The sequence below is a fragment of the Limosilactobacillus urinaemulieris genome, assembly GCF_932750685.1.
GTDB classification, from domain to species: Bacteria; Bacillota; Bacilli; order Lactobacillales; family Lactobacillaceae; genus Limosilactobacillus; species Limosilactobacillus urinaemulieris.
Genome location: NZ_CAKOBX010000002.1, coordinates 115,343 through 230,685, shown reverse-complemented (window position 1 = coordinate 230,685; position 115,343 = coordinate 115,343). Strand labels below are relative to the sequence as shown.

General features: G+C 40.9%; 113 protein-coding genes, 6 tRNA genes and 1 riboswitch (2 of these 120 running past the window's edge). Of the genes, 102 read left to right on the top strand and 17 right to left on the bottom strand.

From position 1 onward, the window contains the following. Nucleotides 1–1,020: the 3' portion of a dihydrolipoyl dehydrogenase family protein gene (locus tag MR181_RS02520; protein ID WP_242334444.1), read on the top strand. Its footprint begins 306 nt before the window's first position; only the last 1,020 of its 1,326 coding nucleotides appear in the window; its start codon lies off the left edge, out of view; the stop codon is at nucleotides 1,018–1,020. A gap of 198 nt (nucleotides 1,021–1,218) precedes the next feature. Here MR181_RS02520 and MR181_RS02515 read toward each other — a convergent pair whose 3' ends face one another. Further along, on the bottom strand, nucleotides 1,219–2,058 hold the full coding sequence (locus MR181_RS02515; RefSeq protein ID WP_242334442.1) for an aldo/keto reductase: 840 nt from the start codon (nucleotides 2,056–2,058) through the stop codon (nucleotides 1,219–1,221). A 202-nt stretch (nucleotides 2,059–2,260) separates the two neighbouring features. Here MR181_RS02515 and MR181_RS02510 point away from each other — a divergent pair, with 202 nt between their 5' ends. Further along, the gene (locus tag MR181_RS02510) at nucleotides 2,261–3,151 is read left to right on the top strand and encodes an aldo/keto reductase (protein ID WP_242334439.1); all 891 of its coding nucleotides are present in this window, start codon (nucleotides 2,261–2,263) and stop codon (nucleotides 3,149–3,151) included. A gap of 66 nt (nucleotides 3,152–3,217) precedes the next feature. Here the strand turns inward: MR181_RS02510 and MR181_RS02505 are convergent, their stop codons facing one another. Continuing rightward, the gene (locus tag MR181_RS02505) at nucleotides 3,218–4,009 is read right to left on the bottom strand and encodes a serine hydrolase (RefSeq protein ID WP_242334436.1); all 792 of its coding nucleotides are present in this window, start codon (nucleotides 4,007–4,009) and stop codon (nucleotides 3,218–3,220) included. Nucleotides 4,010–4,212: 203 nt separating this feature from the next. Between MR181_RS02505 and MR181_RS02500 the strand changes: the two genes are divergently transcribed. Continuing rightward, nucleotides 4,213–5,460 carry a D-alanyl-D-alanine carboxypeptidase family protein gene (locus tag MR181_RS02500; protein WP_242334433.1) on the top strand — a complete coding sequence of 416 codons (1,248 nt, stop codon included), beginning with the start codon at nucleotides 4,213–4,215 and terminating at the stop codon, nucleotides 5,458–5,460. A 346-nt stretch (nucleotides 5,461–5,806) separates the two neighbouring features. Here the strand turns inward: MR181_RS02500 and MR181_RS02495 are convergent, their stop codons facing one another. Together MR181_RS02495 and MR181_RS02490 are read right to left on the bottom strand one after the other, a co-directional pair. Continuing rightward, a complete protein-coding gene (locus MR181_RS02495; protein ID WP_242334430.1) occupies nucleotides 5,807–6,844 on the bottom strand; it encodes an aldose epimerase family protein in 1,038 nt (345 codons plus the stop codon). A gap of 108 nt (nucleotides 6,845–6,952) precedes the next feature. Continuing rightward, on the bottom strand, nucleotides 6,953–8,359 hold the full coding sequence (locus MR181_RS02490; protein ID WP_242334427.1) for a DUF2252 domain-containing protein: 1,407 nt from the start codon (nucleotides 8,357–8,359) through the stop codon (nucleotides 6,953–6,955). Nucleotides 8,360–8,556: 197 nt separating this feature from the next. Here MR181_RS02490 and MR181_RS02485 point away from each other — a divergent pair, with 197 nt between their 5' ends. From MR181_RS02485 to MR181_RS02440, 10 genes are all read left to right on the top strand, one after another. Beyond that, on the top strand, nucleotides 8,557–10,101 hold the full coding sequence (locus MR181_RS02485; protein ID WP_242334424.1) for a plasmid pRiA4b ORF-3 family protein: 1,545 nt from the start codon (nucleotides 8,557–8,559) through the stop codon (nucleotides 10,099–10,101). Nucleotides 10,102–10,180: 79 nt separating this feature from the next. Beyond that, nucleotides 10,181–11,224, top strand: coding sequence for a zinc-dependent alcohol dehydrogenase family protein (locus MR181_RS02480; RefSeq protein WP_191911626.1), 1,044 nt, complete (start codon nucleotides 10,181–10,183; stop codon nucleotides 11,222–11,224). A 21-nt stretch (nucleotides 11,225–11,245) separates the two neighbouring features. Further along, entirely contained in the window at nucleotides 11,246–11,839 is a 594-nt protein-coding gene (locus MR181_RS02475; protein ID WP_242334421.1) for a peptidylprolyl isomerase, read from the top strand. Nucleotides 11,840–12,135: 296 nt separating this feature from the next. Beyond that, nucleotides 12,136–13,524 (top strand): class II fumarate hydratase, encoded by a 1,389-nt coding sequence (locus MR181_RS02470; protein WP_191911624.1) that lies wholly within the window; start codon nucleotides 12,136–12,138, stop codon nucleotides 13,522–13,524. Nucleotides 13,525–13,562: 38 nt separating this feature from the next. Further along, nucleotides 13,563–14,951 carry a flavocytochrome c gene (locus tag MR181_RS02465; RefSeq protein WP_191911623.1) on the top strand — a complete coding sequence of 463 codons (1,389 nt, stop codon included), beginning with the start codon at nucleotides 13,563–13,565 and terminating at the stop codon, nucleotides 14,949–14,951. 68 nt (nucleotides 14,952–15,019) lie between these two features. Further along, nucleotides 15,020–16,441 (top strand): anion permease, encoded by a 1,422-nt coding sequence (locus MR181_RS02460; RefSeq protein ID WP_242334418.1) that lies wholly within the window; start codon nucleotides 15,020–15,022, stop codon nucleotides 16,439–16,441. Between the two features lie 353 nt (nucleotides 16,442–16,794). Beyond that, a complete protein-coding gene (locus MR181_RS02455) occupies nucleotides 16,795–17,682 on the top strand; it encodes a LysR family transcriptional regulator (protein ID WP_242334415.1) in 888 nt (295 codons plus the stop codon). A gap of 106 nt (nucleotides 17,683–17,788) precedes the next feature. After that, the gene (locus MR181_RS02450; RefSeq protein WP_191911663.1) at nucleotides 17,789–19,129 is read left to right on the top strand and encodes a threonine/serine exporter family protein; all 1,341 of its coding nucleotides are present in this window, start codon (nucleotides 17,789–17,791) and stop codon (nucleotides 19,127–19,129) included. 15 nt (nucleotides 19,130–19,144) lie between these two features. Next, the gene (locus MR181_RS02445; protein ID WP_191911620.1) at nucleotides 19,145–19,795 is read left to right on the top strand and encodes a uracil-DNA glycosylase; all 651 of its coding nucleotides are present in this window, start codon (nucleotides 19,145–19,147) and stop codon (nucleotides 19,793–19,795) included. 152 nt (nucleotides 19,796–19,947) lie between these two features. Then, nucleotides 19,948–21,426: an MFS transporter gene (locus tag MR181_RS02440; RefSeq protein ID WP_242334411.1), complete on the top strand. Its 1,479-nt coding sequence runs from the start codon at nucleotides 19,948–19,950 to the stop codon at nucleotides 21,424–21,426. 277 nt (nucleotides 21,427–21,703) lie between these two features. On the opposite strand, the gene MR181_RS02435 is transcribed toward MR181_RS02440, so the two are convergent. Continuing rightward, nucleotides 21,704–23,026 carry a replication-associated recombination protein A gene (locus tag MR181_RS02435; RefSeq protein WP_242334408.1) on the bottom strand — a complete coding sequence of 441 codons (1,323 nt, stop codon included), beginning with the start codon at nucleotides 23,024–23,026 and terminating at the stop codon, nucleotides 21,704–21,706. A 147-nt stretch (nucleotides 23,027–23,173) separates the two neighbouring features. Between MR181_RS02435 and MR181_RS02430 the strand changes: the two genes are divergently transcribed. The 3 genes from MR181_RS02430 (at nucleotide 23,174) to MR181_RS02420 (ending at nucleotide 26,168) form a co-directional block, all read left to right on the top strand. Beyond that, nucleotides 23,174–24,160, top strand: coding sequence for an alpha/beta hydrolase fold domain-containing protein (locus MR181_RS02430; RefSeq protein ID WP_242334405.1), 987 nt, complete (start codon nucleotides 23,174–23,176; stop codon nucleotides 24,158–24,160). A 31-nt stretch (nucleotides 24,161–24,191) separates the two neighbouring features. Beyond that, complete coding sequence (locus MR181_RS02425) at nucleotides 24,192–24,764, top strand: DJ-1 family glyoxalase III (RefSeq protein ID WP_242334402.1); 573 nt, start codon at nucleotides 24,192–24,194, stop codon at nucleotides 24,762–24,764. Between the two features lie 93 nt (nucleotides 24,765–24,857). After that, nucleotides 24,858–26,168, top strand: coding sequence for an NCS2 family permease (locus tag MR181_RS02420; protein ID WP_277956477.1), 1,311 nt, complete (start codon nucleotides 24,858–24,860; stop codon nucleotides 26,166–26,168). A 90-nt stretch (nucleotides 26,169–26,258) separates the two neighbouring features. Here MR181_RS02420 and MR181_RS02415 read toward each other — a convergent pair whose 3' ends face one another. Continuing rightward, nucleotides 26,259–27,221 carry a 2-hydroxyacid dehydrogenase family protein gene (locus MR181_RS02415; protein WP_242334399.1) on the bottom strand — a complete coding sequence of 321 codons (963 nt, stop codon included), beginning with the start codon at nucleotides 27,219–27,221 and terminating at the stop codon, nucleotides 26,259–26,261. A gap of 78 nt (nucleotides 27,222–27,299) precedes the next feature. Further along, the gene (gene mprF, locus MR181_RS02410) at nucleotides 27,300–29,885 is read right to left on the bottom strand and encodes a bifunctional lysylphosphatidylglycerol flippase/synthetase MprF (protein WP_242334397.1); all 2,586 of its coding nucleotides are present in this window, start codon (nucleotides 29,883–29,885) and stop codon (nucleotides 27,300–27,302) included. Between the two features lie 127 nt (nucleotides 29,886–30,012). Between mprF and MR181_RS02405 the strand changes: the two genes are divergently transcribed. Both MR181_RS02405 and MR181_RS02400 read left to right on the top strand, forming a co-directional pair. After that, a tRNA-Asp gene (locus MR181_RS02405) sits at nucleotides 30,013–30,087 on the top strand. A gap of 67 nt (nucleotides 30,088–30,154) precedes the next feature. Then, nucleotides 30,155–31,021 (top strand): RluA family pseudouridine synthase, encoded by an 867-nt coding sequence (locus tag MR181_RS02400; RefSeq protein WP_242334394.1) that lies wholly within the window; start codon nucleotides 30,155–30,157, stop codon nucleotides 31,019–31,021. Between the two features lie 96 nt (nucleotides 31,022–31,117). On the opposite strand, the gene MR181_RS02395 is transcribed toward MR181_RS02400, so the two are convergent. Together MR181_RS02395 and MR181_RS02390 are read right to left on the bottom strand one after the other, a co-directional pair. After that, nucleotides 31,118–31,816 carry a DUF4811 domain-containing protein gene (locus tag MR181_RS02395; protein WP_242334391.1) on the bottom strand — a complete coding sequence of 233 codons (699 nt, stop codon included), beginning with the start codon at nucleotides 31,814–31,816 and terminating at the stop codon, nucleotides 31,118–31,120. Then, nucleotides 31,813–33,312, bottom strand: a complete 1,500-nt coding sequence (locus MR181_RS02390) for an MDR family MFS transporter (protein ID WP_242334389.1) — start codon at nucleotides 33,310–33,312, stop codon at nucleotides 31,813–31,815. The genes MR181_RS02395 and MR181_RS02390 overlap by 4 nt, the downstream gene beginning before the upstream one ends. A gap of 130 nt (nucleotides 33,313–33,442) precedes the next feature. Here MR181_RS02390 and MR181_RS02385 point away from each other — a divergent pair, with 130 nt between their 5' ends. The 4 genes from MR181_RS02385 (at nucleotide 33,443) to MR181_RS02370 (ending at nucleotide 37,949) form a co-directional block, all read left to right on the top strand. Next, a complete protein-coding gene (locus tag MR181_RS02385) occupies nucleotides 33,443–33,928 on the top strand; it encodes a MerR family transcriptional regulator (RefSeq protein WP_242334386.1) in 486 nt (161 codons plus the stop codon). A 41-nt stretch (nucleotides 33,929–33,969) separates the two neighbouring features. Continuing rightward, a complete protein-coding gene (locus tag MR181_RS02380) occupies nucleotides 33,970–34,320 on the top strand; it encodes a DUF3368 domain-containing protein (RefSeq protein ID WP_242334383.1) in 351 nt (116 codons plus the stop codon). Nucleotides 34,321–34,753: 433 nt separating this feature from the next. Continuing rightward, nucleotides 34,754–36,616 carry a ribonuclease J1 gene (gene rnjA / locus MR181_RS02375; RefSeq protein ID WP_242334381.1) on the top strand — a complete coding sequence of 621 codons (1,863 nt, stop codon included), beginning with the start codon at nucleotides 34,754–34,756 and terminating at the stop codon, nucleotides 36,614–36,616. 145 nt (nucleotides 36,617–36,761) lie between these two features. Continuing rightward, a complete protein-coding gene (locus tag MR181_RS02370) occupies nucleotides 36,762–37,949 on the top strand; it encodes a CPBP family intramembrane glutamic endopeptidase (protein WP_242334378.1) in 1,188 nt (395 codons plus the stop codon). A gap of 73 nt (nucleotides 37,950–38,022) precedes the next feature. Here MR181_RS02370 and MR181_RS02365 read toward each other — a convergent pair whose 3' ends face one another. The 4 genes from MR181_RS02365 to MR181_RS02350 are packed head-to-tail and all read right to left on the bottom strand — an operon-like array spanning nucleotide 38,023 to nucleotide 40,912. After that, nucleotides 38,023–38,676: an amino acid ABC transporter permease gene (locus MR181_RS02365; protein ID WP_191911609.1), complete on the bottom strand. Its 654-nt coding sequence runs from the start codon at nucleotides 38,674–38,676 to the stop codon at nucleotides 38,023–38,025. A gap of 13 nt (nucleotides 38,677–38,689) precedes the next feature. Continuing rightward, complete coding sequence (locus MR181_RS02360) at nucleotides 38,690–39,328, bottom strand: amino acid ABC transporter permease (protein ID WP_242334375.1); 639 nt, start codon at nucleotides 39,326–39,328, stop codon at nucleotides 38,690–38,692. Beyond that, nucleotides 39,329–40,156, bottom strand: a complete 828-nt coding sequence (locus MR181_RS02355; RefSeq protein WP_242334372.1) for a transporter substrate-binding domain-containing protein — start codon at nucleotides 40,154–40,156, stop codon at nucleotides 39,329–39,331. A gap of 15 nt (nucleotides 40,157–40,171) precedes the next feature. Then, nucleotides 40,172–40,912, bottom strand: coding sequence for an amino acid ABC transporter ATP-binding protein (locus MR181_RS02350; protein WP_277956476.1), 741 nt, complete (start codon nucleotides 40,910–40,912; stop codon nucleotides 40,172–40,174). 271 nt (nucleotides 40,913–41,183) lie between these two features. Between MR181_RS02350 and MR181_RS02345 the strand changes: the two genes are divergently transcribed. From MR181_RS02345 to MR181_RS02335, 3 genes are all read left to right on the top strand, one after another. Continuing rightward, nucleotides 41,184–41,660: a universal stress protein gene (locus tag MR181_RS02345; protein ID WP_102168168.1), complete on the top strand. Its 477-nt coding sequence runs from the start codon at nucleotides 41,184–41,186 to the stop codon at nucleotides 41,658–41,660. Between the two features lie 382 nt (nucleotides 41,661–42,042). Then, entirely contained in the window at nucleotides 42,043–42,726 is a 684-nt protein-coding gene (locus MR181_RS02340) for a VIT1/CCC1 transporter family protein (RefSeq protein ID WP_242334369.1), read from the top strand. A gap of 14 nt (nucleotides 42,727–42,740) precedes the next feature. Next, nucleotides 42,741–43,430, top strand: coding sequence for a VIT1/CCC1 transporter family protein (locus tag MR181_RS02335; RefSeq protein WP_102168166.1), 690 nt, complete (start codon nucleotides 42,741–42,743; stop codon nucleotides 43,428–43,430). Nucleotides 43,431–43,485: 55 nt separating this feature from the next. Here the strand turns inward: MR181_RS02335 and MR181_RS02330 are convergent, their stop codons facing one another. After that, a complete protein-coding gene (locus tag MR181_RS02330; protein WP_191911916.1) occupies nucleotides 43,486–44,388 on the bottom strand; it encodes a cation diffusion facilitator family transporter in 903 nt (300 codons plus the stop codon). Between the two features lie 183 nt (nucleotides 44,389–44,571). On the opposite strand from MR181_RS02330, the gene MR181_RS02325 reads away from it, so the two are divergent. The 20 genes from MR181_RS02325 (at nucleotide 44,572) to MR181_RS02230 (ending at nucleotide 66,483) form a co-directional block, all read left to right on the top strand. Then, entirely contained in the window at nucleotides 44,572–45,237 is a 666-nt protein-coding gene (locus MR181_RS02325) for a metal-dependent transcriptional regulator (protein ID WP_242334366.1), read from the top strand. A 121-nt stretch (nucleotides 45,238–45,358) separates the two neighbouring features. After that, nucleotides 45,359–46,114: a threonine/serine exporter family protein gene (locus tag MR181_RS02320; RefSeq protein ID WP_242334363.1), complete on the top strand. Its 756-nt coding sequence runs from the start codon at nucleotides 45,359–45,361 to the stop codon at nucleotides 46,112–46,114. Nucleotides 46,115–46,123: 9 nt separating this feature from the next. Beyond that, complete coding sequence (locus tag MR181_RS02315; RefSeq protein ID WP_242334360.1) at nucleotides 46,124–46,597, top strand: threonine/serine exporter family protein; 474 nt, start codon at nucleotides 46,124–46,126, stop codon at nucleotides 46,595–46,597. A 50-nt stretch (nucleotides 46,598–46,647) separates the two neighbouring features. Further along, complete coding sequence (locus MR181_RS02310) at nucleotides 46,648–47,322, top strand: phosphatase PAP2 family protein (protein ID WP_242334358.1); 675 nt, start codon at nucleotides 46,648–46,650, stop codon at nucleotides 47,320–47,322. Between the two features lie 70 nt (nucleotides 47,323–47,392). Then, nucleotides 47,393–47,866: a GNAT family N-acetyltransferase gene (locus tag MR181_RS02305; RefSeq protein ID WP_242334355.1), complete on the top strand. Its 474-nt coding sequence runs from the start codon at nucleotides 47,393–47,395 to the stop codon at nucleotides 47,864–47,866. A 48-nt stretch (nucleotides 47,867–47,914) separates the two neighbouring features. After that, a riboswitch (Lysine riboswitch) is annotated at nucleotides 47,915–48,088 on the top strand. Nucleotides 48,089–48,187: 99 nt separating this feature from the next. Then, a complete protein-coding gene (locus MR181_RS02300) occupies nucleotides 48,188–49,666 on the top strand; it encodes an amino acid permease (protein ID WP_242334352.1) in 1,479 nt (492 codons plus the stop codon). 159 nt (nucleotides 49,667–49,825) lie between these two features. Then, on the top strand, nucleotides 49,826–50,467 hold the full coding sequence (locus MR181_RS02295) for a deoxynucleoside kinase (protein WP_242334349.1): 642 nt from the start codon (nucleotides 49,826–49,828) through the stop codon (nucleotides 50,465–50,467). A 64-nt stretch (nucleotides 50,468–50,531) separates the two neighbouring features. Then, a tRNA-Val gene (locus tag MR181_RS02290) sits at nucleotides 50,532–50,604 on the top strand. Between the two features lie 3 nt (nucleotides 50,605–50,607). Next, nucleotides 50,608–50,690: transfer RNA gene (locus tag MR181_RS02285), tRNA-Leu, on the top strand. 83 nt (nucleotides 50,691–50,773) lie between these two features. Then, a tRNA-Gly gene (locus MR181_RS02280) sits at nucleotides 50,774–50,845 on the top strand. Between the two features lie 6 nt (nucleotides 50,846–50,851). Beyond that, nucleotides 50,852–50,925, top strand: a tRNA-Arg gene (locus tag MR181_RS02275). Nucleotides 50,926–50,974: 49 nt separating this feature from the next. Then, nucleotides 50,975–51,048 (top strand) — tRNA-Pro (locus MR181_RS02270). A 118-nt stretch (nucleotides 51,049–51,166) separates the two neighbouring features. Beyond that, complete coding sequence (locus tag MR181_RS02265) at nucleotides 51,167–52,207, top strand: serine hydrolase domain-containing protein (protein ID WP_242334346.1); 1,041 nt, start codon at nucleotides 51,167–51,169, stop codon at nucleotides 52,205–52,207. 198 nt (nucleotides 52,208–52,405) lie between these two features. Continuing rightward, nucleotides 52,406–53,428, top strand: coding sequence for an alcohol dehydrogenase AdhP (gene adhP / locus MR181_RS02260; protein WP_003716637.1), 1,023 nt, complete (start codon nucleotides 52,406–52,408; stop codon nucleotides 53,426–53,428). Nucleotides 53,429–53,823: 395 nt separating this feature from the next. Beyond that, nucleotides 53,824–54,291 (top strand): CtsR family transcriptional regulator, encoded by a 468-nt coding sequence (locus MR181_RS02255; RefSeq protein ID WP_242334342.1) that lies wholly within the window; start codon nucleotides 53,824–53,826, stop codon nucleotides 54,289–54,291. 14 nt (nucleotides 54,292–54,305) lie between these two features. Next, nucleotides 54,306–56,783 (top strand): ATP-dependent Clp protease ATP-binding subunit, encoded by a 2,478-nt coding sequence (locus MR181_RS02250; RefSeq protein WP_242334339.1) that lies wholly within the window; start codon nucleotides 54,306–54,308, stop codon nucleotides 56,781–56,783. Between the two features lie 234 nt (nucleotides 56,784–57,017). After that, nucleotides 57,018–57,611, top strand: coding sequence for a TetR/AcrR family transcriptional regulator (locus tag MR181_RS02245; RefSeq protein WP_242334336.1), 594 nt, complete (start codon nucleotides 57,018–57,020; stop codon nucleotides 57,609–57,611). Between the two features lie 224 nt (nucleotides 57,612–57,835). Then, nucleotides 57,836–61,456, top strand: coding sequence for a DNA-directed RNA polymerase subunit beta (rpoB, locus tag MR181_RS02240; RefSeq protein WP_191911913.1), 3,621 nt, complete (start codon nucleotides 57,836–57,838; stop codon nucleotides 61,454–61,456). A 48-nt stretch (nucleotides 61,457–61,504) separates the two neighbouring features. Then, the gene (rpoC, locus tag MR181_RS02235) at nucleotides 61,505–65,140 is read left to right on the top strand and encodes a DNA-directed RNA polymerase subunit beta' (protein WP_242334334.1); all 3,636 of its coding nucleotides are present in this window, start codon (nucleotides 61,505–61,507) and stop codon (nucleotides 65,138–65,140) included. 125 nt (nucleotides 65,141–65,265) lie between these two features. After that, complete coding sequence (locus MR181_RS02230; RefSeq protein WP_242334331.1) at nucleotides 65,266–66,483, top strand: DUF998 domain-containing protein; 1,218 nt, start codon at nucleotides 65,266–65,268, stop codon at nucleotides 66,481–66,483. Here the strand turns inward: MR181_RS02230 and MR181_RS08830 are convergent. Further along, entirely contained in the window at nucleotides 66,439–67,116 is a 678-nt protein-coding gene (locus MR181_RS08830; protein WP_422732539.1) for a prepilin peptidase, read from the bottom strand. The genes MR181_RS02230 and MR181_RS08830 overlap by 45 nt on opposite strands. A 275-nt stretch (nucleotides 67,117–67,391) precedes the next feature. Between MR181_RS08830 and rpsL the strand changes: the two genes are divergently transcribed. The 5 genes from rpsL (at nucleotide 67,392) to MR181_RS02205 (ending at nucleotide 73,362) form a co-directional block, all read left to right on the top strand. Beyond that, nucleotides 67,392–67,811, top strand: a complete 420-nt coding sequence (gene rpsL / locus MR181_RS02225; protein WP_040530789.1) for a 30S ribosomal protein S12 — start codon at nucleotides 67,392–67,394, stop codon at nucleotides 67,809–67,811. Nucleotides 67,812–67,832: 21 nt separating this feature from the next. Next, nucleotides 67,833–68,303, top strand: coding sequence for a 30S ribosomal protein S7 (rpsG, locus tag MR181_RS02220; RefSeq protein WP_003716646.1), 471 nt, complete (start codon nucleotides 67,833–67,835; stop codon nucleotides 68,301–68,303). Nucleotides 68,304–68,443: 140 nt separating this feature from the next. Next, entirely contained in the window at nucleotides 68,444–70,528 is a 2,085-nt protein-coding gene (fusA, locus tag MR181_RS02215; protein ID WP_102168790.1) for an elongation factor G, read from the top strand. Nucleotides 70,529–70,683: 155 nt separating this feature from the next. After that, a complete protein-coding gene (guaD, locus tag MR181_RS02210) occupies nucleotides 70,684–72,024 on the top strand; it encodes a guanine deaminase (protein ID WP_242334328.1) in 1,341 nt (446 codons plus the stop codon). A gap of 12 nt (nucleotides 72,025–72,036) precedes the next feature. Beyond that, a complete protein-coding gene (locus MR181_RS02205; RefSeq protein ID WP_242334325.1) occupies nucleotides 72,037–73,362 on the top strand; it encodes a uracil-xanthine permease family protein in 1,326 nt (441 codons plus the stop codon). A 239-nt stretch (nucleotides 73,363–73,601) separates the two neighbouring features. Here the strand turns inward: MR181_RS02205 and MR181_RS02200 are convergent, their stop codons facing one another. Beyond that, complete coding sequence (locus tag MR181_RS02200; RefSeq protein ID WP_242334322.1) at nucleotides 73,602–76,493, bottom strand: YfhO family protein; 2,892 nt, start codon at nucleotides 76,491–76,493, stop codon at nucleotides 73,602–73,604. Nucleotides 76,494–76,837: 344 nt separating this feature from the next. On the opposite strand from MR181_RS02200, the gene rpsJ reads away from it, so the two are divergent. The 52 genes from rpsJ to MR181_RS01940 all read left to right on the top strand — a co-directional run bounded on the left by rpsJ (nucleotide 76,838) and on the right by MR181_RS01940 (nucleotide 114,465). Then, complete coding sequence (gene rpsJ / locus MR181_RS02195) at nucleotides 76,838–77,146, top strand: 30S ribosomal protein S10 (protein ID WP_242334319.1); 309 nt, start codon at nucleotides 76,838–76,840, stop codon at nucleotides 77,144–77,146. A 38-nt stretch (nucleotides 77,147–77,184) separates the two neighbouring features. Continuing rightward, nucleotides 77,185–77,847: a 50S ribosomal protein L3 gene (rplC, locus tag MR181_RS02190; RefSeq protein WP_003716652.1), complete on the top strand. Its 663-nt coding sequence runs from the start codon at nucleotides 77,185–77,187 to the stop codon at nucleotides 77,845–77,847. A 22-nt stretch (nucleotides 77,848–77,869) separates the two neighbouring features. Then, nucleotides 77,870–78,493 (top strand): 50S ribosomal protein L4, encoded by a 624-nt coding sequence (gene rplD / locus MR181_RS02185; protein ID WP_242334316.1) that lies wholly within the window; start codon nucleotides 77,870–77,872, stop codon nucleotides 78,491–78,493. Next, on the top strand, nucleotides 78,493–78,786 hold the full coding sequence (gene rplW / locus MR181_RS02180) for a 50S ribosomal protein L23 (RefSeq protein WP_003716654.1): 294 nt from the start codon (nucleotides 78,493–78,495) through the stop codon (nucleotides 78,784–78,786). Before rplD ends, rplW begins: the two co-directional genes overlap by 1 nt. 25 nt (nucleotides 78,787–78,811) lie before the next feature. After that, entirely contained in the window at nucleotides 78,812–79,657 is an 846-nt protein-coding gene (gene rplB / locus MR181_RS02175; RefSeq protein WP_102168784.1) for a 50S ribosomal protein L2, read from the top strand. Between the two features lie 40 nt (nucleotides 79,658–79,697). Further along, nucleotides 79,698–79,973, top strand: coding sequence for a 30S ribosomal protein S19 (gene rpsS / locus MR181_RS02170; RefSeq protein ID WP_003716656.1), 276 nt, complete (start codon nucleotides 79,698–79,700; stop codon nucleotides 79,971–79,973). 18 nt (nucleotides 79,974–79,991) lie between these two features. Further along, nucleotides 79,992–80,339: a 50S ribosomal protein L22 gene (gene rplV / locus MR181_RS02165; RefSeq protein WP_003716657.1), complete on the top strand. Its 348-nt coding sequence runs from the start codon at nucleotides 79,992–79,994 to the stop codon at nucleotides 80,337–80,339. A 12-nt stretch (nucleotides 80,340–80,351) separates the two neighbouring features. Beyond that, the gene (rpsC, locus tag MR181_RS02160) at nucleotides 80,352–81,011 is read left to right on the top strand and encodes a 30S ribosomal protein S3 (RefSeq protein ID WP_003716658.1); all 660 of its coding nucleotides are present in this window, start codon (nucleotides 80,352–80,354) and stop codon (nucleotides 81,009–81,011) included. A gap of 2 nt (nucleotides 81,012–81,013) precedes the next feature. Continuing rightward, nucleotides 81,014–81,448: a 50S ribosomal protein L16 gene (gene rplP / locus MR181_RS02155; RefSeq protein WP_003716659.1), complete on the top strand. Its 435-nt coding sequence runs from the start codon at nucleotides 81,014–81,016 to the stop codon at nucleotides 81,446–81,448. Continuing rightward, complete coding sequence (gene rpmC, locus MR181_RS02150) at nucleotides 81,438–81,644, top strand: 50S ribosomal protein L29 (RefSeq protein WP_003716660.1); 207 nt, start codon at nucleotides 81,438–81,440, stop codon at nucleotides 81,642–81,644. The genes rplP and rpmC overlap by 11 nt, the downstream gene beginning before the upstream one ends. 25 nt (nucleotides 81,645–81,669) lie before the next feature. Further along, on the top strand, nucleotides 81,670–81,936 hold the full coding sequence (rpsQ, locus tag MR181_RS02145) for a 30S ribosomal protein S17 (protein ID WP_003716661.1): 267 nt from the start codon (nucleotides 81,670–81,672) through the stop codon (nucleotides 81,934–81,936). 64 nt (nucleotides 81,937–82,000) lie between these two features. Then, on the top strand, nucleotides 82,001–82,369 hold the full coding sequence (gene rplN, locus MR181_RS02140) for a 50S ribosomal protein L14 (RefSeq protein WP_003716662.1): 369 nt from the start codon (nucleotides 82,001–82,003) through the stop codon (nucleotides 82,367–82,369). 33 nt (nucleotides 82,370–82,402) lie between these two features. Next, nucleotides 82,403–82,711: a 50S ribosomal protein L24 gene (rplX, locus tag MR181_RS02135; RefSeq protein WP_003716663.1), complete on the top strand. Its 309-nt coding sequence runs from the start codon at nucleotides 82,403–82,405 to the stop codon at nucleotides 82,709–82,711. A 30-nt stretch (nucleotides 82,712–82,741) separates the two neighbouring features. Next, nucleotides 82,742–83,284: a 50S ribosomal protein L5 gene (rplE, locus tag MR181_RS02130; RefSeq protein WP_003716664.1), complete on the top strand. Its 543-nt coding sequence runs from the start codon at nucleotides 82,742–82,744 to the stop codon at nucleotides 83,282–83,284. A gap of 15 nt (nucleotides 83,285–83,299) precedes the next feature. Beyond that, the gene (locus MR181_RS02125) at nucleotides 83,300–83,485 is read left to right on the top strand and encodes a type Z 30S ribosomal protein S14 (protein ID WP_003716665.1); all 186 of its coding nucleotides are present in this window, start codon (nucleotides 83,300–83,302) and stop codon (nucleotides 83,483–83,485) included. 30 nt (nucleotides 83,486–83,515) lie between these two features. Then, nucleotides 83,516–83,914: a 30S ribosomal protein S8 gene (gene rpsH / locus MR181_RS02120; RefSeq protein ID WP_040530800.1), complete on the top strand. Its 399-nt coding sequence runs from the start codon at nucleotides 83,516–83,518 to the stop codon at nucleotides 83,912–83,914. Between the two features lie 29 nt (nucleotides 83,915–83,943). Then, nucleotides 83,944–84,480, top strand: coding sequence for a 50S ribosomal protein L6 (gene rplF / locus MR181_RS02115; RefSeq protein ID WP_102168783.1), 537 nt, complete (start codon nucleotides 83,944–83,946; stop codon nucleotides 84,478–84,480). A gap of 65 nt (nucleotides 84,481–84,545) precedes the next feature. Continuing rightward, nucleotides 84,546–84,902 carry a 50S ribosomal protein L18 gene (rplR, locus tag MR181_RS02110; protein WP_040530802.1) on the top strand — a complete coding sequence of 119 codons (357 nt, stop codon included), beginning with the start codon at nucleotides 84,546–84,548 and terminating at the stop codon, nucleotides 84,900–84,902. A gap of 22 nt (nucleotides 84,903–84,924) precedes the next feature. Further along, nucleotides 84,925–85,434, top strand: coding sequence for a 30S ribosomal protein S5 (rpsE, locus tag MR181_RS02105; protein WP_003716669.1), 510 nt, complete (start codon nucleotides 84,925–84,927; stop codon nucleotides 85,432–85,434). Nucleotides 85,435–85,448: 14 nt separating this feature from the next. Next, a complete protein-coding gene (gene rpmD, locus MR181_RS02100; protein WP_003716670.1) occupies nucleotides 85,449–85,631 on the top strand; it encodes a 50S ribosomal protein L30 in 183 nt (60 codons plus the stop codon). A 32-nt stretch (nucleotides 85,632–85,663) separates the two neighbouring features. Further along, entirely contained in the window at nucleotides 85,664–86,098 is a 435-nt protein-coding gene (gene rplO / locus MR181_RS02095; RefSeq protein WP_003716671.1) for a 50S ribosomal protein L15, read from the top strand. Beyond that, a complete protein-coding gene (gene secY / locus MR181_RS02090; protein WP_242334313.1) occupies nucleotides 86,099–87,421 on the top strand; it encodes a preprotein translocase subunit SecY in 1,323 nt (440 codons plus the stop codon). It begins immediately after the preceding gene. A 5-nt stretch (nucleotides 87,422–87,426) separates the two neighbouring features. Further along, nucleotides 87,427–88,077 (top strand): adenylate kinase, encoded by a 651-nt coding sequence (locus tag MR181_RS02085; RefSeq protein ID WP_277956480.1) that lies wholly within the window; start codon nucleotides 87,427–87,429, stop codon nucleotides 88,075–88,077. Between the two features lie 129 nt (nucleotides 88,078–88,206). Further along, nucleotides 88,207–88,425 (top strand): translation initiation factor IF-1, encoded by a 219-nt coding sequence (infA, locus tag MR181_RS02080; RefSeq protein ID WP_040530804.1) that lies wholly within the window; start codon nucleotides 88,207–88,209, stop codon nucleotides 88,423–88,425. Nucleotides 88,426–88,460: 35 nt separating this feature from the next. After that, on the top strand, nucleotides 88,461–88,580 hold the full coding sequence (gene rpmJ / locus MR181_RS02075) for a 50S ribosomal protein L36 (protein WP_003714521.1): 120 nt from the start codon (nucleotides 88,461–88,463) through the stop codon (nucleotides 88,578–88,580). 31 nt (nucleotides 88,581–88,611) lie between these two features. Continuing rightward, the gene (rpsM, locus tag MR181_RS02070) at nucleotides 88,612–88,977 is read left to right on the top strand and encodes a 30S ribosomal protein S13 (RefSeq protein WP_003716675.1); all 366 of its coding nucleotides are present in this window, start codon (nucleotides 88,612–88,614) and stop codon (nucleotides 88,975–88,977) included. Between the two features lie 33 nt (nucleotides 88,978–89,010). Continuing rightward, complete coding sequence (gene rpsK, locus MR181_RS02065) at nucleotides 89,011–89,400, top strand: 30S ribosomal protein S11 (protein ID WP_003716676.1); 390 nt, start codon at nucleotides 89,011–89,013, stop codon at nucleotides 89,398–89,400. An 82-nt stretch (nucleotides 89,401–89,482) separates the two neighbouring features. Continuing rightward, nucleotides 89,483–90,427 carry a DNA-directed RNA polymerase subunit alpha gene (locus MR181_RS02060; protein ID WP_102168780.1) on the top strand — a complete coding sequence of 315 codons (945 nt, stop codon included), beginning with the start codon at nucleotides 89,483–89,485 and terminating at the stop codon, nucleotides 90,425–90,427. A gap of 34 nt (nucleotides 90,428–90,461) precedes the next feature. Then, entirely contained in the window at nucleotides 90,462–90,845 is a 384-nt protein-coding gene (gene rplQ / locus MR181_RS02055; RefSeq protein ID WP_003716678.1) for a 50S ribosomal protein L17, read from the top strand. Between the two features lie 200 nt (nucleotides 90,846–91,045). Continuing rightward, nucleotides 91,046–91,873 carry an energy-coupling factor transporter ATPase gene (locus MR181_RS02050; protein WP_242334306.1) on the top strand — a complete coding sequence of 276 codons (828 nt, stop codon included), beginning with the start codon at nucleotides 91,046–91,048 and terminating at the stop codon, nucleotides 91,871–91,873. After that, nucleotides 91,849–92,712 (top strand): ATP-binding cassette domain-containing protein, encoded by an 864-nt coding sequence (locus tag MR181_RS02045; RefSeq protein WP_242334303.1) that lies wholly within the window; start codon nucleotides 91,849–91,851, stop codon nucleotides 92,710–92,712. The genes MR181_RS02050 and MR181_RS02045 overlap by 25 nt, the downstream gene beginning before the upstream one ends. Beyond that, complete coding sequence (locus MR181_RS02040; RefSeq protein WP_191911919.1) at nucleotides 92,705–93,505, top strand: energy-coupling factor transporter transmembrane component T family protein; 801 nt, start codon at nucleotides 92,705–92,707, stop codon at nucleotides 93,503–93,505. The genes MR181_RS02045 and MR181_RS02040 overlap by 8 nt, the downstream gene beginning before the upstream one ends. Nucleotides 93,506–93,523: 18 nt before the next feature. Further along, a complete protein-coding gene (gene truA / locus MR181_RS02035; RefSeq protein ID WP_242334300.1) occupies nucleotides 93,524–94,294 on the top strand; it encodes a tRNA pseudouridine(38-40) synthase TruA in 771 nt (256 codons plus the stop codon). Nucleotides 94,295–94,399: 105 nt separating this feature from the next. Next, a complete protein-coding gene (gene rplM, locus MR181_RS02030) occupies nucleotides 94,400–94,843 on the top strand; it encodes a 50S ribosomal protein L13 (protein WP_040530816.1) in 444 nt (147 codons plus the stop codon). 7 nt (nucleotides 94,844–94,850) lie between these two features. Further along, nucleotides 94,851–95,252: a 30S ribosomal protein S9 gene (rpsI, locus tag MR181_RS02025; protein WP_056974559.1), complete on the top strand. Its 402-nt coding sequence runs from the start codon at nucleotides 94,851–94,853 to the stop codon at nucleotides 95,250–95,252. Between the two features lie 150 nt (nucleotides 95,253–95,402). After that, nucleotides 95,403–96,176, top strand: a complete 774-nt coding sequence (locus tag MR181_RS02020) for a (S)-acetoin forming diacetyl reductase (protein WP_003716686.1) — start codon at nucleotides 95,403–95,405, stop codon at nucleotides 96,174–96,176. Nucleotides 96,177–96,380: 204 nt separating this feature from the next. Beyond that, nucleotides 96,381–97,010: a glycoside hydrolase family 73 protein gene (locus MR181_RS02015; RefSeq protein ID WP_242334296.1), complete on the top strand. Its 630-nt coding sequence runs from the start codon at nucleotides 96,381–96,383 to the stop codon at nucleotides 97,008–97,010. 18 nt (nucleotides 97,011–97,028) lie between these two features. After that, complete coding sequence (locus MR181_RS02010; protein ID WP_242334292.1) at nucleotides 97,029–97,604, top strand: xanthine phosphoribosyltransferase; 576 nt, start codon at nucleotides 97,029–97,031, stop codon at nucleotides 97,602–97,604. Between the two features lie 24 nt (nucleotides 97,605–97,628). Further along, nucleotides 97,629–98,798: an ATP-grasp domain-containing protein gene (locus MR181_RS02005; protein WP_242334289.1), complete on the top strand. Its 1,170-nt coding sequence runs from the start codon at nucleotides 97,629–97,631 to the stop codon at nucleotides 98,796–98,798. A 129-nt stretch (nucleotides 98,799–98,927) separates the two neighbouring features. Further along, nucleotides 98,928–101,213 carry a DNA helicase PcrA gene (pcrA, locus tag MR181_RS02000; protein WP_242334286.1) on the top strand — a complete coding sequence of 762 codons (2,286 nt, stop codon included), beginning with the start codon at nucleotides 98,928–98,930 and terminating at the stop codon, nucleotides 101,211–101,213. Between the two features lie 19 nt (nucleotides 101,214–101,232). Next, on the top strand, nucleotides 101,233–103,275 hold the full coding sequence (gene ligA, locus MR181_RS01995; RefSeq protein WP_191911926.1) for an NAD-dependent DNA ligase LigA: 2,043 nt from the start codon (nucleotides 101,233–101,235) through the stop codon (nucleotides 103,273–103,275). A gap of 3 nt (nucleotides 103,276–103,278) precedes the next feature. Continuing rightward, entirely contained in the window at nucleotides 103,279–104,394 is a 1,116-nt protein-coding gene (locus MR181_RS01990; protein WP_191911927.1) for a CamS family sex pheromone protein, read from the top strand. Nucleotides 104,395–104,787: 393 nt separating this feature from the next. Continuing rightward, nucleotides 104,788–105,105, top strand: a complete 318-nt coding sequence (gatC, locus tag MR181_RS01985) for an Asp-tRNA(Asn)/Glu-tRNA(Gln) amidotransferase subunit GatC (RefSeq protein ID WP_003716693.1) — start codon at nucleotides 104,788–104,790, stop codon at nucleotides 105,103–105,105. Next, nucleotides 105,105–106,577, top strand: a complete 1,473-nt coding sequence (gatA, locus tag MR181_RS01980) for an Asp-tRNA(Asn)/Glu-tRNA(Gln) amidotransferase subunit GatA (protein ID WP_242334283.1) — start codon at nucleotides 105,105–105,107, stop codon at nucleotides 106,575–106,577. The genes gatC and gatA overlap by 1 nt, the downstream gene beginning before the upstream one ends. A gap of 1 nt (nucleotide 106,578) precedes the next feature. Beyond that, nucleotides 106,579–108,003, top strand: coding sequence for an Asp-tRNA(Asn)/Glu-tRNA(Gln) amidotransferase subunit GatB (gene gatB / locus MR181_RS01975; RefSeq protein ID WP_242334280.1), 1,425 nt, complete (start codon nucleotides 106,579–106,581; stop codon nucleotides 108,001–108,003). Nucleotides 108,004–108,012: 9 nt separating this feature from the next. Beyond that, nucleotides 108,013–109,032 (top strand): diacylglycerol kinase, encoded by a 1,020-nt coding sequence (locus MR181_RS01970; RefSeq protein ID WP_102168766.1) that lies wholly within the window; start codon nucleotides 108,013–108,015, stop codon nucleotides 109,030–109,032. A 97-nt stretch (nucleotides 109,033–109,129) separates the two neighbouring features. After that, a complete protein-coding gene (locus tag MR181_RS01965) occupies nucleotides 109,130–109,375 on the top strand; it encodes an AbrB/MazE/SpoVT family DNA-binding domain-containing protein (protein WP_242334277.1) in 246 nt (81 codons plus the stop codon). Beyond that, nucleotides 109,372–109,767 carry a type II toxin-antitoxin system death-on-curing family toxin gene (locus tag MR181_RS01960; RefSeq protein WP_242334274.1) on the top strand — a complete coding sequence of 132 codons (396 nt, stop codon included), beginning with the start codon at nucleotides 109,372–109,374 and terminating at the stop codon, nucleotides 109,765–109,767. The genes MR181_RS01965 and MR181_RS01960 overlap by 4 nt, the downstream gene beginning before the upstream one ends. 89 nt (nucleotides 109,768–109,856) lie before the next feature. Continuing rightward, on the top strand, nucleotides 109,857–111,233 hold the full coding sequence (gene rlmD, locus MR181_RS01955; RefSeq protein WP_242334271.1) for a 23S rRNA (uracil(1939)-C(5))-methyltransferase RlmD: 1,377 nt from the start codon (nucleotides 109,857–109,859) through the stop codon (nucleotides 111,231–111,233). Nucleotides 111,234–111,657: 424 nt separating this feature from the next. Next, complete coding sequence (locus tag MR181_RS01950; protein WP_242334268.1) at nucleotides 111,658–112,374, top strand: NUDIX hydrolase; 717 nt, start codon at nucleotides 111,658–111,660, stop codon at nucleotides 112,372–112,374. Nucleotides 112,375–112,478: 104 nt separating this feature from the next. Further along, nucleotides 112,479–113,909, top strand: coding sequence for a nicotinate phosphoribosyltransferase (locus MR181_RS01945; RefSeq protein ID WP_242334263.1), 1,431 nt, complete (start codon nucleotides 112,479–112,481; stop codon nucleotides 113,907–113,909). 10 nt (nucleotides 113,910–113,919) lie between these two features. Then, nucleotides 113,920–114,465, top strand: coding sequence for a cysteine hydrolase family protein (locus MR181_RS01940; RefSeq protein ID WP_180383161.1), 546 nt, complete (start codon nucleotides 113,920–113,922; stop codon nucleotides 114,463–114,465). A gap of 161 nt (nucleotides 114,466–114,626) precedes the next feature. Here the strand turns inward: MR181_RS01940 and MR181_RS01935 are convergent, their stop codons facing one another. After that, nucleotides 114,627–115,343 carry the 3' end of a recombinase family protein gene (locus MR181_RS01935; protein ID WP_242334260.1) on the bottom strand. Its footprint extends 861 nt past the window's final position, so only the last 717 of its 1,578 coding nucleotides appear in the window; its start codon lies beyond the right edge, outside the window — the gene reads right to left on this strand; it ends in the stop codon at nucleotides 114,627–114,629.

Sequence of the window (115,343 nt, the reverse complement as noted above, 5' to 3'; positions counted from 1 at the left end):
AGCCATGATGTTGAATCAGGGTACGCCCATTTTGTGGATGAGAATACAATTGAAGTTAATGGTCACCAATATCAAGGTAACCGAATTGTAATTGCTACAGGGCAACGTTCTCATCGGTTAGCAATTCCTGGTGATCAATTTACGCACACTAGTAGGGATGTCCTATCACTTCCACACTTACCACAGCATGTTACTTTTATTGGCGGCGGTTACGTTGCTATGGAATTAGCAACTGTGCTTGGTGCTGCAGGAGCTGCAGTTACGATCATTGACCATTCCTCCCGTCCATTAAAAACTTTTCCTGCATCAAAGGTTCAAGTGGTAACGGAAGCAATGGAAAAACGTGGCGTCGAATTTTTGATGGATACCAGCGTTCAAGGAGTTCGTCAACAAGATGAAGGATTCATTGTCCAGACCGATCAAGGGGAAATCCCGACTGATTACGTGGTCGACGCAAGTGGTCGCCAACCCAATATTGATCGATTAGCATTAGAAGCAGCTAACATTGATAGTGATCGTGGCGGCATTATTGTGAATGAACACCTGCAAACGAGTAATCCTAATGTGTACGCAATTGGTGATGTTATCAGTCGACCGCAGCCTAAGCTGACACCGGTTGCTGAATTTGAAGGAGAATACCTCTTTAACTACCTAGAAGAGAAAACAACGGCAGCAATTAAATACCCAACGATTGGAACCGCTGCGTTTACGTTTCCGGAGATTGCTGAAGCTGGTGTGAAGGAAGAAGAAGCAAGGGAAAATAGTCAATATCAGACAAAGACCCTTAATCTCAAATATTCTAGTCTTGCAGCTGGGCAAAATGATCAAACTGGAAGGTTAACGCTAATATTTGAGGGGGATACCTTAGCTGGTGTCAGTGCCGTTGGTGATTATGCAGCTGATGATGTTAATAACTTCCTCCCAATAATTGGTTTAAAGGTTACTGGCGAAAAATACCGCCAAGCAATTATCGCAATTTACCCTGCATTAGCGGATAAGGTTGCTGGAGATTTAATTTGATTAATAAAGGGGCTTGAGAAAAAATATTTTTTCTCAAGCCCTTACTATTACCAGTAATTTCTGGAATTACCGAGTCTAATCGCGGGAATCAAGCAGAGCCCTAGTGTCTAGTCACGAACGGAGAACAGTTCTGATCAAACCAACCTCCGTTCTCGACTAGCCATACGGACTCTTAAAAAGCTTGATTCCCAGCTTCTGCTAATATTGATGATTGTATTCGTAAGTCAATTCGGGTTCCCGACCGGTTCGAGCGTATTGATTAAGACTATCAATTGTCTTCATTTCTTCAGGAGATAGGCTAAAATCGTAAATATCCGCATTTTGCTGAATTCGCTCAGGATGAACGGACTTCGGAATAAATGAAACCCCGTTTTGCAAATGCCAACGTAAAATGATTTGAGCAGTTGACTTGCCGTGCTTTTCAGCAATTGTTTCTAATTCAAGAATGTTAAGGACTGCTCCACGGCCAAGCGGGCTCCATGCTTGGGTAACAATGTGGTGTTCTTCGTCATATTTAAGCAGTGGCTTTTGGGTTAAACGTGGATGAAGTTCAACTTGATTAACAACAGGCATTTCATTAGCTTTAGTTGCTAAATATTGAAGGTGAATAATTTGGAAGTTGCTAACACCAATTGATTTAGCAAGTCCCTCCTTTTTTAATTCCTCAAAAGCACGCCAAGTATCAAAAAAGGCTCGCTGAATAGGCCAATGAACAAGTAAGAGGTCGACATAGTCCATCTGAAGCTTCTTTAAGGATTCTTTTACGGAAATTGCACTTTGGTATCCCTGGTTAGCCTCAGAGACCTTGGTGGTTACAAAAATATTTTCCCGGGAAATATTTAAATCTTTAAATGCCTGACCGACTTCTGCTTCATTACCGTAAAGCTGAGCGGTATCGAAAAGACGGTAACCATCTTCATAGGCTGCGCGAACTGCGTTATTCATCGTTTCTTGATCGTCAACTTTGTAAAGGCCAAATCCTTCTTGTGGCATTTGGTTACCATCAGCAAGGGTTAACATGTTTGATTGAATTTCCATTTTGTTCACTCCCACTTAAAAAATCAGAGAATACTGACTTAAATTTTCTGAGATTAGTTTATTACTAATCAAAATTTTAACTTTATTATAGCTCTATCTTGACCGGAGTTGTTATTCAATGAGGTGTCTATCTACTAGTAATTAAATTTTTTGCATTCTAGTAGTAAAAGGATTAATACAGGGTATGGAGGTGGGAAAACACATGAATCAAAATATGCAACCACAAATTGAATTGAATAATGGCGTAAAGATTCCTCAATTAGGACTGGGAGTTTGGAAGTCCACAATTGAGGATGCAGCGAATGCTGTTCATGCGGCCTTACGGAATGGTTATGTTCTAATTGATACAGCTAAACAGTACGGAAATGAAGCAGGTGTTGGTAAAGGAATTCAAGCTGCCATTAAGGAAGATGGGATTAAGCGTGATGACATTTTCCTAACTACTAAGATCTTTAATGGCGATCAGGGAGATTATGATCATGTTCGACAAGCATTTGAAGAGCAGTTAAAGGCTTTGCAGACTGATCACGTGGATCTTTTATTAGAGCACTGGCCAGTAGATGGAAAATATAACGAAACCTGGCGAGCAATGGAAGCAATTTTAAAGGATGGTCAAGCACGGGCAATTGGTGTCTCTAATTTTAATAATGAAAGGCTGACTGATTTAATGGATCATGGGACAATAATTCCGGCGGTAAATCAGATTGAGTTCAATCCCCATATCCATCAACAGGCAATTGTGGACTTTGACCGTTCACACGGAATAAAGCTGGAGGCATGGTCACCGCTAGGAAGCGGAACATTATTAAGAAACCCAGTTGTTAATAAAATTGCTGAAGCACACAATAAGAGTGCGGCTCAAGTTGAACTTCGGTGGGGATTGCAACATGGAATGATCGAACTAGCAAAGACGATCCATGAGCAACGGATGAAAGAGAACATGGAGATCTTTGATTTTGCCCTTTCTGCTGCTGAAATGGAAGAAATTGATGAACTAGATCAAGAAAAGCATTCACTTTGGTATCATGATTTCCAGTGGAATGGTAATCCTGATGGAATCGGTGATTATGTTGCAACGCCAGATAAGTGGTGAATTTTTAGACTAAAAAACAACCTCTCATTTCATTTTATTGAAAGTGAGAGGTTATTTTTTCATTGGTTAATTTAAAATCGGCTTTGTAACGCGGGCAAGCTGGTTGAGAACCTCTTCTCCGGTCTGCATCGACTGGTTCTTATCACTGTACATGGCGATGGTATAGGAAGTACCGTTACTGTTCTTAACATAGCCAATGCTGTTAATGATCCATTTTTCGTTACCATTTTCGAGCCAGCCGTTCTTTAAGGCAAAATTATCGCTTGAAGCTGAGACACCCCAGATTTGATCACTTTCAACATTACTCATTAGACTGCTAATGTATTGTTGAGAATCTGCGGATAAAAGGTTCGATTTGTAGAAGATGTTATTAAGAAGTTTAATCTGGTCTTTAGCCGTTGTGGTACTCAATCCCCAAGATGAATCCGCCGTTGAATCCTTCATCCCAAATTGATTAAACGTGGATTGAAGGCCTTCCTGTCCGCCAAGATTATCGAATAATTCACTTGTTGAGTTATTGTCACTTGCTTCAATCATTTGTTTAGCTAATGAACGCTGGTGTGAGGATAAGGCACCATCTTGCTTAACCATCAGACCAGCAAGAATGCTGACCTTGACCGTACTTGCCATATGAAATTTATGGTTTGGGACGTTAGATGATGAGTATGTTCGGTGAGTTTTCGGTGAATAAACGGCAATAGCAACGTTATTGTTTGAGGTGAAAATAATCTTATTCCAGGCTGACTTTAAGCGGGGACTAGTTGCGGTAAAATGGTGTATTCCCCAGAAAGTAGCAAGAATGATAAGAATAAACAAGACAACTTTACGACGGTTTAGCCGACGATGAGATGCACCCATAGTGAAAACTCTCCTTTAATTTGATAACATTAGACAATCATACCAGCAATTGAGGGAAAAAGGAGGAATTCTCATCTAATTATTAGGAGAATTTTAATAACCAGGAAAATGTTTCATAAAAGTTATTAAAAAGTCATCCTCTTAACACCTGAATGCGATATTATTGAGTTTGATATTTTTGAGAGAGGGAAAACGATAGTGTGATGAAAAAATTAAAAAGGACGTTAATTGCATTTCTAATTGCCATTTTAACTGTAAATGTAGTTAGTTTAGGGGCCATTAATACAGTTTCAGCGGATGCAACAACGTTAAATTTAAATGCGCGGGCAGCTTACGCGATTGATGCGGAAACAGGTCAAGTTCTATACCAAAAGAATGCCAATAAAACTTACCCGGTTGCATCCTTGACTAAGGTATTAACGCTAGCCGTAATCGAGCAGGATGTAAAGAACCACCATTTGAGTTGGAACCAGAAAGTTAAGATTACACCAGCCGTTGCTAAGGTTGCAAATGATTGGCACTTCTCTAATGTGCCACTGAATGCGGGTGAGAGCTACACTATTCGTCAGTTAACCGAGTCAATGATGATTGTATCGGCTGATGGCAGCGCAGAGGCTCTGGCATTGGCAGACGCAGGGAGTACGGCAGCCTTTAATCAAAAAATGCAGGCAGTCGCGAAAAAAGCAGGTGTTACCGATGCTAAAATTTATAATATGATTGGTTTAGCAAATGGTGATTTAGGAAAGAACAGTCTAAAAGGTGTAAAAAAGACGGCAGAAAACCAATTTTCAGCTAAGGATATGGCACTGATTTCAAAGTACCTGATTGAAACTTATCCTGATTCGCTTAAGATTACCAAAACAAAAATGGCTAACTTCCGGGTTAGTGCAAACCAGGAATATCAGATGGTAAATATTAATTCGTTGTTACCAGAAAATGGTTTTGCACCTAAAAACGGGACGATTGATGGACTAAAGACTGGTAACACTGATACTGCCGGAAAATGCATTATTTCAACAGGGATGTTTGCTGGTCGGCGAGTGATCGTTGTTGCCCTCCATACTAAGGGCGATTGGAATGCTCAGTCAAAGGATGCTCAGAAATTCTATGAGAAATTGACTGAGCTTTATCAGCCAGTTCAGCTAACTTCTTTACGGCAGCTATCAAAGAGTGTTCAGGATGCCCATGTTGTTCATGCTAAAGACAAGCATAGTACCGGACTTGAGCTAACCAAGTCAACAACGATCTGGCTTCCTAAAGACGCAACGCTTAATCAGGTTGGAGCAAAATTGAAAATTTATCAGGCAGATCGGTCAATGACTCACCAGCTAAAAGCCCCGGTTAAGAAGGGGCAACATGTTGGTTACGCTACCCTTAAACCAACGGGGATGACTCCAATTCAACTTCCTGTTAAGGCCACTGATAATGTCAAAAAGAATGGCTGGTTTTAAAGGAAAAAGCTGGGGATCAAGTTTCTTGCAATTAGACTATGTGTACTTAGCAAATCATTGAGAATGAGAGGAGCTGGGAATTAACTTTCTCGGAGGGACGGTTGACTAACCTAGAACGATGAATGATGATGAAATCATCAGAGTTGTTCGTAGCCGAATAGGCTTGCTCCGCTGCGTTAGGCTCGAGTCCCTCAGTTACGATACGAAGTGAGCCTATTTGGATTTCCGCGATTAGACTCTCTAAGTTTGGAGATCACTAAGTCGGAGATTACTAAGTATATATAGAGGGTGGAAAAACTTAACGTTTTTCCACCCTCTTTTCTCGTTCTTTAGGGCTCTATAAAATCTAGTATTCTACGTGCCACTTAATTGTATATTCTTTTTCTTCACCTGGATGGAGAGTAATGTCGCCGAATCCGGGATGATGGACTGCATCTGAAAGAGTTTGTGCTTCCATTGCAAGTCCTAAGTGTGGGTGAACTTCACCGTGGTTATAAACCGCTGGATCATCAGAATTCATGGTGTACATGATTAAGGCATTCCGATCTGAGTAAAGGGTCATCTTACGACCGCTTTCGGGATCTTCAAGGGTAGCAACCGGTTCAGTAAGACTTGGTTCAACTTCCCAAATATCATCAAACCCGTTTTCTTTAGTTGATGCCATTTCTTCGAGGGCATTACCAAGACGAGTTGGGGTACTAAAGTCAAATGGTGTTCCTTCGTTTGCCAGTTTTTCTCCAGTTGGGATCTTGCCATCGTCAACGGCTAAGTGGTTTTTGGAATTGACATAGAGTTTTAATTGGTCAACCGTCTTGGCACTTGCCTTAGCCATGTTCCAATAAGTGTGGTTAGTTGGGTTAAACAAAGTGTCTGCATCGGAGGTAGCGCCAAACTTCAAGGTCAGGTTATCGTCATTGTCTAGTGTGTAGGTTGCGGTAACATGAATCTTTCCAGGGAAAGTATCCATTTCTTCGGTAAGGGTGAGACTTAAAGTAATGGATGCTTCATTATCAGTGACGTTAGTAGAATCAACATTCCAAATGTAGCTGTAGAAACCATTTGTCCCACCATGGAGCGTGTTCTTTCCTTCGTTTTGTTCAAGTTGGTATTCTTTGCCATCAATTTCAAAGTGACCATCAGCAATTCTTCCGGCAACCCGGCCAATTAAACGGTTAGTGCAAAAACCATTGTTAGTAAATTCATCAAGGTTTTCACTAGTTAAGATCATATCAGCCTTACCGCCATCCTTTGTTGGCACCTTAAATGACTGTAACAGCCCAGCAAAGTCCAAGATTCCCGCTTGGACACCGTGATCATTTGTCAAAATATACTTTGTAACTGGTTTGTCTTGGTAAGTTCCAAACGGTACTTTAGTAATATTCATAATTTTATTTGCCTCCTTGAAGTAAGCGCTTCAATATTTACAAATTCCATTTTACCACATATTTATAAGGAGGTGGTGCAAACGTTTGCACCACCTCCTTATAAACCTTTATTTTGTTATTAGTACGTTATTATCCTGCAAGCTATTCCGAAAATCATCATAATCGATGGCTACTTGTTTGGCATAGGCGTTTGTCCATTCGACGAGACCGTCGTCTAATACCTTCTGCCCTCTTAGGTAACCACGGACCATTGGGGCAGTTGGACTTTGAAAATGGGCCATTGCTAACAGCGAGCTACAGATCTGACAGTAGAGGTTAAAACTTTCGTAATCAAGCTTGCTGACGTTAATTGATTCTTTCATGTCACGGAACTGACGAACATAGTAACTCCGCCCGCCAAATGATGTGCTACCAAGAAATGGGTCAGAAGAAGCTTGGAGGGTTCGCTGCGCGGTCACGATTCTGCGGCCTGCCAGTACACCGTTTTTGATTGCTTCTGCAGTTGGTAAACGGAGTAAGTTATAACGAAGGGGCATTGCTTCTTTAATCTGAAGAACTAGGTGGCTACCTTCATTCCCGGTGAGGAGGAGCAAGTAGCAACGAGTTCCAAAGCTACCAACGCCAACGCTGTAGCGAATAATATCGGTAATACTGAAATTACCAAGGAAGACGCGAATATCTTGACGAACATTATCTCGATAGCGGTTAAATCCTTGAAGAATTTCGGCATATTTTTCTGCATTAATGTGTTTGGCACGGGGAGCATTTTCATTAAATCGTAACTGGCCGTTTTCGTTAACCCTCGTCATTTTTTTAACAATTTGCTCAGAGTTGCTTCGACTGCTTTTTTTGACAATTTTATTGAGGATTTCGTTCATTTGACTTGTGCTGCTATGCAAAGTGTCAATTGCAGTGATCATATCGTGGATTTCGTATGAAGAGTATAACCGTTGAAAGAGACTTAGCTTATTATTGTGCTTAATACTATGACGGTAGGTTTTAGTGATTAGGTGGAGGACGTCATTTAGATGGTGGTTACTAAAGCCGTTCTCTTCACCGGCTAAGCGAGCACTAACCAGAAGACGCTTAAGATCGCTTTCCCAATTGCCAATCCGCGATTCATCAAAATCATTCAGGCCGAAAATTAATTGGCGCTCTGGCGAGGCGTAGAAACCATAATTATTGACGTGGGCATCCCCGCAAATAATTAACGGAATATGGCTTTGGTACTGATCTTTAAGATCTTGTTCCATTAATTCTGCTGTTCCCCGGAAAAAAGCAAACTTGCTAGCCAGCATCCGTTCATGACGAAGGGGCAGCAGTTCCTGAACCATTTTAGATTCTGTTTTCTTAATCGCAGCAACAGGATCTCTGTGGACGGGAATAAATTCGGCTAACTGTTCGCTGCTTACCTTAGCCCGCTTTTCCTTTCCTGCCTCTTCTAACTCTTTTGCCGTTCGATTAATTTTGATTTTTTTGAGATCAAAAATATCTAATTTACCAGAATTAATCATTTTGGTTACTCCTTTTAATATTTCACGTTTTCTTAATTATTGTAGTAGTTTTGTCTCGATTGTCTAGAATATTTGTTTTCATTTAGCCATTCTGTCACAATGGAGATAAAGGAAACGGAAGAGATTAAAGAGGGGTTCTTAGATTTTCTGGAGAGACGCTAAAGAATTAAAGTAACCCCGTTTTAGAAGAAGGAGTGATGATGGTGTTAATTGCTGTTGAAAATAATGTTGCTCAGCATCTCCATGCAAATACAAGGTTAGCTGATGAACAACGGTTAATGCGCACCGATGCCTGGTCGATTAGGGTAACCGGCGACTTTATGATTGTAATGAATAATCTTCTATCGTTACCGGTAATTGTCCGTCACCCTCAGCAATTTAGTGATCCGCGAGCATTTACGTCAACATTTAAACGTGAACTAATTCGGTTATTAGAAGTTCTTCCAGTACCGCGAGTTAAAATTCGCATGATTCGTGATGCCCAATTGAAACAGGTTGAGTTTGTTCGACCAGTTGTTCCTGCACTTCAACAGCGATTACAGATTTTTCAAAACCTGTTAACGCGGCCTGATATTGTGCAGTGGGATGATGATCCCAGTAATCCAGCAATTTCCCTTGCGTTGATGAAAAATTTAAAGTTGCAGGATGTAAAAACGAACGAGGTTCAAATGGCAACGGAGCTTTTTGAGAATTACGTAATTAATAAATTTGCTATCCCTGCACATCCTAAGCTTAATGAGCATAATCGACGATATCTTTATCATTCTGAATCACTCAATGATGTCATGAACGAGTCAGAAGTTAGCGAGGAGATTATTCAGGATTATCGTTCATCGCTGGAACAAATGGGGAAGAGTGATCAAATTATCGATCGGGATACTGATTACGCAACGGACTACTTATCTTACCTTGCAGAAAGCGGGAAGACAATTCTGGATGATGTTTCGATAATTTACTATTACGTTTATGATTACGGCAAACGCAATAGTGAACGACTGACTACTTCAAAGTATCGGGGGATGGGAGCCGCCTTTCGGGAATTCGGTCGGTTCCTTAAGCGGCAAGATTTATTTGCTGATGTTGACTTTGATCAGTTTAGTCAGGCATTGAATCAAGCAATTGATAACGCCACATCCGCTAAGGAAGGCTACCGGCTAGAAAGGATGCTGCATAGCGCGGAATCCGAGCTTGCCCGGCGTCGTTCTTCGTTAAAACATGCTCACCATTACCGAAAAACAGAATACCAAATAAAGGTTGAATTAGCTGATTACCAACCGACAATGTGGCGCCGACTTCAGTTTAGTGGCGAAACCCGGTTTGATGATCTTTGCTACTTCATTATGGCTAGTTTTGGTGCAACCGGCTCACACCTGTATAATCTTCAACTAAACAAGAAAAATTATCAATTACCGTACCTTGATGGCGGAGAGAATATCACGCTCCACTGGTTAGGGGAGGCTCATCAGGGCGATCAGTTAACACTCGAATATGACTTTGGTGATTCTTGGCAATTCAATATTCTAATTGAGAAAACGACACCGATCAGACGCTATCGACTAAGTCCAACTGAACCCAAAGTTTTAGATGGCAGCGGTAAGGGGATTGTAGATGATATTGGCGGAACTGCTGGTTTAGAATTAGCTGCTCAGGACGATCAAACAATCAATAGCGACTTTAATGCTAATCAGTTACAAAAACAATGGTTTGCCTTAACAGCAGAAATTGCTAAACAGTATCAATGATTTTATTGTTTGCTAATTCACAAATGTTCAAAAAGGACTACAATAGTTTACAGAAAGCTAATCAAAAGAGGTCTTGAAGATGAGTAATCAAGTTGAGATTCCAAAAACAATGCGGGCTTGGGAAGTAACGACTCCCGGTCCAATTGATGGTGAAAACGCTCCACTAAAGCTTGTTACTAAGCCAGTTCCGCAGCCACAACGCGGGGAGGTCTTGGTAAAAGTCCTTACTTGTGGTGTTTGTCATACCGATTTGCATGTGGCAGAAGGTGATTTGCCAGTTCATCATGAGCACGTTACTCCAGGACATGAAATTGTCGGTAAGGTGGTTGCCTTTGGACCAGAAACACAACGGTTTGAACTAGGGGAGCGGATTGGGATTCCATGGTTCCGTCATGCGTGCGGTGTTTGCAAATTCTGTCGTTCTGGTCATGAAAACCTCTGCCCGCATTCAGTTTATACCGGCTGGGATCATGATGGAGGCTACGCTGAGTATGTTACTGTACCAGAAGGATTTGCTTACCGAATCCCCGAAAAATTCAACGACTTGGAAGCAGCGCCATTGTTATGTGCCGGAATAATTGGTTACCGAGCTTATGAGCGGGCAAATGTCCCTGCAGGTGGTCGCCTTGGGTTATACGGCTTTGGTGGTTCTGCACACATAACAGCACAGATTGCATTGGCTCAAGGAGTAGAAGTACATGTCTTTACTCGAGGCGCTGATGCCCGAAAGTTTGCCCTTCAACTTGGCTGTGTTTCTGCTAAGGGAGCATATGATCTTTCAGATGTTCCGTTAGATTCGTCAATTATATTTGCTCCAGTAGGTGATATTGTTTTACCAGCTTTAGAGAGCCTGATTCCAGGAGGAACATTAGCGATGGCAGGAATCCACATGTCAGACGTTCCATCCCTAAACTACCAGAAGCACCTTTTCCATGAAAAAACATTAACAAGTGTTGAAAGTAATACGCGTCGTGATGGAGAAGAGTTCTTAACGTTGGCTGATCGTCTTAATATTCATCCTGAGGTTACCGAATACCCGCTTGAAAAGGCGCTTGATGCATTGAAGTATGTTAAACGTGGTGACATTAAGGGTGCTTGTGTGCTAAGAATAAGTCATGAGTAAAAAAATTAAGGAGGAAGCAAGATGCAATATCCGCAATTAAATCTTGAGGCTGTAAAGGGGCCGCAAGCGACAATCAAAACGAACCTTGGTGACATTAAGGTTCAGTTATTTAAAGAGCAGGCACCAAAAACGGTTGATAATTTTGTTCAACTAGCGGAAAAGGGTTACTACAATGGAGTGATCTTCCATCGGGTTATTCCTGATTTTATGATCCAGGGTGGCGACCCAACTGGAACTGGTCGTGGCGGTAAGAGTATTTATGGAAAAGCTTTTGAGGATGAATTCTCCGATGAATTGTTTAACTTTAACGGAGCGGTTTCAATGGCTAATGCTGGTCCCAACACTAATGGCAGCCAGTTTTTCATTGTTTCTAATGAACACGTTCCAGCTAATATGATTGAACAAATGAAAGCAGTTGGTTATCCGCAAGAAATTATCGATCATTACGCAGAGGTGGGCGGTACTCCGTGGTTGGATCATCGTCATACCGTATTTGGCCAGGTAATTACCGGAATGGATGTAGTAAAAAAGATTAGTCAGGCTAAGCGTGATAGTATGGATAAGCCAAAGAAGGACGTTATCATGGAAAAGGTAATGATTGATAATGAAAACTAATGCTAAAATTAGGTTATTCTGTCTAATAACTTTGTGATTTTAATCTTAATAGCAATAAAAATCTAGTTACTTTTTTGAGAAATTAACTAGGTTTTTTTGTTTGGTTTGCTTGTGAAATTTATTCAACGATTAATGCGGAACTCAATAATTATCAGTGATCAGGGGAATGCCATAAGTGAATTTTATAACATGTTGAAAGTTTGACTATGGATATTATACCGCGTTAGGATAGTAGTGTAATTGATGTGTATTTTTTCACAAATAGACGATTTATTTAGACAATGGAGGCTTTTACAATGACAAAATACCGTACTGAAGAAGATACTCTTGGTCCAGTTCAAATTCCTGCAGATGCATTATGGGGACCACAAACAGAACGGAGTCGCAATAACTTCCCAACTGGTCAGTATATGCCATTAGCCATTATTCGTGCTTTGTTGAACATTAAGAAGGCAGCTGCCCAAGCAAACATGGAAACAAAGGCTATTTCTGAAGAAAAGGGTAACTTGATTGTTCAATCAATTGATGAACTCTTAGCTTTGAGCGATGAAGAATTACGTAAAGACTTCCCATTGAAGGTTTACCAAACTGGTTCTGGTACACAAACTAACATGAACACCAATGAAGTTGTTGCTCATAAGGCCCACCAACTTAACCCTGACATCGAAATCTTACCAAACGATGATGTTAACAAGGGTCAAAGTTCTAACGATACCTTCCCAACAGCAATGAATGTTGTTGCTTTGGAAGCTCTTGATAAGTTGAAGCCAGCTGTTCAACACTTGATTGATGAATTGAAGGCCAAGCAAGAAAAGTACATGCACACCGTTAAGGTTGGTCGGACTCACTTACAAGATGCCGTTCCGTTGACTTTCGGTCAAGAATTATCCGGTTACGTGGCTTCTCTTGAACATGATCTTGACTACATTAAGACCCTTGAACCAACCTTAAATGAATTGGCAATTGGTGGAACTGCAGTTGGTACTGGATTAAACGCTGCTGAAGGGATGCCAGAAAAGATTGCTGAAAAGCTTAGCGAAGTATACGGCTTAAACTTAACAGCTGACTCAAACAAGTTCTACGGCTTAGCTAACCACTCCGGCTTAGACGTTGTTCACGGCGCATTGAAGAGTTTAGCTGCTGATATGTTCAAGATCGCTCAAGATATTCGTTTCTTGGGTTCTGGCCCACGTGCTGGTTACGGTGAATTAAACATCCCAGCTAACGAACCTGGTTCATCAATTATGCCTGGTAAGGTTAACCCAACCCAAGCTGAAGCCGTAACAATGGCTGCTTTACGGGTATTCGGTAATGATACTGTTGTAACAATGGCATCATCACAAGGTAACTTTGAAATGAACGTCTACAAGCCAGTGTTGATTGATGCGTTCCTTGAATCAGCCGACTTGATGACTGGAACAATCATGGGCTTTGCTGACAAGATGATCCATGGCATGACCGTTAATGAAGACCGGATGGCAGAATTAGTTGATAACTCACTAATGACTGTTACGGCATTATCACCACACATTGGTTACCACGACAGCGCTAAGATTGCTCAAGCTGCTGATAAGGCAGGAAGTACCTTGAAGGAAGCTGCTTTGAAGTCTGGTAAGGTAACTGAAGAACAATACGACGAATGGATGGACATGTTAAAGATGACCAACGTTGATCGTAAGGACTAGATTTAAAGCTAACAAATATTGAAAGGAAGAACTACGTAATGGCAAAATTTCAACCAACATCTGTTGGCAAGTTAGAAAATGACTATGACGTTGTAATTATTGGTTCTGGTGGGACTGGCCTTTCAGCCGCTATTCAAGCAAATGAATTAGGGATGAAGGTTGCGGTATTAGAAAAGGAAGAGGAACTTGGTGGGAATACTAACCGGGCCTCTTCTGGAATGAACGCTGCTGAAACCAATGTTCAACTTCACCATGGTGTGATCGATAACGTTGCTGACTTTTACCATGAAACATATAAGGATGGTGGTCGGCTCAACGATAAAGATATGTTAGGCTACTTTGTTTACCATACTGCCCCAGCAATTGATTGGTTAGCTGATCATGACATTAAGCTGGATGATATTACCATTACCGGGGGAATGTCCAAAAAGCGGACCCACCGTCCAGCAAGTATGGCGCCAATCGGTGGTTTCTTGGTCAAGAGTTTATTGGAAGTTGTTGCCCAAGAAGATATTCCTGTGTTTAACAAGACTAAGGTTACTAAATTGCGGCGGGCTGACGATGGCCGAGTTAATGGTGTTGAGGTTGACGCTGATGGAATCACTAAGGTTATTAATGCGAAAGCTGTTATCCTTGCTACTGGTGGTTTCGGTGCTTCAAAAGAATACATTAAGCGGTTCCGCCCAGATCTTGAAAGCTACAAAACAACTAACCAACCGGGAGCTACTGGTGATGGGTTGAAATTGGCTGAAAACGTTGGGGCTGAATTGATGCAAATGAATTTAGTTCAGGTTCACCCAACCGTTCAACAAGATAACCCTCACGTTTACCTGATTGGTGAAGCAGTTCGTGGCGAAGGAGCCATTATGGTTAATGGTGAAGGAAAACGGTTCGTTAATGAGCTAAATACGCGGAAGATTTGTGCAAATGCAATTACTGCGTTACCTGAGCACAGTGCTTATTTAATCTTTGATCAAGGAATTCGCGATCACGTTAAGGCGATTGAATTCTATGACAAGGTTGGCTTAGTTGTTCATGGTGAAACGATTGAAGATCTTGCTAAGCAAATTAATGTGGATCCAGACAACTTGAAGCAAACGGTTACTACTTGGAATCAAGCAGTTGAAAACCATGACGATGCTGAATTTGGTCGGACAACGGGGATGGATCGTGGCATTACTAAGCCAGGATTCTTCGCTATCCACATTGCACCTGCTATTCACTACACAATGGGAGGAATCCACATCACACCAAAGACCCAAGTACTTGATGGCAATGGTGACATCATTAAGGGACTCTTCGCTGCCGGTGAAGTAGCTGGTGGGCTTCATGGTAACAACCGTGTTGGTGGTAACTCCATTGCTGAAACGATCGTCTTTGGTCGTCAAGCAGGTCAACAAGTTGCTCTTTACGCACGGAGTTTGTAAAAAATAGCAAAAGTTGGTGGTGAAATACCACCGAAAGCAATTATTACTATTTATTAAGGGACGGAAAGATGAAAAAATTAGAAAGTGTAAATTATAAGGGGTTCATTTGGCCTGTTATCGTTGGTCTAATCTTATGGTTTATGACCCCAATCAAGCCAGCTGCAGTTCCAGTTGCCGGTTGGCATATGTTTGCCTTATTCGTTGCAACGATTATTGCATGTATCACTCGACCATTACCAATTGGTGGAGTATCAATTGTTGCGTTTGCCTTAACGGTATTGACAAAGACTGTACCAATGGAAAAGGCAATTGTTGGGTTTGGGAATGCCTCCATCTGGATGATTGCAATGGCATTCTTCATTGCTCGTGGGTTTATCAAGACCGGACTTGGCCGGCGGATTGCATTGAACTTTGTTAAGGCCTTTGGTAAGCGAACCCTTGGCTTAGCTTATTCATTAATTGGGGTTGACCTCATCTTGGCACCGGCTACTCCAAGTAACACTGCTCGTGCTGGTGGTGTCCTATACCCAATTATTGAATCATTATCACAATCATTTGGTTCAGACCCCAAAAAGGGAACATCCCGAAAGATTGGTTCATTCTTAATCTTTGCTGAATACCATGGTGATATGATTACCGCTGCAATGTTCATGACGGCAATGGCTGCTAACCCGCTAGTTCAAACCCTTGCTAAGGGAAATGGCGTTAATGTTACCTGGGTTGGCTGGTTCTTAGCTGCCTTGGTACCTGGTGTTATTTCATTAATTGTTGTCCCATGGTTGATTTACAAGATGTATCCGCCTGAAATTAAGGAAACACCTAATGCTAAGCAATGGGCAGAAGATCAACTTACTGAAATGGGACCAATGACCCTTCCAGAAAAGTTGATGGCTGTAATCTTTGTCTTAGCCTTGGTACTTTGGATTGTTGGTAGCTTTATTGGGATTGATGCAACTTTGGCTGCCTTCATCGCATTAGGATTACTCCTCTTAACTGGGGTTCTCAGTTGGCAAGACGTTTTGCATGAAACTGGTGCTTGGAACACATTAACATGGTTCTCTGTTCTGGTTATGATGGCTGGTTCATTGACAAGCTTAGGATTTATTCCATGGTTAAGTAAGGCTGTTGGTAGCTCACTTCACGGAATGAATTGGGTATTAGTATTAATCATCCTGATTGTGGTTTACTTCTACTCCCACTACCTCTTTGCTAGTTCGACTGCCCACGTTACTGCAATGTACAGTGCCTTCTTGGCAGTGGCAATTTCTGCTAACGTTCCACCAATGTTAGCCGCTTTGATGCTTGGGTTCTTTGGTAACTTAATGGCATCGACTACGCACTACGCTTCAGGTCCTGCACCAGTTCTCTTTGGTTCTGGTTACGTTCCTCAATCCAAGTGGTGGTCACTCAACTTTGTCCTCGGGATCTTCTACATCGTCGTTTGGATCGGTATCGGAAGCCTCTGGATGAAAGTATTGGGTATGTGGTAATTAGAGAGTGCGAGCCCGTTAAAACCTTCCGGTGGCTAACGATTTCTCCACCGAACGACGTCTCGTCGTCGGAGGTGGAGGTCGTTAGCTCGAGGAAGGTTAGGGCGAGCGCGTTTTGACTCAGTTGCCTAGAACATCAGCTAGGCACGGCAAGCAGTTCTCGACTCAGTTGCTCAACCACTCAAAGTCTAGAATAGAAAATTAACTAACAGACTGGCGAAAATTAATTATTTTCGTCAGTCTTTTTTTGCTTTCGGAGATAATTAATTACGCTTGTCATTATTATCTGCTTGCCGTTCCGTTTGGTTATGGCGTAAGATATGATTATGTATCGAAAAAAGGAAGGAACAAAAATGAATACCCGCGATTTACAGTATTTTGTTGCGTTAGTTAAATATAAAAATTACACACGGGTTGCTAAAGAATTTAAGGTCTCCCAGCCGAGCATTACTCAAGCAATTCAACGATTAGAAAGGGAATTTAATACCCAATTAGTTCGTAAGGATCGCTTCCATCGTGATGAAATGATTACGCGAAGTGGGTTACTTCTTTATGAAAATGCCGTTCTGATTAATGACAAGATTGATTTAACCCGGAAGGAAATTAGCCGTGCTAACCAAAAGCAGATTCGATTTGGCTTACCACCAATTATTGGGAAACTATATATTTCTAAAATTGTTGAGGAATTTTCTGGTGACTTACTTTCGCGTCTCCGAATAACCTCGGTCGGTTCTCACGATTTGCTTAATCAGTTACGGAAGGGGAAAATTGATATTGCTATTTTGGGTTCGACTGCACCAATTAATGAAAATGGTATTTTTGCTGAACTAGTAGCAACACGGCCATTTGGAATCATCATTAGCGAGCAAAATTCACTTGCTCAAAAGGATGCTGTTTATTTTAATGAATTAGCGACGCAGAAATTTATTAATTATGATCAGCAATATGTTCATCAATCTGCATTTCAGGCATATTGTACATATGCTCAGATTAAGCCTCAAATCGTTGTTTATCGGTTGCCAAATATCTCTTGGATTAAGGAGCTTGTTCGACAGGATAAGGGAATTAGCTTGATGGTTAAGGATGCTGCAACAAATGAGCCGGGAATTAAGGCGTTAGATATTCTTGATCCAATTCCAGAAAAGTTTTACATTTCAATCGTAATCCGGGAAGGATACGTTCTTAGTGATGACGAGCGGGACTTTATTCAGCGAGTAAAACAAATTCAACTTGATAATTAGCAGTTGACAAGGTCGGTATAATTATTTATGTGAATTTAAACTGAACGGAATTGATGGAGGAAGAGCAGTCATGAAAAAAAGTGACGCAGAAGACACAGAAGGGATAATGGGATTCGAACCCGCAGAACACATTTCGACACACCACCATATGGCAATCCCGTGGCAAGATTTCTTTACTAATGATAACTTTACGCCAGCAGGTGATGCCAACTTAGTAGAGCGAGCTGCGATTGCTGGACGAATTGGTTTAATGATGCTGTCATACGGAACGGGAGCTTGGCGAGTTCGTGACTCAATGAATATTGTTGCCCGTGAATTAAAGATGACCTGTTCGGCTGATATTGGACTGGTTTCACTAGAGTATACTTGTATGGATGCTCACCATAGCTATACCCAAGCACTGTCGTTACCAAGTACTGGGATTAATACGAGTAAATTATCCCAGATGGAACGGTTCATCGATGAATTCCATGAACATGGCAGTGAGATGACAATTGGCGAGATTCATAATCGCCTTGAGAAAATTGCTCATAGTCGAGGAAATTATACGCCGATTCAGGTTGGGTTAGCGGCCGCTTTAGCTTGTAGCTGTTTCGTTTTCCTCCTTGGCGGTGGACCTGTTGAAATGGCCTGTTGTTTTCTTGGTGCGGGCTTAGGAAACTATGTTCGACGGAAGTTAATTGATCGTCATATTACATTATTAGCCTGTGTTTCCGTTGGGGTTGCAGTTGCTTGTCTTTTTTATCTTTTTGCTTTTGTTGGGATGCAATGGTTATTTCACATTAGTCCACGTCACGAAACGGGATATATTGGTGCAATGCTGTTCATTATTCCCGGCTTCCCATTCATTACTAGTGGCCTAGACATTTCTAAGTTGGATATGCGATCAGGACTTGAACGACTTGCCTACGCAGTGACCATTATTGTGGTAGCAACATTAGTGGGGTGGATTGTGGCAATGGCAGTCCGTCTACGCCCAGGAACGTTAGCAGCCCTACCGCTACCACCGTTAATGTTAATGCTGTTACGGGTTGTGACGAGTTTTGGTGGTGTTTTTGGCTTCTCAATTATGTTTAATAGTACGCCGAAGATGGCAACAGTTGCGGGACTGATTGGGGCAGTTGCTAACACGACTCGCCTGGAATTGGTAGATTATAGTAATATTCCTGCTGGCGCCTGTGCGTTTATTGGAGCATTGATCGCTGGGTTATTAGCTTCAATTGTTAAACGGAAAATTCACTATCCACAAATTTCAATTACCGTTCCTTCGATCGTAATTATGGTTCCTGGATTATATATGTACCAAGCAATGTATAATATGGGACTAACCTCAATTAGTGTTGGTGCCCTCTGGATTACTAAGGCCCTCCTAATTGTTGTTTTCTTACCACTTGGTTTAATTACTGCCCGAATCATTACAGATCCAAAGTGGCGGCATAACGGTTAATATGGGAGTGATGAAATGATCATTCAGTATCCACAAAATCTTTTAGCTGAGGTTCGCCAACGAGTTGCTGGACGAAATCTTGCGGGTTTTACTCCTGGTCAAGGAAAACGAAAGCCTGATTTGATGTTAGTTGGTGAAGCGCCTGGTCGCCATGAGGAAGTTCATAATATTCCTTTTTCGGGAGCCTCTGGTAAGGAACTAATGAAAATGTTAGCAACGATTGGTTATGACCGTAATAGTGTCTATATCACCAGTGTTGTTCGCCAACGGCCATACTCAATTAAAGAGGTTGTTGATAAGAAAACCGGTACTAAGATAGTAAAAAAACCAAACCGGACGCCAACAAAGAAGGAAGTTCTAGCGTTTGCTAATCTTTTTGATTGGGAACTTGCTCAGGTTCAACCTAAAATAATCGTGCCACTAGGCAACACTGCTTTGCAACGGTTACTGGGTCCCAAAGCTAATATTGGTAAACTTCACGGCCAATTGTTGAATCAACCAATTCAGCACGCCAAAAAAGATGGCAGCGGTTATGAGTTAGCAACAACCAATTCCTTGTTGGTACCGATGTATCATCCGGCTGCAGTTTTGTATAGTCGAAAACTAGAGCCAACTATTTTGCGTGATTGGCAAAGGCTAGGGAAATTCATTAAAGAGACTAACTAAATACTGATTTAAAATTAAAAAGAGGTTGAGTTCATTTTCAACTCTTTGTATAATACATGACTAGTTATCAACTAGAAAATATTCGATTGAGAGCGGGTGAAGCGGAATGCTGCGGAACCCGCTATCTTTATTCTGGGGAGGGGGACGAGAATTTGGAATTAAAACAACGACGAACAATCGTTACGGGAGCCTTATTATTATCTAATATTATGGCGGGAATGGACGGGACGATTGTTAATACGGCATTACCGGCAATTACTAGTGACTTGCACGCTCTTCAGTATATGGGATGGATAGTAGCGATTTTCTTATTTGGGATGGCCGTTGCAACTCCATTGTGGAGTAAGTTTGGTGAACATAAGGGGAATAAGATTGCTTACATTAGCGCAACCTCTCTTTTTGCGATTGGGGCGATTTTTCAGGGACTTGCTCCAAATATCACCTGGTTTATTATTGCCCGGGCAATAATGGGAATTGGTGCTGGGGGAATGAACACCATTCCATTTATTGTCTTTGCCGAAATCTATACCAACCTAAAGAAACGGGCCACGGTGCTTGGCCTATCAAGTGCTTGCTTTGGGACCGCCTCAATTATTGGTCCTCTTCTTGGCGGGTGGATCGTTGATGCACTTAGCTGGCACTGGGTATTCTATGTTAATGTGCCGATTGCGTTGATTGCGATTACGATTATTGCGATCTTTTATAAGAACGTTAATAAACAGGCAGCTGGTAAACCGATTGATTACTTGGGAGCAACGCTGTTAGTTAGTAGTCTAATGTTGATTTTAATTGCCGTCCAATTAATCGGGGTTGCCTCGCTTCCTGTAATTCTTGGTCTAATGATTATTGGTGGAGCATTATTATGGTGGATGGTAAAAGTTGATCAGCAAGCCACTGACCCAATTGTGCCGAACCGGTTATTTACTAATCATGAATTGGTAATTGACTTCATGCTCTTCGTGATTATCTGGGGCTCCTTTATCGCTTTTGTTATTTATATTCCGATGTGGGCTCAGGGACTTCTTGGGTTATCGGCATTACTTGGTGGGATGACCCAAATTCCTGGAGCAGTGACTGATTTTCTTGGCTCTGAACTAGTCCCGTTTATTCAGGATCGATGGTCGAAGTATGAGATTGTTGGCTTAGGTGCTTTGACAATTTTTATTTCATTCCTTGGTCTTTTGCTTGGCGGTCAGAAATCACCATTCTGGTTAATCATGATTCTTGGGGCGTTTGAAGGATTCGGTGTTGGTTTGGTTTTCAACATTCTTCAGATTAATGTTCAGACTGACGCTGAGTTACGAGATGTTCCAATTGCAACATCAATGGGGTACTTGATGCGGATCCTTAGCCAAACTTTCATGTCGGCAATTTATGGGGTAATCCTTAATAATGCCCTGTTACAAGGGATTAAACACCATCACGGAATCACAATGGCAATGCTAAATAAATTATCTAACGCTAAGACAGCAAGTAGTTTACCAGCATCGTTGTTACCTGAGATGCGTCATATTCTATACAATGGGTATAGAAACATTGTAATTACTGCATTGACCCTTATTACTATTTCATTAGTAATGGTTGTTGTGATGTGGAGACGAAATCGAAAGCAATTAGTAAAAAGAAGTTAATAAAATGAAGAGCGTGAAGACTAGAAGCTGGGAATTAACTTTCTCGGAGGGGCGGTTGACTAACCTAGAACGATGAATGATGATGAAATCATCAGAGTCGTTCGTAGCCGAATAGGCTTGCTTCGCTGCGTTAGGCTCGAGTCTCTCAGTTACGATACGAAGTGAGCCTATTTGGATTCCCGCGATTAGACTCTCTAAGTTCGGAGATTAATAAGTATATATAGAGGGCGGGAAAAACTTAACGTTTTTTCCCGCCCTCAAGCTTCACGCCCTTGTATTAATTATCATTTCTTCGATGCCATTCTTTGATTTGCTCCATCCGGGCTTTAAACCGTCCTTCGCGTCCCTGACTTGTTGGTTCATAAAACTGTTGACTCGTCAATTCTGGTGGCATTGTTTTCATTGAAGTTAGCTTATCCTTAGTATCATGGGCATATTGATAGTGATCACCATAATGAAGCTCCTTCATTAATTTTGTTGGTGCATTCCGAATTTGGAGGGGAACCGGTAAATTACCGGTCTTTTTAATCACTTTCTTCGCAGTCATTCGCGCTTTATAGACCGCATTTGACTTGGGTGCCAGTGATAGGTAGATAACACACTCTGTTAGGTGAACGTCACATTCCGGGACACCAAGAAATTTGCAAGCTTGGAAAGTGTTAATAGCAACGGTTAATGCATTAGTATCGGCAAGACCAATATCCTCACTGGCGAACCGGACTAATCGCCTAGCAATGTAAAGCGGGTCTTCACCACCGTCAATCATTCGTGAACACCAGTAGATCGCTGCGTCAACATCGCTATTGCGCATTGATTTGTGGAGCGCGGAGATAACGTTATAGTGTTCTTCACCATGCTGATCGTAGCGTAATGATTTAGTATTGATTAGCTGTTTGAGGCTATCAATTGTTAAATTCACTTGATGATCGTGGTGATCAGCATTTAGCACGGCCATTTCAAGAGTGTTGAGAGCAACTCGTGCATCACCATTGGCAAATTCTGCAATCATTGTTAAAACGTCATCATTGTAGTCAACCTTAATTCCCGGGAAACCAGCTGGGTGGTTGATTGCTCTTTTAAGGATCGCAATAATATCATTTATTGTTAATGATTTAAGGACGAAAACCTTACACCGACTAAGTAAGGCAGAGTTAATTTCAAAAGAAGGGTTTTCTGTTGTTGCCCCAATTAGAATAATACTTCCCCGTTCAACAAAGGGAAGAAAGGCATCTTGTTGAGCCTTATTAAAGCGGTGAATTTCGTCGATGAAGCAAATTGTTCGTTCGCCAAATTCACGATTTTTCTCCGCTTCTTCCATAATTTTTCGGATATCGCGAATACTACTTGTAACAGCACTAAAGGTAATGAAATGGGACTTTGTTTGCTGAGCAATTATTTCCGCTAACGTGGTTTTGCCGACACCAGGTGGTCCCCATAAAATAAGTGAGGATACCTGATCGTGTTCAATTAGGTCACGAAGAACCTTGCCGTTCCCAATTAATTGTTGTTGCCCCATAAATTCCTCAAGATTTTGGGGGCGAATACGGTTAGCTAGCGGAGTGTTATTATTTGATTGAGCAAAAAGAGATTCTTGATGCATTGAGATTACTTCCTTTTTAGTTAATTTTAGGACAAAACTTAATAAAATTGAATGGAGCTGGGTGCTGAAATCGTGTTACGATGGAAGTAACTATTTATAGTAAGGTCGGGAAGTTCGACTAGTTTATTAAGAGGAGCCCAACAGCTCATGAGAAAATTACCAAAATTTCAACACCAGGTTGCTTCTGAGCTTGCTAGCAATTTTGGTCAAAGTATTCGTGAATTAATATGCTGTGGTCAACATCGTTCACAACGAGCAACATTTGTTGAATTACAAATTCAGGTGAGTGGCTTTAAGCAACGGATGACTGATGAGCAAAAATTTCACCAGATGCTTACGGAAGCACGACAAGAAAGTGAAGAAGACTTTGTGATGCCAGCGGTCCCGTTTAGTGTTAGCTTGCGTAAATTACCCAACACGTTAGCGAGGACCTATGTTTTAAATGAACAGCCAGGCCCACAAAAGGCAATTATTTATTTGCCGGGTGGGGCTTATATTGAGTCGCCGGTAAAGGAGCAGTGGTTATTTGCTGACCGGTTAGCTCAAGAAACGGGGGCCCGTGTTTATGTTGTCCTATACTCTCATCTTCCACAACACCAGTTTAAAACGGCATATCGGGAAATTACCCAGTTATATCAACGGGTTTATGATCAAGTTCCGGTAAGTAACATTACACTCCTGGGTGACTCTGCCGGTGGTGGTTTAGCTGCAGGTTTTTGTGAATATTGTGCAGCAGCCGACTTGCCACAACCAGGACACTTAATTTTAATATCTCCCTGGTTAGATCTCGACTTAAATAACCCGACAATTACTAAGTATGAAGATCATGACGTGACCTTATCGGTTAAGGGATTACGGCGAGTAGCTAAACTGTGGGCTGCAAGTGAAAAGCATGATGATTACAGGTTGAGTCCAATTAATGGCGATGTTAGCCAGTTGCGGGATGTCTTTATTTGTGTAGGTACTCGAGAGATTATGTATCCAGATAGCGCCTTATTTGTCCAGAAGCTTCGTGATGCTGGAGTGGCCGTTAAGTTTGTTGTTGGACGCGATTTACCACATATTTTTCCAGTATACCGGATGCCAGAGGCCGATCAGGTAATGACAGAAATAACAAAAATAGTTAATGATTAGAATGAAGAATTAAAGAAGGAGATCTTAAGCTATGCCAGAAGTTGCAGTTGTATTTGCACCAGGTTGCGAAGAAATTGAAGGACTAACGGTGATTGATGTATTGCGTCGTCTTGGTATTGATACTAAAATGGTTGGCCTTGAAGATCAGGAAGTCCTTGGCGCCCATAATATTAAATTAACTTGTGATGAGCTGGTGAGTGATCAGCTGTTGGAGTATGATCTTGTTGCTTTCCCAGGCGGTATGGGTGGCTCGAAACGACTTCGTGATAACGAACAATTAAAGCAATTAATGATTCAGCGTAACCAGGAAGGTAAGTGGGATGCTGCAATGTGTGCTGCGCCAATAGCACTTGCTCGTTATGGCTTGTTAGACAATCACGATTACACTTGCTATCCTGGAATAAATGAAGAAATTCAAAAGGAAGTACCGACCGCCCGTTTCCACAAAGAAATTACTGTAGTTGATGAGAAGGCTAAGATCCTTACTAGTCGTGGTCCGGCAACCGCTCTTGCTTACGCCTTTAAGATTGCAGAAGTCTTAGGGGTTGATACAAAGCAAATTAAGAAGGACATGTTGTACGATTACCTTGCCCAAAATATCTAAATTTTATCTAAAATTCCTCTTTACAGATGAATGCGAATATTATAAGATACCATTTGTTGTTTTATTCGTAATTACTGTTTGGAGGATTTTTTCTTGAACACAATTAGCAATTATTTTAAGCTTAATGAATTAAATACGAACATTCGCACGGAAATTTTAGCTGGGTTCACCACTTTTATTTCGATGTCATACATTTTGTTCGTTAACCCGAATGTTTTGGGAGCATCGGGGATGAACCAAGGGGCGGTATTCACGGCAACTGCTCTTTCCGCAGCGTTCGGGACGTTAATGATGGGGCTTTATGCAAAGTATCCGATTGCTACTGCTCCAGCCCTAGGAATTAACGCCTTCTTCTCGTATTCCGTTGTTATTGGAATGGGAGTTAACTGGCAGACTGCCCTAGCTGCTGTTTTTGTTGCTTCGCTGATTTTTATCCTCATTACAATTTTTAAGTTACGTGAAGTGATTATTGACGCAATTCCAAGTGATTTGAAGTTTGCAATTTCTAGTGGAATTGGGTTATTCATTGCTTTTTTAGGACTTCATCAAGGTGGTTTGATCGTCGCTAACAAGTCGACCGTTGTTGGTCTTGGTTCATTTACCACACCAACAACGTGGCTAACGATTATCGGTCTGATTGTTACCTCAATTTTGATGGTTAAAAGGGTTCCGGGGGCAATCTTTATTGGAATGGCGGTGACCGCAATTGCGGGATTAATTACCGGACTGATTCCAATGCCACACCACGTTATTTCAGGTGCTCCAAGCTTAAAGCCAACGTTTGGCGTTGGTGTTGAATATTTCTCCCATATTAACACTATTCAACTTTGGGTTGTTGTTTTGACTTTCTTATTAGTAACCTTTTTCGATACTGCGGGAACATTAGTCGGCCTTGCTCAACAGGCAGGTTTTATGAAGGATAATAAAATGCCGCGGGTTGGGAAAGCCTTAATGTCTGACTCAAGTGCAATGTTGGTTGGTTCGATCCTGGGAACTTCGCCAGTTGGTGCCTATGTCGAATCATCAGCAGGGATCGCGGTTGGTGGTCGTTCCGGTTTGACTTCAGTGGTAACGGCGATTTGTTTTATTTTAGGAATGTTTTTCTCACCATTACTACCCGTAGTTACTAACCAGGTAACTGCCCCAGCGTTAATCATTGTTGGGGTATTAATGGCTCAGTCAATGAAACGAGTTCATTGGGAAAAACTTGAAATTGCGATTCCGGCATTCCTAATTGTTATCGGTATGCCGTTGACTTACAGTATTTCAGATGGGATGGCTCTTGGATTAATTATGTATCCACTTACCATGATTGCTGCTAAGCGGGGTAAGGAAGTACACCCAATTATGTATGCCCTCTTCTTTATTTTTATTGTATTTATTGCAATTTTGAACGTGAAGTAATAATTATTTAATTAAAAAAGCGGGGACTGCTTGCGGATCGGAAATGATCGCAGGCGGTTCTCGCTTTGTTTAGTTAGGATTTTATTGATCCTATTTATTAACAATGTATTTAGCAGCTTCGCCATTTAAAACATTAACGGCATTAGTGGCAACAATTTTAGCCATTGCGTCTCGAGCTTCAAATGAGGCGTTACCAATGTGTGGTGTCAAAATAACGTTATCGAGATTCTTAAAGCCGTCAGCAACGTTTGGTTCAGCTTCATAAACATCAAGTGCGGCACCGGCAAGTTTATGCTCTTGAAGGGCCTTCAGTAAGGCTGCTTCGTTAATTACGGGACCGCGGGCACAATTAATCAGGAATGCTGAATCCTTCATCATTGCGAATTGAGGGGCATCAATTAAATGGTGTGTTTCTGGAGTTAGCGGACAGTGAAGAGTAACCACGTCAGAACGTTTTAATAACTCGTCAAGTGTAACGTATTCAGCAGAATATTGAGCTTCAGTTGCTGGATCAGCTTGGCGGCGTTGGGTGTAGATGATCTTCATGTTAAATGCGTGAAGACGTTGCGCAACTCCACGCCCGATACTCCCTAATCCAACAATTCCTAAAGTCTTGCCAGCTAATTCATGGCCAAGGAAGAAGAGTGGTGCCCAGCCATCAAAACCAACAGAACGCATTACGCGATCTCCTTCAACAATTCTTCGCATTAAGGCGATAACTAATCCACTAGCAACCTCGGCAGTAGCAGTTGAAGAAACAAATGGTGTATTAGTAACGTCGATTCCCTTGCTCCGGGCGTATTTTACATCAATGTTGTTAAAACCAGCACCAAAGTTGGCAATTAACTTAAGCTTTGGTGCAGCATCAATTACTTCTTGATCAACTTGGGTAGATAGCGGAGTAATTAGTACTTTGCAGTCTTTGACGTGCTTAATTAACTCGTCTTTCGAAATCAAGCCTTTCCCATCAAAAACCTCATAGGAGATTGCAGCCTTATTTAATATTTCAGTAGCCACTTTTGGTAATTTTGCTGATAGATAAACGGTAGCCATAATATTCGCCTTCCTAATAAAAATGATCGTGTAAACGATTACACGATCATTATAGTTCAATCTGAAACTAGCGGCAAATTAACGGTCGATCCAAGAAAAGAAAGGTCGTTTTTCTTGCTTATCAGCACGTTGGTTAATAACGCTAACGAGAGAGAGCATTGAGTTAATAATTGAACTCCATTTCCGGAATGCGGTATACCGAGATTCCCAAACATCAGCATACTTATTTTTATACCGCCGGAGTCCCTGAAAACCGTATAAGTGATAACCATATTCGTAGATAAAGTGAGCAACCTTTTCACCAAGAAAACTAAATTGTGATTCACCCACATTTGATAGCGGGGCCATTCCTAGGTCAAAGTATTCGTAGCCGTGTTCTTGACCATATAAGAACATACTAATGAAAATTTTATCCATAATTCCCGAAGGAGCATTGTGGGTATGCCGCATTAAATCAATGGTAAGATACTTTTTTCCTCCGGTTGGCATGAAAGTAGCAAAGGCAACGATTTTGCCAGTTTGATCCGTAACTGTTGCGACCGGTGCTTGCTGAATGTAGTTTGGCGAGAAGAATCCCAAGGAAAAGCCTTTTTCTACTTGTTTTCCAAGCCAATCATCGGAAACAGCCTTTAGCTTTTGCATGAATTCATCGTCAAATGGAGGCTTTACAACATTAAATTGGTAGCCTTCACGATCAAATTTATGCATTAACGCCCGTTGTGACCGTTGTCTCTTTCCTGCTAGGGTAAAGTCTGCTAAGCGAACTAGGCCAGTTTCGCCAGTTTTTATGAAATCAAAGCCAAATTCATGAAGCAACATCGTAAATTCACCGGAGACTTCATAAAAGACTAACTGGTAATTATAAAGGTCGGCTTCCGTTAAAAACTGGCGAAGGGCAGGCCGGATCTCAGCGGCGTTCCCAACAGGATCACCCATAATGATTAAACGGTCATAGTTGCGACGGTACATAAAGTATAGTTGATCCTGGTCAGCCTTTTGGTAGAAGTACAGATTCTTATCTTTTAAGAAGGCAAGATGACTAGTTCGGCTACCTCCAAATTGTTCAATTACCTTATGGACCCGCTCCGCAGCAAAATTTTGCTGCTTAGCAAACGGATCAGCGCCAGAGCAGAAGTAACGTAAAATTAAAACTAGCAGAATTAATCCAAGCAACAGGCCGATTAAGCCAGAGAACCAAACTTTTTCGCCTGGAAAAAGGAAAAAGTTTGGAATCTTATGCGACCGGGTATATTGAGGAGCGTTAAGAACTCCTACAATAACGTAAAGAATACAACTTCCGGCAAAAATCAAAAGATCGGTGGCAAATTTACTAATTGAGTACTGAAGTTTTGCGCGGTAGAGTTCTCGTTTTGAAAGGAGAATAAGAACTAAAACAATGGCAAGGTAAATGGTTAGGCTCATTGTTCTTAAATTCCACCAGGTGCTGATAATCCCAATTAACAGTAAAGCGAGTGTCGGCCAGTAAGCCTTTTGAACCTTCGAAGCTAATCCACGGGCACAAGCTAACATAGCAATAGCGAATAGCACTGTGGATAATTGGTGGATAAAAAAGAAAGTAAACGGATAAAGTCGGGCAAAAAGCTTGTTATCAGCTGTAATGTCGGGAACCGCAGCGGCAAGTAGCATTAAGATTCCAGAAATATACATGAATGCTGTGATAAGAAAGTGAGCAGTATTTTGAATAATAACTAATGGCAAGCCATCAAAGAAGTCATTAACCTGCCGAGCTAAGTCGTGAAGGAAGAGAATTCCGGCAATGATTAGCGGCACGATATAGTAGAAAATTCGGAAGAGGAGGAGCCAAATAATAATTGTTGGTTTAGAAACTCCCATTAATGATAATTCAAACATCATCATGATATCAAAGGAACCAAGGGCACCAGGAATCATAGAAATAACCCCAAGCAGTTGAGCAACTACATATAAGGGTAAAACTGATGCTAGATTATGGCGAACACCTAAACACCACCCAACTAGCAAGAAGAAAAGAGCAACAAAGAGCCATTCACAAGTTGAGCTGCCGACGAGAAGACCCTCAATTTTCGGTGTAACATCTTTAAATAAGCGATTATTATTAATTAGGGTAAAGTAAAAAACAACAGGGAAGTAGAGGCCACCAGCAACAAGCCAGAGTGCGTATTGATTGAAATGGCCGCCCTGATGGAAAATAAACATAAAAGCTAAGGCAACCCAGCAAAGTACCGAAAGTCCTGACAAAAGGAAAACAGCGATTTTAGAAATTGCTAATAAAATATCTTTTTTGTTAGCATGTTTTCGATAAAAATAAGCTCGCATTGTCGCACCAAGGACACCACCGAAACCAGCAATGTTTGTAAGGGTGTTAGTGATCCAGCCACAGCGAATAATATATGATCGCTTGAATTTCCCGGGAAGAAATTTAACAATTGCAAAATCGTATCCCAGCATTGGAACAACTGCGATACAACCAAAAATAAGTAGGATTAAAATGTTTGACCATGTTAAATTGCTTAACCCGGTACCAACCCGGTGCCAATCAACGGTTTTGAAAAAGCTAGTTAGGGCATGGACGACAAAGATAATAACCGAGATTACAAAGATAATCTTTATTGGTCGCGCGTATTTAGCCCACCATGAAGATAATCGTTTATATAGGGATTCCATAGTATCCTCCTCAATAGAATGCTAATAATATTATAAGGTATTTATGACTTATGAAGAAGTAAAAGGAAATTTAAAAAGTTGTTGACACCTGAGAGGAAGTTTCGTATACTTTTATTTGTTGTCGAATGGTCCGTTGGTCTAGTTGGTTTAGGACGCATCCCTGTCACGGATGAGATCACGAGTTCGAGTCTCGTACGGACCGTCATAATAAAGAAAGACTGGGGAACTTCCCCAGTCTTTCTTTATTTAAGAATAATTTGGAGGTAAAAATGGAAAATACTTGGCAGTATCAAGGTGCCGAACCAATTAAAATTAAGAAGTTTCTTCAATCATTGGGAATGGGACATCGACTTTTCAATGATTTAAAGAAGGGGCAGGGTGAATTCTTGGTTGATCACCGAAAAGTTCGACCAACGACGAAAATATTGCCTAATCAGCCATTAACTATAATTGCTCAACCAGAGATGCGTGATTTATCAGTAAAATTGAGTAATGCCCCTCTTGATATCGTTTATGAAGACGATAATTGGCTAGTAATTGATAAGCCTGCGGGGGTAACGTCAATTCCTGGACCTACTGTTGACAATGGAACTGTTCTTAATCGTGCAGTTCACTACCTGATTGAAGAAAAGTCCGCTGATCAACGGCCACATTTAATTACTCGGCTTGATCGGTATACCGGCGGGTTACTTTTGATTGCTAAGCATCATGTAGCATCTAGCATGATTAGTCAACAGGTTCAGCAACACCAAATGTTAAAGGAATATACGGCATTTGTATCAGGAACCTTTGATGAGAAACACGGTATGATTAATAAGCCGATTGCTCGTCGTGAAGGCCAGATTCAACGAGTTGTTGCTGAAGATGGTCAACGTGCGATAACCGAGTATTGGGTAGAGGCGGAAGGTGTGGACTGGACTAAACTGCGAGTTCAGTTGCATACGGGACGTACTCACCAGATACGAGTTCATCTAGCTTCAATTAATCACCCATTAATCGGTGATCATCTTTATGGTGGCGATACTTCTAAGTATCAGCATCAAGCACTCTGGGCAACTAAACTATCATTTAAGGATCCTTTTACTTTAAAACAATTAACATTTTCCCGGGAAATAAATGAAATTCCTGATAAGTAAATAGAATAAGGTTATCAATACCGGATGGCTAACCTAAAAGAGACCGCTAAAAAGCAAAACGCTTTTTAGCGGTCTCTTTATATCATAATATTGAACTTAATTTTTTCTAATCAATTGAGCTAGAAATTCTTGTTCAGCCTGTTGTGATATTTGGTTGATTTGGTGAGCACTCATGTTAGGTTGTTTTAACATTGCAGCTTGAACTTTTGCGCTTACAAAGCTTTTCGCTTGAGCCTGAATTTGTGAGTTATTAACACCAGTCATTCTTTTTTGAAGTTGCTGAGCTTGGGATGCAGTAAGCTTAACGAAAGTGTGTGGGTATTCAATTATGTTAGTCCGCTTGATTAACGTTCCATTCATTCCCGACCACAAAAAGAGTCCCCTGTAAAAGTTGTTCTTAAATTGCCACCGCGTTTCGGTTGTTTTCAATTCTGGTGTAATTCGGTTAGTAAATTTCATTTTACTTACCGTATATTCGTTTGCTTGAGTATGAGTAGCTTTCGTTTGCTTCTGGTTGGTCTTGTAAATTAGGACATTTTCTTGACCGCTAGTTCCAACCGGTTGATAAACGGCAATTGGAAGGGGATTAGCTGCTGAATAAATAGTTTGGCGGGTTGTCGTTGTTACTTTTTCCATTCCAAGGTGCTGACTGTAATTTAACGTCATTAAAGCAGTTGAGCTGACAAAGAGAATACCAAAAATAAGGGTACCAATAATTCTTGTCAGGCGTTGACTAATAAACATTACGCAGGCAAATAGCGCAAGTGCGGAACCAAACATTAAGACAATAATCATTTTGAATCCCCCTTTCTTTGAATATCATTTGCGTCAATTTTTACATGGATTCCCGTGCCGCTTGTTACAAAGATAGTTAAGCAAAGGCCAATCAGAGCAAAGGCGATTGCAAACCAAAATGCTGAATGATACCCCATTAAAGTCGCATCAAACATTTGTGACTTATATTGTAGCGGTGCAGTTTTAAGTAATGAATGAGCAGGCTTATTGTTGTTAGTAACATTGGTTAAAACTGAGATCATAATTGCCGTTCCAACTGAAGTGGCAACCTGACGAAGAGTATTGTTTACGGCTGTCCCGTGTGAGATCAAGTGATATGGTAAAGAGTTCATTCCAGCTGTAGTGACTGGCATCATTACCATTGAAATTCCAAACATTCGAATAGCATATAAGAAAACGATGTAGATAATTGGTGTATCACGGGTAATAAAGGCAAATGGAATTGTACCAACGGAAAGAATAAACATTCCGGTGATCGCTAACCGTCTTGCACCATGGCGATCGAATAGGTTTCCGGTGATTGGACTCATAACCCCCATGAAAAGAGCACCGAAGAGAAGGGTTAGCCCTGAATGGAAAGCAGACATTCCGTGAATAATTTGAAGGTATAGCGGGATGACTAATTCAACCCCAACCATTGCCATCATTACAATGGAACTCAAGATAGTTGCTAGGGTGAATTCATTACTCTTGAAAACTTTGAACTCTAAGAATGGTTCATCTAATTTGTTTTGTCGAATAATAAGGAAAGCAACTAAAATAATTCCGATGATAATGGTTGTTAAGACAATCGGATCAGTCCAACCATCATTACCAACGCTGGAAAAGCCGTAAAGCATACTACCAAATCCAGCAGTAGAGATGATAACTGATAACCAGTCAAGGTGTGGCTTTTGATTTGGAATAACATTCTTAACCAAAAATAAGCTGGCAATAATTACTACGGCTGCAATTGGTACAATCATGCCAAAAAGCCACCGCCAACTAAAGTTATCGATGACCCATCCAGAAAGTGTTGGCCCAATTGCTGGAGCTAATCCAATAACTAAGCCGTTAATTCCCATTGCAGCCCCGCGCTTTTCAGGTGGATAGATTGTTAGCATAATATTTTGCATTAGCGGCATGGTAATTCCCACCCCGATCGCCTGAATTAATCGACCACTTAAAAGAACAGCGAAGGAAGGAGCTAGCCATGACACGATCGTTCCGATTTCAAAGATGGTCATTGAAATAACGAATAGTCCCTTGGTATTAAAACGACTACTTAGGTATGCACTGATTGGGATCATAATCCCGTTAACCATCAGAAACCCGGTAGTTAACCATTGAACCGTTGACGTGCTAATATTAAAAGCATTCATCAATGCCGGGAAAGCAGTTGAAAGAATGGTCTGGTTTAAAATAGTACAGAAAGCACCGATTAATAAGACGAGCACCATTAGGTTTCTGTTGTATGGCTTGTTGTTAATATCTACTGGAACAGATTGCTGATTCAAGCTAAATACCTCTTTTCGTTTTAGACAATGCCTAATAATATAAAACTATTTAATCCTATTGTCAAATAATTTGACAATGATGATTAATTTTAAGATAATGGCTTATGAATTAAATACTTGGAGGAATTTGATGGATATTTTACTATCAGAACGATTTCGCAAAATGATTAAGCAGAGTAACTTAAGGATTACAATGTCTCAATTAGGGGAAATGACGGGAGTATCGCCAAGTCAAATTCGTTATTGGGAGAAAAAAGGTTACATTAACTCTGAGCAGGGGGAAAAGAACCAAAATCATCTCTATTCAATTAGTATTCTCTACCGGGTTTGTACAATTAAGTTTTTCCTTGATCAAGGATATACACTTGCGGTTGCGGTTAAGAAAGAGCAAGAACGCCGCGAAGCCGTTAAGTTATTCAGGGAATTTATCTTTAACCAAAAACTGAGTGTCGAGCAAACTGGTTCAGGCAGGGGCGAGATTAAGCTGGGAAAGGTCGCTGAAGATCCGAACACTGAAGTTTATGCTACCGTTGAGGATGGTAAAACTGAATTACACCTGCGAAAAAATGAACAATTAACGAATATTAGTGGTTTGTGTTATGGTAGAAATAAATAGCTATGTATTCTATGGTAAATTAAGAAAGGAAAGCGATCAGATTGGCAGAAGTAGGATTACGCTATGATGAATTAGATAACCAAGCGGCTAAGGAAGCAGCTTTGAAAGCATTTATTGCTTTTTACATTCATCAATACCGATTAAAGAGCCTTGAGATTATGGGGGCTAAGGCTTCAAATGAGGTTATGGGAACGATAAACCACGTTTTGAAGGAAAATTCCTACCACGGTGCAGAAGAACTTGCGGAAATTAGCGAACGTCTTTGCAAGACCGCGTATGAGGAAGTCCTTAGTGAATTAACCGACGTAAAGTTTAACCAAGAAGGACAACCCATTGTTCCATTAGAAAAGCTTTGGCAAAAAGAAGAAGAACAATTACCAAAGGAAGACTAGGAAAGAAGAGTGTGAGCCCGTTAAATCTTCCGGTGGCTAACGATTTCTCCACCGAATGACGTTTCATCATTGGAGGTGGAGGTCGTTAGCTCGAGCAAGCCCATGGTGAGCGCGTTTTAGCTATGATGCAGAATGGCAGCTTCTCAATTAATTGAAATTTACTAAAAATGATAATTAAAGTGATCTCCTTATTAATTTAGGGAGGTCACTTTATTGTTATTTCGAGGAATTTTTTGATTCTTGGATAATAGCAGAAAAAAATAATTTATGTTAAAATGTTATTAGTTTTAAGTACGGATATAAAATATAAAACTGAATCATCAATTGTTAAAACCGTTCCCTTCTCTGAGAAGCGGGTCTTTTGGTTTACAATTTTCCGTTATTGTTTAAATAAGTAAAAATTAAGAAAACAGAAAGGTATAAGAAAGGTATTATGTCAAAATTAGATATCAAGAATAATGAAGTTGCCTTCTATGCAATGGGTGGCTTAGGCGAAATTGGTAAGAACATGTACTGTGTTCAATTCCAAGATGAAATAATTATTATTGACTGTGGTGTGCTTTTCCCTGAAGATGAACTCCTTGGGGTTGACTACGTAATTCAAAATTATGATTACTTAATTGAAAACAAGGATAAGATTAAGGGAATTTTTATCACTCACGGTCATGAAGATCACATTGGTGGCTTGCCATTTTTCTTGCAAAAAGTAAATGCCCCAATATATGCAGGACCTTTTGCAATGTCTTTAATTAAGGGAAAACTTGAAGAAAAGCACCTTTTACGTGATGCAGAGCTTCATGAAATCAATGAATTCGATGAAGTCCACTTTAAAAAATTGTGGGTTAGCTTTTTCCGGACTACTCACTCAATCCCTGATACTTTGGGAGTAGCAGTTCATACACCTCAAGGAACAATTGTCCAAACCGGTGACTTTAAATTTGATTTAACTCCAGTTGGTCACTTACCAGGACCAAATCTCCAACAGATGGCCAAGCTTGGTGATGATGGCGTCCTTCTTCTGACATCTGACAGTACTAATGCTGAGCGCCCACAATTTACTAAATCAGAACGGTGGGTCGATATTCACATTCGACGGATCTTTGAACGAATTAAGGGGCGAATCATCTTTGCATCATTTGCTTCAAATGTTTACCGACTACGTGAGGCTTCAGATGCAGCGATCGCTCAAGGACGAAAGATCGCTGTCTTTGGTCGAAGCATGGAAAATGCCATTACGGCAGGTCAAGAACTAGGCTACCTTAATATTCCCAAGGATTCGTTAATTGATCAGAATGAAATTAATAATTATCCACCGGAAAAGGTTTTAATTATGTGTACCGGTTCTCAAGGTGAGCCAATGGCAGCGCTGAGTCGGATCGCTAATGGTACTCACCGGCAAATTACTATTCAGCCCGGTGATACCGTTGTCTTCTCAAGTAATCCAATTCCTGGTAATACTACTAGCGTTAATGCGTTGATCAACAAGCTAGAAGAAGATGGTGCCAACGTTATTCATGGATACGTTAATAATATCCACACCTCTGGACACGGTGGCCAAATTGATGAAGAGTTCATGTTGCGGTTAATGAAGCCGAAGTTTTTTGCGCCAGTTCATGGTGAATACCGGATGCAGAAAATTCACACTAAGTTAGCAGAAATGACCGGTGTACCACAAGAAAATAGTTTCATCTTGGCTAATGGTGATGTCTTAGCATTAACTAAGGATTCTGCACGGATTGCGGATCACATTGAGAGCGCCGCTGACGTGTACATTGATGGGCGTGATGCTGGTGACACTGTTGGTAATCCTGAAATCCATGAACGTCGTCTTCTTTCTGAAGAAGGGGTCGTTACTGCTGTGGCGGTTGTTGATTTGAAAGATTACCAAATTGTTGCTGGACCTGATATTGTCTCTCGAGGATTTGTCTACATGCATGAGTCCCAAGAACTAATTAAGGCGGCAAACCACGAAGTCTTTTGGGCAATCTTGAATACTTTTAAGAACCATAAGCACGTGGATCGGCGAGCACTTAACCGGACAATTATTAGTCGCTTACAGAAGCTTCTCTATGCGCGGACAGGTCGGCGTCCAGTGATTATTCCAATGGTGACGATTTTAAATGGCGATCGTCATTATGAAAACCATCATTATCGTCAACCAAGCAACAAAAAGAAAGCTAATCACGAAAAGAATAACAATAATAACCGGAAAAACCACCATCAACAACGAAAAAATAATGGCCATAAGAAGCAGACCGTTAAAAAAGAACCAGTTGGTGCTGGCAAAAACGAATAGTTAAGAGCTGAGAACAAGGCAAAATGAACTCATTTATGACTTCATTTTGCCTTGTTCCCTTTTATTTTAAATAAATGCTTAAACTAGTTTGCTTAATTTGGTATGATCGAACAGTATAAGCAATTATTTATTTGGAGGAATCTCGATGACTGGAAGAGATTATTTAAAAATCTGGTATCGAGTTCAAATTGGTGCGACTTTAATTATTTTAATGATGATGATGATTCGTAACTTTGAACTTGGCCGTAATATTTGGCTGCAATTGTTATGGATGGTAATTATTCTCGGAATAGGGCTTTCTGAAGAATTGTGGGAGAACGTTCCCCCAATTATCAGTAGGATTAACTGCTGGCTTCAGGGATTAGCTCAGCCTATAATTCTAACTTTTGCGTGGGGGGTTATTACCCGGGAAATTATTACGGTGCTCCACATGCCATCGCGAGGGGTAGTATCAATCATGATTTTGTATTATTTCGTGATGTATGCTCCCTTTGCTAGTGTTATTGGTGGACAAATGGAATTGAGTATTGAACGGTTTATCTTTGTGCTTTGGATGTTTCAGATTGTAATTGTTCCCTTTACATCTTTACCGTTTGACTTAATTGATAATCAGAAATTATCAACTTTACTTGCAACCGGAGCAGTTGGTGCAGTTGCCTACTTTATTTTTGCCACAACGGTGATGCGTGCTTGGCACTTGTCATGGCCGGGGTTAAAGCCAAATTGGAGCGGAGACTTTAATTGGTGGATCCTCTTATTGATGATCGCAATTTTTGTTGTTCCGCTTGGTAGTAACATGATGGCGATCAACCAGTTACCTAAAGGCGGGTTCTTTAAACTAACATGTCAAGCATTTGAAGCGGGATTAGCAGAAGAAAGCCTATTTCGCTTTGCAATGCTGGGAGTCCTCTTTTACGCATGGCGGAATGTTAAGCAACGACTGCCGTTAGCGATCCTTACAAGTTCGGTCTTATTTGGGTTTGCCCATCTGATTAACTTGGGTGGTCAAAGAGTTGATTTAACGTTCTATCAAGTTGGTGTAGCTTGCCTTTTGGGACTGTTTTTAGCAGTTGTCTATGTTTATACGGGACAATTATGGTTAACAATGCTAATGCACTTTAGTCTTGATTGGTTTAGCTTCTTGGCAACGGGGACCACTAAACTTACTGGTGATTTAGTTCCTGGTGACTGGTGGGCATTGTTAATACTCTTCGTGATTTTTGGTGGTTTTAGCGTTTGGATGATGTTTGGTACTCGGAGAAAAGTAATGGAGCGGCATGTTAAGCGTCTAACTGGTGAACACCAGCATTTTGGCTACTCGATTCAATATTAAGGTAAATAAAAAATGATCTAACTCTTAATTAAGAGCTGGATCATTTTTTTATAGCTATACCGTTACTCTCTTCCTATGCTAAATGTTTATCAAGGTAACGAGCAAGAAGGGACAGCGAGTAACAAACAATGAAGTATAGAACGGCCAAAGCAACAAACATTGGAATAATGTAGTTGGTATTTTGGCCATAAATAATTTGAGCATGATACATTAATTCTGGCAAGACGATAATTGTCGCTAGTGAAGTATCCTTAACCAGTGAGATGAACTGGCTAACAAGAGCGGGAAGCATGTTTTTAATTGCTTGTGGAAGAACGATTAGCCGAAGAGCCTGCCACTTAGTAAGGCCATTGGCAAGTGCTCCTTCAGTTTGACCATAGTCAATCGAATTAATTCCCGAACGAACAATTTCAGCAACCATTGATGATTCGAAAACGGTTAGCGCCATAATAGCAGCCGGAATAATCTCGGGTTTAACTCCAATATTTGGTAGACCAAAGTACGTAAAGAAGATGATTAGCAATAATGGAAGGTTCCGAATTAAATCAATAATGAAACCAATAATTGCTGAAAGATACTTAATCTTGGCGTACCGGATGATTCCTAGCAAGGTTCCGATGATAAAGCTACAGATAATTGAGGCAACGGAGATTTCAATGGTAATTCCTAATCCTTGAAGTAAGAAACGAATATTAATCCATGAATAGGCATCAATAAAGTTTTGCATATTATCCACCTCCCTATGCTAGTTTCTTTTCCAGATGACGCATATAGTAGCTGAGAGGTAAGGTAATGATCAGATAAAGGACACCGACAATGAAATACGTTGGCATTGTTTGTAAGGTGTCATTTGCGATCAGATTTCCTTCATACATTAAATCAAAGCCGGCTACAAAGGCAAGGACAGAGGAGTTCTTGACCAAGTTAATAAATTGGTTACCTAGTGGCGGAATAACAACCCTAAATGCCTGGGGAAGGATGATATAACGCATTGCCTGGGCGTGCGTTAGTCCGTTGGCAAGGGCCCCTTCCAGTTGGCCACCTTCAACTGAATTGATTCCCGCCCGAACAGTTTCAGCAATGAAGGCGGAAGTATAGAGAGTTAAGCCGATTGTTCCGGCAGCAAAACCGCTTATTTTAGTGATGTACATGGGAACAATAAGGAAAAAGCCCATTGCAATTACCAATAAAGGAATATTCCGAAAAACTTCAACATAGATACTCCCAGTTAAGCGAACGATGCGATACTTAGAAATTTCTAATAGAGCAAAGAATGTGCCGATTATTAAACTACCAACAAGTGCGATTAAACTACAGAGAATGGTGTTCCACAAACCGTTGAGTAGGGGATGCCACTGTGTTGTAATAATATCTAACATTTAACGCTTCATCTCCTGATAATTAAACCCTTTAACGTTACCAAACCATTTTAGAAGAAGGCGGTTATAAGTTCCGTTTTTTTCAAGTCGTTCCAAGGCCCAGTTTAACTTGTTTCTGAATGGTGCTTGATTCTTATTTACCGCGATTCCGTAAGGTTCCTTAGTAAAATTACCACCGACAACTTCATAACCAGGATTTTCACTTGCCATCCCGTAAAGAATCCCGTTATCCGTGGTTAACGCATCCCCCTGTTTAGATTTTAGGGCAGTCATTGCTTGGGCGTAGTCTGAAAGCTGGAGAACCCGTGCTTTAGGTGCATACTTTGCGACGTTTTTTACTGAATTAGAGCCAGAAACCCCTAAGATAACTTTGCCAGGCTTATCTAAATCTTGGATATTTTTGATCGGACTACCCTTTTTTACTAAAAGAGATTGACCAGCATCAAAATATGACTTAGTGAAATCAACTTGCTTTTCCCGTTCTGGCGTAATTGTCATTGTTGCCATAATGGCATCAATATTACCGTTCTTTAGTAGTGGAACTCGGGTGCTGCTAGTAACGGGAACGAAAACAGCCTTTCCGTTAGGCCCAAGGATTTCCTTAGTCATTGCCTTAGCAAGATCAATTTCAAACCCCTCAAGCTTTCCCGTTCGAATATTTTCTAAACCGAAAAGACGAGTATCAGCCTTAACGCCCCAAGTAATTTGCTTATTTTTTTGATCAACCTTGAGAACATCTTGATTAGCTACGGAACTACAGCCAGAAAGAGCAGTGATACTAATAAGGGCGACTGCAGCAATCGTTAATAAGTGCCAAATCTTTTTCATTGTTTTGGCCTCCCCTTAATGTCCGCTAATTTTACTCATAAAGTCGCGGGCCCGTTGAGTAGTTGGCTGGTCACCAAAGAACTTTTCAGTAGAGTCATCTTCAATGATCCGGCCATCAGCCATAAAAATAACCCGGTCGGCAACGTCCCGAGCAAATCCCATTTCGTGGGTAACCACTAGCATGGTCATGTTTGAATTTTCCGCAATATCTTTCATTACGTTAAGAACATCGTCAATCATTTCTGGATCCAGTGCACTTGTGGGTTCGTCAAATAAGAGACACTTTGGTTTCATTGCTAGGCTACGGGCAATTGCAATCCGTTGCTTTTGACCACCCGATAGTTGTGCCGGCATATTATCAGCTTTATCAGCCAGACCGACCTTTTCAAGCAGTTGCATTGCTAATTCACGGTTTTCCTTTTCTGGTCGTTTAAGAACAATCCGTGGCGCAAGCATTATGTTTTCTAAAACATTCTTGTTATTGTAAAGATTAAAATGTTGGAAGACCATTCCAACGTCTTTACGAATCAAGTTAACGTTGGTTTTCTTATCAGCGAGGTCAAAACCATTAACGATTAATTGACCGTCACGAATTGGATCCAAGCCGTTAACTGTTCGGATTAAACTGCTTTTTCCTGAACCGGACGGACCGATTAAGACAACCGTTTCACCGGCATCAATTGTTAAGTTAATGTCCTTTAATGCGTGGAATTTACCATAGTATTTTTGGACATCATGAAATTCTATCATTGACATGGTACTTTACTCTCCCCTAAATTGACGGTGTCATTAGTAGTCATAAAGACTAAAACAATTAAATTATAGAACTTGTTGGATTGACAGGCAAGAAAGCTCAGACGAATATAAAAATTTAAAAATAATTATCGTTTAATATAAAGGAATTTTATTTTAGGCTTGCCAAAATAAATATTTACAAATATTTGATAAGTAGTAACATAGTAGGTGAAACTTACTGCGATCGAGATAATCTATTGATCGTCAGGACCACAGAGAGGGGAATAGTTTAATGTTTGAAATTAAGCCAAAGAAGTTCAAGAAGATCCTTGTCGGTGTCGATGATGCACCTGATGCTCGGGCAGCTTTTTCATATGCAGTTGATAAAGCAAAGCGTGATGGCTCTGAATTAGGAATCGTTTCTATTCTAGAAACTGATAATGTTAATGTTTATCAAATTCTTGATAAGGACTATGTTCATAGTTCTGCTGATGAATTACGGAAACGGGTTAATGAGTACGTTAAGGCTGCTGTTGATTATGGAGTAGATCCAAGTAAAATTACGGGAATTGTTGATCAGGGTGATCGACCAGCAGAACGGATTTGTAACCACGTTATTCCAGCATTTCAGCCAGACTTATTAGTTGTTGGTTCAATTGGTAAATGGGGTAACCGGAAAGCTGTTGGTTCACAGGCTTCTTATATGACTAGACATGCTGGAACCTCAGTATTTGTTATTCGGACTACTGCAGTAGAAAGATATGAATAATTATTTCTGATTAGCAATTATTTAAATCTTAACTAATCAAAGATAAAGAAGCTGGAAATTAACTTTCTCGGAGGGGCGGTTGACTAACCTAGAACGATGAATGATGATGAAATCATCAGAGTCGTTCGTAGCCGAATAGGCTTGCTTCGCTGCGTTAGGCTCAAGTCCCTCAGTTAATTCCCGCGATTAGACTCTCTAAGTTCGGAGATTAATAAGTATATATAGAGGGTGGGAAAAAACTTAACGTTTTTTCCCACCCTCTATATCCTTTGAAGGATAATTAATAATCTTTCTAAACTATCGTTCCTAGTACAAATTTATTAGTTGATCTAGTTTTGAAGAATGTTATAATGATTCTAATTTAAAAAGAGGAGTTTTTGGAATGGCAAGAAAAAAGATGTCGCTGGCACAGAAAGTTAATATTTTACGTGCCAGTGTAATGGGGGCCAATGATGGCATTATTTCAATTGCCGGAATTGTTATCGGGGTTGCTGCTGCAACTAACAATGCCTATTCTATTTTAATTTCTGGACTATCAGGAACGTTAGCCGGAATGATTTCAATGTGTATGGGTGAATACGTATCGGTATCTACCCAGAAGGACTCGCAAAAAATGGCATTGATTAGTGAACGGCAACGATTAGATGATCAATACCAAGAAGAATTTGATTATGTTCAACAAAAGTATGAAGATCAGGATATTGATCCTAAACTTGCTAAGCAGGCTACTAAGGAATTGATGGATAAGGATGCCCTATCCACCGTTGTTCAAGAACGGTACGGATTTAATCCTAAAGAATTTACCAGTCCATATGCGGCGGCCATTGCATCATTCATCTCTTTTCCAACCGGATCTGTCTTACCAATGCTAGCAGTTACGCTTGCACCAGCAGAAAGTAGAATTCTTGCGACCGCAATCGCTGTTTTAATCGCCCTCTTAATAACAGGGTACTGCGCTGCGATCTTGAGTAATTCTAACCGGTTGAAGTCAAGTATTCGGAATGCGATTGCTGGATTGCTAACTATGGGTGTTACCTATATTATTGGTCAGCTGCTGGCACACTAAAGGAGGGGTGAGTGATGGAAAAGGTTAAACAACAAAAGAAACAAACGATGGAAGAGAAGCTGAATACCCTTCGTGCTGGAGTATTAGGTTCGAATGATGGTATTTTAACCGTTGTTGGTGTTCTGGTTTCCGTTGCCGCTGCGACATCTGACCGGTTTACGATCTTTATTGCGGGTCTATCTGATTTGCTTGCGTGTGCGTTTTCAATGGCTTCTGGGGAATATGCTTCAGTTTCAACACAGAAGGATACGGAGGAATCAGCTGTAAGTAAGGAGCAACATCTCTTGAAAACTGATTTTGAAAGTGAAGTTGCTGCTGTTAAGGATTATTATGTTAGTAAGGGTGTTACTCCAGAAACTTCACTCGCAATTGCCAAGGATCTTCTTAGTAAGAAGCCTTTGGAGACCGTTGTTCGGGTTAAGTATGACATTGAGTTGGGACACTACCTAAACCCTTGGGATGCCGCGTTCTCCTCTCTTTTTTCAGCGGCTGCCGGTGGAATTTTTCCCCTTTGTGCAATGACTTTTGCTCCTGCTGCTTATAAGTGGTATGCGGTTATTTTGGCGGTAGTTTTAACTAGTGCGCTAACCGGGTATATTAGTTCAAAGCTTGGAAATGGACTAGTAAAAATTGCGGTTATTCGAAATATTATTATCGCGTTGATTACTGTTGCCATCCACTACGGAGTTGGTAAGCTTTTCTAAAATTATAGATAGTAAAAGGGGAGCCCGGGAAATTATTTTTCCGGACTCCCTTTTACTATCTAATTAAATGTTCTTCATCAACCACCGTATCGAAAAAGTCCTCGTCTTTTCCCCGGTGGTATTCTGCTTGAATTGTGACGTGACAAATACCATATTTTTCGCGGAGAATTTTATCGACCTGACTATAGATTTTTTCAACATCGCTTAGCTTCATATCGTGACAGTTTAGATGGGCGGAAAAGATGATTCGCTTCTCGTCAATCATCCATGCGTGAACATGGTGAACCGCGGTAACACCATCAATCTTAACTAAATCTTGTTCAATTCCGTTATAGTCAAGCTTTGGTGCGGATTCCATTAGAATAGTAACGGTTTGCTTGATTACAGGCCAAGCCTCATAGGCAATGTAAATTGCCACCGCAATCGTCAAAACTGGATCAAGCCAGGTGAGGTTAACAAATGTTAGAATCACACCGCCAATAATTACGGCAAATGATGATAAGGCGTCACTTAAGACATGAAGGTAAGTTGCTTTTACATTTAAGTTATTGTGGCTTCCAGAATGAAGTAGAACCGCTGAAAGTAAGTTCGCTACTAAACCAACAACGGCAACGATTAACATTATCTCACCGTTAATATGTGTGGGCTGCTGGATTCGTTTAATGGCTTCGATAATTAAGAAAACCGAGACGATTATTAGGAAAGCAGCGTTGACCATTGCCGCAAGAATTTCAGCCCGACGGTATCCGTATGTCCGTTTGCTTGTCTCCGGCTTGTTAGCAATCGACTGGGCAACATAGCCAAGAACAATTGAAAATGAGTCTCCTAAGTTATGAAAGGCATCGGATAGTAGGGCGAGACTCCCTGAAACTAGCCCCCCAATAATTTCAACAACAGTAATCAGAACGTTTAGTACGGTTACCGCTAAAAAGCGTTTTCCCGTGATTTGTTCATCCATCATAAACTCCTCATTTCTTTGATATCTCCTTCCTAAGTTTAGCATATTAAATTGTTAACTAACAAAAAAATTAGGTTATCCGAAGAAGATGTTTATTGATTATGCTATAATCAAATATGTTATTATAAATTAACCAGATGACCGTTCGTAGGCCGACAAACAAAGTAGAGGAGGATGTAGCCCTTGACACCGATGAAAGAAGATTATCTTAAGATTATCTTTGAGCTAGGTGGTAGTCACAAAAAGGTTTCAAATAAGGATATTTCGTTAGGCCTAGGTATAGCGGCAGGTTCTGTAACAGAAATGGTTTCAAAATTATCTGATGAAGGACTAGTAGTTCATGAACCCTATGCTGGTATTTCACTTACCGAAAAGGGACAGAAGTACGCAGCCGAGCTAGTTCGTAAGCACCGCTTATGGGAAACATTCCTTGTTGATAAGCTTCACTATAATTTTGCGGATGTTCACTCAGAAGCTGAAGTCTTAGAACACCAAACAAGTGACCGTTTAGCAACAGCATTAGATAACTTTTTACAACACCCGCAGGCATGTCCTCATGGTGGGGTTATCCCATCAGCGAGTGGACAGTTTCCTGATGTTTCACACCGTCTGCTGGCAGATGCAAATGATGGTGAAACAGTTCAGCTTGAGCGGTTTTTAGATAACCATGAATTATTAACATATCTGGAAGAGTTAAAGCTCCGGCCAAATGATACCATTAAAGTAATACGCCACGAGCCGTTTGAAGGGCCGTTAGTTATTGAAAAAGATGGTGAAGACACCCCGCTAAATGTTTCGTATAAGGCGTCACATAACATCTTTATTAAGGCCGAAAATTCAGACAAATAGTGATGTAAAGGGTCGAGAATTAGCTCGGCCCTTTTTGCTACTTTAGCGTTAGAAAAAGATAACAACTCAGCTTCTTGTAGAGATGAAACATGAACTAGGAACGTCGGGAGGGAAAACATTAATGCTAACAGAAGAACGACGAATTCTTGCATTGCGGACCTGTGTTCTAGCAGGAAGACTGCTCATTGAAAATGGTTCAAATATGGAACGAGTCAACGATACCTTAGATCGAATAGCAAAAAATGCCGGCTTGAGAAAATTTCAAGCTTTCACAACGTTAACCGGGATTGTTGCGAGCAGTGACGATCTCCCTAATTCGCAGGTTGCTGATATTCGACGCCGAAAAAATGATCTTAGTAAGGTTGCAGCAGTGAATGAAGTTTCTCGTGAACTAGCAAGCGGGCTAATTGAATTACCCGAGGCTCATGCTCAATTAAAATCAATTGAACGCCAGACAACTGAATGGTGGCAAAATCCATTAGAGGCTTTTGCCGCTGCTGTTTTAAGTGCAGCATTGATGATTGTCTTTACTGGAGATGTTGTTGACTGGTGGGCGGCATTTATCATTGGCGGCTTAAGTTATGCTGTATTTTCGTTTGTTGTCCGTAAATTTAAAATTCAGTATCTTGGTGAATTTTGTGCGTCGTTAGTTATTGGTGGCTTAGCAATTCTAACCGTTAAACTTGGCTGGACTCAAAATGCAAATTCAATTATTATTGGTGGCGTAATGCCGCTGGTACCAGGGATTCCCCTAACCAACGCTGCTCGGGACCTTGTTTCTGGTAATCTCATTAGTGGTCCAACTCGAGGGATCGAAGCAATATTAACTGCAGTAGCGATTGGTAGTGCAATTGTAATCATTATGCGTTTTAGTTAGGAGAAGCGAATGAACTGGGAAAACTTATTTATACAATTTATTCTTTCATATGTATCTACTGTTTGCTTCGGTATTTTATTGCATATCCCAGTGCGGGCGTATAATACAGCTGGAATTATTGGTGGCGGTGTTTGGGTCATCTATTGGATAATGTATTATCATCAGCATACCGGTTTGGCGATTAGTAATCTTTTCGCTGCCATTTTAATTTCCCTATTTAGTATGGCTGCTGCTCGTCACCTGAAGATGCCAATGATTGTATTTAATGTTCCGGCTCTAGTTCCGTTTGTTCCAGGAGGGCAGGCCTACAAACTTGTCCGTAATTTTGCAATTGGTAACTATCAATTAGCAACAGTATATCTTTATCAAGTTATTGTAATTGCTGGGGCGATTACTCTTGGTTTCGGACTTGGCGAACTGTTAATTCGAGCGGTAAACTACTTGCATATCAGTTTAGCAAAAACTTCAAAATCAAAAAGCTAGGGGTATGGTATACTCTAAATTAATGTTTAATTGATGATAGGAGAAAGATAATGTTAATTGTTCCAGATAATCAACGGTGGAAACGATTTACAATTAGCGGGATCGTTTTTATTATTTTGATGCTAATGATTAAGTTCAATTCAACGATCGGAACCACAATGGATGCGGTTTTTCAATCGTTATTTACTAGCCAACGATTGGAAAATATTGGCTGGTTCCATGCCCTGATGACTCTGATTTCCTTTTTAGCAAGTCCTAAACTTGACTTGCTATGGGTCCTAATTATTGCAATTGCTTTATGGTTACGAAATTATCGGATTCCTGCAGTATGGGCAATCTGTACAATTGTTGGTGGGGATGTCGTAGGAACGTTGGTTAAGCATTTTGTAAAACGGGCACGACCAGCGCAACACTTAGCTGTCGATGACGGTTATAGTTTTCCAAGTGGTCATACTCTTGGATTGTTTCTGGTCGCCGGGATCCTTTTTCTTGTGGTAATCCCAATAATTCAGAAAGCAGCTGTCCGGACGATCTGCCAGTTATTATTAATCTTTGCAATTTTCTTCTTGGCAGTTTCACGGGTATACTTATATGCTCACTGGCCCGTAGATACTATTGCGGCAATGGCCTTGGCATATGCTTGGCTTCAAGTTGCTGAATGGTTATACGTTGCTTGGGCACCTAAACTACGCGAATTAAAAATCTTTAGTAACTCAATTTATTAAATGAAAAACGCAAAGGATCATTTTTGATTTGTTTGCGTTTTTTATTTCCCGGGAAATGGATGGTCTTTTAATGGAAATTAAAACGAAACGCCTTATTATTGAAAGGGTTCGGCAACAAAAAATTACCGAACTAACACCGCTGCTAAAATATCAATCATTATTTCAGCAGGCAGGGTTAGTCACAGCCGGAAAGGTTGACCTAGATACTTTAGGAATGCTTGCCCAAACGGAATGTTTACTACAAATAAGGGAAAGGAGAAAGCGAGTATTGCTTGGCCTAATTATCCTTCTCCATTCTTACGATAAAACAGGTGTTATTCTTTCAGGGCAATATGAGATTGGCTACCTGCTTCTTCCACAGAAGCAGCATCAAGGATACATGACGGAAGGGGTGAATGCTGTTTGTAATCAGCTAAGTCACTCCCAAATCATAGTAACTGCAGAGGTAAAAGGTAATAATATTTCATCAATTGGCGTTTTAAAACGATGTAATTTTATTCGTATCGCTATAACTTCAGGAATGATCGAACTCTGGAAGCGCTAAGACACACGATGATGTCTTGCGTTATTAAATGATGAGAGTATAATGTTATCGAAATGAAGAGGTTGCATTCTTTATTAGTATTAACTATTAGGAAAATAAGTTCCGGAGTGGTTTTGAAAGGAAAGAATGCCGAAATACTGCTTAGCTTATTCTGAGCAGTATTGGGTCATGATTGAAGAAGTCATGGACTGTCGCGATAAATCGCGGGGCGCTTCGCTGAACGATTCAATGATAAATCTTGGGTCTTCTAATGAGGTTGCCTTGTTGGAAGATCCTTTTTTATTGAGTAAGTCGCTCGGATATTTACGGGAGGAATTTAAGATGACAGAAGACACGGGTAATGGTCAGGGACAGATAAAAAGAACGCTTAAAACACGTCACCTGGCGATGATTGCTCTTGGTGGAACGATTGGTACTGGTTTATTTATTACCAGTGGTTCAGCAATCTCAACTGCTGGACCAGGTGGAGCCCTAGTTGCATACGGAATCATGGGTATTATGGTTTATTTCTTGATGACTAGCCTTGGTGAAATGTCAACTTATATGCCGCTTACTGGTTCATTTTCTGCATTCTCATCAAAGTTTGTTGATCCTGCATTAGGCTTTGCAATGGGATGGAATTACTGGTTTAACTGGGCGATTACAATTCCAGTCGATGTAACCAGTGCGGGAATTGTAATGAATTTCTGGCTACCGCATGTTCCTAGCTGGGTATTTAGCACAATTGTCTTAGTTTTAGTTTTCCTTATTAACTATTTGTCGGTTCGTTCGTACGGTGAAACAGAATACTGGTTAGCATTAATTAAGGTAATTACCGTGATCGTTTTCTTAATTGTCGGGGTTGCAATCATTCTCGGAATTATGGGCGGTCAACCAGTTGGTTTTAGTAACTTCCACTACAAAAAAGCACCATTTGTTGGCGGTATTCCAGCAATTATTAGTGTATTTTTGGTTGCTGGTTTCTCTTTTCAAGGGACAGAATTAGTGGGGATTACTGCTGGAGAGGCTGCTACTCCTGAAAAGTCAATTTCAAAAGCAATTCATTCAACTTTCTGGCGAATTCTTCTTTTCTATATTTTTGCCATTTTTGTAATTGCCTGTATCCTACCATATACAGATAAGAACCTGTTAAATTCGGATGTTACTAACATTACAATGAGTCCGTTTACAATTATTTTTAAGCGGGCTGGATTAGCAGTCGCTGCCAGTATCATGAATGCAGTTATCTTAACTGCGGTTGTCTCTGCAGCTAACTCTGGTTTATATGCTTCAACCCGGATGCTTTACTCGCAGGCTCGTGAAGGTTATGCATGGCGATTCTTCGGCTATGTTAACCGTCGCGGAATACCGATTTATGCGCTAATCGGAACGATGGTTGTGTCGACATTAGCATTCGCAACTCAGTTTGTTGTTCCGCAAGCTTACCTCTACCTAACAGATGCTTCTGGACTTTGTGGCTTTATTGCATGGCTAGGGATTGCTATTTCACATTACCGGTTCCGGAAAGCTTATACTGCTCAAGGTCATTCTGTAAGTGAACTTAAATATCACGCAACTCTGTATCCTTTTGGGCCAATTTTTGCGTTTGTTCTTTGTACAATTGTTATTTGTGGACAGAATGTTGAGGCCTTCGCAAAACTTGACTGGTCAAATATTTTGATTACATACATGAGTGTGCCGCTATTCTTGATTTTGTTCTTCTACTACAAAATTCGCTATAGGACCCATATTATTCCGTTGAAGAAGGTAGATCTTTCTCGGCGGACTAAGGGTGAAAAGTATGATCCGGAACAAAATTAATTAAAATTTGAAGAGGGTTTCTATACCTGGAAAATTTAGGTATAGGGATCCTCTTTGAATTTAGGAAGAGACTTCTAATTCAGTCTCTTCTTTTTTTTGATGTTCAATGTTAGAATAGTAAAGTTGCTTTTTTATAATTTAAAGGGGGAGAAGCATTTAATGATTGCACTTGCAGGGACAATTGGTGCCGGGAAGACAAGTCTAACCGGATTACTGGCTGATCATTTGAATAGCCAAGCATTTTATGAATCTGTTGATGATAATAAGATTTTGCCGCTCTTTTATAAGGACCCGAAAAAGTATGGCTTTTTACTGCAGATTTACTTTTTGAATCGACGACTAGATGAGATTAAAGATTCTTTTGGCAATGATTTAAATGTCCTTGATCGCTCGATCTTTGAAGATGCATTGTTGTTTAAGCTTAATGCTGATATGGGGCGGGCAACCGAAACAGAATCAGATATTTACTCATCATTACTGCACAATATGATGGAAGAATTACCTGAACAACCTCACCAAAAAGCACCTAATCTGCTAATTACGATTCAAGTTTCATTTGAAACAATGCTGGAGCGGATAAAAAAACGTGGTCGGTCATACGAACAACTTGCCAATGATCCATCCCTTTATAATTACTACAAAAACCTTAATGAACGTTACCGGGATTGGTATCAACAATACGATGCTAGTCCTAAGATGTTGATTGATGGGGATAAGTATGACTTTGTTGAGGATCCAGCGGCGGCACGCCAAGTGTTGAAAATGATTGATCAAAAATTAATTGAACTTGGTTTAAAATAATTGTTGACACTAAATTTAAATGATGATATATTAATAAAGTTCCATTATGAATATATCATTTTTCGGAGGATTAGCTCAGTTGGGAGAGCATCTGCCTTACAAGCAGGAGGTCACAGGTTCGAGCCCTGTATCCTCCATATGCGGATGTGGCGGAATTGGCAGACGCGCAAGATTTAGGATCTTGTATCTTTTAGATGTAAGGGTTCAAGTCCCTTCATCCGCATTTGGAATAAGACTTTATTTCAAAATCATATTGACATCGGTCTGTGACACGTGGTATATTAATTATCGTTGCAGAACAGTTATGCGGAAGTAGTTCAGTGGTAGAACATCACCTTGCCATGGTGGGGGTCGCGGGTTCGAATCCCGTCTTCCGCTCTTTATGCACCCATAGCGCAATTGGATAGAGTGTCTGACTACGAATCAGAAGGTTGAAGGTTCGACTCCTTCTGGGTGCACTACTTGAATGCGTGGCACACTACTTAGTGTTGTCACGCTTTTTCTTTTCGGAACTTAGCTCAGCTTGGTAGAGCGCTGCGTTCGGGACGCAGAGGTCGCAAGTTCAAATCTTGTAGTTCCGATTATTATAATATAGAGGGCAGGGAAACTAAGTTGTTAGTTCTATCCTGCTTTTTTAGTAGTAATGACTTGGTGAAGACACCTTACTTTAAATTACACTTTAATTCTTAGGAACGGCTTATGACAAGGAAATTATTCTACTTATTATTAATACCGGTAATTATTTTGGGAGTGCTTCTTTGGAGTCCACAAAAAAATGTGAACGCCAGTCAGGTTGATAGGAAAACCAAGGTAGAATTACAGACATACCTTCATGATCACCATATCAATGGAATTATCCTAGTTAATGGGAAGCGAGATCAACCATTAGTCTTAAAAAATAAAATTACAGCTAACCCAGCACAGGTTGTTACTCCTAATGCTCTATTTCCAATTGGTTCGTTACAAAAATTGATAACAGGGGTTGCGATATACCAGCTCGTTCAAAGGGGAGAGTTGAAGTGGGAGACACCACTAAGTAAATATTATCCCCAAATCCAAGGGAGCAACCAAATAACGTTACAACAGTTAATGACCCATACAAGTGGTTTGCAAAATGATGGTGCGTTGCCGAAGAAAACTTTAAATAATGAAAAAAGTCAGGAACGTTTCTCCCTTCATCATTTTAAGAATACAGCCAGTCATGATTGGAATTATCAGGATATTGATTTTGAGGTATTAGGTGCTATTATTCGCCAGCGAACACATGATAAATATGCTCGTTTTATAAAAAAGACGGTTTTAAAGTCAGCAAATCACCATCAGCTAAAAATGGTGTATCAGGTAAAGCCACGTCAAGTATTGCAAACTATGCAGCCGGGTGTGACTTGGCAGATACTATCACAAACTGCTTCGTCAGAAATTGGTGCTGGTGATTTATTGCTTTCACCATTAAACTATTGGAAATTTATTTACCACGACGTAATCGGTAAACCAAAACTTATTAAGAACTTTGCTAACCAACCAAAGAGCCAGCGTGAAGCTTATTTTGGTGGCGTTTATTTTCAAGGAACAGTTATTCGGGCTAATGGTAGTGAGCCAGGATATAATTGCTGTTTTTTTGCGGATTATAAAACTAAACGAACGTTGATGCTATTTACTAATAATATTGATTATCAAACTCTTCGCCAAACTGCTGAAGACCTTTATGAAATTTACTATGGTGAACAAATTCAGTCATAGTGCATAAAATTTATTTGCTAAAACACTCACAATTGGTATTGATTAGGTGATGCTAGCTTCAGTAAATTAATAAGAAACTAATGGATATTGGTCTGTTGATTTTCTGTTTATTTATTCACAAAAGCGCTTTAAAAACCAAAATGAATTTGTTATTATATTTTGTGTAAATGATAACAAGTTCAAAGGAGATTTTAGATTATGAAAGCTGCTGTTATTAACGATCCAGTAGATGGTTACGTTACTGTTAAGGATGTTCAACTTCGGGATCTTAAACCTGGTGAAGCCCTAGTTGACATGGAATATTGTGGTCTTTGTCACACTGACTTGCACGTTGCTGCTGGTGATTTTGGTAAGAAGCCAGGACGGATTATTGGTCACGAAGGTGTTGGTCGTGTATCTAAAGTTGCTCCTGGTGTTACTTCCTTAAAGGTTGGGGATCGGGTATCAATTGCTTGGTTCTTCAAGGGTTGTGGACACTGTGAATACTGCCTCACTGGTCGTGAAACACTTTGTCGGAACGTTTTGAATGCTGGTTACACTGCTGATGGTGCAATGGCTCAACAATGTATCGTTCCTGCTGATTATGCTGTTAAGGTTCCAGAAGGTCTTGACCCAGTTGAAGCTACTTCATTAACTTGTGCCGGTGTTACTATGTACAAGGCATTGAAGGTTGCTGACATCAAGCCAGGTCAATGGGTATCTATTGTTGGTGCTGGTGGTCTTGGTAACTTGGGTATTCAATTTGCCCACAATGTTTTCGGCGCTCACGTTATTGCCGTTGATGGTAACCCTGAAAAACTTGAAGCTGCTAAGGAAAACGGTGCTGAAATTGTTATTAACCGTCACGATGGCGATGTTGATAAGCAAATCCAAGAAAAGGTTGGCGGTGTCCACGCTGCTGTTGTAACTGCTGTTTCAGCTTCAGCATTTGACCAAGCCGTTGATTCACTTCGTCCAGATGGTAAGTTGGTTGCCGTTGCTCTTCCACAAGGTGACATGAAGCTTAACATTGCTAAGACTGTTCTTGACGGGATTATCGTTGCTGGTTCATTAGTTGGTACTCGTCAAGACTTGGCTGAATGTTTCCAATTTGGTGCTGAAGGCAAGGTTCACCCAATTGTTAAGACTCGGAAGTTAAGCGAAATCAATGACATGATCCAAGAATTAAAGGATAACAAGGTTGTTGGTCGGAACGTTGTTGACTTCAGCTTAGAAGATTAATCTATAAAATATCCCCTTTTTGAAATTTAGCGAGAGAGGCTGAGAACTAACTCAGTCTCTTTGCTATTTTAAAGATAGTTAATATAACAGCGCAGTAGCCATCTTTCTTACAGACTAGTTTCGCGTCGGCGGAGGTGGGACAACGAACTAGGCAAGTTAGTTCTATCCCACTATCAAACATAAATAAGCTCCTAGAGTAAGGTGAAGCCAAACTCTGGGGGCTTTATATGTTATGTGTTATTTGCTTTTTATCTCAGCAATGGAAAGTATGTCACAGCCTTTTTCTTAAATGATTTGCTGATGCTTATTCTTTTAGTGAGATAGTTTTCTGGTCCCTGAATTAATATTGTGGTAAAATTTGGTCAAGATTAGTCAAGAAATTTGGAGGTGATGGGATGGAAGAGAAAAGTATTTCTGACATTATTGAGGAGTATTTGAAACAAATCCTTGGTGAGTCATCTCAAATTGAAATTCGTCGTTCGGAAATTGCCAATCATTTTGATGTTGTTCCGTCACAAATTAATTATGTAATTAAAACCCGATTTACTATTCAGCATGGATACCTAGTGCAAAGTAAACGTGGTGGTGGCGGCTATATTCGAATTGAGCGCGTTAATTTACTTGATAATGTTGATGTGTTAAACTCACTAATCCAAGCAATTGGGGATTCAATTAGTGAGCGTGATGCTTATGACATTATTCGAACGCTTTATGATGAAAAAGTGCTGACAAGGCGAGAGGGGGACTTAATGTTAGTTGCCTTGTCAAAGCAAACCCTAAATGTGAATGATTGTAATGTTGAAGCTCGGTTAAGAGCAAGAATTTTAATTTCAATGCTTAATCGTTTACGGTATGAGAGCTAGGAGGAAAGCAGTTAATGGATAATATGTTTACACCAAGTGCCAAACACGTCTTGGCACTCGCCCATGAACAAGCAAAGTACTTTAAGCACCAAGCCGTTGGTACTGAACACTTATTACTCGCGTTGGCAATTGAACGGGAGGGAATTGCTAGCAAAATTTTTGAGCAATTCTCCATTACTAGCGATGATATTCAAGAAGAAATCGAGCGGATGATTGGCTATGGGACAATGGATGACATGGGCCCAGCCGATTACCTTCCATATTCTCCTAAAGCGCGTCAAGTATTAGCGCTAGCGGGACAAGAAGCACAACAGTTGAACGCTTTGAAAATTGGTACTGAGCATTTACTGCTTGCGTTGATTTCGGATGAGGGGATCCTCTCTTCCAGGATTTTAATGAGTTTAGATGTATTGCCACGACAAATCCGCAAAGTAACCTTACGTCGTCTTGGTGTATCAGATATTCAAGCACGACAGCGGTTGGGAAGACAGCCGGGACAACGTGCACGAAGATCGGAGACGCCAACTCTTGACAAGCTTGCACGCGATATGACCCAGATGGCAAGGGATGGCAAACTTGATCCCGTAATTGGTCGTGACAATGAATTGCGGCGGGTAGAACAGATCTTAAGTCGTCGAACAAAGAATAATCCAGTGTTAATTGGGGAACCCGGTGTCGGAAAGACGGCAATTGCTGAGGAACTAGCTCGGCGAATGGCTAACAATGAAGTTCCTGAAGACTTAGCACAGAAACGACTGATGATGCTTGATATGGGATCATTAGTTGCTGGGACTAAGTATCGTGGCGAGTTTGAGGATCGGCTGAAGAAGGTTATTGATGAGATTCAAAAAGATGGTCATGTGATCCTCTTCATTGATGAATTACATACTTTGATTGGTGCTGGTGGTGCTGAAGGAGCGATCGATGCTTCAAATATTTTAAAGCCTGCGCTTGCTCGCGGTGATTTGCAGACAATTGGGGCCACGACTCTTGATGAGTACCAAAAGTATATTGAATCTGATGCCGCACTAGAACGGCGGTTTGCGACTGTTCAGGTTGAAGAGCCAACTGAAAATGTTGCTTTGCAGATCCTGAATGGCTTGCGACCAAAGTATGAGGAACACCATCATGTAAAAATTGATGACGCTGCATTAAAGCAGGCCGTTAAATTATCAAGTCGGTACATCACAGACCGTTATTTACCAGATAAGGCGATCGATTTAATTGATGAAGCATCCTCAATGGTACGGATCGATGCCGAAGAAAAGGGAAATCATCAACCATCATTGACCACAAAGCTGGCACAACTCCGGCAACAAAAAGAAGCTGCAATTGAGAACCAGGATTTTGATGAAGCAGCTAATCTCCGGCAAGAGGAGTTAACATTGAAGGCTAAAGTTGACGAGCAACAGAAAGAGGCTGAACAACAATCCGCGCGGCAAAAGCTCCATACGACAGGAGAAGATGTTGCAAAAATTGTCGCTGAATGGACCGGTGTTCCGTTAACTCAGCTTAAAAAGAGCGAGAGTGAACGGCTGGTTAACCTCGAAAAGGTTCTTCATAATCGGGTTATTGGTCAAAATGAGGCTGTATCAGTAGTTGCAAAGGCAATCCGTCGAGCAAGGAGCGGGTTAAAGGATCCGCAACGGCCAATTGGATCATTTATGTTCCTTGGGCCAACAGGAGTAGGAAAAACGGAATTAGCTAAGGCTTTAGCGGCAGCAATGTTTGGCTCTGAAGATAATATGATCCGAATTGACATGTCTGAATACATGGAAAAGTACAGTACTAGTCGTTTAATCGGTGCTGCTCCAGGTTATGTTGGCTATGATGAAGGTGGTCAATTAACCGAAAAGGTTCGGCAACACCCGTATTCGGTTGTTCTATTAGATGAAGCGGAAAAAGCACACCCTGATGTCTTTAATTTACTGCTTCAGGTTCTCGACGATGGTTACTTGACTGATGCTAAGGGACGAAAAGTTGACTTCCGTAATACCATCATTATTATGACATCTAATTTGGGTGCTACTCAGCTTCAGGATGAAAAAGAGGTCGGATTTGGCGCGCGTGATGTTAGCCAGGACTATCAGGCAATGGCATCTGCAATTCGTCAACAATTGAAGCTGCATTTCCGTCCCGAATTTCTGAACCGGATTGATGAAACAGTGATTTTCCACTCCTTACAAAAGGATGAACTTCATCAAATTATTAAATTAATGGTTGCCCAATTAAGAGCGCGAGTTGCCGAACAAGGAATTAACCTAAAAGTTACACCTGCAGCCATTGATGTTGTTGCGACTGAGGGTTATGATCCGGCATATGGTGCTCGGCCATTACGACGGGCATTGCAGGATCTAATTGAGGATCCGTTAAGCACTGCGTTATTAAGCGGCAATGTTAAAACTGGTGATAACGTTGTTGTTGGTGCCCACCAAGGTAAAATTACCTTGAAAGTAAAAAATGATCATCATGAGCGAATGGTGAAAAATTAAAATTAAAAATGCGCTTTGACATTTAGTCTTCTAAACGTTGAAGTCTTTTTGTTTACGGAAAATTATTAAACATTTCTGTTATCATCTGTTCAATTGAAATTAATAAGAATAGCAATATTATTTTATCTATATCTGATTAGAAAGGAGAGAATTTTGCCTAAAAGCTTGTCAAATCAGAGCTTTGGTGGCATTATATATTTATAATGTGATTAATATGTTAGGAGATAGTAAAGTATGAAGAGAGCTGAACAGCTTGAAAAAACACGACAGTCAATTATGAGAACGGCAACTAAGCTCTTCTTACAAAAAGGCTTCGGTGAAACTTCTACTCGTGATATCGCTAAGCAAGTTGGGATTACTCAACCGGCTCTTTACCACCACTTTAGCGATAAGGAAGTCCTCTATCTAGACGTGATGACTAATTTGAGTAGTAAGGTTCGCAAGGATATCAATAAGGTAATGCGAAAACATAAGCTGACGCCTAACGAACAATTGTGGCAAATTGCGGTTGCACTGAAAAAGCATCACCCAGTAAGTATTTACGATCAATACCACCAAGCAGTTAGTTTGCTTTCAAGGAGTTCCCAACAAAAATTGAACATGATTCTTGCAATGAATTATCTTCAACCAATTGCTGAGTACTTTAAGCAACCTGAAGTTGAATTGCGTCCTGATATTTTGCCGCAAGAGGCTGCTGAATTGTTCTTAGCAGGTATCTCGCCAATTTTTGGTACTTACCAACCAATCGGCGGGCACAATATTAGTGACGATCAGCGTGATCAATTAATTTTGGACTGCATTATTAGCGGACTCTCAAAAACAAAATAATTAGTTGAGTAACTCTATTGACATTTAATAAATTATCTTATATACTACAAAAGTATGTAATTGTGAGTTCTCATATGAACTTAATGATCTATTGTCCATTAGGTTCAGTAAATAAAACCAAAGGCAGTTTTTAACTGTTTTTGGATTTTTTTTGCTCAAAATTATGATTTTAGTTCATTTGTAACCAAATTGTAATATTTGAACTCACTGAATAAATTAGAGAGGTGAACAGTTTGGCCGGACATTTAGTTAAATACGGTAAGCACCGTACCCGTCGTAGCTACTCCCGAATCAAAGAAGTTCTCGAGTTGCCAAACCTGATTGAAATCCAAACGGACTCATATAACTGGTTCATGGATAAAGGTTTGCGGGAAATGTTTGATGATATTATGCCAATTGATGATTTCCAAGGGAAGTTATCATTGGAATTCGTTGACTATCAACTTTTGGAACCTAAGTATACTGTTGATGAAGCACGTGAACATGATGCAAATTACTCAGCACCACTTCACGTTACTTTGCGTCTTACTAACCATGAGACTGGGGAAATTAAGTCTCAAGATGTTTTCTTTGGTGAATTCCCATTAATGACAGATCAAGGGACCTTCATTATTAATGGTGCTGAACGGGTTATTGTTTCTCAATTAGTTCGGTCACCAGGTGTTTACTATAGTGAAGAAGCTGGCAAGAACGGTCGGCCAAGTTATGGTGCTACCTTTATTCCTAACCGTGGTGCCTGGCTTGAATACGAAACTGATGCTAAGAACATTTCTTACGTTCGAATTGACCGGACTCGTAAGCTGCCAATGACTGAATTAATCCGGGCGCTTGGCTTTGGTTCAGATGATGAAATCATTGATATGTTTGGCGGCAACAGTGAGACCTTATCATTAACTTTGGATAAGGATGTTCATAAGAATGCTGAAGACTCTCGGGTTGAAGAAGCACTCAAAGATATCTACGAACGTCTTCGTCCAGGTGAACCTAAGACTGCCGACTCAGCTCGGAACCTGTTAACCGCACGGTTCTTTGATCCTAAGCGTTATGATATGGCTCCGGTCGGTCGATACAAGACTAACAAGAAGTTAATGTTGAAGTACCGTCTTCTTGGTGAAACCTTAGCTGAAACCCTTGCCGATCCAGATACTGGTGAAGTCCTTGCTCAAAAGGGCGACAAGGTTACTAAGGAAGTATTGAAGAAGTTGGAACCATACTTAGATCGTGATGATTTTAAGATGATTACCTACACTCCTTCTGATGAAGCTGTGGTTACTGAACCAGTAAAGCTTCAAAAAGTTTTGGTTTACTCCCACGAAGATCCAGAACGGGTTGTACCAATTATCGGTAATGGCCACATTCCATTGGAATACAAGCATATTGAACCAGCTGATATTCTTGCCTCATTGAACTACTTCTTCAACTTGCAAGAAGGTATTGGGACAACCGATGATATTGACCACTTAGGTAACCGGCGGATTCGTTCAGTTGGTGAATTATTGCAGAACCAATTCCGGATTGGTTTAGCACGGATGGAACGGGTTGTTCGGGAACGGATGTCAATTCAAGATCCTGACACTGTTACACCACAACAACTGATTAATATTCGGCCAGTTGTTGCCTCAATTCGTGAATTCTTTGGTTCTTCACAATTGTCACAGTTTATGGATCAGACTAACCCACTTGGCGAATTAACTCATAAGCGGCGCCTTTCTGCTCTTGGTCCTGGTGGTTTAACTCGTGATCGGGCCGGATATGAAGTTCGTGATGTGCACTATACTCACTATGGTCGGATGTGTCCAATTGAAACTCCTGAAGGTCCTAACATTGGTTTGATTAACAGTCTTTCATCATATGCTCGTGTTAATAAGTATGGATTCATCGAAACTCCATACCGTCGTGTTTCATGGAAGACCCATAAAGTTACTGATAAGATCGACTACTTAACAGCCGACGAAGAAGATAACTACATCATTGCTCAGGCTAACACGCCTTTGAATGATGATGGTTCATTTGCTCAAGACCAAGTTATGTGTCGTGATAAGGATGATTACATTGAAACGAGCGTTGAGAACGTCGACTACATGGACGTTTCTCCAAAACAAGTTGTCTCCGTTGCTTCCGCATGTATTCCATTCCTTGAAAACGATGACTCTAACCGTGCCTTGATGGGTGCCAACATGCAGCGGCAAGCTGTTCCATTGTTGAACCCACATGCACCATTAGTAAGTACTGGAATTGACTACAAAGCAGCCCATGACTCTGGGGTGGCCATGATTGCTAAGAAGTCAGGGACAGTTGAATATGTTGATGCTCGCGAAGTTCGTGTTCGTGAAGAAGATGGCACTCTTGATACTTACAAGCTGATGAAGTTCCGTCGTTCTAACGGTGGCAAGAACTACAACCAACGTCCAATCGTTAAGGTTGGCGAACATGTAGATGCTGATGACGTTCTTGCTGATGGACCATCAATGGAACAAGGTGAATTAGCCTTAGGTCAAAACCCATTGATTGCCTTCATGACTTGGCAAGGTTACAACTTCGAAGATGCCATCGCAATTAGCGAACGGTTAGTTAAGGATGATGTTTATACATCAATCCATATTGAGTCATACGAATCAGAAGCTCGGGAAACTAAGTTAGGACCTGAAGAAATGACTCGCGAAATTCCTAACGTTGGTGACGATGCACTTAAGGATCTGGACGAAAATGGGATTGTCCGGATTGGTGCTGAAGTTCACGACGGCGATATTTTAGTAGGTAAGGTTACTCCTAAGGGAATGACAGAATTATCTGCTGAAGAACGGTTGCTTCACGCTATCTTTGGTGAAAAGTCACGTGAAGTTCGTGATACTTCTCTCCGTGTTCCTCACGGTGGTGGCGGTATTATCCAAGACGTTAAGGTCTTTACCCGTGAAAATGGGGATGAACTTTCACCAGGTGTTAACACCATGGTTCGGGTTTACATTGCTCAAAAGCGGAAGATCCAAGTCGGTGATAAGATGTCAGGTCGTCACGGTAACAAGGGGACTGTTTCTATCGTTGTTCCTGAAGAAGATATGCCATATATGCCAGATGGTACACCAATCGACATTATGTTAAGTCCAATGGGTGTGCCAAGTCGTATGAACATCGGACAGTTGCTTGAATTGCACTTAGGGATGGCTGCAAAGCGTCTTGGAATTCACATGGCAACACCAGTATTCGATGGTGCTACTGATAAGGATGTTTGGGATGCTGTTAAGGAATCCGGGTTCCCTGAAGACGGTAAGACAATTCTTTATGATGGTCGGACAGGTGAACCATTTGAAAACCGGATTGCCGTTGGTTCAATGCATTACCTTAAGTTAGCCCACATGGTTGACGATAAGATTCACGCTCGTTCTACTGGACCATACTCACTTGTTACTCAACAGCCATTGGGTGGTAAAGCTCAGTTTGGTGGTCAGCGGTTCGGTGAAATGGAAGTTTGGGCCCTTGAAGCTTACGGTGCTGCTTACACTCTTCAAGAAATCCTTACTTACAAGTCAGATGATACTGTTGGTCGTGTTCGGACTTACGATGCCATTATTAATGGTGAACCAATTCCAAAACCAGGTGTTCCTGAATCATTCCGGGTTCTTGTTAAGGAATTACAGGCATTAGGTCTTGATATGAAGGTTCTTGACGGTAACCAGAATGAAGTTCAATTGAAGAACATGGATGAAGACGATGATGAGGTTGTTAATGTTGATGCTTTAGCTAAGTATGCTGCAAAGCACAATGCTGAAGAAAAGAAAGACGAGACGTCTACCGATAATAAATCAGCTGCAACAACTGATGAACAAGACAAGACTAAGCAAGACTAGTTTTACTTAGTGCTGAACGTAAACTACTAAAATAAGGAGGAAAATCCTTTGATTGATGTCAATAAATTTGAAAGTATGCAGATCGGCCTGGCATCACCAGATAAGATCCGTAGTTGGTCTTATGGGGAAGTTAAGAAGCCCGAAACTATCAATTACCGGACTTTAAAGCCAGAAAAACAAGGTCTGTTTGACGAACGAATCTTTGGCCCAACTAAGGACTATGAATGTGCTTGTGGTAAGTACAAGCGGATTCGCTACAAGGGTCGTGTCTGTGACCGTTGTGGTGTTGAAGTTACTAGTTCAAAGGTTCGTCGTGAACGGATGGGGCACATTGAATTGGCTGCTCCGGTTTCCCATATTTGGTACTTCAAGGGGATTCCAAGTCGGATGGGTCTTGTCTTAGACATGAGTCCACGTTCACTTGAAGAAGTTATTTACTTTGCTTCATACGTTGTTTTGGATCCAGGTGATACTCCACTTGAAAAGAAACAATTGCTTTCTGAAGCAGAATACCGTGATAAGAAGGCTGAATTTGGCGACCGCTTTACTGCTGAAATGGGTGCCGCTGCTATTAAGAAGTTATTAGCAGATGTCGACCTTAATAAGGAAGCTGCCGAATTAAAGGAAGAACTGAAGGAAGCAACTGGTCAGAAGCGGACTCGTGCTATCCGTCGTTTGGATATTTTGGAAGCATTCATTAAGTCTGGTAATAAGCCAGAATGGATGGTTCTTGATGTTATTCCTGTTATGCCACCTGACTTACGGCCAATGGTTCAACTTGAAGGTGGTCGGTTCGCTACTTCTGACTTAAACGATTTATACCGGCGGGTTATTAACCGGAATAACCGTTTGAAGCGTCTTTTGAAGTTGCAAGCACCAGGAATCATTGTTCAAAACGAAAAGCGGATGCTCCAAGAAGCTGTCGATGCTTTGATTGATAATGGTCGTCGGGGTCGTCCCGTTTCAGGTCCTGGTAACCGTCCATTGAAGTCTCTTTCTCACCTTCTGAAAGGTAAGCAAGGACGTTTCCGTCAAAACTTGCTTGGTAAGCGGGTTGATTACTCTGGTCGTTCAGTTATTGATGTTGGTCCATCATTACGAATGAACCAAATGGGACTTCCTGTTCCAATGGCTCTTGAATTATTCAAGCCATTTATCATGCACGAATTAGTTAAGCGTGGGTTATCCGCCAACGTTAAGGCAGCTAAGCGGAAGATTGATCGTCGTGATGATGATGTCTTTGATGTTCTTGAAGATGTTATCAAGGAACACCCAGTTCTTCTTAACCGTGCCCCTACTTTGCACCGGTTAGGTATTCAGGCGTTCGAACCAATTCTGGTTTCTGGAAAGTCAATGCGTCTTCACCCATTGGTATGTACAGCTTATAATGCCGACTTTGATGGGGACCAGATGGCGATCCACGTACCACTTTCAGACGAAGCACAAGCCGAAGCACGGTTGTTAATGCTTGCCGCTTCCCACATTTTAAGTCCTCGTGACGGTGAACCAATCGTTTCTCCATCTCAGGATATGGTTATCGGTAACTACTACATGACCACTGAAGATAAGGGTCGTGAAGGTGAAGGAATGATCTTCAAGGATACCGATGAAGCTGAAATGGCATACCGGAACAATTATGTTTCGCTTCAAACTCGTGTTGGTGTACAAGTTTCAGCATTCCCCGACAAGCCATTTACTGATGAGCAACGCGGCAAGATCATGGTAACTAGTGTAGGTAAGTTATTATTTAACCGGATTCTTCCTAAAGATTTCAATTACATTAACGAACCTACTGCTGATAACATTACTAAGGGTGTTGATGATCGCTTCTTCCTTGATCCAGGTGAAGATATCAATGAATACCTTGAAAATGCACCACTAGTTCCACCATTCAAGAAGGGCTTCTTGTCTGACTTGATTGCTGAAGTTTACAAGCAATACAAGGTTACTAAGACTTCTCAATTCCTTGACCGGATTAAGGATCTTGGTTACTACGAATCAACAATTTCCGGTTTGACTACTGCAATGTCAGATATTCACGACTTGCCTGAAAAGCCAGAAATTATCAAGAAGGCTCGGAAGCAAGTTGCCTTAGTTACTAAGCAGTTCCGTCGTGGTTTGATTACTGACGATGAACGGTATGATCGAGTTATTGGTATCTGGAATGATGCTAAGGATGAAGTTCAAAACAAGCTGATTGAACACATGGACATCCATAACCCAATCAACATGATGTCCGACTCAGGTGCTCGTGGTAACATTTCTAACTTTACTCAGCTTGCCGGAATGCGTGGATTAATGGCATCTCCAAACGGTAAGATTATGGAATTGCCAGTTCTTTCTAACTTCTATGAGGGTTTGTCAGTGCTGGAAATGTTCATTTCTTCTCACGGTGCTCGTAAGGGAATGACCGATACTGCCTTGAAGACTGCCAACTCAGGTTACCTAACTCGGCGGTTAGTTGATGTTGCTCAGGATGTTGTTGTTCGTGAAAAGGACTGTGGTACTGACCGTGGTCTTGAAGTTACTGCAATTACAAACGGTAATGAAATGATCGAACCGCTTTACGACCGGATTATGGGTCGTTACACCATGAAGTCCGTCTTTGATCCAAAGACTGGTGAAAAGATTGTCGGCAAGAACGTTCTCATCGACGAAGCAATGGCACAAAAGATTGTTGATGCGGGTGTTAAGAAGGTTACTATCCGTTCTGCATTTACTTGCAACACTGAACACGGTGTTTGTGAACGATGCTACGGCCGAAATGCGGCTACTGGTGACCGGGTTGAAGCCGGTGAAGCAGTAGGTACTGTTGCCGCTCAATCAATCGGTGAACCGGGTACTCAATTGACCTTGCGGAACTTCCACACTGGTGGTGTTGCCGGTAACGAAGATATTACTCAAGGTCTCCCTCGTGTTCAAGAAATTGTGGAAGCACGTAATCCTAAGGGTCGTGCAACCATTACTGAGGTTACTGGTGAAGTTGAATCAATCGAAGAAAATCCGGCAGAACGGACCAAGGATGTTACTGTTAAGGGTGAAACTGATACCCGGACATACACCTTACCAATTACTGCACGGATGCGGGTTGCTGAAGGTGACTTTATTCACCGTGGAACTGCCCTTAACGAAGGTTCAATTGATCCTAAGGAATTAATTCGCGTTCGTGACGTTCTTTCTACAGAAACTTATCTTCTTGCTGAAGTTCAAAAGGTTTACCGTATGCAGGGGATCGATCTGTTAGATAAGCACGTTGAAATCATGATTCGTCAAATGATGCGGAAGGTTCGTGTCATGGATCCGGGTGACACGGATATGTTACCAGGACAGTTGATGGACATTGGTCAATTCCGTGATGCTAACTACAAGACATTAGTAGCTGGTAATATCCCAGCTACTGCTCGTCCAGTTATCTTAGGAATTACCAAGGCTGCCCTTGAAACTAACAGTTTCTTATCAGCTGCTTCATTCCAGGAAACTACTCGTGTTCTGACTGATGCTGCTATTCGTGGTAAGAATGACCCATTAGTTGGTTTGAAGGAAAATGTTATTATCGGTAAGATTATTCCAGCCGGTACTGGTATGAGTACATACCGGAACATTAAGCCAAAGGAAGTTAATGTTGCTGCTTACTCCATCAAGGACTTAGAAGCTAAGATGAAGGAAGAAGACAAACAAAATTAATTTGCTTAATCTATAAAAGGGCTATGACTTGATTGTCATAGCCCTTTTTGCTATTTTAAATATTGAAAATGAGAGAAGAACTATAGCTAACAGACTATGGTTCTTTGTTGCTATTGGGAGAAAAAATGTCAAAGAAATATACTATTGAAATTCCATCATCAGCCATGGAAAAAACGGGTTTTACTGCCAACGAACAGCTAGAGTTAAATGTTAACCATAACGAAATCACTATTAGACCTTCACGAGTAATTGACCAACTACCTAAAATTAGGCTATATTGGTATATTTTACCAGCCTTACTTTTAACGATTTGCTTTTTTGTTTTCTGTTACGAACGTCATATGAAAACAGTTCCGATCACCGGTGATTATTCAATTGCTAACGGTGCAACGTTATTAAGTCTGGTAAGTGGTTTGTTTGTTTTTGTAATTAGCTTTATTGTTACAAAATTGCGGAATACTGGGCCAACGAAAAATATTTACTGGCGAAGTTTGCCGACAATTACCATTGCTTGCGGACTAATCATTGCCTTTTCTTTTTCAGCTTTCTTCTGGCTATTAGAAAAGTTATTTACGGATGCACGATTTGATATCTATACTTCGACAACCTTTGTCTTTGTGATCGTTGCTGTGATCAATTACTTAATGATTAATCTTGCACTGACTCTCTCTTCGGCGATCATTACTAACCTATTGACGATAATGATTATTGGTGGAATGCTGTTTTCGATGTTAACCAATTCTACTCGTGATTGGTGGAAATATAACTTTAGTTTTTTAGGAACAGCCAAGAATTCAGCTAATTTACAATTTAACGTGACCCTGATATTTTCGGGATTGTTAATGATGGCGTTAGTTGATTATCTCTTTGTTAACCTACAGCAAAAGTATCCGGGAATTAAAACCCAATTATTACGGTGGCTACTATATGGAGAAGCAGCTTGTATTGCTGCAATTGGGTTATTTCCTAATAATCCTAAATTCCACATCCTTCATGATCGGATTTCAATGTGGCTAGTTTATATTATGTTAATTTTAATTGTTGCTATTCGCTGGATCCTTCCAGAAGTTACTAAGCAATTCTTAGTTACTTCTTATGTAATTGGGGCAGTGATGGGAGCGGAGTATATAATTTTTAAGCTAGCTAATTATTTATCACTGACGGCTTTTGAGCTGATTGAGTTTGCCCTTTCATTCTCGTGGTTATTACTATTACTGCAAAATATTGAAAACCTTGCTCAATATGGTGAGCGGCTATTTCTTGTTAAAATCAAAAACAGCTCTGCAGAAGAAGAAACACTAGTAGGAACAGAAAAGCAGCCTCAGGATGAAGCCAAGCGCTAATCCTGGAATAAGGGGCAGCTTGCTGTTCCTTTTTATTAGGGCTGGAATTAGTGTTAGTAGACAACCGATCAATATAATTTGTGTTGTTAATTCCCAGCCCCCAATCAGGTCGGTTACGAGAATGAATTCAATATCGCCCGTTCCCAGCCCCTTCGTAATATGCTGTAATCCAAAAAGGAAGAGTCCCATTATAACTAATTCAACCATGAGTTTACCGATTGAAAATGATTGGCGTGGTAGAACGAGAAGAAGTGGAAACAACCCAATTAATGCAACTGGGTAGATTACCTGGCTAATAAAATCGGTTGTTGAAAGGTATAAAAGTGTAAGAATGACAATGGTAAAGATCAGATTATGGGACCAGGAGGAAGAGAATGTTTTAACCGTGACAAGAATCACCGTGAGTTCTGATATTGGGAAAAATGCTGAAATCCGTGCGTCACACCAATGGCAACGCCCGCGTTGAATAATGAAGCCCAGGATTGGAATAAGCTGCCACCAACTGAGGGGATGATGGCAAAAATCACAAACGGAATGTTTGGGCGACCAGGGTAATTGATTATTAAGTTGTCGTTGACCGCAGAGGGTAACAAAAGAGCCCAAGGTAGTAAGAATGGTGCAATTAATAAACATAAAGAACAATAATATCATCTCCAGAAACTTTCTCTATAGATCCATAACGTAAAAACAACGAAATGATCCTTAGAAAAGTTAGCAAGACTTCGTTGACATTAGTAGAAGACCGTGATAGTCTATTAAAGGTGCTTTTTATAGCAACGTCGGTGTCTGTCGTTGGGCAGACTTTGCGTCAACGAAGGCACATAATTTAATAACATCCAAGCACTTTTTTTATTCGTAAAAAAGAACCACCTGGATGTGTGGACTTAAAACTAGGAAGGGGAAAAATTATGCCAACCATTAACCAATTGGTACGTAAAGGCCGGAAGAGCCACAAGGGCAAGTCAAAGTCACCAGCTCTTGGATATGTTTACAACACATTTAAGAAGGAAGAAGTTAAGACTCCATCACCACAAAAGCGTGGGGTTGCTACCCGTGTCGGTACTATGACACCTAAGAAGCCTAACTCAGCTTTGCGGAAGTACGCCCGTGTACGTCTTTCAAACTTGATTGAAGTTACTGCTTACATCCCTGGTATTGGTCACAACCTCCAAGAACACTCTGTTGTTTTAATTCGTGGTGGTCGTGTTAAGGATTTGCCTGGGGTTCGTTACCACATCGTTCGTGGTACTCTTGATACTGCTGGTGTTGAAGGACGGATGCAATCACGTTCTAAGTACGGTACCAAGAAGCCTAAGGACAAGAAGTAAAATATTAGGAGGGATTAAGTAATGCCACGTAAAGGACATGTACAAAAGCGTGAAATTTTACCAGATCCAATGTACAACTCAAAGTTGGTTACCAGCTTGATTGACCACTTGATGATCGATGGTAAGCGCGGAACTGCTACTAAGATTTTGTATGCAGCATTTGATGAAATTAAGAATGAAACAGGCAACAACCCTGTAGAAGTTTTCGAACAAGCTATGGAAAACGTTATGCCTGTTCTTGAAGTTAAGGCTCGTCGTGTTGGTGGTTCAAACTACCAAGTTCCAATCGAAGTTCGTCCAGAACGTCGGACCACTTTAGGTCTTCGTTGGATTGTTCAATACGCACGGTTGCGTGGTGAACACACAATGGTTGAACGTCTTGCACGTGAAATCATCGATGCTTCAAACAACACTGGTGCCTCAGTTAAGAAGCGTGAAGATACTCACCGTATGGCTGAAGCCAACCGTGCTTTCGCACACTACCGCTGGTAATCACTGCGAATTGAAACCGGTTGTCTAACCAGTTACAATATAGGGGTGACGTAGATTATTTGAATAACCGTCATCCCTTTTTCTAAATAAAGTTTAATTTTTTGAAATAACCATATTCTGGAAGGAGATACACTTTTAAGATGGCTAACAAACGTGAATACCCTCTTGACAAGACTCGTAACATCGGTATCATGGCCCACATCGATGCCGGTAAGACGACTGCCACTGAACGGATTCTTTACTACACTGGTAAGATTCACAAGATTGGTGAAACCCACGATGGTGCTTCACAAATGGACTGGATGGATGAAGAAAAGGAACGTGGTATCACTATCACTTCCGCAGCCACTACTGCCGTTTGGAAGGATTACCGGATTAACATTATTGATACCCCAGGACACGTGGACTTCACTGTCGAAGTTGAACGTGCACTTCGGGTTCTTGATGGTGCCGTAACTGTTCTTGATGCCCAAGCCGGTGTTGAACCACAAACCGAAACTGTTTGGCGTCAAGCTGATGACTTTAACGTTCCACGGATTGTGTTTGCTAACAAGATGGACAAAGTTGGTGCTAACTTTGATTACTCAGTTCAAACTATTAAGGACCGGTTGAACGTTACTCCATTGCCAATCCAAATGCCAATTGGTGCCGAAGATACTTTCTCCGGTGTTGTTGACCTAGTTAAGATGGTTGCTTATGTTTATGACGAAGATAAGCTTGGTACTAACTGGGACACTGTTGATATTCCTGATGACATGAAGGAAGAAGCACAAAAGCGTCACGATGCCTTGATCGAAACTCTAGCTGACATTGATGACAACATCATGGAAAAGTACCTTGAAGGTGACGAAATTTCCGTTGACGAAATTAAGGCTGCTATTCGTAAGGGTACTTTGGAACAAAAACTCTTCCCTGTATTAGCTGGTTCAGCTTACAAGGATAAGGGTATCCAAATGATGCTTGATGCTGTTATTGATTACTTACCATCACCACTTGATGTTAAGCCATTTGTTGCTCACGATGCTGATGGTAATGAAGTTGAATTGACTGCCGGTGATAACAAGCCATTCGCTGCTTTGGCATTTAAGATTGCTACAGACCCATTCGTTGGTCGTTTGACATTCTTACGGGTTTACACTGGTTCACTTCAATCTGGTTCATACGTTCTTAACGCAACTAAGGATAAGCGTGAACGGATTGGTCGTTTGCTTCAAATGCACTCTAACCAACAACACGAAATTCCAGAAGTATTCTCTGGTGATATTGCCGCTGCTATTGGTTTGAAGAACACCACTACTGGTGATTCATTGACAGATCCTGATCACCCACTTCAACTTGAATCAATGGACTTCCCTGACCCAGTTATTCAAGTTTCTGTTGAACCTAAGTCTAAGGCTGACCAAGATAAGATGGACAAGGGTCTCCAAAAGTTGGCTGAAGAGGATCCAACCTTTAAGGCTGAAACCAACCCAGAAACTGGTGAAACTTTGATCGCCGGAATGGGTGAACTTCACTTGGACATCATTGTTGAACGTCTTCGTCGTGAATTCCACGCCGAAGTTACTGTTGGTAAGCCACAAGTTTCTTACCGTGAAGCATTTACTAAGAAGGTATCTGCACAAGGTAAGTTCGTTCGTCAATCTGGTGGTAAAGGTCAATACGGTGATGTATGGATCGAATTTACACCACTTGAAGAAGGTAAGGGCTTTGAATTCGAAGATGCCATCGTTGGTGGTGTTGTTCCTCGTGAATTCATTCCTGCCGTTGAACAAGGTTTGAAGGAAGCTATGCAAAACGGTGTATTAGCAGGTTACCCACTTGTTGATATGCACGCTAAGCTTTACGATGGTAGTTACCACGAAGTCGACTCTAGTGAAGCCGCCTTCAAGGTTGCTGCATCACTTGCATTGAAGAACGCTGCTAAGAAAGCAGATCCAGTTATCCTTGAACCTATTATGAAGGTTGATATCGTTGTTCCTGAAGAAAACATGGGTGACGTTATGGGTCAAGTTACTGCTCGTCGTGGTACCATTGATGGTATGGAAGAACGTGGTAACGCTCAACAAATCCACTCATTTGTTCCACTTTCAGAAATGTTCGGCTATGCTACTGCCCTTCGTTCTGCTACCCAGGGTCGTGGTACCTTCACTATGACTTTCGATCACTACTCAGCTGTTCCTAAGGCAGTTCAAGAAAAGATCATTAAGGAAAGCGGCAATAACTAATCATTATTGTCAATTAGCCTTAGAAAGGGCTTGAAGACGAATTAGTCTTCAAGCCCTTTTCTTATTCTTTGAATAAAAACGAATTATTAAGTGTTTACATTTAAAATAGTTCGTGTTAATCTAATGATACCAATTTATTGAAAGGAAATAATTTGATGGAGAACCTCGTTATTCACGGCACCTACTTTACTTCTAAAAATATGAATGAAGTAGAATCCCATGAAGATCATTTAATTTGTATTGATCGTTGCGGAACCATAACCCGAACATTATCACCAACTAATGATGAGTATTCTCAAATACTAAATGATGCCCGACAAGAGGAGAGGCTAATAGAACTAAAGGCTAACCAATACTTGTTGCCAGGGTTCATTGATCTTCATGTCCATGCTCCACAATGGCCTCAAGCGGGATTAGCACTTGACTTACCATTGACTGATTGGTTGAATCACTATACTTTTCCGTTGGAAGCTAAGTTTGCCGATTCTCACTATGCTCGTTATGTTTATCAAGACTTTGTTCATCAACTGCTTAGTCATGGCACTACTACTGCAATGATGTTTGGGACGATTCATAATGATGCGAACGTTGAGTTAGCCCGACAATCTATTATGCAGGGATTACGTGCATTTGTTGGTCAGGTTGTAATGGATAATCCAGAGCAGACACCGAAATATTACCGAAATCAATCGTCAACAACCGCTCTCCACGCAACGGAGCAATTTATTAAAAAGATATTTGCATTAGCTAAGAAGACTTCATTAACGGTGGTTCCGGTTATTACACCACGGTTTGTACCGAGTTGTACCGACGAAGCATTAACGGGCCTAAGTCAGCTTGCTAGGCAGTATGATTTACCGGTCCAGTCGCATTTAAGTGAGAGCGATTGGGAGCATGGATACGCAATTAAGCGGTTTGGTATCCATGACACGGCTGTAATGGATCATTTCCATCTTTTAACGAAAAAATCAGTAATGGCTCATGGAACTCAGCTAACTGAAGACGACTTAACGCTCCTTCGTCAAAGAGAGACTACGATTGCACATTGCCCAATTTCAAATGTTTATTTTGGGAATGGGGTTTTACCAGTTAGAAAATTATTAGCTCATGGAAATAGCATTGGGTTAGGGAGCGATATTTCAGGAGGCTATTCGCCAAGTCTTTACCATAATATCCGGCAGGCAATTAAATCATCACAGATGCTTACGGATGGGGTTGATAATTCTCTACCGGCGACGGTTCGTGGCGTTAAGGATTCACGAATAACAATGGCAAATGCATTTTACTTGGCGACTGTTGGTGGTGCTAAGGCTCTTCAATTAAAGACTGGGAAAATTGCTCCAGGCTTTCAAGCTGACTTTCAGATTGTTAATGATCACCAAACATTAATGAAATTATCAAGCGCCGATATTTTTCAGCGATTAATGTATCAAACCGAACAACAAGATATTCAAAGTGTTTATGTTGCTGGTAAAAAGGTTTATGAAAGAGAGTAGGAGGATATCTTAATGGACGAAAAGGCACAATTATTGATTGGACCTGATGAAAAGGTTCCAACCGGAGAAGCGGTATTACTTGGTTTACAACATGTTTTGGCAATGGACGTCTATGTTCCGCCAATTATTCTTGGTGGACTATTGGCAATGGGGGCGGCTGATTCCACAGGATTACTTCAAGCAACGTTTTTAGCGTGTGGGATTGGTACAATCTTACAAACGGCTTACTTTATGAAAATGCCTGTTTCTCAAGGACCATCATTTGTTCCCTTAACTGCGGCAGCTGGAGTTGTTCTTGCTAGTGGTGGCCTCCATGGTGGTGGAATGTCAACATTAATGGGGGCATTGCTTGTCGGGGCAATTCTATTAATCCTGCTAGGGCTTAGTGGTTTCTTTCAAAAAATTATTAACCGTTTAGTTCCGGCTGTTGTTGGTGGAACAATTATTACTTGTGTTGGTTTATCACTAATCCCTTCAGCATTGAATGATAATATTTTTGAGGCTAAAGGGGATGTTTACCAAAACATGGAATTAGCGGGAATTACTGCTGCCATCTTAATTATTTGTGTGGCAATCAGTATTCGTTTTCCTAAGGTTCAAAAGTTATTTAAGACCGGTTCAATTGTAATTGCTTTGCTAGTGGGAACAGCAATTAGTGCTTCAATGGGACGCTTTGATGCTTCATCAGTTGCGGCAGCTCCTTGGTTTAGTCTTCCTCAACGAACAATTTTTCACTGGGGAATTCACTTTGATATGACTGCAATTTTTACTTTCATTATTATTTATGCAATTTTAACTACTGAAACTACCGGAACTTGGTTTGCAATGGGTGCCGTAACAAATCATGAAATTACTGATAAGCAATGGAACCGGGGAATTATTGGTGAAGGCCTTAGTTGTTTAATTGCTACGATTACCGGGACAACACCTGTTACGGGATACTCCACGAACGCTGGAATTATTTCAATCACTGGTGTTGCCAGTAAGATTGTGTTTGTCGCTGCTGGAGTATGGTTCATTATTTTAGGGTTCTGTACGAAGCTTTCAGCCTTCCTTGCAGCCATTCCAGCTCCCGTAATCGGTGGGGTTTTCGCTATCATTACTGTAACGATTATGTTAAATGGGTTAAATGTTATCCGAAACTTGAAAGTACGGGAAAGCGACCTCTACATCATCGGCTTACCAATTGTAATTACAATTGCGTTAGTATTAATTCCGCAAAAGATTGTTCATGGTGCACCACAAATGATCCAATACCTTCTTGGTTCACCGGTTGCAATGGCAGCAATTACAGCAATTGTTCTTAATCTTATAATGCCCAAGCGAGCTAAAATTTAAAAGACGAAGCTGTAAATTAACCTAATTTAAGAGCCTGGTGGGCTAACCTAGAATGATGAATGAGAGTCGTTCGTAGCCGAATAGGCTTGCTTCGCTGCGTTAGACGCGAAGACTCAGGTTACAAAACGGAGTGAGTCTATATGGATTCCCGCGATTAGACTTAGTAGTTTTGAAAATTATTGGTAATAGTAAGAGACTGGAAAAATTTGTTTTTTCCAGTCTCGTTTTTTTTAGTTATTTTACTTTTGACGGTTAAACATAATTAGTGAGATCAAAGCAGCTACAAGTGTCCAGATTAAACCAACGATGCTTATGATTAAGCCAGGACGGAAGCCGGGTAATTGATAAGTGAACTTTATCCGGTGTGTTCCGGCTGAAAGCGGAATTCCTAGAAATGCTTGGTTGGTTCTAACCGTCTTAACGGCTTTACCGTTTACAGTAGCCTGCCAACCGCTCGAATAAGGAATTGAGGAGGTAAGAATTCCTTTTCTGCTAGTGCTGATCGTGCCTTGAATCTGATTTCGATTAAACTTGAGATTGCGTAAACCGTGGTTCTTAATTCTTGCCACCTGGTTCTCGTAATGATCATCAAGCTTCTCAGCAACTACCTGGTACTTTAATTGATAAGTACCAAGTTTTGTTGGTTGAAATGAAAGATGATCTGGGAGGCTGCCGGTATAGTAACCAATGTTTAATGTCGAATTTTTAACCTGCTTAAAGAATGAGAGGGTACTTTGCTTTGGTTGACTAATTGTTGCAGTGCCAAAGCGACTACCAATGTTAATTTTAAAGCTAATATCAGGTGAACCGTTAAGAACATGGTAGCGCCAATAGCGATACTGGTTATATTTATGATTAATACTACTACCAGGATTAGTTGCCATCTGTTGAAGGTGCTCCTGCTCATATTTGAGTTGTTCCTTCATTGAAAATGGGGTGAACTTAATTTGACTAAACTCAATATGAAGTTCAGAACCACGAAGTTTTCGTCTAAAAGCAGAGTTTGTTAACTGAGGAAGCTCAATTCGGTATTTTTCCTCGCTATCCGTGTATTTTAAGTTTTGAGGATTAACTTTGTTCAACCGGTTTGATATTAAATTGCTCTTTAATTTATAGACGTGGTTATTAAGATTTGCGACTTTCATTCCCTTAGTAACGTTTTCGTGGTTAACCACTACCCCGCTTGCTAATGCTCGTTCTTTCTCGGTAGGGGATAGCTCTTGATAACGTTTTTGACTAATATAACTATCTTGCCAGTAAATTAGTGGGAAAGCATTGTTTGACTTATAACGGTTTGTTTGCGTAGGAATAAAGTCTTTTTTATCTTTGATATCGCTCGGTTGACCAGAATCGTAATTAATAATCGGCGTAGATGATTGATCCAGGAAATAGCCAGCAGGAATCTTGGTTGCATTTTCACTATCACTTTGGACAAACAGGTACTTAACACCCAAAAAGTTATTAAGAACTGTTCGATCATCGACTTGACGAAGGGGAACGTTTGCTTGGTACTGGTTATTTTGCAAGCTTGTACTAAAATTACCTAAATATTGGTTTTGCAATGAATAATATGAATCAATATTATGAAGCCCGGAAGTAAGATCGTTATCAATAGTTGGGACATCAATAATTTGATTTTGGCTGATTGTGGACACCCGGTAAGTAGGGGTACGAGTCAAGCCTTTGTCAAGACCTCCATAACGCATCGCCATCATTTGCTGGTACTGTCCTCGGTTAAGCATCTTAGTACTAAAATCACCGTTAAACGGGAACGATGCGTAGATTGCATTGAAGCCTGCATTAAGAACGATAATTCCAAAAAGCCAAAGCTGGGGAGGATTAAGCCGATGGAAGTCAATTAGCCAGAGAAGGAGAAGTGAGGTTATGAGAAAGAGGAGGGGGATGACAATATCATTTTCGTTTTCAAAGAGAAACGTAACAAGGAGAATCATTACATAAATTCCTGTTGCGGTGGAAATAATTTTTAGCGAATGACGGGTGAGCGAAGGGGCATTTTCGACTAACAGGCAAATAGCCATTGCCAAAGGAAGATAGATTAAGAGGGTCCAGCGATTCGAGGCAGCCATCATTCCATTAAAAACTGCACCAACAGCAGGAATGAGAAGCATAATAAAGGCAAGGCCAAGGCTAATTGTAATTAATGGGTACTTTTTAGCGTTGATATAAACATAGACAAGGGCAATGAAACCAATGGAGACAATTCCTAAAGCGCTCCAAAACATAAAGGACCATTGATCACCGTTGATTAATTGCTTTGGTAAAAAGAGGTAGTAGTATAGCGGATAGACCTTCAAGCCATTAGCAAATTGTGCTCCGAGTCGAGTTGAATGGCTAACAGCAATCAGTTCTGGAATCCACATAATGGCTGATAAAAGTAAGCTTGTGATAGTAGCAAAAGCTAATTTAATAAATACTTGGAGATAATTAAGGGTCCTTAGGTACTTAGTCGTAACACGGAGAATAAGATAAATTAATGAACCAATTCCGAGAATAAATGCCAGATAATAGTTACTAATGAGCATCCATGAGAAAGCTCCAGTTAATGGCCATGCAGAGCCACCCTGTAAAATTCGTTCGATTTGAACCACAATTAATGGAAAAAGAATAAAGGGGGTTGTAAAAAACGGCTGGGCAACGCAAGCATATAATAGGAAAGAATTTACTAGATAAGCAGTCGTTCCTGCGAGAATGGTTGTGTTCTTAAATTTGAAGTGCTGTGCAAAGTAAACGAAGGACAAGCCAACGCAGTACATTCGAATAATGCTGATGAACTGATAAGCTCGAGTGATTTCACGCGCAGGAAAGAGGAGTGCCAAGTAGGAAAATATATCTCCAATATTATAATAGGAAAAGACTTGAAAAGTATCTGATCCCAATCCAAGCTGCCAAGACCAAAAATTAAGTTTTCCCGGATGATGGAGAAAGTTAACTACTGCTTGTCGATACTGGGCTAAGAGAGGAAGGTGCTGATTCAGAGCATCCTTACTCCAGATAATGCTATGACCAGTTACTAAGTAGGTTCCAAAAATACACAGGGCAAGGAATAAAAAGAGAACTGTGTATTCAAGATATAATTTAGTAACGTTTTTTTTCTTAAACGAAAACTCCATAAGTAACTCCTTGATAAATAAATGTGCAATGATCATATTTTAGCATTTGTTAGAACGAACACGACAAAAACTAAAAAATATTGCAGAAAAATTTCGTGGCTGCAATCAACTTGTAAAGAAAAAAGTGAAATTAATTTCTCAAAAAGGTTGATATAACAATCATTCTTTAGTATGATGGATAGGTGCTTGAGTTCAAGAGGTATATTTTGTATACCCCCAAACGAAATTAAGCTGCGAAGCGATGATGCGGAAGGTTGCGACACACCCGGCCGCTTTGCCACAGGATGTGGCGGTAATTTCCGCGGAGCTAGTCAAATTTTAAATCTGACGAAGGAGGGAATATAATGGCAAAACAAAAGATTCGTATTCGGTTAAAGGCTTATGAACACCGTATCCTTGATCAATCAGCAGATAAGATTGTTGAAACTGCAAAGCGTACAGGTGCTCAAATTTCAGGTCCTATCCCGTTACCAACTGAACGGACAATTTACACTGTTCTCCGTTCACCACACAAGTTTAAGAAGTCTCGGGAACAATTTGAAATGCGCACTCACAAGCGTTTGATTGATATCATTGATCCAACACCAAAGACTGTTGATTCACTTATGAAGCTTGATCTTCCAAGTGGTGTTGATATCGAAATTAAGTTGTAATTATATTTTTAAATTAAATTATTTTAGGAGGTGTACTCATGGCCAAAGGAATCTTAGGTAAAAAGGTTGGGATGACTCAAGTTTTTACTGACAACGGTGAATTGGTACCAGTTACTGTTATTGACGTAACACCAAACGTTGTTATGCAAATCAAGACTGTTGAAAACGATGGTTACAATGCCGTTCAACTTGGTTTTGATGACAAGCGTGAAATCTTGAGTAACAAGCCTGAACAAGGTCATGCAGCAAAAGCAAACACGACCCCTAAGCGCTTCATCGGTGAAATCCGTGACGCTGAATTAGGGGATGACATCAAGGTTGGAGACGAAGTTAAGGCTGATGTCTTCAATGAAGGTGAAACTGTCGACGTTACGGGTGTTACAAAGGGTCATGGTTACCAAGGTAACATTCACAAGGACAACCAATCACGTGGACCAATGTCACACGGTTCTCGTTATCACCGTCGTCCAGGTTCATTAGGACCAATCATTAATCGTGTCTTCAAGGGAATGAAGTTACCAGGTCGTATGGGTGGCAAGACTGTCACTATGCAACACCTTGAAGTTGTTAAGGTTGATCTTGATAACAATGTTCTTTTAATTAAGGGTAACGTTCCTGGTGCTAACAAGTCATACGTTACTATTAAGAATTCTGTGAAGGCTAACACTAAGAAGAGCCTGAGCAAGCAACACAACAAATAATTAAGAAAGGAGGAAGTTAATAATGACTAGCGTTAATTTGTACAAGCAAGATGGTAGCCAAAACGGTACTATCGATTTGAATGCTGATATTTTCGGTGTTGAACCAAATGAAAATGCTGAATTTGAAGCCATTCTTCGTCAACGTGCTTCAATGCGTCAAGGTACTCATGCCGTAAAGAACCGTTCAGCTGTTAGCGGTGGTGGTAAGAAGCCATGGCGTCAAAAGGGTACTGGTCGTGCTCGTCAAGGTTCAATCCGTTCACCACAATTCCGTGGTGGTGGTATTGTCTTCGGCCCAACTCCACGTTCTTACAAGTACAGCCTTCCTCGCAAGGTTCGTCAACTTGCTATTAAGTCTGCCCTTTCTCAAAAGGTTCTCGACAACGCTTTAGTTGTTGTTGATGCATTAAACTTTGATGCACCAAAGACTAAGGAATTTGCAGGAGTTATGAATAACCTTAAGGTTGCCGAAAAGGTACTGGTTGTTGTTACTGATGATGACAAGAACGCTGCTTTGTCTGCTCGCAACTTGGCAAATGCCACTGTTGTTACACCAGCTGGTGTTAACATCTTAAGTGTTGTTGACAGTCAAAAGATTGTCATCACTAAGTCAGCTCTTTCTCAAGTAGAGGAGGTGCTCGCATAATGGAAGCACGCGAAGTTATCTTACGTCCAGTAGTTACCGAAGCATCAATGGCCGGTATGGACGACAAGCGTTACACATTCGATGTTGATTTACGAGCAACTAAGACACAAGTAAAGAATGCTGTTGAAGAAATCTTTGGTGTTAAGGTTGTTAAGGTAAATATCATGAACTTGAAAGGTAAGAAGAAGCGTCAAGGCCGTTACGTTGGTTACACTAAGCGTCGTCGTAAGGCTATTGTTACTTTATCTGCCGACTCAAATGAAATTAAGCTGTTTAATGACAGCGAAAACTAATCATTAAAAAAAGGAGGAAAACATAGTGGGAATTCGTAAGTACAAACCTACTACTAACGGTCGCCGTAATATGAACGGTTATGACTTTGCAGAAATTACAAAGTCAGCTCCAGAAAAGTCATTATTGGCTCCTTTGAAGCACAAGGCTGGTCGTAACAGCTACGGTCACATTACTGTTCGTCACCGTGGTGGTGGTGTAAAGCGTCAATACCGTATCATTGACTTCAAGCGGATTAAGGATAATGTACCTGCAACTGTAAAGGCAATTGAATATGATCCAAACCGGACTGCAAACATTGCTTTACTTGGTTATGCTGATGGTACTAAGTCATACATCTTGGCTCCAAAGGGTCTTAAGGTTGGTATGACCGTTCAATCTGGTCCAGATGCTGATATCAAGGTTGGTAATGCTCTTCCATTAAAGAACATTCCAGTTGGTACAGTTATTCACAACATTGAATTAAAGCCAGGCAAGGGTGGTCAATTAGCTCGTTCAGCTGGTGCTTCTGCTCAATTACTTGGTAAGGAAGAAAAGTATGTACTTGTTCGTTTATCATCTGGTGAAGTTCGGATGGTTCTTGCAACTTGCCGTGCTACTATCGGTACTGTTGGTAATGATGAACATGCATTGCTGATTAAGGGTAAAGCTGGTCGTACTCGTTACGCTGGTCAACGTCCACATGTTCGTGGTTCTGTTATGAACCCTAATGATCACCCACATGGTGGTGGTGAAGGTAAGCAACCTGTTGGTTTACCATCTCCTCTATCTCCATGGGGTAAGAAGACCGCTGGTAAGAAGACTCGTTCACACAAAGCTCGTTCAAACAAGTTTATTGTTCGTGGTCGGAAGCGCGGTCCACACACTCGTTAAGATTAAATATCGCTTAAATACCCGAGAGGAGGTACACTAAATGGGTCGTAGTTTGAAGAAGGGACCTTTCGCTGACGCTTCTCTATTAAAGAAGGTTAAGGAACAAGAAGGTTCTGATAAGAAGACTGTCATCAAGACATGGTCACGTCGTTCAACAATTTTCCCAAGTTTTATCGGTTATACTTTTGCTGTATATGATGGTCGTAAGCACGTGCCAGTTTACGTACAAGAAGATATGGTTGGTCATAAGCTTGGTGAATTTGTTCCAACACGGACTTTCCATGGTCACGCTACTGATGACAAGGCAACTAAGTAAGGAGGGTGAACAATAGACATGGCTGAAAACATTACATCCGCTAAGGCAACTGCTAAGATGGTTCGTGTTTCTGCACGTAAAGTTCGTCTTGTTTTAGACGCAATTCGCGGTAAAAGCGTTGCTGAAGCATTTGCTATTCTGAAGTTCACTCCTCGTGGTGCCGCTTCAGATGTTGAAAAAGTATTAAATTCTGCTGTTGCAAACGCTGAAAACAATTTTGACTTAGATCGTGCTTCACTTGTAGTTAGCGAAGCATTCGCAAATGAAGGACCAACCCTTAAGCGGTTCCGTCCACGTGCTAAGGGTTCCGCTTCACCAATTAACAAGCGAACTAGTCATATTACAGTGGTTGTTACAGAACGATAGGAGGAATGAATAGTGGGTCAAAAGATCAATCCTAATGGTTTTCGTGTTGGGGTCATTCGCGACTGGACTGCTAAGTGGTATGCAGAAAAAGATTTTGCTAACTACTTAAACGAAGACCTTCGGATCCGTAAGTACATTGAAAAGCGACTTGCTGATGCCTCAGTATCAACCGTTGAAATTGAACGTGCTGCTAACCGCGTAAACGTTTCAATTCATACTGCCAAGCCTGGTATGGTTATTGGTAAGGGTGGTTCAGAAGTTGAAGCACTTCGTAAGGAATTAAACAAGTTAACTGGCAAGCGTGTCCACATTAACATTGTGGAAATTAAGAAGCCAGATTTGGATGCTCACCTTGTTGGTGAAAGCATCGCTCGTCAATTAGAAGCACGTATCGCATTCCGTCGTGCAATGCGTGGTGCTATGCAACGTGCAATGCGTGCCGGTGCTAAGGGTATTAAAACTCAAGTTGCTGGTCGTTTGAATGGTGCAGATATGTCACGGGTTGAATCATACTCAGACGGAACTGTTCCTTTGCACACTTTACGTGCCGACATTGATTACTCTTGGGATGAAGCAAATACTACATACGGTGTTCTTGGTGTAAAGACCTGGATTTACCGTGGTGAAGTTTTGCCAACCAAGAAGAATAACGATGAAGAAGGAGGGAAGTAAACATGCTAGTACCTAAGCGAGTTAAGCACCGTAAGGTTCAACGTGGCCACATGCGTGGCGAAGCCAAGGGTGGTAAGACTGTTTCATTCGGTGAGTTTGGTTTACAAGCATTGGATTCCCACTGGATTAGTAACCGTCAAATTGAAGCTGCTCGTATTGCTATTACCCGTTACATGAAGCGTGGTGGTAAGGTTTGGATTAAGATCTTCCCTCAACTTTCCTACACTAGCAAAGGTGTTGGTGTCCGGATGGGTAATGGTAAGGGTGCCCCAGAAGGATGGGTTGCCCCAGTTAAGCGTGGCAAGGTAATGTTCGAAGTAGCAGGTGTATCTGAAGAAACTGCTCGTGAAGCTTTACGTCTTGCCGGTCACAAGTTGCCAGTTCGCACTAAGATCGTAAAACGTGAGGAAGTAGGTGGACAATCTAATGAAAAGTAAAGATTACGTACAAGAACTGAATGGATTAACCACTGAGAAGCTACTTGACCGTGAAAAGGAACTGAAGGAGCAATTATTTAACTTACGTTTCCAATTAGCAACCGGCCAATTGGAAAACACTGCAAGTCTTAAGCAAGTACGCAAAGACATTGCCCGGGTTAAGACAGTTCTTCGTCAACAAGAATTAAATAAATAAAGAATACGAAAAGGAGGATTAGCGCATGAGTGAAGAACGTAATGCACGTAAGGTTTATCAAGGCCGCGTTGTTTCCGATAAAATGGATAAGACTATCACTGTTGTGATTGATACTTACAAGAGTGCCCCAATTTACGGCAAGCGTGTTAAGTATTCTAAGAAATACTACGCACATGACGAAAACAACGAAGCTAAGACTGGCGACACTGTACAAATCATGGAAACACGTCCATTATCTGCAAAGAAGCGTTTCCGTCTTGTAAAGATTGTCGAAAAGGCTGCTACCCTTTAATTAGCAGACAACTCTAAATTTCGTATTCTAATTCTTATTCAAAGATGGAAGGAGGACATTAACCGTGATTCAACAAGAAAGTCGGTTGAAGGTCGCTGATAACTCCGGTGCCCGCGAAATCTTGGTAATCAAGATCTTAGGTGGTTCCCGGGTAAAAACAGGTAACATTGGTGATATTATTGTTGCTACTGTAAAACAGGCAACACCAGGTGGCGTTGTCAAAAAGGGTGACGTTGTTAAGGCTGTTGTAGTACGGACTAAGCAAGGTCTACACCGTAAGGATGGTTCATACATCAAGTTTGATGAAAACGCTGCTGTTTTGATTAACAACGATAAGAGCCCTAAGGGTACCCGTATTTTTGGCCCAATTGCTCGTGAACTTCGTGGAGATGACTTCATGAAGATCGTTTCATTAGCTCCAGAAGTTCTGTAAGATTACCCAAAAATAAGGAGGTGCACTATCAACATGTTCATTAAAACAGGTGACAAAGTTCGCGTTATCGCCGGTAAGGACAAGGGCAAGGAAGGTACTGTTAAAAAGACCATTGCTTCTGCAAACCGTGTGATCGTTGAAGGCATTAACATGGTTAAGAAACACCAAAAGCCAAGTAACTCAAACCCTAATGGTGGAGTTATTGATACTGAAGCTGCTATCAGTGCTTCAAATGTTATGCTGATTGATCCTTCTACTAACGAACCAACCCGCGTTGGTTTCAAGTTCGTTGATGGTAAGAAGGTTCGTTTTGCCAAGAAATCTGGCAAGACTATCGACTAAAATTAATTACGAAAGGAGGAATAACTTCCAATGGAAAATCGTTTGAAAGCTAAGTACGAAAGTGAAATCCGTCCAGCATTGATTGAAAAGTTTAACTATTCATCAATCATGCAAGCACCTAAGATTGACAAGATTGTCTTAAACATGGGTGTTGGTGACGCTACTACCAACTCAAAGAACCTTGATGAAGCCGTTGAAGAATTGGGATTGATTTCTGGACAAAAGCCTTTAATCACTAAGGCTAAGAAGTCAATTGCCGGCTTCCGTCTTCGTGAAGGAATGTCAATTGGTGCTAAGGTCACTTTACGTGGTGAACGCATGTATGATTTCTTGGATAAGTTGATTAATGTTTCATTACCTCGTGTTCGTGATTTCCATGGTGTAAGCAACAAGTCATTTGATGGCCGTGGTAACTACACTTTAGGTATTCGTGAACAATTAATCTTCCCTGAAATTGATTTTGATAAGGTTAACCGTGTTCGTGGTTTGGATGTTGTTATTGTTACAACTGCACAAACTGATGAAGAATCACACGAATTATTGGCTCAACTTGGTATGCCGTTCGCTAAATAAAGGAGGTTCCACAAATTGGCTAAAAAATCAATGATCGCTAAGTGCAACCGTCCAGCTAAGTTCTCAAGTCGTGAATACACACGTTGTGCACGTTGTGGACGTCCGCACTCAGTTTACCGTAAATTCCACTTATGCCGGCTTTGCTTACGAGAACTTGCCCACAAGGGACAAATTCCTGGTTTAAAGAAGGCTAGCTGGTAAACAAATCACCGACAAAGGAGGAAAACATCGATGTCTATGAGTGATCCAATCGCAGATTTCTTAACTCGTATTCGTAACGCTAATATGGCTCAACACGAATCAGTAGAAGCACCTGCATCAAAGATGAAGAAGGACATCGCTGAAATCTTAAAGAATGAAGGTTTCATTCGCGATGTTGAATACGTTGACGATAACAAGCAAGGCATCATTCGTGTCTTCTTAAAGTATGGTAACGATGGTCAACGGGTTATTTCCGGATTAAAGCGGATTTCTAAGCCTGGTCTTCGTACATACGTTAAGGCTGACGCAGTGCCAAAGGTTCTCAACGGATTAGGGATTGCCATTATCTCAACATCTGAAGGTGTTGTGACTGACAAGGTTGCTCGCGCCAAGAAAATTGGTGGCGAAGTTATCGCCTACATTTGGTAATTAATTAAATTAAGTTAGGAGGTGCAAGCATGAGTCGTATTGGTTACAAGGAAATTGATCTACCAGAAGGTGTAGAAATTTCTCAACAAGGTAATGTTGTGACTGTAAAGGGACCAAAGGGTACTTTAAGTCGCGAAATTTCACCATTGATCAAGATGAGCGTTGAAGGTAACGTTGTAAAATTTGATCGTGATGAAGATAGCAACCAAGTTAAGATGGTTCACGGAACAACCCGTGCAAACGTCAACAACATGGTTGAAGGTGTTGTTAATGGATTTAGTAAGACCTTGAAGCTTGTCGGTGTTGGTTACCGTGCTCAATTTAAGGGTAACAAGCTTATTTTGACTGTTGGTTACTCACAACCAGTTGAAATGGACAAGCCTGAAGATGTTGATATTAAGGTTCCTGACAACACTACTATTGAATTAAGCTCAATCAACAAGCAACACCTTGGTGATTTTGCTGCTTTAGTTCGTGCCGTTCGTTCACCTGAACCATACAAGGGTAAGGGTATTCGTTACGAAAACGAACACATTATTCGTAAGGAAGGTAAGACTGGTAAGTAATATTTGGTTACTAACTAGTTATTATCGACAAATTAAACTAAATTTTATATTAAGAGGTGACTGTTGTGATTTCTAAACCAGATAAGAATAAGATCCGTCAACGTCGTCATATGCGCGTTCGCGGTAAGATTTCTGGTACTGCGGAGCGCCCACGCTTAAGTGTTTACCGTTCAAACAAAAACATTTACGCTCAATTAATTGATGACGTAAAGGGTGTGACGCTCGCAAGTGCCTCCACAATTGACAGTGAAGTTAGTGGAAAGAGCAAGACTGAACAAGCTAGTGGTGTTGGTGAATTAATTGCCAAGCGTGCTGCTGCTAAGAACATCACTAATGTTGTTTTTGATCGTGGTGGATACCTTTACCATGGTCGTGTTCAAGCATTAGCTGAAGCTGCTCGTGAAAACGGACTTAAATTCTAAGGAAAAGGAGGAATAACCTGCAATGACATCATCAGAATTCATTGATCCAGCAAAGTTGGACTTAGACGATCAAGTTGTTGCCATCAACCGGATTACCAAGGTTGTTAAGGGTGGTCGTCGGATGCGTTTTGCCGCTTTAGTAATTGTCGGCGATCGTAAGGGCCATGTTGGTTTTGGTACTGGTAAGGCTCAAGAAGTTCCTGAAGCTATTCGTAAGGCTCAAGCTGCTGCTGAAAAGAACCTGATCACTGTTCCTATCGTTGGTACTACTATTCCACACGAAGTTATCGGTACATACGGTGGTGGAAAGATTATGTTGAAGCCAGCCGTTGAAGGTTCCGGGGTTGCTGCCGGTGGTGCGGTTCGTAACGTTATGGACCTTGCCGGTGTAGCCGATGTTACTTCAAAGCGTCTTGGTTCAAACACTCCTGTTAACGTTGTTCGTGCAACATTCGAAGGTTTGAAGCAATTGAAGAGCGCTGAAGAAGTTGCTAAACTTCGTGGCGTTTCTGTAGACCACTTAGCAGAATAAGGAGGGCACTAATTATGGCTCAAGTTAAAGTTACTTTAATCCACAGTGTTGCCCACCGTCAGCCAACTCAACGCCGGACTGTTAAGGCTTTGGGTCTTGGTAAGATTAACAGTTCTGTTATCTTACCAGATAACGCTGCAACACGTGGCCAAATCTTTAAGATTGCTCACTTAGTTTCTATTGAAGAAGTTAAGTAATTACAACTAAATAATAAGGAGGTGCCTACTAAATGAAGTTAAACGAATTAAAACCTGCTGCAGGTTCTCGTTCAAAGCGTCTTCGTAAGGGTCGTGGTCTTTCATCAGGTCATGGTTTCACTTCTGGACGTGGTACTAAGGGTCAAAAGGCTCATGGTAAGACACGTTTAGGCTTTGAAGGGGGCCAAATGCCACTCTACCGGCAAATTCCAAAGCGTGGTTTCACTAATATTAACCGTAAGGAATATGCTATTGTTAACTTAAGTACTTTAGATCGGTTTGAAGATGGTACTGAAGTTACTCCACAATTATTGATGGAAAGCGGCATTGTTAAGAACTTGAAGAGCGGTGTTAAGGTTCTTGGTAACGGTAAGCTTACTAAGAAGTTAACTGTTAAGGCTAATAAGTTTTCTGCTTCAGCAGTATCAGCTATCGAAGCTGCTGGCGGTAAAACTGAGGTGATGTAATTGTTTACAGCCGTCAAAAATGCATTTAAGGTTAAGGATATTCGTAAAAAGATATTCTTTACATTATTTGTATTAATTGTTTACCGGATTGGGGCGGCGATCACAGTTCCTGGTGTTAATGCTGCTGCTTTGCAGGAAATTTCATCGACTGGATTGGCTTCAATCCTTAATACCTTTAGTGGTGGTGGACTAGAAAATTACTCATTATTTGCGATGGGGGTTTCTCCATACATCACTGCACAAATTGTTGTCCAATTACTACAAATGGATATTGTTCCACGATTTGTTGAATGGAGTAAACAAGGTGAAGTTGGTCGACGAAAGTTGAATCAAGCAACCCGATGGCTGACAATTGTTCTCGGATTTATTCAGTCAATCGGGATTACAGCGGGTTTTAATGCCTTAAGCTCGATAAAGCTTGTCAATCACCCAAATGTTACAACGTACTTGACAATTGGATTAATTCTAACTGCGGGAACAATGTTTGCAACTTGGATGGGTGATATGATTACTGAGCGAGGATTAGGAAATGGAGTTTCCATGTTAATCTTTGCCGGTATTGTTGCTCAGATGCCAGGTGGTATTTACCAACTATGGCAAGACCAAATTGCTGGTGAATCTGGATCAGCACTTTGGATGGGGATCGGTTTTGTTGCTTTAGTAGTAATTGCATTAATTATCATTGTTGCATTTGTTACTTGGGTACAACAGGCTGAACGACGCTTACCAATTCAGTATACTCGACGGACTACCACTTCACCTGCTAGTAGTTACTTGCCATTAAAGATTAACGTTTCTGGTGTTATTCCGGTTATTTTTGCTGGTTCATTTATTTCTACACCGCAAACGATCTTAATGGCATTCCAACAAAATCATGGTGGAGATACCTGGTACCAAGTGTTATCTACGATATTTAACATGCAGTCAGGGCCAGGAATTACATTATATATTTTCTTAATTGTTGTATTTACCTTCTTCTATGCCTTTGTTCAAGTCAATCCAGAAAAACTTGCGGAAAACTTGCAAAAACAAGGGAGTTATATTTCAGGAGTTCGTCCTGGAAAGGGTACTCAGCAATATATTTCAGCATTGTTAATGCGATTAAGTACTGTTGGTTCACTTTTCTTGGGATTGATTTCATTAATTCCATTAGTAGCCAGCAATGTATGGAACCTAAGTCAGTCAATTGGATTAGGTGGTACTAGCTTACTGATTATTGTTCAAATTGCTCTTGACGTTGTCCGTCAATTAACTGGTTTGACAATGAAACGTGAATATATTGGATTTATTCGTGGACCAAGACCAGAAGGAGGAGAATTATAATGACAATGAATCTTGTTTTAATGGGTTTGCCTGGTGCCGGTAAGGGTACCCAAGCTCAAAGGATTGTTGAGGATTTTGATATTCCTCACATTTCTACCGGAGATATTTTCCGGGCGGCAATTAAGAATGAAACGCCAATGGGAATTGAAGCAAAGAAGTACATCGATAAGGGAGAACTTGTTCCTGATGAAGTTACCAATGGTATTGTTAAGGAACGTCTTTCAAAGGATGATACAGTAAAGGGCTTCATGTTAGATGGCTTCCCACGTAATCTTAACCAAGCAGCTGCATTGGATAAGATGTTGGCTGAAAGTAATCGACAACTAGATGCGGTTATCAATATTCACGTCGAACCAGATGTATTGGTAGAACGACTAAGTGGTCGATTTATCTGTCGTAATTGTGGTGCAACTTATCACCGAGTATACAACCCACCTAAGGTTGAGGGTACTTGTGATGTTTGTGGTCATCATGATTTTTATCAACGTGATGATGATAAACCTGAAACCGTAAAGAATCGGTTAGATGTTAACATCAAGTTAAATACACCACTGGTAGACTACTACCAAAAGAAAGGTGTTTTGTACACAATCGATGGTCAACAAGACATTGACAAGGTTTATGAAGATGTTAAAAAGGTATTAGATAACCTTTAAGCTGTTAAACCTTGCGAAGTTTACATAGTTATGCTAAACTTTGTAAGGTTTATATAGCTTACAGTGGGAAATGATGTCGTTTTCCACCGTTTTTACGTCATTTCTTGGTTATGCAAGGAGGAACCAATTGTGGCAAAAGCCGATGTGATTGAAGTTGAAGGTAAGATTACTGAAACCTTACCTAATGCGATGTTTAAAGTTGAATTGGAAAATGGTGCTGAAATTTTAGCACACGTTTCTGGTAAAATTCGGATGCACTACATTAAGATTTTACCTGGTGACCGTGTTAAGGTTGAAATGTCACCATATGATTTGACCAAGGGTCGGATTACCTTCCGGTTTAAGTAGTAATTAAACAGTAACTCTCTAGGAGGATTAATAAAATGAAAGTAAGACCATCAGTCAAGCGGATGTGTGAACACTGCAAGATCGTAAAGCGTCACGGACGTGTTATGGTTATCTGCTCTGCTAATCCAAAGCACAAGCAACGTCAAGGTAAGTAATTTATTTAAATAAGGATGGAGGTGTAAATAAATGGCTCGTATCGCAGGTGTCGATTTACCTCGTGACAAGCGAATCGTAATCGGCTTAACATACATTTACGGAATTGGTAACACACGTGCTCAAAAGATTTTGAAGGACGCTGGTGTTTCTGAAGATATTCGTGTTCGTGATTTAACTCCTGAACAAGAAGAACAAATCCGTACTCAAGTTGATCAATACCAAGTAGAAGGTGACTTACGTCGTGAAGTTACTTTGAACATTAAGCGGCTCCAAGAAATTGGTTCATACCGTGGAATGCGTCACCGCCGTGGTTTACCAGTTCGTGGTCAACACACTAAGAACAATGCACGTACTCGTAAGGGTAAGGCAGTTACTATTGCTAACAAGAAGAAGTAATCTATTTTAATATAAAGGAGGTTAGTACTTAATATGGCAACCAAAAAAGGTACGCGTAAGCGTCGTGCAAAAAAGAATGTTGAAACTGGTGTTGCACACATTCACTCAACATTTAACAACACTTTGATCATGATTACCGATGTTCAAGGTAACGCTGTTGCTTGGTCATCAGCTGGTGTATTAGGCTTTAAGGGTTCACGGAAGTCAACTCCTTTCGCTGCTCAAATGGCTTCAGAAGCTGCAGCTAAGCAAGCTATGGAACATGGCATGAAGACTGTTGAAGTTGAAGTTAAGGGTCCAGGTTCTGGTCGTGAATCAGCTATCCGTGCTCTTCAAGCAACTGGTTTGGAAGTCACTGCTATTCGTGATGTGACTCCAGTTCCTCATAATGGTTCTCGTCCTCCAAAGCGTCGTCGTGTTTAATTGACATTGCTGGAGTTACGAATCCACCAATGGCCTTTTAGTCTAAAATACGAACTGCGTTTGAAAGGGGTACAGAGATAGAATGATCGAATTTGAAAAGCCAAACATTCACAAGGTTGAAGAAACTGATAGCTACGGTAAGTTCGTTGTTGAACCGCTCGAACGTGGTTATGGAACTACACTTGGTAATTCATTAAGACGAGTTTTACTGGCATCATTACCTGGTGCTGCCATCACTAGTATTCAAATTGATGGTGTTTTACATGAATTCAGTACTGTTGAAGGTGTTACTGAAGATGTAACTCAAATCATTTTGAATCTGAAGAAAGTTTCTCTAAAACTGGATTCAGAAGAACAAAAGGATCTTGAGATTGATGTTAAAGGTCCTGCTGAAGTTACCGCCGGTGATATTCAAGGCGATGGTGAAGTTGAGGTTCTTAACCCTGACTTATACATTGCTACCGTTGCAGATGGTGCCGAACTGCACATTAAGATGACTGCTGACAAGGGTCGTGGTTACTTTTCTGCAAATGATAACAAAGCTCGAATGGATGATCTCGCAATTGGTGTATTACCAATTGACTCCATTTATACCCCGATTGAACGTGTTAACTACACAGTTGAAAATGCTCGGGTTGGTCAACGTAATGATTACGATAAGCTAACCTTAGATGTTTGGACTGATGGTTCATTAACACCGACCGAAGCTGTTAGCTTGGGTGCTAAGATTTTGACTGAACACTTGGCAATGTTTGTTAACCTTACTGAAGAGGCTCAAAATGCACAAGTAATGGTTGAAAAGGAAGAAACCCATAAAGAAAAGATGCTTGAAATGACAATTGAAGAGTTGGATCTATCAGTTCGCTCATACAACTGTCTTAAGCGTGCAGGAATCAATACCGTTAAGGAATTGACTGATCGGACCGAAGCTGACATGATGAAGGTACGGAACTTAGGCCAAAAGTCACTTGAAGAAATTAAGTTGAAATTAAACGATCTCGGCGTTTCATTCCGTCAAGATGATTAATTAATCAAACCAATGGAAAAGGAGGGACAACTTCATGAGTTACCGTAAATTAGGACGTACAAGTTCACAACGTAAGGCTTTATTACGTGATTTAACTACTGATTTAATTGTTAATGGTCGGATTACTACTACCGAAGCTCGTGCTAAGGAAGTTCGTAAGACTGCTGATCAAATGATTACCCTTGCAAAGCGTGGCGATTTAGCTTCACGTCGTAAGGCAGCTGCTTTTGTTCGGAACGTTGTTGCTGATGTTAAGGAAGATGGCGACAACATCCGTATTCAATCTGCTCTTCAAAACTTATTTGAAGAATTAGCACCTAAGTATGCTGAACGTAATGGTGGTTACACACGGATTTTGAAGACTATGCCTCGTCGTGGTGACGGTGCTAAGATGGTTATCTTAGAATTCGTTGACTAACATTTCGTTAATCAAAGTTTATTAATACGTAATAAAGAATCACTATCATTGAAGTATAGAGCGTTACGATGGTGGGATTATTCCCTAGTCTAGCTTGAATGCGGATTAACCGTGCACTTCTCTGGTAAGTGATTTTTTATTTTTAAATTCTTTTGCTTTCTCTGTTAAAATAATAAGTATTAATGTAAAGGATAAAAAAGATGCAAGAGATTAGATTTAACCATGTCACATTTAAATATCCTGATTCTGATAAGGTGTTATTAGATAACCAATCCTTTGTTTTGCCAGTAAATAAATGGATTTCTGTTGTTGGTCATAACGGAAGTGGAAAGAGTACGATTGTTCGTCTTCTTAATGGTCTCCTTCGGCCAAGTAAAGGAAAAATTCTGATTGGCGATTTAGAGGTAAATGAGCAACACTTAGAAACAGTTCATAAGTTGGTAGGAATGGTTTTTCAAAATCCAGAAAATCAATTTGTTGGCTCAACGGTTGCCGAAGATGTCGCTTTTGGTTTAGAAAATTATAATATTACTCCGGAAAAAATGCCGACGATCATTAAGCAAGCCCTAAGAAGTGTTGGAATGACTGATTATGAAGACAGTTTAATTGCTGAGCTTTCTGGTGGTCAAAAGCAACGAATTGCTATTGCCGGAGTGTTGGCAGTAAAGCCTAAAATAATTATCTTTGATGAAGCTACTAGCATGCTTGATCCAATGGGAAGAAAATCAATTATGGAACTATTAGAAGCTCTTCATCGTGATGGACGTTATACAATCATCATGATTACTCACGATCTTAATGAAGCAGAGCTGGCTGATCATATTTTGATTCTTGATCAAGGTAAGGTAGTAGCAAATGGAATTACCAGAGAGGTTTTATTAAATCATCAATTGTTAAGACAGCTTCAACTTGCTCCAGCTGCTGGTGAGCAAATTAGAGAGAGATTAATTCATGCGGGAATTAAGATACCTCAAGGATACATGACAACGGGGGAAATGGTTCAATGGCTAAAGCAAAAATTGAATTAAGGAATGTTAACTTTACTTATCAGCCAACGACGCCTTTAGCTTACCAAGCACTGCGTAATATCAATCTAAAGGTTGCTGATGGAGCATTTACTGTATTAGTTGGCCAAACCGGAAGTGGTAAGTCAACTCTGGTAAACTTAATTGATGCCTTGACTCTTCCAACATCAGGACAGGTAGTTGTTAATGGACGGTTAATTAATAATCAAACATCCAAAAGAGAGCAGGAGCTATTCCGACAAAAAATTGGCTTTGTTTTTCAATTCCCTGAGCGTCAACTATTTGCACAAACTGTTCGTGATGATTTAGCATTTGGACCACAGAATCTTGGTTGGCCTCAGGAAAAAATAAATAAGTCAATTATGAAGGCGTTAGAAACCGTTCAATTGTCACCGACGATTCTTGAGCAATCTCCTTTTTCACTATCTGGTGGGCAAAAACGACGCGTTGCAATTGCCGGAGTCCTGGCAATGGATCCGGAAGTTTTAATTTTAGATGAACCTGCAGTTGGTCTTGATTCCTTGGCTGTTCAACGGTTACTCAACATTATTAAAGAATTAAACCAGCGTGGAGTTACCATTATTATGATTACCCATTATTTAGAAATGGTCACATCATTAGTAACGCAAATTGTTGCGCTTCACGATGGGCAGATTATGTTTGACGGTAGCCCACAAGAATTTTTTGGTAGTCAGCAATTGTTAAATAAGAGTAACTTGTTGGCTCCTAAAAGTATTCAAATTTCCCGGGAAATTGGTTTGAGCGGATTGCCTTTATCATTGGATGAACTGACTGCTAACCTGATTGAACGACTGAAGAATGGAGGGAAGATGAATGGGTAACATGGTTGTCTTTGGAAGCTATGTTCCACTAAATTCACCAATTCATCGACTAGATGCTCGGACTAAATTAATTCTTTGTATTTGGTATGTTATCAGTGTTTTTTTTGCTAATCATTTATGGCCGGCAGTTTGGATATCATTTATTTTACTAATTACGCTGATTATAAGCCGGGTTCCCCTTCGAATGTATTGGACAGGGATAAAACCATTTTTGATTGTGATCCTAATAACGGTTTGTCTACAGGTTCTGTTCAGTAGTGGTGGTCAGATGTATTGGCATTACGGCTGGATTTCGATAACAAGTGACGGAATAAAGAATGCATTTTTAATTTTTTATCGGTTTACGGTAATTATTACAGCCTCCACGGTTCTTACGGCAACCACGCCGACCCTGCAATTAGCTGGGGCATTCTCATGGTTAATTTCCCCATTAAAATGGTTAAGGGTTCCGGTAGATAAAATTTCTCTGATGTTATCAATTGCATTAAGATTTGTTCCGACAATTATGGCAGATATTAAGATAATTATGAATGCCCAACGGTCACGGGGAATGGATTTCCATCAGGGAAACTTAATAACGAGACTGAAGCACCTTATTCCAATCATAATTCCATTATTTGTAAATTCGTTTCAGCATTCAGAAGATTTAGCAACAGCAATGGAAGCCCGTGGATATTCATTAGAGCGTCCGCGAACCCAGTATCGTCAATTACATTGGCATAAAGGGGATACCGTTGCATTATTATTGATGCTTATGGCTGATGTTGGAATTGGAATTTTAAATTTAATTTAACGAGGAAGGTTTTTTATTGTGTATCGTTACAAAATAACGTTTGCTTACGATGGATCAAATTTTTCCGGCTTTCAAATTCAGCCGCATAAGAGAACAGTAGAGCAGGTTTTAAAAAATGCGGTTAACAAGATTGCTAAGCATCCAACTCCTGAAATTCCGGTAATTGGGTCAGGAAGAACTGATGCTGGAGTTCATGCATTGAATCAGGTTGCTCATTTTGATATTCCATATCACTTGAGTAATGAATCAATGCGCAAGGCATTAAATAGTATTTTGCCACTTGATATTCTAATAAAAAAGGCAGAATTAGTAGATAGCGATTTTCACGCTCGGTACAGTGTTCATAATAAAACTTATCGTTATCGTGTAGATCAAGGAGAATTTGTTGATCCCTTTAAGAGAAACTATACAGCACACTTTAAATATCCATTAGATTTAACGTTAATGCAAAATGCCGCTAAGGACTTTATTGGTGAACATGACTTTACTAGCTTTGTAGCTTCAGGAAGTCAAGCTAAAAGCAACGTTCGGACCGTTTATAAAATAGATATTAAACGAGATGAACTGAGAAATGAGGTCGTTTTTGATTTTACTGGGAATGGCTTTCTCTATAATCAAATTCGCATTATGGTAGCTTTTCTTTTAGAAATAGGCAGTAAGCAACGACCCGTTGATGATGTTAAACGTGTTTTAGCAGCTAAGGATCGGACACAAGCTCGAATGACTGCTCCAGCAAGCGGACTATATTTAGTTTCAGTAGATTACGGGAATGATCGGGAAAGTGATTGACGAAGTGGCTGTAACAAGGTATACTAGCACTTGGTATTTCTTTTCCATCTAATAACTCGGTACACTATTATATGTAAAAGAAAAACAAAATTGGAGGACTTAATCGTGAGAACGACATACATCGCAAAACCTGGTGAAGTTGATCGCAAGTGGTACGTTGTCGATGCAAAGGATGTCCCAATGGGTCGTCTTTCTGCTGTCGTCGCATCAATTTTGCGTGGTAAGAACAAGCCAACATACACTCCACACGTTGATACTGGTGACAATGTTATTGTTATCAACGCTGCGCAAGTTAAGTTAACTGGTAAGAAAGCTACTGACAAGATTTACTACCGTCACTCAGACTACGCTGGTGGTTTGAAGCAACGGACTGCTGGTGACTTCCGTGCTAAGGAACCTGAGAAGTTATTGGAACACTCAATCAAGGGTATGCTTCCACACAACTCTCTTGGTCGTAAGATGGGCTTAAAGCTTCATGTATACGCTGGTGAAGATCACAGCCATGCAGCACAAAAGCCTGAAGCACTCGATATTACTAACTTAATTTAAGGAGGGAATGGAATTGGCTCAACAAGTTCAATACAGTGGTACTGGTCGGCGTAAAGACGCTACTGCGCGTGTTCGCTTAGTACCAGGTTCTGGTAAGATTACAATGAACGGCAAGGCAATTGAAGACTACATTCCATTTGCCAACTTACGTGCTATTGTTAACCAACCATTTAACGTTACTAAGACTGACGGTCAATACGATGTTTTAGCTAACGTTAACGGTGGTGGTTTCTCTGGTCAAGCTGGTGCAGTACGTCACGGTATCGCCCGTGCATTACTCGCAGTTGACCCTGACTTCCGTGACGCTTTGAAGAAGGCCGGTCTCTTGACTCGTGACCCTCGTATGAAGGAACGTCGTAAGCCAGGTCTTAAGAAGGCTCGTAAGGCTGCTCAATTTAGTAAGCGTTAATATTCGATTTATCGCTTCCAAAAAAAGAAGTTGGATTTTTGTCCAACTTCTTTTTTTATACACATACACAATCGTATTTCTTTTATCTTTAATTTAAAAGACGTATAATATAGTTGTTGTAACCGCTTACTAATATAAGGAGGCTAAATTATGGCAAAACGTGTTGCTTTAGTTACTGGTGGTAGTCAAGGTATTGGTAAGGCAATTGCAGAACGGTTAGTTAACGATGGCTTTTCTGTTGCTTTAGTTGCCCTGGAAGAAAACAAATTACAAGAAACTGCTAAGGAATTAGAAGAAAAGGGTGGTGAAGCCTTACCAATCGTTGCAGATGTTTCTGATCGTGATGCTGTATTTGCTGCGGTTAAGAAGACTGTTGATCATTTTGGTGATTTAAATGTAGTTGTTAATAATGCTGGCCTTGGTCCAACTACACCAATTGACACAATTACTCCTGAACAATTTGAAAAGGTTTATGGAGTAAATGTTGGTGGTGTCCTTTGGGGAATTCAAGCTGCACACCAAGCATTTAATAAGTTGGGTCATGGTGGAAAGATCATCAATGCCACCTCGCAAGCTGGGGTAGTTGGTAATCCAAACTTAGCACTTTATTCTGGTACTAAGTTCGCTATTCGAGGAATTACCCAAGTAGCTGCTCGTGATTTAGCGGATGAAGGTATTACTGTTAACGCATATGCTCCAGGAATTGTTAAGACACCAATGATGTTTGATATTGCCCATCAAGTAGGAAAGAATGCTGGTAAGAGTGATGAATGGGGAATGCAGACATTTGCTAAGAACATTGCTTTGAAACGTCTTTCTGAACCAGAAGATGTTGCTAATGCTGTTGGCTTCTTAGCTGGTCCTGATTCGAATTACATTACTGGACAGACAATTATTGTTGATGGCGGGATGCAGTTCCACTAGAATGAAAAGCGCAACTCAGTGAAGAACTTGCGGAATGCCAGTGAGTTTCTGAGGAGCGGATTTTGACCATATTGTTTAACGGGGGTTGGAGAAAATTCCAGCCCTTTTCTTATTTTTAAATTTAAAATACTAAAATATTCTCCCAAACAAGGCTTATTTTGCTACAATCAATAGTTAGTAGTTAAAATAAGGGAGGCATAGCTTTTGGCAAAACGGCGGCGGAGAAGAACGAGGAAGAAAAGATCACAGGGAAGCATTTTTGTGTGGCTATTAGTTATCATTATATTGTTCCTAGGTGTATATGTTGGTCATCACTTTTACCGAATTTGGAACCAGCAACGTATCGAACAGGCTGCGCTGAAGCGAGATCGTGAAGCAAAAGAGTTGTTTATTAAGCAGGTGGCTCCAGAGGCTCAAGCAATGCAGAATACATACCATGTCTACGCGTCAATTACAATTGCTCAGGCGATTCTTGAATCTAATTGGGGTACCAGTAAATTAGCTACTCAGTATCATAATCTCTTCGGAATTAAGGGAACTGGTGCTAATTCAAAAGTTATGACAACTAAGGAATATACTGGTGGTAAATGGATTGTCATTAAGGACCGTTTTCGTGTTTATAGTAGTTGGGATGAGTCAATTAAGGATCATACTCGGTTAATGCTTCATGGAACTGACATGAATCGGCAGAATTATGATCGAGTTGTTAAGGCTACTAATTATGAAGAAGCAGCAAAGGCTCTGCAGCAATCTGGCTACGCTACCGATCCTGACTATGCCAAGAAGCTTATTTCAGTCATCCAGACATATAAGTTATATAATTATGATAAATAATCAAGAGGAGTTTATATTATGAGAGAATTACAAGAGAAGATTGAACAATACGGAACGGTTCTTCCAGGAAATGTTTTGAAGGTGGATGCTTTCCTTAATCACCAGGTTGATCCAAAATTGATGCTTAAAGTTGGTCAAGAGTTTGCAAAGTTATTTGCCAATGAAGGAATTACTAAGGTTTGGACAGTTGAATCATCAGGGATTGCTCCTGCTGTAATGACAGGACTAGAACTTAAAGTTCCGGTAATTTTCGCCCGTAAGCATAAGAGTTTAACCCTGAATCAAAATATGTATACCGCAGATGTTTATTCGTATACTAAAAAGACTACTAATCGGATCTCAATTTCTAAAAAGTATGTCGATGCCAATGATAAGATTTTAATGATTGATGACTTCTTGGCTAATGGTCAGGCAGTCGAAGGAATGCTGGAGATTGCTGATCAGGCCGGTGTTGACGTTGCTGGTGCCGGAATTGTTATTGAGAAGAGTTTCCAACCCGGCGCGCAAGAGTTAAAGGATCGGGGTATTCGTGTTGAGTCACTGGCACGAATTAAGTCATTAGCGGATGGTAAAGTAACCTTCATGGAAGATTAATGATGAAGTGGAGAGGAGAATTAAATGAGTAATACAATTTTTCCTGGTAATACTTTAGGGATTATTGGAATTAACCGTAATGGAGTAGCGATGATTGCAGCTGCTAAAAAAGCGGGATTCAATGTTGGCGTTTACGTTGATCATTCTCAACCAGAAATCACTAAAATGGCAGACTTTACAATTGATGGTGCTTATAATGACAAGCAAAAACTTACCGAATTTGGTGAAGCCTGTGATGCTATTATTTACCAAACTCCGAACATTGATTCAACTGTAATTCGTTTTCTTGGTCAATATGCAGCAATCCCACAAGGAATTAACGGCTTGGAAATTGTCCAAGACAGGTTAATGGAACGAGCATTTTTAGATCAAATCAATATTAATATTGCTCCCTATGTTACTGTTATCGGATTAGACGATGTTTATCAGTCAATTGATTCAATTGGTTATCCTGCTCTTTTGAAGCCGATTCAACGGGGAATTGGCGAACAATCAATGATGATTAAGCGTCAATCTAACATAACTAGGGCAGCGGACTTTATTGATACAGGAACCTATCTATTGGAATCGTGGATCGATCATACGGCAGAATATACCTTAACTGCTGCTTGCGCTAACGGCGAAGTTGAAATTTTTCCCTTAGCGCAATTGGAATATAACGAAGACCGGCAATTAATTTCAGTAGCTTCACCTGCTGAAGTTGCGGATGATATGTTACAAGAAATGCACCGCATTATTAAGAGCGTTGCTGATTCACTTCAATATACTGGTGTTTTCTCGGTTAACTTTTATGTAACTTCGACTGGAACACTGTATGTTAAGAACATTGAGTTAGGGTTAACATCAATTGCTAATGTTTATGACAACACGACAAATGTGGATCAATACGAACAACAATTGCGAGCGAGCGTTGGGATGCCGCTTCATGTTATCAGACAGTTACAGACGGCATTATTAATGATTATTCGGAACTACCAAGCCGTTGCTATTCGTCGTCAGTGGCTCCTTAAGAATAATTGGAAGTTCCGGTTCTTTAATAATAAGGATAAAGATGATCCAGCAGGAATTCTTGGTTTTGTTTGGGTTACTGGCGATACTGACCTGAATGCTTTACAAAATCAGGTTGATGATACTGAAGTTTGGAATAAAACATTGCCAAATTCAGAGTCAGATAACGAAGAGCAAGAAAAATAAATAAAAACTGAGCTGAGACTGCTCACGGAAAGTCTTAAGCTCAGTTTTCTTTTTTGCAACATATGTTCGAAAATAGCCAAAAGAAGTTGAAAATTTGGTATAATATGAGCCGACTGAAATTTAGAGAGGATGGAAATAGGCGTGAATAGTCAAGCACTTTTAGACGGCATGAATGATAAGCAAACCGAAGCAGTCTTAACAACGGAGGGACCGCTCTTAGTAATGGCTGGAGCTGGTTCAGGAAAGACTCGAGTACTAACTCATCGAATTGCATATCTGATCGAAGAAAAGGGTGTGCTTCCTTGGAACATTCTTGCGATTACTTTTACGAATAAGGCCGCACGAGAAATGCAAGAACGTGTTGGTAAACTTTTGGGTGAAAGTGCCCGTGACATTTGGGTTTCCACATTTCACGCCCTTTGTGTACGGATTCTGCGACGTGATATTGAAAAACTGGGTTATAACCGAGCATTTACAATCGCTGATACCAGTGAGCAACGAACATTGATGAAACGAATTTGTGCAGAATTAAATATTGATACCAAAAAATTCGATCCTCGAAGTATCCTCAGTGCAATCTCTAATGCGAAAAATGCATTGCAAACCCCTGATGACTATTCAAAAGAGGCCAATAGCATGTTCGAGAATATGGTTGCTCGCGCATATAAACTCTATCAACGGGAACTAGAGGCTAACCAATCCCTAGACTTTGATGATTTGATTATGAAAACAATTGAGCTCTTTGAAAGGGATCAAGAGACTCTGGAATTCTACCAAGATAAATTCCACTACATCCATGTTGATGAGTATCAGGACACCAACGATGCTCAATATAAGTTAGTTAACATGCTTGCCCAGGGATACAAAAACCTTTGTGTTGTTGGGGATGCTGATCAGAGCATCTATGGTTGGCGTGGTGCAAACATGAATAATATTTTAAACTTTGAACATGATTATCCACAAGCACATACAGTAATGCTGGAACAAAATTATCGTTCAACACAGACAATTTTGGATGCGGCAAACGAAGTGATCGATAATAATGTTTACCGAAAGAAAAAGAATTTATGGACGGAAAATGGCAAGGGAGATCAGATTTCTTATTACCGAGCTCAAAATGAACATGATGAGGCTCAATTTATTGTTTCTAAGATTAAGGAGGAGCGAGAAAAGAATAATTATAAGTACAATGACTTTGCCATTCTTTACCGTACTAACGCTCAATCACGGATGATCGAAGAAACTTTCTTAAAGAGTAGTGTACCTTACACTATGGTTGGTGGTCATAAATTCTACGACCGGAAAGAAATTAGGGACATTCTAGCCTACTTGACATTAATTGTTAATCCTCAAGATTCAATGAGTTTTGAACGAGTGGTTAATACTCCTAAGCGAGGAATTGGGATGACCAGTGTTGATCATTTGCGGGAATTTGCTAATGATAATAACTGGTCACTTCTTGAAGCAGCAGAAAATGTTGATATTGCCAATAACATTTCCGCACGAACACGGGTCAAAATTGACGAATTTGGTCAGTTGATGCGTAACCTAACTAAGCAAGCGGAATTTCTAAACTTAACTGATTTAACGGAAGAAATCCTGGATAAGAGTGGTTACAACAAAGCGCTTGAACAGGATAAGAGCCTTGAAGCACAGGCTCGGCGTGAAAACCTCGATGAATTTAAATCAGTTACCCAAGAATACGACGAGCAGCATAAGGATGACGATGATAATAACATCCAAAAGATTACCAACTTCCTTGCTGATCTTGCCTTGGTTTCTGATCAGGATGACGTCGATGAACAAGCACCAGCAGTGACGTTAATGACCCTCCATGCTGCTAAAGGGCTAGAATTCCCAGTAGTCTTTCTTGTAGGGATGGAAGAAGGGATCTTTCCGCTTTCTCGGGCAATTTTAGAAGATGATGAACTGGAAGAAGAGCGGCGGCTTGCGTATGTTGGTATTACCCGAGCAAAGAAAAAGCTTTACTTAACGAATGCCTTTTCGCGACTCCTTTACGGACGAATTCAGCGAAACCAGCCATCTCGGTTTGTTGAAGAGATTAATCCCGACTTGCTTAAGTTTGAAAATGATCAACCTGCCGATCGTCTTGGAGGACAGAAATTACCATTTGGTGGTGAGGCTGCTACTGCAACTACTTATCGAGAACAGAAGCAACGTCGTCAATACCGAAGTGCGGGGAAGCGAGTAAAGCCAGTGACTAATACTGGAACAGGAGCTGATCAAGTTTCCTGGAAGACTGGTGATAAGGTGACCCATAAGAAGTGGGGCGAAGGAACTGTTGTTAAAGTTAGCGGAAACGGTAACGATAAGGAACTTGACATTGCCTTCCCTCAACAGGGAGTTAAGCGGCTGTTAGCTAGTTTTGCTCCCATTAAGAAGGTTACTGATTAATTAAAGTGAGGCCAATAAAATGGATAATCAATCAATCCCGGTTGCACAATTAACACTGGATCAGGCAAAAAAAGAAATTGCTCCATTACGAAAGCAAATTGCTCAATGGGGGAAAGAATACTATGAACAGGATAGTCCTACTGTGGAAGACTATGTTTATGATCGTCAATATCAACGACTTGTTCAAATTGAACAACGCTTTCCCGAATTGCAAACGCCGGATTCACCAACACAGCAAGTTGGTGGTGAAGCTGAAAGTCAGCTGACGAAGGTTCAACATGAGATCCCGATGCTGTCAATGGGGGATGTCTTCTCAATTGAAGAGCTAATGGACTTTAACCATCGCCAGCAAGAAAATCGCGACGTTGATGTTGAGCCAGAATATAACCTTGAATTAAAGATCGATGGCTTATCGTTGTCACTTGTTTATGAGAACGGGAAGCTAGTTCAAGGTTCGACTCGGGGCAATGGTAATATTGGGGAAGATGTGACTGAAAACGTAAAGACGATCAAATCAGTACCGCGTGAGCTTCCCGAACCACTTTCTGTTGAATTTCGTGGTGAATGTTATATGCCTAAAGAGTCATTTGCTAAGTTAAATGCTCAACGTGAGGCTGATGGTCAGTCGATCTTTGCTAATCCCCGCAATGCAGCCGCAGGGAGTCTCAGACAGTTAGATCCTACTGTTACGGCCAAACGTGACTTAGACACATTTATGTACTATGTTCCTGAATATCAAAAGCTGGGAGTTACAACTCAAGCAGAGGCTTTAGATAGGATGCGAGAGCTTGGCTTTAAGGTTAATCCGCATAACCGGGTTGTTCATAATCGCCAAGAAATAGAAGATTACATTAATGAATACACGGCTAAACGTGATCAGTTAGCCTACGGAATTGACGGAATTGTGGAGAAGGTTAATGATCTTGAGACTGAAGAAGCGCTCGGAAATACCGTTAAGGTACCTCGCTGGGAGATTGCCTACAAGTTTCCTCCAGAAGAACAGCCGACAATTATCCGTGATATCGAATGGACTGTTGGCCGAACAGGGAATGTAACGCCGACTGCTGTAATGGATCCGGTTCAATTGGCTGGGACAACAGTTAGTCGTGCTTCCCTTCATAATCCTGACTACTTAAAGGAAAAGGATGTTAGGTTAGGCGATACCGTTTATCTTCACAAGGCTGGCGATATCATTCCCGAAATTTCTAAAGTTGATTTAAGCAAACGACCTGCAAATAGTGAACCGTACCAAATTCCTTCAGAATGTCCAGCGTGTGGTTCTAAACTGGTTCACCTTGATGATGAAGTCGCTCTTCGGTGCATCAATCCAATGTGTCCAGCACAAATTAAAGAGGGGTTAGCACATTTTGCTTCACGAAATGCGATGGACATTGGCGGTCTCGGGCCCAAGATTATTGAACAGTTATGGAATAAGAAGCTGATTCACGATGTCGCTGGACTTTATGCCTTAACGGAAGATCAATTATTAACTTTAGATAAATTTGGTGAAAAATCAGCGACAAACTTATTGACATCGATCAATAATAGTCGTAATAATTCTGTCGAGCGCCTTTTATTCGGACTTGGTATCCGTCATGTTGGTGCTAAAGCAGCACGTTTGATTATGGCCCACTTTAATGATTTAGATCGACTAATGGAAGCTAATGCTGATGAGATTTCCGCTGTTGATGGGATCGGCCCGACAATTGGTGAAAGTGTGGAAACATACTTTGCCAATGAACAGGTTCAGTCATTAATTGAAGAGCTTCGTCAATCCGGTCTCAATTTTACCTATCTTGGCACAACTACTTCAGTCGATGAATCAAGCGACTGGAATGGTAAACGAGTTGTTTTAACTGGAAAACTAGTAGAAATGACTCGGACAGAAGCAAAAGACTGGTTAGAGGCCCATGGTGCTAAAGTAACAGGCAGTGTTTCGAAAAAGACTGATATTGTCATTGCCGGAGAAAAAGCAGGAAGCAAACTCAGTAAGGCTCAGGATCTTGGAGTTGATGTTTGGGATGAACAACGCTTTAGCCAGGCAATGAAGGAGGAACAATAAACGTTGAAGAATAAAGTGAAAAAATTGACTGTTGGGATTGCCCTCTTGATGTCAACGCTTGTCTTGACTTCATGCGGATTTGGTCATAAGTCATCAAAAGATTATAGTACTACTGGCTCGCTAAGCGGAACTTATCAGGGAGTTATTAAGGACGGTCACTATAAGACGAGTAAGGCGCGCGGGGTAAATGTTAGTCAAAATAGTAATCCCTATAACCTTAAAAGCTTTGAAAGTGGCTTAACTCAAGTATCAAAACGGGTTTTCTCAACCAAAAATTATATCTTCCAAGAAGGTCAATATCTTGATACTAGTACAGTAGAGAATTGGTTAGGACGGAAGAGTAAGAGTAATCCGGAAGGGCTCAACCCTGCTGAAGGGAAGAAGAGTGATCCGAATCCAGAGTACATTCAGCAAATTGAAGAACAGGATTACATGCAGGAAAGCGGTAATTCAATGAAACTTCATGGTGTTACTATCGGGATTGGGATTAATTCCGAATATAATTACCAGAAGAAGACCGATGGACCAAACTATACTAAGAACATTAGCGATGCTGAGGTTAAGCGTCAGGGTGAAATTGCTGCGCAAAAGGTCTTAACCCGGTTGCGGAAGAAAAAAGAATTACGGAATGTTCCGATTGTGATTGCCCTATATAAGCAGGCACCAGATGACAGTTTAGTTGGTGGAAGCTTCTTTGCTTATAGTAAGAATAATGGAAACAAGATTAGCAGTTGGCATAAGCTTGATTACCGGACTGCTGTATTACCAAAGGCTAACGGAACTGATCAGGAAACCAAGTCTGACCAGTCGGACAACGATAGTTTCTCTAACTTTAAGAGTCAGGTGCAAAGTTTCTTCCCTAACTTAAGCGGTGTAACTGCTCAAGCGCAGTATAACGGTAGTTCATTGACTGGAATGCATATTACGATTACCACGCAATTCTACAGTCAAACTGAAATTACTAGCTTTACCCAATACATTGTTCGTGCCGCAAGAAAATACTTGCCAAGCGGAATTCCAATCGATATTAAGATTCAATCTAGTTCCGAAATGCAAGCCGTTGTTTACCGTAATTCCGGCTCCGACAAATTCCAAAGCCACGTGTTTGATTCGTATTAAAAACTAGAGTGTGAGCCAGCAAAGGACTTGCGGAAGGCTAGCAATTTCTCCTGACAAAGGCGGAAACGCCTAGGAAGGAGTTTGCTAGCCCTAGCAAGTTCCTGGCGAACACGTTTTGACCATGTAGCCGAGATAGCTTGAGGGAGCTTAGGCTGAACGAATTTCGACTATGTTGCATTAGACGGAAGTTGCGGTCACGGCGAACACATTTAACTAAATAATAAAATTAAGTGTTTCATAACATGAAGTTTCACTTCTTCATCAATTATGAAACACTTTCTTTTCACTTGAATATTTAAGGATGAATAGTTAAAACCATTAGTATTCTGTGCTAAAATTATAAAATGTATGTACTATATTTAAGCCATAATTACTGGAAAAGAGGTAGAGAGAATGGCCAGTAAGATCACTGAGCAACAAGTAGAACACGTTGCTGAACTTGCTAAGTTGGAATTTAAAGATGAAGAACTTACCAAGTTTACCACTCAATTAGGAAGCATTATTGATATGTTTGAAGACCTCACTAATGTTGATACCGAGGGTGTTGAACCAATGACTTCAGCTTCAGATCGGGAAAATGTTATGCGTGAGGACAAGGCAGTTAAGAGCTCTAAAGAAGAGACTGATGCATTGCTTAATAACGCTCCTGATACTGATGATGGGTACATTAAAGTTCCTGCAATCATCGATGAAAGTGAGGACGGCGAATAATGGATTTCTATCAAACCGACTTAAGTCAGCTGCATGATGATTTGAAGAACAAAAAGATCAGTGCAACCGAATTAACGAAAGAAACCTTTGATCATATTAAGAAAAATGAAGATCAAGTAAAGGCCTTCATTACCTTAAACGAAGAAGCAGCATTGAAGAAGGCTGCTGAAGTTGATCAACAAGGAATCAGTGAAGATCAATTAACTGCCGGAATTCCGTTGGCAGTTAAGGATAACATCCTAACCAAGGGATTGAAAACTACCGCAGCATCTAAAATTTTGGAAAACTTTAACCCTGTTTATGATGCAACGGTTGTTGAAAAGCTAAATAATAACGGCTTCATTAATGTGGGGAAGACAAACCTAGACGAATTCGCCATGGGTTCATCAACTGAAAATTCGGCATTCTTCACAACACATAACCCATGGGACCTTACCCGGGTTCCTGGTGGTTCTTCAGGTGGTTCTGCTGCCGCAGTTGCTGCTGGGGATGTCCTTGGTGCGTTGGGGACTGATACTGGTGGTTCCATTCGGATGCCAGCTTCATTTAACGGAATTGTTGGAATGAAGCCAACATATGGCCGGGTATCTCGTTGGGGAATTATTGCCTTTGGTTCAAGTTTTGACCAGGTTGGTTGGTTAACGCGAACAGTTAAGGACAACGCATTGTTAACCCAAATGATTAGTGGCAATGATGAACACGACATGACTTCATCTCTGAAGGAAGTTCCTAACTGGGCAGCTCAATTAAATGATGACACCAATGTTAAGGGATTGCGGATTGCCGTTCCTAAGGAATACTTCGAGGGAATTAACGATGATGTTCATGAAGTAATTAAGAATGCTCTTGATCACCTTGAATCACTTGGTGCCATTATTGATGAAGTTTCATTGCCACATACCAAGTACGGTGTTCCCGCATACTACATTTTAGCTTCATCTGAAGCCTCATCAAACCTTCAACGGTATGATGGGATTCGGTATGGCTTCCGGGCACAAGATGTTAAGAACATTGAAGATGTTTACGTTCGTTCACGGACTGAAGGCTTTGGTGAAGAAGTTAAACGGCGGATCATGTTGGGAACTTTCTCCCTTTCAGCTGGGTTCTATGATGCTTACTTCAACAAGGCCGCTAAAGTTCGTCATCTAATTGCTCAAGACTTTGACAATGTCTTTAAGGATCATGACGTTATTCTTGGTGCTACTGGTGCCTCAACAGCATTCAAGATTGGTGCCGAAGTTGATGATCCGCAAACCATGTACATGAACGATGTCTTGACCGTTCCTGTTAACATGGCTGGTCTTCCCGCAATGTCAGTTCCAGCTGGCTTCTCAGCAAAGAACGGCATGCCAGTTGGCTTGCAAATCATTGGGAAGCCATTTGATGAACAAACAGTCTACAACACTGCTTATGTCTTTGAACAAACTACTGATGTTCACAAGAAGGCACCTAAGTTAGGAGGTCAAAACTAAGATGAACTTTGAAACAACGATTGGGCTAGAAGTCCACGTCGAATTGAAGACTAATTCAAAAATTTACAGTCCATCACCAGTAGAATATGGTGACCAACCTAACAGAAATACTAACGTGATTGACTGGGGTTACCCTGGTGTTTTGCCAACCTTGAACAAGGGTGTTGTTCGTGATGGAATTATGGCTGGTCTGGCTCTTCATGCCCAAATTGCTCGTCACATGCACTTTGACCGGAAGAACTACTTCTACCCAGATAACCCAAAGGCTTACCAGATTACTCAATCAGAAACACCAATTGCTCATGACGGTTGGATCGAGATTGAAGTTGATGGTAAGAAGAAAAAGATTGGGATTGAAGAAATGCATATTGAAGAAGATGCTGGTAAGAACACCCACACCAGCAAGTATTCATATGTTGACTTAAACCGTCAAGGAACACCATTAATTGAAATTGTTTCTAAGCCGGATATTGCTTCACCTGAAGAAGCAGTTGCTTACTTGGAAGCTCTTCGTCAACGGATCCAGTTTACTGGGATTTCTGATGTGAAGATGGAAGAAGGTTCAATGCGTGTCGACACTAACATCTCCATTCGTCCGGTTGGTTCTGACCAGTTTGGTACCAAGACCGAAATGAAGAACATCAACTCCTTTAACTATGTTCGGAAGGCATTGGAATTCGAACAAAAGCGTCACCAAAATGTCTTGCTTTCAGGCGGTCATATTGCCCAAGAAACACGACGGTACGATGAAGCTACTGGTGAAACAATTTCAATGCGGACAAAGGAAGGTTCCGATGACTACCGTTACTTCCCAGAACCAGATATTCCTGATTTAAACGTTGATCAAAAGTGGATTGACGAAATTGAAGCCGAAATGCCTGAAATGCCAGGTGAACGGCGGGCGCACTATGTTAAGGATCTAGGTTTAACTGATTACGATGCGATGGTCTTAACTCAGACGAAGGAAATGTCGGACTTCTTTGAAGAAGCGGTTAAGGATGGTGGCGATCCAAAGCGGGTTGCTAACTACTTAATGAACGATGTAAACTCCTACTTGAATGATAAGCAGGTTGACCTACCTGATACTAAGCTAACCCCAGCTAACTTGGCCGGAATGGTTAAGTTGATTGAAGATGGCACCATTTCATCCAAGATGGCAAAGAAAGTCTTCAAGGGAATTCTGGATGGTGAAGAACCAAGTGCTTACGCTAAGGAACACGGTTTAGTTCAATTATCTGACCCAGCTCAATTGCAACCAATCGTTGATGATGTCTTAGCAAACAACGAACAGTCAATTGAAGACTTTAAGAACGGTAAGGATCGGGCTGTTGGTTACTTAATGGGTCAAATCATGAAGCAAACTCGTGGTAAGGCTAACCCACAAGTTGTTACTAAGTTGTTGATGAAGTCATTAAACGCTAAGTAGTTTGGAGGGATGACCGTGCGAAAACGTGCCCGGATAATTTATAATCCTACTTCTGGTCGTGAAACGTTTCGGAGCGATCTGGTTGATATTCTTTCAATCTATGAAAAAGCTGGTTATGAAACTAGTGCTTTTGCTACAACGCCAGCACCTGATTCGGCGAAGAATGAGGCCACTCGAGCAGCTAAGGAAGGCTTTGACCTGATTGTTGCCGCGGGTGGTGATGGAACCCTCAATGAAGTAATTAACGGGATTGCCGGATTAGAGCATCGGCCAACCTTGGCAATTATTCCTGCTGGAACGACCAACGACTACGCGCGAGCATTACGGATTCCCCGTGATGATCCGATTGCCGCAGCTAAGTTGATTTTGAAGAAAAATAAGAAATTCAAAATTGATATTGGTAAAGCAGGCGAGAATTACTTTATGAATATTGCTGCCGGGGGAACGATGACTGAATTAACTTATGAGGTTCCTTCTCAAATGAAATCCCTCTTCGGTTATGCTGCTTACTTTGCTAAGGGTGCAGAACTTATTCCGCGGATCAAGCCAATTGAAATGCAGATTAAGTACGATGGCAAAGAATATCGGGGTAGCGCAACGATGTTCATGATTGCCCTAACAAATTCAGTTGGTGGTTTTGAACAAATCGTTCCCGATGCTTCTCTTGACGACGGTAAGTTTACGATGATTATCGTGAAGAAGACGAACATGATTGATATGTTGAGTCTGATGGCAAAAGCCTTGCAAGGAAAGCATTTAGATGACCCACGAATTATCTATGAGAAAGCAACCGATATTGAAGTAATTCCACTAAATAAGGATGATCGCTTAATGGTTAATCTTGATGGTGAATATGGTGGCGATGCACCAATGAAATTTCATGACCTGAAGCAACACATTGAAGTTGTTGCTAATCTTGATGAAATTCCTGATGATGCCATTACGGTTTCTGATGACTTTAAGCGGGTTGAACAAGACTTCGTGAAGAGTGTTGATGACATTAAGGATCACGAAGAAAAGCAAAATTAAATAGTTGAACGGCTAGCGTCCTAAAATGGGAAGTTAGCCGTTTATTTTGGCAAAAGCGTAATTACAATATGATATAATGTAGTTACGAGGTGATAAGATGCAAGAATTAAGTAAAAGCTCGAAGTTCTTTAAGGCAGGGAATTCTTTTGGTCTCCGTTTAACCAAGCGTGATAAAGAAAAAATGCATGCTGAACCAGGTGATGAATATGAAAAAAGAATATCACCAGACGGACAAACAATAACTTTTAAGAAAAAAGAACATGTTGACGATAAAACATTAGCAATGATCAACCAATTGTTTGATGAGAATAAAGAACTAATGGAACGGTTAAAGGATAAATGAACTACTTAACTAAAGCAGAAATTATAATGGTGAATCAACAGGTATTGGCGCGAACGGGGCAAAGTTTTAGAGGTATTCAGTATCCTGAAGGTTTATCGATTATCATTGAACAACCACGGATGATAGTGTTTAACCGTGAATTATATCCATCGCTTTGGCTAAAAGCAGCTTATATCGTTCAGAAAATAACAAAAAAACATATTTTTATTGACGGTAATAAAAGAACTGCCTACCTCTGTCTATTATTATTTCTACGAAAGAACGGGTGGACATTGAAATTGAGTGCAGATGAGGGTGAAGCATTTATGATTCAAATAACTATAGCTGATGATACTGAAGAAGAGATGCTAAGAATTGCTCATTTTCTAGAAACGCATTGTATGCAAGAATAAAACGGTCAGCTTCCTTAATTGGGAAGGTGACCGTTTATTCTGTTATAATAGGGAAAGTTTATTACGTTAAAATTAATGGAGGAATAACGTTGAAATTAAATATTCCAGTACACAAAAATGAAGAGTACCCCGCTAAGGTAGTTGATCTGACTTATGAGGGTAATGGAGTTGTGAAGATTGCTGACTTCCCAGTCTTTGTTCCAAATGCTTTGCCAGGAGAAGAGATCACTGTCTGTATTACAAAAGTTGCCAGTCACTTTGCTTGGGGCCGGGTAACGGTATGGCAAAAGAAGAGTTCGGACCGAGTTGATGTTAAGGACAAGAAATATATCCAGACCGGGATTGCGCCGCTTGGTCACCTTAAATATGAAGCCCAATTAAAATTTAAGCAACACCAAATCGCTGAATTGCTAGCTAAGGCCCATCTTGATGAGATTGAAGTCTTGCCAACGATGGGGATGGACAAACCGTACCATTACCGCAATAAGGCTCAAGTGCCGGTAAAGACGGTTCGTGGTCAATTAGAAACTGGTTTCTACAAGCGGGGGAGTCATACCCTTGTGCCAATTGAAGACTTCTATATTCAAGATCCAGCCATCGATCAGGCAATTATTGTGGTTCGTGACTTATTACGGAAGTACCATGTAACACCATACGATGAACGAACTGGTAAGGGCGTTATCCGAACTGTTATGGTGCGTCGCGGTTACTATAGTCATGAAGTCATGGTAGTATTGGTCACCAATACAAAGCGGTTGCCAATGGCAGAACAAATCGTTGATGGCATCGTAGCAGGTGTACCCGAAGTAAAGAGCATCGTTCAGAATATCAATGACAAGAAAACTAATCGGTTACTTGGTGACAAGAATAAAACGCTCTGGGGTACCGATGAAATTCATGACCAATTGCTCGGCATTGATTTTGCTATTTCACCATTATCGTTCTACCAAGTTAATCCGCAACAAACCGAACGTCTTTACCAAACGGCCATTGAAAATGCCGGCTTAGATGGTAGCCAGACAGTCATTGACGCTTACTGTGGAATTGGGACCATCTCATTAGCCGCCGCCAAGCATGCTAAACAGGTTTACGGGGTTGAAATTGTTCCCGCAGCGATTGATGATGCCAAGCACAACGCTAAACGAAACGGGATTAAGAATGCTAAATTCGTTGTTAACAAGGCGGAAGAGCAATTCGCCAAGTGGCAAGAAGATGGCTTAAAGCCAGATGTCGTGATTGTTGACCCACCACGCAAAGGATTAGCGGAATCGTTGATTGAGGCGACTGGTAAGATGGCACCACAAAAGGTGATTTATGTTAGCTGTAATCCTGCAACTTTAGTTCGTGATATCCAACGTTTTGCTGAGCAAGGATACCATGTGACGAAACCAATTCAGCCAGTTGACCAGTTTCCACAGACGACGCATGTTGAGAGTGTTACGGTCCTTGAATGCACAGAAAAATAGCTCATAAACCGCGTCATGGCGGCATTTACGGATGATTAAAAGTGTACTTTTTTCTTTCAGAATGATTGGAATTAGTACACTTTTTCTATTTGAAGCTGGCGGGTCGAGTGTTCTATGTCCTATTTCGATAGTCGAGTAGACGAAGGTCCAGTTTGGCAGGTCGTGTCGATTAGGGTAGTGGAAGTAGAGGTGAGCGTTGATATGGTAGCGTTTGTGGTATGTACGAATCGGTCAGTTTGGTACTAAGGATTGAGTTAACAAAAATAATATTGAATTTATGCTAATTCGGTTAGAATATCGAAAATTTGGGCTCTTTGTCAATGGGTAAGGATGAAGAGAATTTGGAGAACTAGACTAAGCCACCTTGGCTTTTTTTATTATTGTGATTCTTGATTGCGCTATAATATTTTATGAGGTGAAAGAGATGGCTGACAAAGTTGTTGCGCGTCCGCTAATTACGATTGCAAATGTTATTTGGAGTTTTAATCCCCTGACCCATTTACCACAAGTCCTGCTGGTTAAACGGGCTTATCCGCCATTTGAGGGCCACTGGGCTTTACCAGAAACCCTATTGCGGCGGGATGAAAGTGCTGACGTTGCCTGTATCCGCCTGATTAAGGATAAAATTGGTGTTCGTCTATCAAACAGTGCTACCGAACAGTTGGCAACCTTCACCGATCCCGACCGGGTAAGCGGTGAGCGGGCCTTGGCGATTGCCTACATGACTTTCTTACCGACAATGCCGCAACTGAGGGCCGGGTACGGAGCAACCGAAGTCGGGTGGTTTAGTCTTAACTTTGACCACGGAAAGTTTATCTTGCAAAATGGTGACTTAGTTTTGAGTTTGGCTGCAGGGTCGGCGCTAGCATTTGACCACCACCAAATTATTAATACGGCCATTGTACGAATTAAAAATAAACTGGACTACCAGCCAACCATTTTACAGATCTTAGGACCGACTTTTACCCTTCGGCAAGCCCGCGAAGTTTATGCTACTTTCCGCCAAACAACGGTCGATCAAATTGATAATTCTAATTTTAAAAAGACCCACCAAAAACTGTTTAAGGAAGTTGGTACCGCCGCAACAAAGCGGTCAGGCCGGCCACCAAAGTTATTTAAACTGGTACTACCTTGCGTCTAAAAATAAAAGTGCTACAATCAGTGATAATAAAAGTTCAATATACTTTTATTTTTTTGCAGTAGTTAAAGTATTTTTTACCTAAATTTGTTAGGAGTTGTTTAATAATGAAGCATGAATTATTAACCGATCTGTATGAGTTTTCAATGGCCAACGGTTATTATCAAACGCTTCCCCACGATAAGCAGGCGCGCTTCGACGTCTTTTACCGTAAGGCGCCCGATGATGGCAGTTTTGTGATTAGTGCTGGATTGATGCAAGTAATTGATGAAGTTAAGAACTGGCACTTTTCAACTGATGACATTGCTTATCTGCGGTCCCTTAACCACTTTAGTGACGAGTTTCTCTTTTACCTGACGGCAGCTCACAACCGCTGCTCAATTAAGGCAATCCCAGAAGGCACGCCAGTCTTCCCACAGGAACCAATCCTTAGTATTAGTGGTCCACTAATTGATGTCCAACTTCTCGAAACCCTGATCTTAAACATCATTAACCACCAATCATTGATTGCAACGAAGGCATGGCAGATCACCAGCGTTACTGGCGGACGCCCAGTAATGGAATTTGGTGCACGACGGGCGCAGGGGCCTGATGCCGCAATATATGGTGCGCGGGCTGCCATTATTGGTGGGTGCAGTAGTACCTCCAATGTGCTAGCTGCAAAGCGGTTTAACCTTCCGGTGGCGGGGACGATGGCCCACGCTTGGATTGAAAGCTTTCCTGATGAATTAACGGCCTTTCGTGCCTGGGCAAAAATTTACCCTGACAATGCTGCCCTGTTAGTTGATACCTACGATGTGGTTAACTCTGGGGTACCGAACGCAATTAAAGTCTTTAAGGAATTGCGGGCAGCTGGCCACGAACCGGTTGGTATCCGCATCGATTCTGGTGATATTACCCAGTTGGCAACCAAGGCCCGGAAGATGATGGACGAGGCTGGTTTTACCAACGCTAAGATTACTGCTTCAAACGCCCTTGATGCCCACATTGTTAAGTCATTGCTTGATGAAGGGGCACCACTGGATAACTTTGGGATCGGTGATCGACTAATTACCAGTTCATCAAGTCCAGTATTAAGCGGTGTTTATAAAATGTCGGCACTAGAAAATGATGGCAAATGGGTGCCAAAGATCAAGATTAGTAATAGTCGCGAAAAGATTACGCTCCCTGGGAATAAGCAGGTTTACCGGCTCTACGATAAGCATGATCCCCAACACGCTGTTGCCGATGTAATTGCCCTGGCTGACGAGCAGATTGGAACCGAAATTGCGGCAATCAATGCTGACGTTCACGTCACCCGGAATAAAGTGATTCTAACCGACTTCATTGCTAAGCCACTGCTTAAGCAAGTTTTGACACTGGAAAAAGCGGCGCCAATTGAAACCGACACTTTTGCCATCCAGCATTTTGCGCAGACCGAATTAGCACAGCTGCCGGCGGCTACTAAGCGGTTGCTTAATCCGGACCGCTTCCCGGTTTATTTAACCAAGCGGTTAGCTGACTTGCAACAAAAGCTGGTTGATGAGGCACAAAAATAAGGAGTTAGCAATGACTAAAGCATTATTAATTATTGATTATACAAACGATTTTGTCGCTGACAATGGTGCGCTTACTTGTGGCAAGCCAGCGCATGAATTAGAAGATTATTTGGTTCAGCTGGCCAACCGTTTTTACCAAAATGGCGACTACGTAATTTTCCCGACTGATGCCCATTGTGGGGACCGATTTAGTCCAGAAGCTAAACTCTTCCCGCCACATAACGTGGTCGGTACGCCTGGTCAACAGCTATACGGCAAGGTTAATGACTGGTTTGAACAACATCAGGCCAGTGACCGGGTTTACCAGTTTAATAAGAACCGCTATTCATCATTTCAAAATACTAATCTTGATAACTACCTGCGGGAACGAAAAATTGATAACTTGTGGATTGCAGGTGTTTGCACCGATATCTGTGTCCTTCACACCGCAATTGCTGCCTATAATTTGAACTACCAGATTACGATTCCGGTTAAGGGGGTCGCCACCTTTACCAAGCATGGTCAGGAGTGGGCGCTTGACCATTTTAAGAATTCACTGGGTGCGACGCTGGTTTAATGAATTTTGACTGCCTGCTATGAAGTAAGAACCCCAGTACTTGAATATTAAAATTAGTTCTTTTCATCGGGCTGTTATTTCTTGCAATCTGCCAAATTAAAAAACTACAATCTAAAAACAGCACCCAACTCAAATAAGTGAGTGCTGAATATCCCAAGTTTTCACATATTAACTCTAATTACTTCACCATCTTTGAACTTGAACTCCATGTAGCGTTTGAAGATGGTGATTTTTTCTACTAGGCGACGAACCAAACCCTCATCAAAGTCCACTAAGCCATATTTGTGGAATTCGATCAGTTTGTTGATTTCATCAATGCTGTGTAGTTTTGCTTGCTGTTTAGCTTCACGGCTTTGCACCTTTGCTCTTTGCTTTCGTAAATCCATGATTTGCTGGGTGAGGGCATCGCAATTTTGATGCTGGTTGGCGGCCTGGATTAGCTGCATTTGGACCTCTTCCAGTTGCTTATCGAGTTGATCAAGGGTAGGTCCTTTAGAATTTTTGATGACCTTCATAATGTTAGTCTTGATCTGTTTGCCAGCTAACTCGTGTCCTTCAATGAGCTGGTTAAAGGCTTCTACAGTGGCTTCCTTTAGCAGTGGTTCTTTGACATTTCTAATCATGCATCGCCTTCCGGTTTTGCTTCGCTTTATTCGACTAGCACAACGCCAGACTGCTACCTTTTCTGGTCGGTACCACATATTTCGTTGAAAAATGTCGCCGCATTTTCCACAAAAGACTATTTGGGAGAAACAATATTTGCCGTTAAGTCGCCGGTGCTTACCATTCTTAGTAGTGATCCCGTTTTGTCGTTGTTTGATGAGCTGCTGGACTTGCATGAATACCGGCTTGGGAATAATCGCGGGATGGTCGTTTTC

What these genes read in the sequence shown, in the direction of transcription:
- MR181_RS02515 (WP_242334442.1), bottom strand. Translation starts at nt 2,058, where the DNA reads ATGGAAATTCAATCAAACATGTTAACCCTTGCTGATGGTAACCAAATG.
- MR181_RS02510 (WP_242334439.1), top strand. Translation starts at nt 2,261, where the DNA reads ATGAATCAAAATATGCAACCACAAATTGAATTGAATAATGGCGTAAAG.
- MR181_RS02505 (WP_242334436.1), bottom strand. Translation starts at nt 4,009, where the DNA reads ATGGGTGCATCTCATCGTCGGCTAAACCGTCGTAAAGTTGTCTTGTTT.
- MR181_RS02500 (WP_242334433.1), top strand. Translation starts at nt 4,213, where the DNA reads ATGAAAAAATTAAAAAGGACGTTAATTGCATTTCTAATTGCCATTTTA.
- MR181_RS02495 (WP_242334430.1), bottom strand. Translation starts at nt 6,844, where the DNA reads ATGAATATTACTAAAGTACCGTTTGGAACTTACCAAGACAAACCAGTT.
- MR181_RS02490 (WP_242334427.1), bottom strand. Translation starts at nt 8,359, where the DNA reads ATGATTAATTCTGGTAAATTAGATATTTTTGATCTCAAAAAAATCAAA.
- MR181_RS02485 (WP_242334424.1), top strand. Translation starts at nt 8,557, where the DNA reads ATGATGGTGTTAATTGCTGTTGAAAATAATGTTGCTCAGCATCTCCAT.
- MR181_RS02480 (WP_191911626.1), top strand. Translation starts at nt 10,181, where the DNA reads ATGAGTAATCAAGTTGAGATTCCAAAAACAATGCGGGCTTGGGAAGTA.
- MR181_RS02475 (WP_242334421.1), top strand. Translation starts at nt 11,246, where the DNA reads ATGCAATATCCGCAATTAAATCTTGAGGCTGTAAAGGGGCCGCAAGCG.
- MR181_RS02470 (WP_191911624.1), top strand. Translation starts at nt 12,136, where the DNA reads ATGACAAAATACCGTACTGAAGAAGATACTCTTGGTCCAGTTCAAATT.
- MR181_RS02465 (WP_191911623.1), top strand. Translation starts at nt 13,563, where the DNA reads ATGGCAAAATTTCAACCAACATCTGTTGGCAAGTTAGAAAATGACTAT.
- MR181_RS02460 (WP_242334418.1), top strand. Translation starts at nt 15,020, where the DNA reads ATGAAAAAATTAGAAAGTGTAAATTATAAGGGGTTCATTTGGCCTGTT.
- MR181_RS02455 (WP_242334415.1), top strand. Translation starts at nt 16,795, where the DNA reads ATGAATACCCGCGATTTACAGTATTTTGTTGCGTTAGTTAAATATAAA.
- MR181_RS02450 (WP_191911663.1), top strand. Translation starts at nt 17,789, where the DNA reads ATGGGATTCGAACCCGCAGAACACATTTCGACACACCACCATATGGCA.
- MR181_RS02445 (WP_191911620.1), top strand. Translation starts at nt 19,145, where the DNA reads ATGATCATTCAGTATCCACAAAATCTTTTAGCTGAGGTTCGCCAACGA.
- MR181_RS02435 (WP_242334408.1), bottom strand. Translation starts at nt 23,026, where the DNA reads ATGCATCAAGAATCTCTTTTTGCTCAATCAAATAATAACACTCCGCTA.
- MR181_RS02430 (WP_242334405.1), top strand. Translation starts at nt 23,174, where the DNA reads ATGAGAAAATTACCAAAATTTCAACACCAGGTTGCTTCTGAGCTTGCT.
- MR181_RS02425 (WP_242334402.1), top strand. Translation starts at nt 24,192, where the DNA reads ATGCCAGAAGTTGCAGTTGTATTTGCACCAGGTTGCGAAGAAATTGAA.
- MR181_RS02415 (WP_242334399.1), bottom strand. Translation starts at nt 27,221, where the DNA reads ATGGCTACCGTTTATCTATCAGCAAAATTACCAAAAGTGGCTACTGAA.
- mprF (WP_242334397.1), bottom strand. Translation starts at nt 29,885, where the DNA reads ATGGAATCCCTATATAAACGATTATCTTCATGGTGGGCTAAATACGCG.
- MR181_RS02400 (WP_242334394.1), top strand. Translation starts at nt 30,155, where the DNA reads ATGGAAAATACTTGGCAGTATCAAGGTGCCGAACCAATTAAAATTAAG.
- MR181_RS02395 (WP_242334391.1), bottom strand. Translation starts at nt 31,816, where the DNA reads ATGATTATTGTCTTAATGTTTGGTTCCGCACTTGCGCTATTTGCCTGC.
- MR181_RS02385 (WP_242334386.1), top strand. Translation starts at nt 33,443, where the DNA reads ATGGATATTTTACTATCAGAACGATTTCGCAAAATGATTAAGCAGAGT.
- rnjA (WP_242334381.1), top strand. Translation starts at nt 34,754, where the DNA reads ATGTCAAAATTAGATATCAAGAATAATGAAGTTGCCTTCTATGCAATG.
- MR181_RS02370 (WP_242334378.1), top strand. Translation starts at nt 36,762, where the DNA reads ATGACTGGAAGAGATTATTTAAAAATCTGGTATCGAGTTCAAATTGGT.
- MR181_RS02365 (WP_191911609.1), bottom strand. Translation starts at nt 38,676, where the DNA reads ATGCAAAACTTTATTGATGCCTATTCATGGATTAATATTCGTTTCTTA.
- MR181_RS02360 (WP_242334375.1), bottom strand. Translation starts at nt 39,328, where the DNA reads ATGTTAGATATTATTACAACACAGTGGCATCCCCTACTCAACGGTTTG.
- MR181_RS02355 (WP_242334372.1), bottom strand. Translation starts at nt 40,156, where the DNA reads ATGAAAAAGATTTGGCACTTATTAACGATTGCTGCAGTCGCCCTTATT.
- MR181_RS02350 (WP_277956476.1), bottom strand. Translation starts at nt 40,912, where the DNA reads ATGTCAATGATAGAATTTCATGATGTCCAAAAATACTATGGTAAATTC.
- MR181_RS02345 (WP_102168168.1), top strand. Translation starts at nt 41,184, where the DNA reads ATGTTTGAAATTAAGCCAAAGAAGTTCAAGAAGATCCTTGTCGGTGTC.
- MR181_RS02340 (WP_242334369.1), top strand. Translation starts at nt 42,043, where the DNA reads ATGGCAAGAAAAAAGATGTCGCTGGCACAGAAAGTTAATATTTTACGT.
- MR181_RS02335 (WP_102168166.1), top strand. Translation starts at nt 42,741, where the DNA reads ATGGAAAAGGTTAAACAACAAAAGAAACAAACGATGGAAGAGAAGCTG.
- MR181_RS02330 (WP_191911916.1), bottom strand. Translation starts at nt 44,388, where the DNA reads ATGGATGAACAAATCACGGGAAAACGCTTTTTAGCGGTAACCGTACTA.
- MR181_RS02320 (WP_242334363.1), top strand. Translation starts at nt 45,359, where the DNA reads ATGCTAACAGAAGAACGACGAATTCTTGCATTGCGGACCTGTGTTCTA.
- MR181_RS02315 (WP_242334360.1), top strand. Translation starts at nt 46,124, where the DNA reads ATGAACTGGGAAAACTTATTTATACAATTTATTCTTTCATATGTATCT.
- MR181_RS02310 (WP_242334358.1), top strand. Translation starts at nt 46,648, where the DNA reads ATGTTAATTGTTCCAGATAATCAACGGTGGAAACGATTTACAATTAGC.
- MR181_RS02305 (WP_242334355.1), top strand. Translation starts at nt 47,393, where the DNA reads ATGGAAATTAAAACGAAACGCCTTATTATTGAAAGGGTTCGGCAACAA.
- MR181_RS02300 (WP_242334352.1), top strand. Translation starts at nt 48,188, where the DNA reads ATGACAGAAGACACGGGTAATGGTCAGGGACAGATAAAAAGAACGCTT.
- MR181_RS02295 (WP_242334349.1), top strand. Translation starts at nt 49,826, where the DNA reads ATGATTGCACTTGCAGGGACAATTGGTGCCGGGAAGACAAGTCTAACC.
- MR181_RS02265 (WP_242334346.1), top strand. Translation starts at nt 51,167, where the DNA reads ATGACAAGGAAATTATTCTACTTATTATTAATACCGGTAATTATTTTG.
- adhP (WP_003716637.1), top strand. Translation starts at nt 52,406, where the DNA reads ATGAAAGCTGCTGTTATTAACGATCCAGTAGATGGTTACGTTACTGTT.
- MR181_RS02255 (WP_242334342.1), top strand. Translation starts at nt 53,824, where the DNA reads ATGGAAGAGAAAAGTATTTCTGACATTATTGAGGAGTATTTGAAACAA.
- MR181_RS02250 (WP_242334339.1), top strand. Translation starts at nt 54,306, where the DNA reads ATGGATAATATGTTTACACCAAGTGCCAAACACGTCTTGGCACTCGCC.
- MR181_RS02245 (WP_242334336.1), top strand. Translation starts at nt 57,018, where the DNA reads ATGAAGAGAGCTGAACAGCTTGAAAAAACACGACAGTCAATTATGAGA.
- MR181_RS02230 (WP_242334331.1), top strand. Translation starts at nt 65,266, where the DNA reads ATGTCAAAGAAATATACTATTGAAATTCCATCATCAGCCATGGAAAAA.
- MR181_RS08830 (WP_422732539.1), bottom strand. Translation starts at nt 67,116, where the DNA reads ATGTTTATTAATTGCACCATTCTTACTACCTTGGGCTCTTTTGTTACC.
- rpsL (WP_040530789.1), top strand. Translation starts at nt 67,392, where the DNA reads ATGCCAACCATTAACCAATTGGTACGTAAAGGCCGGAAGAGCCACAAG.
- rpsG (WP_003716646.1), top strand. Translation starts at nt 67,833, where the DNA reads ATGCCACGTAAAGGACATGTACAAAAGCGTGAAATTTTACCAGATCCA.
- fusA (WP_102168790.1), top strand. Translation starts at nt 68,444, where the DNA reads ATGGCTAACAAACGTGAATACCCTCTTGACAAGACTCGTAACATCGGT.
- guaD (WP_242334328.1), top strand. Translation starts at nt 70,684, where the DNA reads ATGGAGAACCTCGTTATTCACGGCACCTACTTTACTTCTAAAAATATG.
- MR181_RS02205 (WP_242334325.1), top strand. Translation starts at nt 72,037, where the DNA reads ATGGACGAAAAGGCACAATTATTGATTGGACCTGATGAAAAGGTTCCA.
- MR181_RS02200 (WP_242334322.1), bottom strand. Translation starts at nt 76,493, where the DNA reads ATGGAGTTTTCGTTTAAGAAAAAAAACGTTACTAAATTATATCTTGAA.
- rpsJ (WP_242334319.1), top strand. Translation starts at nt 76,838, where the DNA reads ATGGCAAAACAAAAGATTCGTATTCGGTTAAAGGCTTATGAACACCGT.
- rplC (WP_003716652.1), top strand. Translation starts at nt 77,185, where the DNA reads ATGGCCAAAGGAATCTTAGGTAAAAAGGTTGGGATGACTCAAGTTTTT.
- rplD (WP_242334316.1), top strand. Translation starts at nt 77,870, where the DNA reads ATGACTAGCGTTAATTTGTACAAGCAAGATGGTAGCCAAAACGGTACT.
- rplW (WP_003716654.1), top strand. Translation starts at nt 78,493, where the DNA reads ATGGAAGCACGCGAAGTTATCTTACGTCCAGTAGTTACCGAAGCATCA.
- rpsS (WP_003716656.1), top strand. Translation starts at nt 79,698, where the DNA reads ATGGGTCGTAGTTTGAAGAAGGGACCTTTCGCTGACGCTTCTCTATTA.
- rplV (WP_003716657.1), top strand. Translation starts at nt 79,992, where the DNA reads ATGGCTGAAAACATTACATCCGCTAAGGCAACTGCTAAGATGGTTCGT.
- rplP (WP_003716659.1), top strand. Translation starts at nt 81,014, where the DNA reads ATGCTAGTACCTAAGCGAGTTAAGCACCGTAAGGTTCAACGTGGCCAC.
- rpmC (WP_003716660.1), top strand. Translation starts at nt 81,438, where the DNA reads ATGAAAAGTAAAGATTACGTACAAGAACTGAATGGATTAACCACTGAG.
- rpsQ (WP_003716661.1), top strand. Translation starts at nt 81,670, where the DNA reads ATGAGTGAAGAACGTAATGCACGTAAGGTTTATCAAGGCCGCGTTGTT.
- rplX (WP_003716663.1), top strand. Translation starts at nt 82,403, where the DNA reads ATGTTCATTAAAACAGGTGACAAAGTTCGCGTTATCGCCGGTAAGGAC.
- rplE (WP_003716664.1), top strand. Translation starts at nt 82,742, where the DNA reads ATGGAAAATCGTTTGAAAGCTAAGTACGAAAGTGAAATCCGTCCAGCA.
- rpsH (WP_040530800.1), top strand. Translation starts at nt 83,516, where the DNA reads ATGTCTATGAGTGATCCAATCGCAGATTTCTTAACTCGTATTCGTAAC.
- rplF (WP_102168783.1), top strand. Translation starts at nt 83,944, where the DNA reads ATGAGTCGTATTGGTTACAAGGAAATTGATCTACCAGAAGGTGTAGAA.
- rpsE (WP_003716669.1), top strand. Translation starts at nt 84,925, where the DNA reads ATGACATCATCAGAATTCATTGATCCAGCAAAGTTGGACTTAGACGAT.
- rpmD (WP_003716670.1), top strand. Translation starts at nt 85,449, where the DNA reads ATGGCTCAAGTTAAAGTTACTTTAATCCACAGTGTTGCCCACCGTCAG.
- rplO (WP_003716671.1), top strand. Translation starts at nt 85,664, where the DNA reads ATGAAGTTAAACGAATTAAAACCTGCTGCAGGTTCTCGTTCAAAGCGT.
- MR181_RS02085 (WP_277956480.1), top strand. Translation starts at nt 87,427, where the DNA reads ATGAATCTTGTTTTAATGGGTTTGCCTGGTGCCGGTAAGGGTACCCAA.
- rpmJ (WP_003714521.1), top strand. Translation starts at nt 88,461, where the DNA reads ATGAAAGTAAGACCATCAGTCAAGCGGATGTGTGAACACTGCAAGATC.
- rpsM (WP_003716675.1), top strand. Translation starts at nt 88,612, where the DNA reads ATGGCTCGTATCGCAGGTGTCGATTTACCTCGTGACAAGCGAATCGTA.
- rpsK (WP_003716676.1), top strand. Translation starts at nt 89,011, where the DNA reads ATGGCAACCAAAAAAGGTACGCGTAAGCGTCGTGCAAAAAAGAATGTT.
- MR181_RS02060 (WP_102168780.1), top strand. Translation starts at nt 89,483, where the DNA reads ATGATCGAATTTGAAAAGCCAAACATTCACAAGGTTGAAGAAACTGAT.
- rplQ (WP_003716678.1), top strand. Translation starts at nt 90,462, where the DNA reads ATGAGTTACCGTAAATTAGGACGTACAAGTTCACAACGTAAGGCTTTA.
- MR181_RS02050 (WP_242334306.1), top strand. Translation starts at nt 91,046, where the DNA reads ATGCAAGAGATTAGATTTAACCATGTCACATTTAAATATCCTGATTCT.
- MR181_RS02045 (WP_242334303.1), top strand. Translation starts at nt 91,849, where the DNA reads ATGGCTAAAGCAAAAATTGAATTAAGGAATGTTAACTTTACTTATCAG.
- MR181_RS02040 (WP_191911919.1), top strand. Translation starts at nt 92,705, where the DNA reads ATGGGTAACATGGTTGTCTTTGGAAGCTATGTTCCACTAAATTCACCA.
- rpsI (WP_056974559.1), top strand. Translation starts at nt 94,851, where the DNA reads ATGGAATTGGCTCAACAAGTTCAATACAGTGGTACTGGTCGGCGTAAA.
- MR181_RS02020 (WP_003716686.1), top strand. Translation starts at nt 95,403, where the DNA reads ATGGCAAAACGTGTTGCTTTAGTTACTGGTGGTAGTCAAGGTATTGGT.
- MR181_RS02010 (WP_242334292.1), top strand. Translation starts at nt 97,029, where the DNA reads ATGAGAGAATTACAAGAGAAGATTGAACAATACGGAACGGTTCTTCCA.
- MR181_RS02005 (WP_242334289.1), top strand. Translation starts at nt 97,629, where the DNA reads ATGAGTAATACAATTTTTCCTGGTAATACTTTAGGGATTATTGGAATT.
- pcrA (WP_242334286.1), top strand. Translation starts at nt 98,928, where the DNA reads ATGGAAATAGGCGTGAATAGTCAAGCACTTTTAGACGGCATGAATGAT.
- ligA (WP_191911926.1), top strand. Translation starts at nt 101,233, where the DNA reads ATGGATAATCAATCAATCCCGGTTGCACAATTAACACTGGATCAGGCA.
- gatC (WP_003716693.1), top strand. Translation starts at nt 104,788, where the DNA reads ATGGCCAGTAAGATCACTGAGCAACAAGTAGAACACGTTGCTGAACTT.
- gatA (WP_242334283.1), top strand. Translation starts at nt 105,105, where the DNA reads ATGGATTTCTATCAAACCGACTTAAGTCAGCTGCATGATGATTTGAAG.
- gatB (WP_242334280.1), top strand. Translation starts at nt 106,579, where the DNA reads ATGAACTTTGAAACAACGATTGGGCTAGAAGTCCACGTCGAATTGAAG.
- MR181_RS01970 (WP_102168766.1), top strand. Translation starts at nt 108,013, where the DNA reads ATGACCGTGCGAAAACGTGCCCGGATAATTTATAATCCTACTTCTGGT.
- MR181_RS01965 (WP_242334277.1), top strand. Translation starts at nt 109,130, where the DNA reads ATGCAAGAATTAAGTAAAAGCTCGAAGTTCTTTAAGGCAGGGAATTCT.
- MR181_RS01960 (WP_242334274.1), top strand. Translation starts at nt 109,372, where the DNA reads ATGAACTACTTAACTAAAGCAGAAATTATAATGGTGAATCAACAGGTA.
- MR181_RS01950 (WP_242334268.1), top strand. Translation starts at nt 111,658, where the DNA reads ATGGCTGACAAAGTTGTTGCGCGTCCGCTAATTACGATTGCAAATGTT.
- MR181_RS01945 (WP_242334263.1), top strand. Translation starts at nt 112,479, where the DNA reads ATGAAGCATGAATTATTAACCGATCTGTATGAGTTTTCAATGGCCAAC.
- MR181_RS01940 (WP_180383161.1), top strand. Translation starts at nt 113,920, where the DNA reads ATGACTAAAGCATTATTAATTATTGATTATACAAACGATTTTGTCGCT.